Below are 115,343 nucleotides of genomic sequence, written 5' to 3'. Positions count from 1 at the left end.
TTCAGTGACCTCCTTGAATGGACTGCTAAGTTCACGGGCATTCTTATAGCCTTTAGATCCAGCATAAACAATAGAGCTGCCTGCCACAATGAAAAGAGGATAATAGTTGGATGATACCATGCAAGTCAGAAGCTTCAGGAATTTACAGGTTCATTGTATTCATAATGATGATCACCAATCAGGCTCGCTAAGCCAAAGTCCAGACGGTCCGCGTCCAAGCCAGATGCAAACCAACTCGCACCATGTTATTCTGGCTGGTGCTGGCAAAGCCGGCTTGAGCGGTGACAAGCTCGCAGTCCTCCTTATAAGCTTCATGCATGCGGCGCTGCAAAAGGGCCGTCTGCAATCCTCTCCTTCTGTATGCAGGGAGGGTGGCTGCCAGAGCGCACGAAGCGATCCCCCCGCTGCTATGCATGGCGGCTACGGCTGCCGGTTTCCCTTCTACACTTGCGAGAAACAATCTCCATCCGGGCCTATGCATTAAGCCGATGTTATTATGGATGAAATGATGCTTGTGTTCAATAGACATGCCGGACGCTGTACAATGCACCTCGGCGTATTTGTCAAAGAGGCCGTGATCGGTAACCTCAACAATATCTACCGTATCCGGAAGCGCAGGCAGTTCCCGCAGCGGCAGTCCGTAAAGAACGGAATGAAACCCCTGCTGAATCATTCCATGGTCCGTCAGGGCCTGGAACAGTCCAGGACTTGAGCCGGCAGGGGAGATATCGACCAGCGGCTTTCTGTCTCTTTCCCGATAAAAGGCGGCGATGTCCCCCACCTTGTCCGTATCTTTGTCAGATAAACCTTTTACGCTGTTAAATATACCCCAAGGCATCGTTCGGATATAATAGGCGGTCGTGCTGCCGAAGCTGCGAACGTCGACGCCCTCCGGGTTTCCGGGACGTTCCCCGATCGAGCGGATTCTTGAACTGAAGAAGTCGGTTTCAGCCTGCTGAAGACGCAGGGCAAGCGTTTCGGTTAAAACAGGGTATCGCATGGGCGGCTTCCTCCTGAATAGGTTTTCTATTAATATATCATGAATAAGCGACAGGAAATTGAAGCCCTTTAATGGAATTAATAATATAGATGTGCAGGACATGGCAGCTTGTAGGGAACAGTATCTGGGTCGTTACCCTATCCTGAAGGAGTGATAACGATGGAACCTGTTTTTTTTGCTACTCCATCCGAGTTTCGTGCCTGGCTTGAAGAGAATCATGATAAGGCTCAATCCTTGCAGGTCGGCTTCTATAAAAAAGCCTCCGGCAAGCCGAGCATGACGTGGCCGGAGTCGGTAGATGAGGCGCTGTGCTTCGGGTGGATCGACGGCGTCCGCAAAGGTATTGACGACGTCAGCTATACGATCCGGTTCACTCCCCGCAAACGCGGGAGCATTTGGAGCGCTGTGAACGTTCAGAAGGTGGAGGAGCTGACGAAGCTCGGGAAAATGCGCCCGGAGGGGCTTCGCGCCTTTGCCGAACGGAAGGAGGAGCAAACGGCTGTCTACGCTTACGAGCAGGAGAAGGACGCGGAGCTTGGAGAAGCGTACGAGGCCTTGTTTTGTGCCAATAAGAAGGCATGGGACTACTTTCAGGCGCAGTCCCCGTCCTACCGAAAGACAGTCGTTCATTGGGTTGTCAGCGCCAAGAAAGAGGAAACCCGGTTAAAACGGCTTCATGAACTGATCAACGATTCCGAGCAGGGAAGGGTCATCCGTCATCATAGATGGAAGAGCCCATCTAAATAGATCAAGCGGTTAGTGTGGTGCGCACGGATTTCCTGCGGGACAGCCGGATGAATATCTCGATAAACACCAGATTCCCGATCCAGCACAGCCAAGCGGACAGCCGATAGGGAGGCTCCATCGGACCGCTGAACAGCGGGGTCAGCGCTAGCAGCCAGACGCGAAACGTAACGGCGGCCAAGGTAAGAGCGTAGCTGCGCAGCATCCATTCCTTGTGGGCCTGAAATTGTTTGCTTACGGCCTTTTTGACGGATATCCAGGTTGTTAGCACCCATAGAACATCCAGGGTAAAAAAGCCCAGTCCGGCCATCCACCCTCCGGTAGCGAAGATGGATAAATAAATGCTGATCAGTCCGCTCGCCGTGATGGAGAGCACATAGGTATAGCCTAGGATGCGGTGGATCTGAATTCCTTTTCTTTTCGGCCGGATGAACAACTGAAACGGTCCGATGGCGACAGCCAGACAGGCAGTGATGATGTGCAAATACAGTACATAAATCCATGGAGCATAGTGAAAGTCCGGCTTTTTCAGCTTTTGAACGATCAGGCCCGCCTTATGGGGGTCTGATAATCCGTACTGCATAATAACGTAGGCAAGCAGAATCAAGGCTAACAAGGAAACGACGAACCGTACCGAGATGGTTTTGAGCATTGAAGGCTCACTCCTCTACTTTAGTTTTTATGCTATACAAGACGATGGGGAAAGAAACGCCCCTTCATTTTTTTGGAAAATACTTTTTTGGTAAAATATTGGACAGGCTGAGCATCCAAAAGCATACGACGGGAGGGAGCGTCATGGGGAGAATCCTTTGCTTTATATCCGAGGATTTTGCGGATTTTGAAATTACGCTGGCTTTTCACAAAATCAAAAACGTAGGCAAGAAAGAAGTGCTGTGTGTCGGATACGATCATCAGCCGGTGATCAGCGAATCCGGCTTGACGTACAAGCCGAATGCCACTCTTGCCGAGGCGATGGAGCTGCAGGACGTAGAGGGGCTCATCATTCCCGGCGGACCTATACGAAAGCAGCGGCAGGAGCTGACGGAGCTGATCCGGAAGCTGGACAGGGAGGAGAAGCTTCTGGCTGCAATCTGCAACGGCCCGCAATATTTGGGCGGAGCGGGCATTCTGGCTCACAGGAAGTATACAACCTCCTGCTCGGTTGACCGGATCCGGCAATTGGACGTAGAGGACCCGTTTCCGCGGGAGCGCTATGTGGAGCAGAGAGTAGTAAGAGACGGACATGTGATAACGGCGAAGGGGCGCGCATTTGTCGATTTTTCCTTCGAGCTGTTTGACTATTTACAATTGTACGAAGGGCGGAGAGAGGAGCGGGATCAGCTGTTCCGGGACATTATGAACCGCTGAAGAGTTGAACCGCAGCCATCTCCGAATCTCGAAATGGGGGATTAGTATGATAATCAGAGAGTTAAAGCCGGGCGAACCGTATCCGATGGACCTGCTGCTGCTGGCAGATCCCGAGGAGCCGGTCATTCGGACCTATATAGACCGGTGCCGCTGCTATGTAATGGAGCATGAAGGCATGATCGCAGGAGTCGTAGCGCTTCTGCCCACAAGACCGTTAACGGTCGAAATCATGAACATAGCGGTACTGGAGAATATGCAGGGGCAGGGCTTTGGGAGAAAGCTGCTTACGCACGCCATCCAGGCGGCTAGGGAGCAGGGCTGCCATACGATAGAAATAGGAACGGGAAACTCGAGCGTCGGGCAGCTGCATTTGTACCAAAGATGCGGCTTCCGGATTCACGGTGTTGACATGGACTATTTCGTACGGAATTATGAGGAGCCGATTTACGAAAACGGACTGCAGTGCAGAGACATGATCCGGCTGAAGCAGGAGCTGTAACCAAGGGGTGATCCGCCCGTGAAGATATGGAGCAAGGCCGCCGGCGCGTTCCAACGGGTTGTGCTGCTTCGCAATCGGACGCTGACGGTCAAAATGTTGTTTTACTCGGCATTGATCGTCGTATTCCCGCTGCTTCTTGTCGGAACGATATCGTACCAAAGGTCGTCCGAGGTGCTCGAGCAGGAGGCGGGGCAGTACAGCTGGCAAATCATCGAGCAGGTGAAGGCTCATGTCGAGTATTACGTGCAGGATTTCGAGATCGATACGCTTCGCATCATTAACCATCCCGATATGAACCGCTTCCTGAAGATGCGGACGATGGAGGAGATGAAGCAGAGCGGGATTCAGACGGACATCGAGCAGGTATTGAAAAACGCCGCCTATTCCCGGTCGGATATCAGCAACATTACGGTCATCGTTCACGATGAACAGGTCATTGACGCCATAGACTACGATAGCCCTTACTCGGCCAAGCAGCTGCGGCAGGAATACTGGTATGCAACGATACCGGAGGACAGCTCGCCCAAGCTGATAAGCCGCGTCATTCGAGGCCGGGATCATCAGGAGCAGGTGATCTCCATTGTGCGCCGCTTGATCAGTCCGAATACGCTTGAGCCGATCGGGATCATGATCATGGACGTCAATTTTAAGCGGATCCAGGAGATAGCCGAGAAGGTGGCGATCGGTCGAACCGGCTTCCTCTACATCATCGATGCCCAGAATCATTATGTGTACCATCCCGATTTGCAGCAGGTCGGTAAGCCCGCGAACGGCAAGAGCTTCGAGAGGATGCTTGCCCAAGAGAGCGGCTCGATGACGGATCAGGACAAGCCGCGCAATTTTCTGACGTTCAGCCTATCGCATTATTTGGGCTGGCGGCTGGTGACCTCCATTCCTTATGCGGAGCTGACGAACGGGACTGCCTATATCGGACGGACGATCCTCTGGACGCTGCTTGGCTCGCTTGCCGCTGCATATTTGCTGGGAATCGGTTTCGCGGCAAGCCTGGTAAACCCGATCCGCCGGCTGCAGCGGTTTATGAAGAAGGTGGAGGTCGGGGACTTCTCCGGCAAGCTGGAGGTCCGCTCATTGGATGAGATCGGCTTGTTAACGCACGGGTTCAACAAAATGGTCGAGAAACTTGAGGGGCTGCTGGAGGAAATTTATTTCACCCGCCTGCGCGAGACGGAGGCCTCCTTGCGTCAGAAGGAAACGGAGCTGAAGGTGCTGCAGTCGCAGATGAATCCGCATTTTCTGTATAATTCGCTGGAAACGCTGCGCGGTATGGCGCTCGAGCAGGATATGGACGATATCGCCTCCATGTCGGCTTCCCTGGCCAAGCTGCTGCGTTACAATCTGAAGAGCACCTCCCCGACGGTTATGCTGCAGGAAGAACTGAGCTTCTGCGAGGTGTACCTTCGGATCCAGAAATACCGGTTCGAGGATCGTCTCGAATATGAGCTTGACGTCCCGCCGTGGGCATTGGAGCAGCAGATAGCGAAATTCTCGCTGCAGCCTATCGTCGAGAACAGTATGATTCACGGCATCGAGCCGGGTGTCGGGCTGATGCATATCCGAATAACCGCGGAGCGGGATTCCGGGCATTCCTTCTGCGTCGTCATCCTCGATACAGGCATTGGCATGTCGGAGCAGCAGCTCCGGCGCATCCACCGCGACCTGGAGGGAAAGGATGTGCTCGCCGGGGGAGCGCATATCGGCATTGCCAATGTGCACCGGCGGATCGCCTATTTGTACGGTCCGGAGTTCGGAGTATCGCTGCAGAGCGTAAGCGGACACGGAACCGTGGTCCGGATCCGGCTTCCTTATGAGGAGGGGAGGGAGCTTCTTGAGGAAGCATAATGGAGCTATGGGACTATGGGAGCGGCAGGCTACCGCCGCAATCCTTAGAACGGACCGTCCATCCCAAAAGCACGGAAAAGGAGGCTGGAGCATCGGTGTACCGCGTGCTGCTGATTGATGACGAACGGTGGGTGCGCATCTCACTGAAGAAAGTGATTGAAAAAACGGGCCTGCCCTTTCATGTCGTTCATGAAGCGTCGGACGGGCTGGAGGCGCTGGACTGGCTTAAGATTGGCGAGGCGGACCTTATCCTGACGGACGTCAAGATGCCTGTGATGGAAGGTCTTCGTTTCGTTCAGGAGCTGCGGCTTAACGACCGTACCCAGTCCATTATCGTAATAAGCGGCTACGATGACTTCCAATATGTGCAGCAGGCCCTTCGTTCGGGTGTGTTCGATTATTTATTGAAGCCGGTGGAGCTTGAGGAGATGCGGGCGTGCTTAACCAAATGGATGAATCAATACCGTCCGCCTTCGGATGAAGCGGCCCGCAGGCCTGCCTCTCTTTCTAAACCACTGGAGCAATCGCCGATCGGGCAGGTGCAGGACTATATACGCGCCCATTTATCGGGGGACATTACGTTAACCAAGGCCGCAGCTCTTGTGCATCTGAATCCGAGCTATTTGAGCCAACTGTTCAAGCAGCAGCTAAACCGTAATTTCATCGATTATGTGGCGGAAATGCGGATGGAGGAGGCCAAGCGGCTGCTGAGCGCCACCTCGCTCCGGATCAGTGAAATTGCCGACCGGGTCGGCTATTCGGATGTTGCGTATTTCAGCAACACGTTCAAGAAATGGAACGGCTGCACGCCCTCGGAGTACCGCAGGGAGCCGGGAAAGGGCTTAAGCGGCCCGGAGCATGAAGCCTGACCTAATGAGTATTTGTTTTTCATTCGGAAAATTCCCTGATTTTTGTTAAAAATTAGGACTGGAAGTCTTTTTATAGAAAGAAAACCGAACGATTGCTTGAAAAAATAGCGTGAATTCAGTATTATTAACATAGATTCGAATCCGATGACAGTTTTAGAAGGTGAACCTTGTGTCCCTAACCGATTCTAACGAATTCAAAAAGAAGCTGTGTCACATCTATAACGAGGTGTCAAAGGAATTGTTCGGATTCGGCACTACTTTGCTTAAAGCATCGATTGAGGGGAACATCATCACGTTTCAAGCCAGGCACCGCCGCTCACCGCGGTCTACCGCTTTGGAGGGCGAAGCGCCGACGCTGAAGTACGAGGTTGATTTTTACATGTCATCGATCTATAAGAAGCGAATCCGTGAAAGACTTGAGCAGGAGATGGGGCTTTCCATCGAAGCGGTCCTCCGGGACTATGACCCGCCGACACAGTGGGCTTTCACGAATGTCATTTTGGTCGGCAGCGACCGTACAACGTAAATAGACCGGCGTTTCTCCTCGGATCTATCTGAAGAGGAAACCGGACCCGTGTAAGACAAAACAGATCCGCTGGACATTGTTTACAATGGAAGGTGCTCTTGTTAGAAGCTTTTATTCTATCAGGGGCACTTTCTTTTTTTCTATAAGCAAGAGGGGGCATTGGCTGCGTTATTTAGAGAGCGTAGGATACGTGCATAGATTGCCGAATTTGCAAAATACTACTAAATATTTCTTGCAGCCGATTCTTTACGAAATTCAATTAATTAACCTTTGGAGGTCAAACGACGATGCAAAAGAAATGGGTACAAGGCATACTTTCACTTTCTGTTCTGGGACTTGCACTGACCGGATGCGGTGCGCCTAAAGAGCAAGGAGGAGCGGCAGCGGATAATAAAGACGGCAAAGGAGCGCCGACACAGCTGGTGATCTCGACCTGGGGCTTCTCGGAAGACTTTTTCCGCAAAGAAATTTATGAGCCGTTCGAAAAAGCGCATAATGTCAAAATCGTGCTTGAAATCGGCAACAACGCGGACCGCCTGAACAAAGTAAAACAAGGCAGCTCTAACGTGGATGTCATGTACTTATCCGATTACTATGCACAGCAAGCTATTGATGCGGGATTGTTCGAGAAGATCGACCGCAGCCGCCTGACGAACCTGAAGGACATCTATGATGTAGCCAAAGCGCCGCTCGGCGAAGACTACGGTCCTGCTTACACCATTGGCCAGCTGGGTATTGCTTACAACCCGAAAGCGCTTGGCGGCAAAGAAATCAAATCCTGGGCAGACCTGTGGAGTCCGGAGCTCGCCAAAAAGCTGACGATGCCTAACATTACAGCCACCAGCGGCCCGATGATCGTGGATGCGGCTTCTATCGTAGCCGGTAACAGCACGTTTAACGAAGATCAAGCCTTCGCCAAATTGAAGGAGCTGAACAAATCCGTCGTTAAATACTACGGACAAACCTCGGAATACGTTAACATGCTGGCGCAAGGCGAGATTGCAGCAGGACCGATCATGGAGATGTATGTGAAGGATTTGAAAGCCGCTTCCCCTGACGTGAAGTTCGTAACCCCGGCTGAGGGCGGTTACGCGGTTATGAATACCGTTAACGTCGTTAAAGGAAGCAAGAACAAGCAGCTGGCCGAGGATTTCATCAACTGGCACCTGAGCAAGGAAGCACAGGAGAAATCCGCGAAAGCGCATATTGACTCCCCGGTTAACACGACGTTGAACCTGACGCCTGAAGAAGCTCAAGGCATTACTTACGGAGCTGACGTTGTGGCCAAGCTTCGCAAGCTGGACATGAAGTTCGTCAACCAAAACCTGAAAAAATGGATCGACCGTTTCAATAAAGAAGTAACGCAATAATCGCAATAGGGAAGCAATGTATTTGAGGGGTATATGACATGACCATGGCATGTACCCTCATTTTTTCTAAAGGGAGGCTGGATGATGAGGAAAAAAGTCATTCTCGATGTAGATACGGGGGTTGATGACGCTCTTGGCATCCTGATAGCCGTGCGCAGCGGCCAATTCGACGTGCTTGGCATTACGACGGTGAACGGCAACGTATCGCGGGATCAAGCCACAATCAACACGTGTAAGATTCTGCAGCTGCTCGGCTGCGAGGCATCGATTCCGGTCTACAAGGGAGCGGACCGTCCGCTGCTTCGGGAGTCGTTCTTCGAGCATCGGGTTCACGGACAAGACGGGATCGGAGGCGCTCTGAAGGATATGCCCGTGCATAAGCAGCCATCGGAGGGCTTTGCACCCGAAGTCATCATCGAGGCTGCGCGGCGACATCCCGGCGAGCTGACGCTGGTCGCGACCGGGCCGCTTACGAATGTGGCCTTGGCGGTACGTCAATCTCCGGAGCTGGTGCACCTCCTGAAGGAGGTCGTCGTCATGGGCGGGGTTGTCGGAAGCTACGGCAATGTGACCCCGACGGCGGAGTACAACATGTACGTAGACCCGGAGGCGGCCAATATCGTGTTCCACGCCGGCTTCCCTTCGCTTACGCTGGTCGGCCTCGACGTGACCCGCAAGGCGCTTCTGACGGAGGAGCACATGCAGCAGATGGGGGATTCGCCCATCGCCCGCTATATCCGCGAGAGCACGACCGACTATATGCAGCGCTACTATGAGCGCAATGGCATTCGTGCCTGCGTCATGCACGATCCGCTCGCCGTAGGCGTAGCTCTGAATCGCGGCATCGTAACGACACGTCGCTATTATGTGGATGTCGAGACCCGAAGCGACTTGTGCGACGGGCAGACGGTCTGCGATTTTCAAAACCGCTTGTCGAAGCAGGCCAACATGGACGTTTGCGTGGATGTGGATACCGAAGCCTTTCTTCAGCTGTTTACGCAAGCGATGAAAGCCTAGCCTTACAAGAACAGGAGCCATAGCTACATGAAGAAAAAGGTTTACTATGTATTATTGCTGCCGGGATTTTTGTTTCTACTGTTCTTTATGCTGATCCCGATTATCATGACGATAGGGTCCACCTTTTTTCAGGAGGGCCGATTTACGCTTGAAGGCTATCTTCATTTCTTTAAAGACCCGTACTTTCTCAAAATACTGTGGACGACGTTGGAGGTCAGCATTGTAACGACGCTCATATGCATCCTGCTCGGCTTTCCGGTGGCGTACTACATTTCCAAGCAAAGCGTGAGGAAAAAGGGCATATTGCTCGCGCTCGCGATTTTTCCGCTCCTTACAAGCTCTGTCGTCCGTTCCTTCAGCTGGATGATCGTGCTCGGGAAAAAAGGGCTGCTTAACAACACGCTGCTGGCAATCGGGATCATCCGGGAGCCGCTGGATATTTTGTATACGCCGGTGGCGATGATGATCGGTCTGATTCATTTATTCCTGCCTTTGATTATCATTACGCTGGTAGGCGTTATGGAGAACATTGACCCGGATCTGATCAAAGCGGCGGAAAGTCTTGGCGCGCCCCGCTTTACCGCGTTCCGCAAGGTCATCGTGCCGCTCAGTATTCCCGGCTTGATCATCGGGAGCATCCTGGTGTTCGTTGGCAGCTTGACGGCCTACACGACGCCGGCCTTGCTTGGAGGCAAGCAGAAGGTCATCTCGACCTTCCTGTATCAGAATGCGATTACATTAAACGATTGGTACTTGGCCTCCGTCATCGCTACGATCATGATTGCTATTACCTTTATCATCATCGGGATAATGAATAAAATGGCCAATAAATTCAATCCGAAGGAGTAGAAACGTATGCAGGAGAACAATCGAGGGCTTGGCCTGTTTACGCTTCTGGTCTACGCATTTTTGCTGGGTCCTCTCCTCATTATTGCCGCCGCTTCCTTCGATCCGGGAACGGTATTGAAATTTCCGCCGCAGGGCTTTTCGTTCAAATGGTATGAAAATATTTTCAAAGTCAAAATGTTCATGGAGACGTTCAAGACCTCCATTTTCGTATCGCTGCTAGGCAATGTGTTCGCGCTCCTTCTCGGGGTGCCGGCCGCTTACGCCTTAAGCAGGTTTCAGTTCAAGGGCAAGGATGCGCTGAATGCGGTATTCATCTCGCCCGTGCTCATTCCGGGTATCGTGCTCGGCTTTACGATGCTGAAGTATCTGATCATCACGTATCATCTGCCGATCTACTTGTCCCTGCTGTTCGGACATACGGTCATTATGCTGCCTTTCATTATCCGTGTCATCGCGTCCAGCTTGTCGAACTTTGATTTCTCCGTCGAGGAAGCGGCCTTGAGCTTGGGTGCGGGGCATCTGGCGACCTTCTTCAAGGTGGTGCTCCCGAACATCAAGTCGGGGATTATTGCGGCCGTGCTGATCGCCTTCCTGGAATCGTTTAACAACGTGGATATTTCTGTATTCATGACCGGTCCTGGTGTCAGTACGCTGCCGATCCAAATGCTGACGTATGTGGAGAACCATTTTGACGCGACGATTGCCGCCATTTCGGTGCTGCTTATGATTTTTACGGCGGTCCTTATGTTCATTATCGAACGGATTATGGGCTTGTCCTACTTTACAAAACGATAACGGGGGATTGGATCCATGGCATTGCTATCCTTGGAAAACGTATCGGTTGCCTACGAGCAAAATGTGATATTGAAGGATTTTAATTTGAATATTGAAAAAGGCGAGCTTATCTCGCTGCTGGGCCCGAGCGGCTGCGGCAAAACGACGACGCTGCGTCTTATCGCAGGTTTCCTGGAGGCCAAAGACGGCAAGTTTATGCTCGGCGGCAAGGATTACACACGGGTGCCGGTGAATAAACGGAACTTCGGCTTCGTGTTCCAGAGCTATGCGCTGTTCCCGCATTTGTCCGTATACGATAATGTGGCATTCGGGCTGCGGCTTAGAAAAGTGAACGAGTCGGAAATTAAGAAAAGAGTGCACCACATTCTGGAGGTTGTCAGTCTGACGGGCTTCGAGAAACGGTTCCCCAAAGCGCTGTCCGGCGGACAGAAGCAGCGGGTAGCCATTGCGCGGGCGCTCGTTATCGAGCCGGATCTGCTGCTCTTCGATGAGCCGCTCAGTAACCTGGATGCGAACCTGAGAATTAATATGCGCGTCGAAATCCGCCGCATTCAGCAGGAGCTCGGGATCACCACGGTCTATGTATCCCATGACCAGGAGGAGTGCTTCTCGATCTCCGATCAGGTGGCGATAATGAACAAAGGGATTATCGAGCAGCTGGATAGTCCGGCCGCCATCTTCAAATACCCGAAGACGGAATTCGTCGCACGGTTTATCGGATTTAATAATTTCATTCATTTTGACGAACGGCATGATCAAGGCGCGGAAGTCGAGTTGAAGGTCAAGGACCTGGTATTCCACGTTGCGAAGCATCTCGGGAACAATGCCGGCGGCAGCCTCAAGGGAGCTATCCGTCCGGATGACGTCATTATGGGGACAGCCGAAGAGATTCCTGCCGAGGGAACAAACCGTCTCCCGGGCCGCGTGAAGGTCAGCACCTTCCTGGGCCGAAGCTATCAATATGTAGTGGAAACTGCTCTCGGTGACTTTACGGTCAACAAGGAGATGGAGCTTCCTTATGTCAACGGCAGAGAGGTTCGCCTGCTGTTCCCTGCTGAAAAATTGGTTTTAGTGGAGTAACGTGCTACTTGGGAGGTACCGTCATGCGAGTCGATTTATTCATCAAGAACGTAAACATTTATAACAGTTACTTCAAAACCTTCATTCCAGGCAATGCCGCTATTCTGGACGGCAGATTTCTATACATCGGCGAGCGGGGCGAAGACAGCTTCGACGCCGGTCAAGTCGTCGACGGCCAGGGACGCTATATGATCCCTGGTCTCGTAGACATCCATCTGCACATCGAGAGCACGATGGTTACGCCGGAGACCTTCTCCTACGGCTTGATCCGCAACGGCGTGACGACCATCGTGCCGGAGCCTCACGAAATGGCCAACGTCTTCGGGCTCCAGGGCGTTACCGAGATGATTCGGGCGAGCGAGCACTGCGTAGCCGATATGTTCTATGCCATTCCGAGCTCGGTGCCTGCGACGTCCATGGAGACAACGGGCGGTGCGATGGAGATCGAGGACATGGATGCCTTGATGCAGACGGAGACGATCGCCTGCTTGGGCGAGATCATGAACTATGTGGACGTCATTAACGATCCGGATTGCAAGACGAATCGAATCTTAAAGCATATACGTGCGAAGTATCCGAAGCTGGTCATTGAAGGGCATGTGCCGAAGCTGCTGGATTTGGAATTGCAGCAGATCATCTATGCGGGAATCGATTCGGATCATACGCATCAATCGATTGAAGGTATGGAGGCGCGGATCGCCGCGGGCATGTTCATCGAAATTCAGGAGAAATCGATGACCGAGGAAGTCATGCAGTATTTGATCGAACGGGATGTCGCCGAGCATTTTTGCTTCGTCACCGATGATGTGATGCCGGATTCGTTCCAGCGTCGGGGCCACCTGAACCATATCGTTCGCAAGGCGATTCAGATGGGAATGCCGCCGGAGAGAGCGATCTACGCGGCGACCTTCACACCGGCCCGCAGAATGAAGCTAAGCGACCGCGGAGCGGTGGCTCCGGGCAAGATTGCCGATTTCTCCCTGGTGTCCGATCTCGAAGAATTGACCATAGGTCAGGTATATAAAAACGGGCGCAAAGTGTACGACGCGCAGGAGGAATACCTTCCGCAAGGTCATCGACATCCGTTCCCTTCCCATTTTTACCAAAGTGTGAAGCTGTCTCTCTTGGCGGAATCGGACTTTGCCATCCATACGGATGCCAAGGATGGAGACCATAAAGCCAGAGTGATGCTGGTCAAGAACGGCTCTACGTTTACCGAGGAGCATCACGCAGAGGTTGCGGTAAGCGGCGGTGAAGTCCGCTGGGAAGACAGCGGCTATGGTCTGATCGCCACCTTCGACCGCTACGGCAAAACCGGCGGCCGTGCTTACGGCCTGATCGGCGGAGATACGATCAAGCGCGGCGCGATCGCCACGACCTATTCCCACGACAACCATAACCTGCTGGTTGTCGGGCACAGCCGCGCCGACATGATGCTTGCGGCTAATGAAGTGATCCGCAATCAAGGCGGTTTCTGCGTCGTGGAGAACGGGCAGATACTGGCGAGCCTGCATCTGCCGGTCGGGGGCATCCTGACCGAGGAGCCGCTTGAGAAGACAGCTGCCGAGGTTCAGCAGCTTCGCGAAGCCATGGAAGCGCTGGGCTACAATCATTACAACCCGATCATGTCGATAAGCACTCATTCCTTGCCGGTCAGCCCGGCTTTGAAAATAACGGATTACGGCCTTATTGATGTCAACCGGGGTAAGGTCGTGCCTCTGCTAGTAGAAGAATAAAAAAAAGAACCTGACGGTTTTTCGTCAGGTTCGGTTGTCGCGAAGCCGGCTAATCAGAAGATAGCCAATGGATGGAGGTGAGGTGTCCCCTGAAGGAGCGCTAGCGTCCGCCTTTGAAACCCGTGAAAATACCACTAAATATAATGACATTTCACGGGTTTCAACAGTGGCCGGAAGGGGATATCTCACCGGAGTCGCACATGGTATCTGAAGCTTCGCAGGCTTTCTCAACAGACTCGAGCCTGACCGTTAACGTCAGGTTCTTTTTTCTCCCCCCAAACCATTTGGAAATGCTCCTATTCCATTATATACTAGCCTTATGCTATCAAGATGGGAGTGGATATCATGGAATATCATCGTATTACGAATATAGCGGATCCGTATTTCAAGCAGATGCACGAGCTGATGCAGACGGTATTTCCGCCGGAGGAAGTGCTGGAATTCTCCCTGTGGGAGGAGCCGCTGCAGGACGAAGGCATCCGGGTGTTCGTAGCCATTCATGAAGGACAAGTCGTCGGCGCTACCGAGTATCGCTATTATGAGGATATGCAAGTGGCCATGACCGACTTTACGATCATCGGACGCGAAGGGCTGGGCATCGGACCCTTCCTGGTCAAACGCCGGATGGAGGATCTGCAGTCGCTCGTCCGCCAGAGCGGCGGCAAGCTGATCGGCATGTTCGCCGAAATTTACAACCCGTACCTGGCCGAAGATCACGGCTTCGGCGGCGTGAAGCCGATGAATCCGTTCGTCCGCCGGGAAGTGCTTGCTCACCTCGGCTACCGCAGGCTCGATCTCGCCTATGTGCATCCGTCGTGGCATAATGACGGGGCCGCAGTGCAGGAGCTGGATCTTGGATTTATGCCTATTGGCGAGGATGCCGATGCGGTGGAAGCGATCCCCGCGAGCTTAATCAGCGGCTTCCTGGAAAGGTACTATACCGTGCTTCCCAATAAACCGGAAGCTTGGTATGAAATGATTGCACAATTAAAGCAGCGTGAGCAAGTCCGCTTGCTTCCTATGTAAGAAAAAAACGGCTCTTGAGCTTGGAAGCTCAGGGGCTGTTTTTTTTGTTATGGCACAAAAACAATAATTCCTATATAATAACTATGAATTAATTATTCCAAAATGGAGGGATCCTTGTCATGAAGCAGAAGTATTGTCCCCATTGCTCGGAGCCTTGCTCGGTCTATGAATTCACTTGCGTACATTGTGGAGAGGAACTGGCCGAGAACGGCTATTTCATCGACTCATTAACGTATTGGGACGTACAGAAGCCGACTCATCCGGCCCGAATTCTGCTTTCCTTGACTCTGGTAAGCGCCTCTGCCATTGCTGCTTCGCTCCTGCGTCTGCCTGTCGTTTTTTACGCAGGGCTTGCGGCCGCGGCGGTGTATTACACCACGGCGAAATCTGCATCAGCCGAATCCCGATAGTTTGAATAATACGAATCTGCTCCTCTGCCGCCGGCAGAGGATTTTTTTCACAAAGTCCTAAAAAGCAGCTTCAAAGAAGCCATAGATAGCCCAACTTGGCAGGTATGTTTTTTTTGTGTGGTGCAATAAATTTTCCTGGAACGGTTGGAACCCTATTCCAATTCGCTGCGTCTTATTCATGATGAGAACTCCAATGGCGGGGCGGAGGCTGCAGCGGCTGTATGAACAGGAAACATTTTATTCGTATTTGCAAAGGTGTGCTTTTAGGGTGCGCGATCATTTTTCTTACGGGGACTTCCTACTTATTTCCGCTCATAGGATCAGGCGAAGTGACTGCCGTTGGCATCGCCGGAGGGCTGCCGTCTGCAGAGAAGCCGGAGCCTTTTAACATCACCGACCCGAAGGAGAAGGCCGTTATATTGAAAATAACGGAATGGCTGAACCAATCGGAAGCCGTAGACGGTCCGATACATTTTGGCAGGCATGGCTATCCTAACGTATTGGAATTTAAGCTGACGAATAATCGAATGGTTGTGGTGGAACCCGCTTATCGCTGCAAGCAGCAGCGCCAGCCGGACGGGAGTCTGTTAAGGCAATGCAACCCGGTCAAAGGCGAAATTATCGTCACCACGCCCAATTACAAACGGGTGCGGTACAAATCGCCGCTTCTCTATCATTGGCTTCAGGAAGGATGGACCCGGGAAGAACGAAGAAATCCGAACCAACCTGTCGGACCCTTGATAGAGAAGGATTTGGAGGAGAACCGAAGCTTTGCCAGGCAGCTCGGGACGGAGGTGCAGGTCGCGGCTCGCGAGGGCAAGCTGCCCGGATTTGCCGGCAGCTATATCGATAGTGAAGCAGGGCAGCTATTCGTCGGTCTGATCGATGGATATGAGGACACGCGTCAAGCGATCATCCGCATGGCTGCGCATCCGGAGCTCCTGCAGTTCTTTGACGCGCAATTTACGGAGGAGGAGCTCAAGGCCCGAATGACCCGTCTGAATGCAGAGCTTCCTTCACTGCAGAAGAAGGGCTTCAAAGTTCATGATTACGGCATCTCCATTCGGTTGAACCGGTTGGAAGTGAATGTGCCGGAGAGAAACGAGAAGACCTTGAGGCTGCTGACACAGGTTATCGCTCCGGAGTATCTTAAGATTAACGTAACGAAACCATGGAAATATATGACAGGAAATCATCTGTGACCAAGCAATGAAGGACAATAATAAAAGGTCCTCGGGATCTCCCGGGGACCTGTATTTTTTGACGGAGCTACTGAGCCTCCATGAAAGGCTTTTTGTCCTTCAATTCATAAGTCATGCCTGACGTTGGGGTGCTTAGCAGCCACTGGCCTGCAGAATCCTTGTAGACCTGGCATTTGAACTCGTAAACAGCGGACTCCGTAGGCGAGATCGTAATACCGCTGCCATTTTTCACTGCCTTGGAAATAGTGAATGCGGCATCAAAAGTGACGGTAGCGGAGCTTCCGCTGGCATCCATGACGATGCTGGCTATAGTGAGCTCATTCTTCTTAATCCCGTCCGCTCCTGTTATCGACATGGCAGTTTGGGTGAAGCTGCTGCTCTGCGCCATGTTGTCTATCAGCTTGCGAATGGTTTGTTCCGTATCGGTCTTCGGAAATGAGATATTGACCGTTCGGGTGTCGCCGTTCCAGGAGACATCCGCGCCGGCGGCTTCACTCACGAACCGCAGCGGAATGTACGTGCTGCCATCCTTTATTTTTGGAGAAACCTCCAGGTTGTGCAAATTTTGATTAACCGCGGCCGTACCTTTGTTGATGGTCAGCGTAAGGCTAAGGTCACCCTTCTTGGCAGTTGCGGTTTGTGTACTCTGATCCCATGAAACCGTGAAGCCAAGCTTTTCGAACAAAGCGCGCATAGGCACCATCGTGTTGCCGTTCTCGATATACGGCTGCTGGTCCCAATTGACTTTATCCTGCTGCAAATAGACTTGAATCGGTGCAGCGTCTTGAGCATTCGCCATAATCGGATAATCGAACGGCAGCAGCATGGAGACGAACAGGGCAAGGTGTGAAAACCGTTTTTTCGTTAACCAAGACATAAGAACATTCCTCCTGGCTCTAGTTGTATTTGTCGACGTTCTATAGGATTCGTGAAATTCAGTGTTTATCGGGCTGCCTATGTCATGATTTGTATGTTTGTGCCATTCCGCATCTAATAGGACTTCCACGTCCGCTGCGGAAATCCTTTTGGCAAATGAGTCCAAAATCGTAAAATGGTAAAAAAGGCTTGAAGGAGAGAAAGCTGGAAAAGGTTATTGCGGCAGTTTCCCTTTAGCTTTTTTTCTGGTATCTTGACAATAGCAGCTTTTGAGCAAAGAAGCACTAGGGAACGTCAGGTAAATGAGGGAGGCAGACCGGGTATGATGGAACAACCGCTCGTTTCGGTCATTATTCCAACCTATAATCGGCTCGATAGTGTATGTGAGCTGTTGGAATCGCTGTACAGGCAGACTTACCGCGCTTTGCAAATCATTATTGTGAATGATGCGGGAGAATCGGTACGATCCGCTGAAGCCTTATACCCGGAGCTCGATGTAACGATCGTGGATCTGGAGCATAACGCCAAGCATGTGCATGCAAGGAATCAGGGACTCGCTTACGCCCGGGGCGAATATATTTTGCTGTGTGACGATGACGATCTGCTGCTGCCGATGCATGTGGAGCGCATGATGGCGGCTATTGCGGATGCGGATATGGTATACTCCGATGTAGAAATATTCGATTATGTGCTCGAAGGGGTAACGCGGCGCGCAACCAAGCGGTTTGTGTTCGCTTATGAGCATGATGAAGCGGCAATGCGGAAATTCTCGACGTTCGTCTCTTCGGGCTGCTTGTACCGCAAAAGCTTGCACGATCGGATCGGGTTATTCGATGCGGATATGTACCATTATTGGGACTGGGATTTTTTCTTAAGGGCATCCGAGAACGGACGGGTTAAACGGGTGCCTGTAGCAAGCGCCCTCTACGCTTTTTCCCAAAGCGGAGGGAATATGTCCGGTGCACACGAGGACATGCGGCCTTATTTGGATCGGCTGTCCGCCAAGCACGGATTGGGCTACCTGCCTACCAAAAATTTCTTCCTCTTGCTGGAGGAGCCTGAAATGCAGAGCCGCAGAGCAGCAACGGAAATCGTATGGGACGGCGAACCGATCGTTTCTCGTAGAGCCCGGACAGAGTAAGTTTATAAGTTTAAAAGGGGGAGCGCAGTTTGGCGGGCATGATGGAACGGGCTGAAAGAGTGCTCAAATCATATTACGGCTACGGAGCGTTTAGGGACGGTCAGAAAAAAGTCATTCAAAGCATATTGGACAGGCAGGATACGCTTGGTATTATGCCAACCGGTGGAGGAAAATCGATCTGCTACCAGGTGCCTGCCATGTTGATGCAAGGAACGACGATCGTCATTTCTCCGCTGATCTCTCTAATGAAGGATCAGGTTGACGGACTGGACAGCATAGGGGTCCCGGCAACCTATATTAACAGCTCCTTAACCTATGCGCAGGTGGAGGTTCGGATCCGCAAGGCAAGCCGGGGAGAGTACAAGCTATTGTATGTGGCGCCTGAGCGGCTCGAATCCGAGCGCTTCATCGATTTGATGACGGAGCTGGAAGTGCCTATGATAGCGGTGGACGAGGCTCACTGTGTATCGCAGTGGGGACATGATTTCCGGCCGAGCTACCTTGCTATCAGCAGGCTGGTGGAGCATTTGCCGAATCGGCCGATTGTTGCTGCCTTCACGGCGACGGCAACCGACCAGGTACGGGATGACATTGTCAAGCATTTGCAGCTTCGCGAGCCGGATTTGCACGTAACGGGCTTTGCCCGGGAGAATCTGTCCTTCTCGGTTATCAAGGGCGAGAACAAGCGCGATGTCATGCTGGATTATATTCGTGAGCATAAGGATGAAGTAGGCATTGTGTACGCTGCCACACGCAAGGAAGTGGACAATCTGTATGAGCTGCTTCGCAAACAGAGAGTGCCTGTGGGCAAGTATCATGCCGGCTTGAGCGATACGGAGCGCGCGATGGCGCAGGAGAAGTTTCTATACGACGAGATTCGGGTCATAGTGGCCAGCAACGCGTTCGGTATGGGCATAGACAAATCCAACGTCCGTTATGTGATCCACTACAATATGCCCAAAAACATGGAAGCTTATTATCAGGAAGCAGGGCGGGCAGGCCGGGACGGTGAGCCCAGCGAATGCTTGCTGCTGTTCAGTCCTCAGGATATTCATATTCAGAAGTTTCTGATCGAGCAATCTATCAGTGACCCGGGCAGGCAAGCGCAGGAATACCGCCGGCTGCAGCAAATGGCCGATTACTGCCATACGACGCAATGTCTTCAAGGTTATATCGTACGGTATTTTGGCGATGATTGTGAGGATTGCGGGAGATGCAGTAACTGCAGCACGGAAAGGCAGCTGACGGATATTACCGTCGAGGCGCAAAAAATCTTTTCCTGCGTGCGGCGGATGAAGGAACGGTTCGGAGCGACCATGGTGGCCTCCGTGCTTAAGGGCTCCCGCAACAAGAAGGTGCTGGAGCTTGGCTTCAACGAGCTGAGCACGTATGGCTTATTAAAGGACCGCACGGAAAAGGAAATCGTCGATCTGATTCAGCTTCTGGTAGCGGAAGGGTATCTGCTGATTACCGAAGGCAAATATCCGGTGCTAAGGCTTCAGGCCAAAGCCCAGGCTGTATTGTCCGGCGGAGAGCAGGTCATTCAGAAGATGCGCATCCGTACCGAGCCTGCGGCGAAGGATGTGGAGGCGGAGCTGTTCGATCAGCTGCGCAGCCTGCGCACGGAAATTGCCAAGAAGGAGGGCATTCCTCCTTATATTGTGTTTCCCGACAGCACGCTTAGGGAGATGTGCGGCGTGAAGCCGACCAATCCGGCCGCGATGCTCAAGATCAAGGGCGTCGGCGAAGCGAAGTTTTTCAAGTACGGGGCGTATTTCATCGAATTTTTCAAAAACCACAACGGATAGTAGGGGCGATAGCGAGTGGCCAAATCAAAGTATTATGTCGTATGGGAAGGAAAAGTGCCCGGTATTTACACTACATGGGCCGAATGCCAGGCGCAGACGAACGGCTACCCGCAGGCGCGCTTCAAAGCCTACGAGAGCGAGGCGGAAGCCAAAGCCGCCATGGCGCGCGGCTGGAAGGCCTCCTTCGCAGCTGCCAATGGAGCCAAAGGCGGCTCGGCCTCTTCGTCTTCCGCGGGAGCCCGCAAGGCTGCCGGTGGTGGCACTGCCAAGCCTGAGGCGGATCTGGACAGCCTCTCGGTCGACGTCGGCAGCAGAGGGAATCCCGGCATTGTCGAGTACAAAGGCGTATACACCCGGACAGGTGAGGTGGTTTTCCAGCATCCTCCTATATCGAAGGGAACGAACAATTTAGGAGAATTTCTTGCGATTGTGCACGCACTGGCTTATTTGAAGCAAAAGGGCAGCAGCATGACGATCTACAGCGACTCGGTGACAGCCATTAGCTGGGTCCGCAAGAAGGAGGTCGCGACCAATCTGCCGCGGGATGCTTCCACGCAGGAGATATGGACGCTGGTGGACCGAGCATTAGCCTGGCTGAAAAGCAATACGTACAGCAACAAGATCCTCAAGTGGGATACCAAAGCATGGGGAGAAATTAAAGCGGACTACGGACGGAAGTAACGGCCGCGTTACATTGGGGAAGGTGCCTCAGCCAAAAAAGGCTGAGGTTTTTTGTTGCAGGAGATATCACTGGTGCCTGCACCCCATCAGCGGTCACCCGACTCTCTCCGCACTTCATTTTTCCTATGCCTTCCGTAAAATCGCCACATAATGGGTATTATGATAGTAACCAGATTGAATGAAGTTCGGTGCCATCATAATAACGAAAAAGGGTGACTGCCTTTGATACGAATACTCATGTATACGGAAAGCGAAGGAATCGTGGAAAACCATTCCTTGCAGGAGCTCAACCGGGCGGATGTGCGATGGTTTTGGGTCGACTTTGACCGTCCGACCGAGGAGGAAGCGAAGGAGCTGCATGATTTTTTTCATTTTCATCCGCTTGCCATCGAGGATTGCTTTCATCTCCTGCAGCGCCCCAAGCTGGATTATTATGAGAATGTTCAATTTTTCGTGCTTCACGCCATCAATGAGCTGACCTTGGGCGCGGAAGAGGTCGATATGTTCCTGGGCGACCGTTACGTCGTGTCCTTTCATTTCGGACAGCTTAGGGCGGTGGATGAAGCATGGGAGAGAATTAAGGAAACCAAGCAGGTGGAGGAGCTCAATCATCTTTACTGCGCATATCTGGTGATGGACCATTTGGTTGACCAATATTTCCCTTGTGTCTACCAGATCGAAGACCAGCTTAACGAGATCGAAAGCAATACGAGCAATAAATCGATAGAGAGGCTGATGAGCGAAACGTTCGAGGTTCGTTCCAAGCTGTTGAAGCTGCGGCGTACGATCTTTCCTATGCGCGACCTTCTTTATCGCGTTATCAGCTCGGAGAGGATTATGGGGCTGAAGGATCAGGTATTCTTTTTCTCGGACATTTACGATCATCTGCTCAAGCTTTCGGAAATATTGGAATCGAATCGGGATGTAACTGCGGATTTACGGGACAGCTACATTTCGCTGAATTCCAACCGGATGAACAATATTATGAAAACCCTCACGGTCATTACCACGATCTTTATGCCGTTAACTTTTATTGCGGGCATCTACGGAATGAATTTTCACAATATGCCGGAGCTGGGATGGTCTTGGGGTTATTATGCCGTGCTGGCCTTGATGTTCGGAATCGGGATCGGCATGTTCTTATGGTTCCGTCACAAGGGCTGGTTCAAATGATAGCTGCGTAATATCGAGAAAAATGGAGGGAATCCGGCCTTAAATGCAGCTGATGGCGGTATTCCGTCTCTTATGCTTGATCAAGAAGGTGAAAGATTCCTTGCAACCGTTTATAATCTAGGGCAGTGACTATCGGCCCCGGCAATCCTGAGAGTGGAGCGCCAATAAGAGAAGAACGGAATAGGAGAGGATTTTTCTTGTTTTTTGAACGGGTAAAACAAGGCTTTTTTAGTAATGTCCGAAACGATATTTTGTCCGGACTAACGGTTGCTTTTGCCTTAATTCCGGAAGCGATCGCGTTTTCCATTATGGCGGGCGTGGACCCTATGGTCGGGTTGTACGCTTCCTTCACCATTGCCGTGACCATATCGATTGTAGGCGGCCGTCCAGGGATGATCTCTGCGGCAACCGGAGCAATGGCCTCCTTGATGGGGCCGATTATAGCCAAGTACGGGCTGGATTATTTGTTTGCCGCGACCCTGTTAACCGGGGTTTTGCAATGGATACTGGGCGCATGCAAAATGGGGCGGTTCATCACCTTCGTTCCTCAATCGGTAATTGTGGGATTTGTTAATGCGCTGGCCATCATTATCTTTATGGCGCAGCTTCCTAACTTTGTCGGGGCAACGTGGGTCATGTATTTGATGGTTGCGGGTACGCTGGCCATTATTTATTTGCTGCCTCGTATCACGAAAACCGTCCCTTCCGCGCTGGTTGCTATCATTGTCATGACGATCGTTACGATCGCTACGGGAGCCGATCTGCGCACGGTCGGAGATATGGGAGAGATCCGTCAGGCGCTGCCTCTGTTCCACATCCCGCAGGTGCCGTTGACGCTGGGAACTCTGCTGACCCTGCTGCCTTATTCGCTGGCGCTGGCTGTCGTAGGAATGACCGAAACGCTGTTAACAGCGACAATTGTGGATGAGATGACGGAAACGAAGAGCAACAAAAACCGCGAAATCCGCGGGCAAGGAATCGCCAACATTGTAACGGGCTTTTTTGGAGGCATGGCAGGCTGTGCAATGATCGGACAAACCGTCATTAATGTCAGATCGGGAGGAAGGACGAGGTTGTCCACTTTCGTGGCAGGGATGTTCTTGCTGTTCCTGATCATGGTGCTGGGAGACGTCGTGAAGCAGATTCCGATGGCGGCCCTTGTTGGGGTTATGTTTATGGTGTCCATCGGAACGTTCGATTGGAATTCGATTCGAACCATCGGGAAAATTCCCCGCGGTGACGCCATTGTCATGGTATTGACGGTTGCGATTGTCGTGGCGACCTCCGATTTGGCGATCGGGGTGGTTGCAGGTGTCATTCTGAGTGCCGTCCATTTCGGCTGGAAAATGGCCCGCCTGCGCTGCAGCACCTCTACGAATGAGAACGGGCATAAGGTGTATGCCATTACCGGGCAGTTGTTCTTCGGAACGATGATGCATTTTGTTGATTTATTCGACTATTCGGCAGATCCCGAGCACATTGTGGTGGACTTGAGCGCATCTCACGTCTGGGATCATTCGGCGGTAACTGCCTTATCCAAGGTCACCCAAAAATATGCCGCGATAGGCAAGAAGGTCACCCTCGTAGGACTAAACTCCGAGAGCCGCAAAATCATTGATCGGGTCGGGCTTTCCGGCGGCTCCATTCATTAATGCCATCAAATATTCATTCATATAGTATTTGCATTTATGACATCTAAGAGAAAACACAGAATGAGAGGTTCGGATCGGGCATGGCCTTATTGGGGACGATAGTCAACGCGGCGGCAATATTGATCGGCGGTATGCTCGGTCTTGTGCTGAACCGGATGAGTCAGGGAATTCGCAGCACCGTGATGCAGGGGATCGGCATGGCCTTGATAGCCCTAGGCTTGTCCATGACGCTGAAATCCAGCAATTTTTTGCTGATTGCTGTAAGTCTTGTTTTGGGCGGAATTATCGGCGAATTGCTGCAGCTGGAAAAAGGCTTGGAGAAGCTTGGGCATCAGCTTGAAAAGGGAGTCCATGCTTTATCGCGTATCGGTAGAAGCGGCCAAGGACGGTTAGGCGGCAGGAATAGCCTGGAGGATAAGGGCGGGGAAATGAAGCAGGGGCGGATTGCGACCGGCTTCGTCAACACGACGCTGATCTACTGCGTTGGAGCGATGGCGATCCTGGGAGCGCTGGAAAGCGGCCTGCGCGGTGAGCATGATATTTTGTTCACGAAGGCCATGCTGGACGGATTCATGGCGATTATTTTTGCCTCCACCATGGGGGTTGGCGTCTTGTTCTCGGCGATTCCCGTGTTTGTCTACCAGGGGGCCATAGCGCTGGCGGCGGCCGGGATCGCTTCTATGCTTCAGCAGGATATGCTGAATGAGATCATCGCCCAAATAACGGCGGTCGGAGGCATCCTCATCATGGGGATCGGGGTGAATTTGCTGGAGCTTCGCAAAATCAATGTGGCGAATCTGCTTCCTTCCCTGGTGGTGGCTGCTTTGGTGGTGCCGGTTATGGATTGGATCGGGTGAAAAGAGCCCCTTAGGAAGGGTAGGGTTGTTGAGAAACCTGAAAATCTGGAAAATTTGCTGCGGTACCCCGGTGGGATATCTCCCTCCGGTCGCTGTTGTTCTCGGGAAACTTTGATTATATTCGCATTATTTAGCGGGAATTTCCCGAGAACAAAGGCGAACGCTAACGCTCCTACAGGAGATACCCCACTTATCACTTTTGGCATTTTCCGTATGACAACAACCCGGAGCCCCTCAGAAAGGGGCTCTTTTGTATAGGTAGTTATTCAGGGACATCGCTGCTTTCGATGACCAGGAGAAGTCCGGAGGTGATAGTAATCACGCCGACGGGCTCGATCAGCACATTGCTGATACCGAGCGATTGTCCTATCGTCAAGGTCGCATTGTGAAGAGGATATTGGAAGCCTTCCAAGGTTATGCCGGCAACCTCCATACTGAGGGGGAGCAAAGAGACGTTGCTGTGCCGTCCCTTGTGAAGCTTCAAGGGCTCACGGCTGTCCATCAGCCGGATCCGGTTATGGGCGTCGGCAATATAACAGGAGACGCCGGCCAACAATGCTTTACGAAGCAAATGGAGATTCGCCAGCGAATGATCCCAGCGCGTACCGAGTACGCCGCACAGGACGACTTCTTGCGGATGCTGCTCCAGCGCCCAGTTCAGGGCCATCTCGGTATCGGTCAAATCCTTCATCACCGGATCACAGCTGATGAACTGCTTGCTTTCCCGTTGGATCCGCAAAAGGTCCTCTGGAGTGACCGAATCAAAATCACCCAGAGCCAGATCGGGGATGATATCATGCTGCAGCAGGAAGAGGGCTCCTTTATCGGCTCCGATTATGAGGTCTCCCGCTTGGATGAGCCGCAGCGCCCATGGGCCGAGATGTCCACCGGAATATATAAGAATGCGGGAAGTGTTCGTCATCTTTGGTTTGTTCCTTTCTGTATAGACAGCTAATCGTTCTATCCATTTTAACATATACGATCTTGGCGATATAGAAACAGAGGATTCAAAACGCATATATCCTTTTCTAAATGAAGGTGTACAGCTTTCATCGTTCTATGATAATGTTAACGTGTGCATCTAATGAATGCCGCAATGAAAATGTATGCTTTTTCTCAACAGGATACCATTTATCGATTCAGGGCTCACCGCACAGTACGAGTAAGCATCAGGCCAAGACACCGCTTTGCGGGCAGTCAGCAGCCCGTCCTTTCAGTCAGCCATTTCAAGTACAGGAGGAAGCAAGGATGAGAATTGAAGAGATAGCCGCTAAAGGGCTTTTCGCCAATGCGATTCGTTGGATACATACGGAGGAAGGCTTAATGCCGGTCCGATTTACGGAGCGACAGATGGAGCTGTACAGCAGGGAGGAAAGATTCCATATCCGCAGTCATTGTCCGGCGGGCATTTGCCTGGATTTTGTATCGGATACGACCTCCATTGAAATCAATTATTCACTTGGCAGCGCGGTTCGTAAATGGGCTAATTATGATATTTATATAGATGGAGTGATGGCGGCGAGCTTGGGTGCCGATACGCTGGAGCAGGATCTAGGCAGGATTGCCTATGAGCTGCATGCAGGAATGCAGAACGGGCAGCCGAGAAGATGGACAATCTATTTGCCGCAAAATACGATGGTGGCAATTCAGTCGCTGAAGCTCTCGGAAGGGGCAGCCGTTGAAGCCGCTGAGCCTTATAAGCGCAATCTGCTGTGCCTGGGAGATTCGATCACTCAGGGGATGGATGCAAGGAAGCCGTCCTCCACCTATGCCGTGCTGCTGTCCCGGGCGCTTGAAATGAACCTTTTGAATCATGGGGTGGGCGGATATGTATTCGATGCGGATAGCCTGGATGAGAGCTTGCCATACAAGCCGGATCTTGTGACAGTCGCTTATGGAACGAATGACTGGGGCCGATTCGAGACATTGGACGTATTCCGGCGGCAATGCTTCGGATTTATAGACAAGGCTGCCAAGCTCTATGCTGGGGTTCCAATCTATGTGCTGACTCCGTATTGGAGAGCCGATCAGGACAAGGAGGTTCCGATGGGGACGATGCAAGAGCTGAGCGACACGATACGTGAGGTTTGTCAGCCTTATTCGAACATAACGGTAGTGGATGGGCAGAAGCTGATCCCGCATTTGCCGACCTTGTTCGGGGATGCTTATTTGCATCCGAACGATGAAGGTTTTTTGCACATAGCTATGAACCTGTTCAAGCAAATAGCGGCGAACGGACATTGCTGATTCTCCCGATGTTCCACCACGGCAGGACCTTCCTAACTTGCCCGCAGAGCTGCGGCTCTGTGGTTTTGCACGGAGCCGGAGTAAGCGGTATAGTAGAATGAGAATGGTTTTTTCATGCTATCTAGTCAGCTCGTGAAGGTTCGGCGAAAAGATAAAGGGCAGGGCGGAGGAGTCTATGGCGGGAAAACGATACGAGAATATGAATGGGGTCAAAAACCTGAAGGGCTTCAAGGAGATTCGGCAGTGGCAAAGAGAGCGGAAGGCAAAGGTGAAGGATTTGTCTTACACGGTCCCGGCCGCAGAGCATAAACAAATCGATTATTTGCGCAGCAACCGGCAGGATACGACGATCACTTGGATCGGCCATTCCTCTTTTCTTATTCAGCTTGGGGGGATGAATCTTCTGACGGATCCGGTATGGGCCAAACGGATGGGCTTTGCCAAAAGATTGGCGCCCCCGGGCTTGCACATGGAGGAGCTGCCTCCGATCGATGCGGTGCTGCTCTCGCACAGCCATTACGATCATATGGATATGCGTTCGCTGCGCGATTTCAAAACCGCCCAGCTATTCGTGCCGGAGGGACTCGGCAGCAAGCTGCGGGCCCGAGGCTTTGCTCGCGTCACGGAGCTCAGCTGGTGGGGGCATGCGCAGCTCGGGAGCCTCGAGCTGCATTTTGTTCCGGCGCAGCATTGGACGCGCCGTACGCTGTGGGACACCAACCGCTCCCATTGGGGCGGCTGGGTCCTTCAGCCCGCGCAGCGAAGCGGAGAGCGCGAGGCGATTTATTTTGCCGGGGACAGCGGCTACTTCCCCGGATTTCGGCAGATCGGCGAGCGCTTCGCGATCCGCTATGCTTTGATGCCCATCGGCGCCTATGAGCCCGAGTGGTTTATGTCTATGCAGCACGTCACGCCGGAGGAGGCCGTGCAAGCCTTCCTCGACGTGCAGGGGGAGATATTCATCCCGATGCACTACGGTGCCTTCCGGCTGGCGGACGATACCCCGCGCGAGGCGCTGGATCGACTCATGGCGGAATGGCAGCGGCGGGAGCTTCCCGAGCAGGCGCTGCGCATTCTCCTGCATGGCGAGACGCTAAAGCAAGAAACCCCCTAGGATGCCTAGGGGGCTTCTTGCTTTTAACCACATACAATATTAATGCATTGAACCGTTACGCGGTTCATGCCATCTAGCCAATGCTGTGGCTCGAGCATCCGGGTTTCTCCTGCTGCAAGCCTACTCTTTGCCTTCCTTGCGGCTTTCCGTCATTTGCTGCCATACCGAGCCCGCCGCTTCCTCGCCACGCTCGATTCTTTCCAAGGCGATCTTGGCTTGAAGCTGTACTTCAAACTCCGGATCGTTGGAAGCCTTACGCAGCGCCTCTATGGCGGATTCGTCCCCCACCTCGTAGAGGAAGCGGGCCGCACGCCAGCGAACGAGCTTGTTTTTGTCGCTCAAGGCTTCCATCATGGGACCGATAGCTGCCGGGTCGCCCAGATCGGATAAGGTATCCCCGGCTGTACGGCGAACCGCTGCGGTAGAATCCTTGAGTGCCTGGAACAAATAAGGCAGCGCCTCCGATTGGCGCAGGTCGCCCAGATAGACGACGGCCAGACGCCGGATCGACGCGTTATCGTCGGACAACGCCTTGGCCAGCAGCGGCAGAGCTTCCATAGTCGGCTCGAAGCGCTCTAAAGCGGCGTAACGCTGCTTCCAATCCTCGGACTGGAATTGCTCTTCCAACTCGGACAAGGATAAGGGAGCAGGCCGTGCGGGCGGCGGGGGAGCAACCTGAGCACTACTGCCCTGCTCTATGGCCTGCTTCACCAGCTCATCGAGCCGTTCCTCAGTGTAGGAGGCTTCCAATTCGCTGACGATTTCCGCTGCGATCTCCTCCAGCTCCCCATAACGAACCCCGAACTCCTCCAGCTTCCGTTCTCTAATCATCGATGAGCCAGCAGCCCGCTGAACCGCATCACTGAAGATAGCAGGGAGTGCGGATCGTACCTCTCTGTCGCCGGTCTTGACACGTACCTGAATCGGAATTCCCCGATACATTTGGACCAGCACTTGAGCTTCTCCGAAGCTTGTCGAAGGGCCTGCCGCTTGTTCGGCTGACGGACCTTCACCGCTGTCCGTTTGCAGCAGCTGTCTTGCCGAAGCAAGAATGGCGGCCCAATCAGCGCTCGGCTTGCGATCGAGTGCGATGAAATCCGCGGTCCGGAACAGGCTGCGCACTCCTTCGATAGCCAATAAGCTTTTGAGCGGCTCGGGCGCTTCCCCGGCCTGGCTGGATGTATAGGTCAGCCGCACGCCCCGCGGCAGCACTTCATCCACATTAAGCTTCATGGAATTGGGACTTGGCGTCGGTTCTATAGAAATAAGCTTCATAAGGAAACCTCCGAAGATGATAGTTAGTTTCTTCCCTTTCAGTTTAACTTATTTTGGGCTTCGATGCGAACGAAGGAGGGCGGAACCTTCACTATTTTTACATCATTTTTGAAAACCCCTAATGAAACAAAAAAGTCCAAGCATCCTGCGGCAGAATACGGCAGGAGAAGGACGGATCAGCAAAAATTTATGGTTGTAGATAAATGCTTGTTCTGGATATGATTAGGAAGAATGCAAATCCTGCGGGAACCGGCAGGTATCTGCGCAGGACTCATCACAAGGAAGTTGGCTATTGAACTTGGAAAACTATGAAGGCATACATGGCTTTTTGGTCCATGGAACGAAAAATGAAAGGCGGGGGAACGATTGAGAGCGGTTGAGAATGAAGTCCGCAGTTTGGGAGAGCTGGATATCAGCGCAGCAGGACCTCGCTGCAAAATGCTGCTAGGCGATATTGACGGAGACTGCCGTATGGAGATAGTCATGGTACAGCCCGATAACCGGCAGGATGTGCGGTACATTCCCCATCAGGTGCAGTGCGTAACCGCATTTGATCTTCAAGGCAGGCTGCTGTGGCAGACAGGCACTCCCGATCCGGAAGCGGGAGGCCCGGGTTCGGATTATCCGGCGCAAATTTATGATTGGGATGGCGACGGTTGTCTTGAGGTGCTTTGCGTCATGGACGATCGGTTTCATATCCTCGACGGCAGGACAGGCCAGTCGAAGCGAAGCTTTGAGCTCCCCGGCCCGGAAGCTCATGACTGCATTATTATTGCTAATCTGACAGGTGGAGACCACGCTAGGGATGTGATCTTGAAGGACCGGTATCACCGTATGTGGGCGTTCAACTCGGAATTCGAGCTGCTGTGGACCCATGAAGGCAATCCGGGACATTTTCCGTGGCCCTTCGACCTGAACGGCGACGGACGTGACGAAGTGATGGCAGGCTATGATCTGCTTGATCCCGACGGCAAGCTCCTATGGAGCTGTCGCGATCTGGAGGATCATGCCGACTGCATCTGGATCGGGGACGTCAATGGAGACGGACAGCCGGAGCTTGTCATCGGCGGAAGCGTGACGGTCATGTACGATGCGTCCGGACAGGAGCTGTGGCGCTATGATGGATCGGTGGAATCCCAGCATGTGGCTTTGGGCAAATTTCGCAGTGATCTTCCCGGCTTGCAGGTTGCCGGTCTTGACCGCATCATCAGAGGAGACGGCCGGGGATCGCGCAAAGGCAAGGATGCCATCTTTTTGCTGGATGCCAAGGGCCAAGAGGTTTGGAAAGAGGACCGGAAGACGGACGGCTGGCTGACCATCATTGAGACCGTAAGCGGCTGGGATGACAGCTCGCTGGATTACATATTGGCTTACCGGAGAGGCGGCGGTGTTCTTCCAGCCCTGTATGACGGTCATATGAATAGAGTTGTCGAGTTTCCGATGGAAGGCTACGTAACCCACGCCGACTTGCTTGGCTCCGGAAAGGAGCAAATCGTTATTTACGATAACCAGAAGGCGGCGATTTTTTCCCATAGCTATTACGATGTGGCAGCTTCTATCTCTGGACAAGCTTTGCCGCAAAGCAAGCGGTTGTATCTCTCAACACTTTATCCCGGCGGGGAAATCTGATGGAGGCTATGAAATCATGAACTATTTCCATGAACGCGATTCGATAATGAAAGGCTCCGATGCATCTATTGAAGAGGTGCTGGCGACAGTAAGCAACCGGTTCATCGGGTCTCATCCGAAGAAAGGACCGGTCTTCCGCTCGTTTCATAAGGGAGGCTTTCTCAGAAACAAGGATTTCCGTTATGAGATGAAGCTTCATGAAGTATTTCCGGATATGCCGGATGGAAGCTTCGTTTATGTATGGGGCAAGCTGTGGATGGATCAGGAGAATGATCTTCCTTTTCGGGTAAGCTGCTACGGACCTGTGCGAGTATATATTAATGGAGAGAAAAAATTTCAGTCCAACATTAATCAGGACGTGTTTCCGGAGCTTAAAACGGACTTTCGGGCCCGGTTGTCCCAGGGCTGGAACCATTTTGTGCTGGAATTTGTGAAAACGGGCACGGGCTGCGGAGGCAGATTCGGTACCGGTTCGGCCAAAGGCTTCCCGCTGCACTTTTTGGCTCCGTCCGCCGAGAGGGAAGGGCAGGAGGGCTGGATCTATACCGAGCCGCAAGGCGAGAGATGGCCGGCGTCGAGTCTGCCGGGATCCGGTACGGCGGAAGCGGATACCGGATTGCAATGGCTTCCCCGCGACCAGTGGTCCGAGGAAAGCAGCAGCCAGGGGCGCTTGGCCCGCATGTTCGGGAGAGAAAGCGGAACACAGGCTTTTGCATGGTCCAAACTCCATAATCATGCTTATAGACCGAAGCAGGTCACGTTAAAAGGAACGTTCAAGGGTCCATGGGCCATCTACATGAATGGCGGGCTCCTGGAGCGAAGAGACGAGAACAGCGGCGACTTCGAGGTTACCTTATCCGTACCTCCCGGATCTCATGACGTTGTGGTACAGTCGACTTGCCAGTCCGGCGGTTGGGACATCCAATTGGATGCGTTAACCGGGAATGACGTTCAATGGATTCCTCCTCATCCTATTGAGGGCTTGAACGATACCTGGCTTTATCTTGGGCCGTTTTCCTCGGCGTCAGCTCCCTCAGCCAACGAAATTACCCGTCTGGATAAAGTATTCGGGCCGCTTGGACAAGAAACCTACTGGCGTGTGGACAGACCCGATACCTGGGTGAGGCCTTATCTGGAGAATGCTATGTTCGGCAAGTGGAACTATCCGCTCGGCGTAACACTGTACGGCATCCTTCAAACGGGCAAGGAGCTGGGGAGAAGCACCTACATCGATTATGTGGCCGATCATATTGAGCAGTGTACTTCGTTCAATGAGTATGCCTATTGGGATAGCACGCAATATGGCGCTCCGGGCTTGAACAGCCAGTTGACTCTAATCGATAGTCTGGACGACTGCGGCTCTTTCGGCGCCACTATGCTTCAGACGAATAAGGAGCGGGAGCTTCAAGGGGCGCGGGGGGCTGCCGATATCATTGCCCGCTATATTTCAAGCGTTCAGGACAGGTTAGAGGACGGCTGCTTGTACCGTGTACATGGAACCGTCGACTTTATGAAGGATACGATCTGGTGCGACGATTTATATATGAGCACACCGTTCCTTAGCAGGTATTACGAGCTGACGGGTGACATCGCTTATTTGAACGATGCGGCCAAACAGTTCTTACTATATAAAAGCAGACTCTTCATGCCGGACAAGCAAATTATGTATCATGTCTACGATTTGAAGTTCAATAAACCGAACGGCGTGCCTTGGGGAAGAGGGAACGGATGGGTGCTGTTCTCACTGACAGAGCTGTTGTCGGTCATGCCAGAGGATCACGAGCTTCGCGAGGAGCTGATAGGCTTTTTGCAGGAATTGTGCGAAGGCTATTTGCGTCTGCAGGGCGTCCGGGGGCTGTGGCATCAGGTGCTGACCGATCCGGAATCCTATGATGAAGCTTCCTGCACCTCCATGTTCATGTACGCTTTCGCCCGCGCGGTACGATTTGGCTGGCTTCCTAATCCGGGGCCTTATATTCAAGCCGTATTCAAGGGCTGGGACGGTTTGGCCGCCCACTGCATCGATAAGAACGGCAATATTTACGGCGTATGCCGGGGATCCGGCTATTCTTTTTCTTCATTATATTATAAGGATCAATTGTCCTGGCTGCTGAATGATACGCATGGTATAGGGATCGTGCTGCTCGCAGGGATCGAAACGATCCGGCTGCGCAAATTTCTTGCGGAGCAGTAAATAATATATCGTAAATTATTAAGGGAGTTGAGCGTATTCGCTCAGCTCTTTTTTTATCATAATTTATAAGACTCCGAGTTCATCGGATGTGAACATTCCATTTGGCGATAAAACCTGCCTCTACAGGCGGTCCACGTCTTTGTAAGGCCTCGATAGAGGTTTTCTCATAGGGTGTTCCCCTAAAATCCTCTGAGACATAGTCCGCCTCCAGATGCAGCATAGTTCACACGTAACAGTTTTTTTCAACAGTCGCCCCATTGAGGGGTTATTTTTGTTAGCGGGCCAAGCCTTCGAGTAAGATTCATCCCTGCCTAAGGTACGACAACCAATCCTATGAAAAGTTATCAACATATGGTTCATGAGGTTTAGAATATCCTAACGACATTTCACACTAACGCAGCAACACAATTTTAAAAAACGGGCTGATATAATAGTTTGCAAGCGATTACAAAATGTCGCTGTACTCCGGTGTGAAAGCATCGTTGGTTGGAAATTTGAAAATATCACATATCTTCAGGAGGGGTTACAGGAATGAAAATGAGCAAGGTAGTGCCTTTTTTAGCTTTAAGTATGCTGCTATCGGCATGCTCTTCCGGCCAAGGGGGCAATGACGGCAAGACTGCCGACTCGGGCAAAGCAAAAGAACCGCAGAATAGAGAACCGGTTGAGCTTGTTTTTTCTTCGGAACTGGGTAAAACGCCGGAAGATTTTGAGAAAGAGATTGGAGATCCGATCCGAAAAAAATTCCCATGGATTACAGTGAAATATATTGAACGCGGAAAAGGCAGCAACCTGGAGGATCTCGTCACGGCCGGGACAACGCCAGATATATTCTGGTATGTCTATAACCGGTTTCCCAACCTGATTCAGGGTTTGGGTCTAGAATACGATATGTCCGATTTAATCAAGAAGTATAACTATGATACCAACCGTCTGGACCCTGCCTCCTTGAAGGCGCTGGATCAGTACACCGGCGGCAAAGGCGTCTATGGCCTTCCTTTCGTTGCGAGCACCTCCGTTATGTATTACAACAAGGATGTATTCGATAAGTTCGGTATGCCTTACCCGAAGGACGGAATGACCTGGGATGAGGTCTACGAGCTGGCCAAAAAAATGACGCGGGAAATCGACGGAACGAAATACCGCGGGCTGTCCACGTTCCACGGATATTTATTGAGGGAAAATCCTTACGGATTAAGACCGCTGGACCCGGTGACCGGCAAAGCGAGCCTGAATACCGAGGAGTGGAAGAAGCTGTACCAAAACCTGGCCCGCATTTATCAAATTCCGGGTAACAACAGACCTAATTCAAGAGCCACGAATCCGGAGCTTCAGGCGTTTGCCAAGGAGCAGACGATTGCAATGGCCGTTATCAATAATGACTTGAACCACGTGAAATTAATACCGGAGGGCATGAATTGGGACGTCGTGTCTATGCCTACGTTTGCCGATAAGCCCAAAATCGCCGACCAGCCGTCTCCGTGGATGTACAGCATCATGAAGACAAGCCAGCACAAGGAAGCCGCATTTGAAGTGCTTGCTTATTTGACCTCCGATGAATTCTTTATGTCCGAGTCCAAGCGGGGAGTTCGTACACCGACAACGAACGATCAGATCAAGAAGGCATTTGGTTCCGATTCACCTTTAATGGGCGGGAAAAATGTAGGCGCTTACTATTACAATCAATCCGCGCCGACTCCGGCTTCCGGCGGATCGCCTGAGCTTATGTCGCTGATTCCTACAGGTGCCGATGCCGTCGTGAATAATAAGCTGCTTGATGTCATTCTGGAGGGCAAGGATATCAATACGGCGCTTCGGGAAGGCGATGAAGAAATCAATAAGCTGATTGAAGGGCTGAAGAAAAAATAACATCAGAGAATGGGGATACATACAAAAGAGTCCGGCTTATACAGCCGGACTCTTTTGTATCCTACATCTTATTGTAAGAGTTAAGTTTAATTCTAAAGGTTTATTCCGCAACTCAATCTTTATCAATCAGGTTGCGGTGCAAATAGTTGTCATCCAAAGTTTTCGTGAGATCGAATACCGTATGAGCCAAGTCAATATTTTCGAAAACATGCTCGCATTGATCCTTATACGCCATTTCCTCTTCATAATGGGATGTATAACGCTGAATCAATTCCGGTGAATCTCCGCGGTCCTCTTCACGCTTCACGATGGTTTTTAGATCGGCATGAATGAAAATGCGGACAGCCTTGTTGCCGTACAGCTTCTTGAGCGATTCGGCTCCAAAACGATTCAGAACGAGGTAGATCGCTCCATATTGCTGAAGCATCTCGGCAACGTCCTTTTCTTTAACGCCATAATGGTTGCCGTCCATCTCAATGACTTCGACAAACTCGTTATTGCGTTCCGCTTCAAGAAACGCATCCCTTGTTACAAAATGGTAGTCCTGCCCGTCGAATTCCGCGGAACGAGGGGGCCGTGTGGTATACGAAATCACTTTCTTCATTCCGAGCGTCTCGCCCGACATTTGTGCGACCGTTTTACGACCGGCACCGTTGGGTCCGGTGAAAATAAAGATAAAATCCTTATCCCTTAGTTCGTACATAGAAACCCCTCCTTGGTTTTGGAAGTTCCTTGCCGACTTGCCGTATACCTTATTTTACATGTTTTCCATGCCAAGGTAAAGGTATTAACAATCAAGAGATACGGATCACCTACGTGATGGTCAGCGTCCGCGTTGTCCGCGCCCGCCTGCATTGCCGCGTCCCGCCCGTGCTCCGCCGTTCGTTTGTGCGCCGCGCTTGCCCGGGGCTCTGTCGCCGCGTCCGCGCGCCTGCTGCGTTCCGCGCTCCGCGCCAGCACTCCGGTCGCGCTGTCCGCGTCCCGCGGTCTCGGCTCTGTCGCCGCGTCCCGCGGTCTCGGCTCTGTCGCCGCGTCCGCGCGCCTGCTGAGCTCCGCGCTCAGCGCCAGCACTCCAATCGCGCTGTCCGCGTCCCGCGGTCTCGGCTCTGTCGCCGCGTCCGCGCGTCTGCTGAGCTCCGCGCTCCGCGCCAGCACTCCGGCTGCGCTGCCCGCGCCCTGCTGTCCGGGTCCGGTCGCCGCGTCCATTGCCGCTCCGCGGCTCCGCATCTGCCCGCTCGCTCTCTCGGCGCGTCCCGCTGGTTCTGGCCTCGCTCAATTCCCCGTCCGCTCTCATGGTCCGTTTGGCCAGCTCGGAGCGAATGCCCTTCTCGATCATCTCGAGCTTTCCTTGATCCCGCTGCGCTACCATCGTAACCGCTACGCCGCGCTGTCCAGCACGGCCGGTCCGGCCAATCCGGTGAATATAGCTCTCGACGTCATGAGGCATGTCGTAATTGAACACATGGGTGATGCCTTCCACATCCAGCCCGCGGGCTGCGATATCTGTGGCTACGAGAAGCTGAATCTTGGCTTCACGGAATCGTTTCATCACCTGTTCCCGTTTGGCCTGCGTCAAATCTCCGTGGAGCTCATCCGAAGCATAGCCCCGGTCCTGCAGCGCTTCATTCAGCTTGGAGGCGCGAAGCTTCGTCCGGCAGAAAATCATCGCCAAATAAGGACGATATTCGTCGATAAGACGGCAGAGGGCATCCTGTTTGCCGCGGTCTGTCGTTTTTACGGCAATCTGCTCGATTTCCGTTAACGTAACCTGCTTGCTTTTGACCTTGATTTCCTGAGGATCCCTCATGTAGCTTTTGGCCAGATTGCGGATTGGGCCGGGCATGGTTGCGGAAAAAAGCAAGGTTTGTCTTTTGGGGGACGTCTGTACGATAATTTCCTCCACTTCGTTCAGAAAACCCATATGCAGCATTTGGTCTGCTTCATCGAGAACCAGGGTGGACAGGCGCTGCAGCTGTACGGTTTCTCTGCGCAAATGGTCAAGCAAACGGCCCGGCGTTGCAATGATCATATGTACAGTGCCCTCGAGCTTCTTTAACTGCCGTTCGACATCTTGTCCGCCGTATGCAGCCAGAATCCGAATGCCTTTGATCGGCGCCCATTTTTTTACTTCGCCGGCTATCTGGATAGCGAGCTCGCGGGTAGGCGTTACGATCAGCGCTTGAGTATAGTCTTTCTTAGGATCAATCCGTTCCAAGATCGGAAGGACGAAGGCGAGTGTTTTCCCTGTGCCTGTCTGGGCTTGAGCAATGACGTCCTCTCCGGCCAGAACGACGGGAATGGCTTCCTGCTGAATCGGCGTAGGCTCCGTATACCCCTGATTGCTCAAGGCTTCCGTAATTTCTTCACTTATGCCTAATGAGGCAAATAAATTGGTTTTCATTATAGATTGTCTCCTTATCTTCCAGTTCATTCATCCTAAGTCTGTTCCGAAACAGTCTTAAACCTTCAGTTTTATCCAAGTAAGCAGCCTGCCGCAAAAAAATCTCTTCTATTATAGAAAGCGCCGTTCTCCGGCTGAAGCCGTTTGTTCATGGTTAAGATCGGCTGCATGTAACATTGAACAGACTTGTGACGTCTACATGCATTCTACAGGAAGCCGTAGGAAAAAGAAACCGAAGTTCTTCCTTTTTATATATAAATCAGAATGATCAGATAAAACACACAGCAATTGTATAACGAAAAAGGGCTTATCCTCATTATAACTATAGTGTCGCGATCTATGCTTCACAGCCCAAAAACCCCGAGTTTCTTCATATATAATATGAAGCGATACTCGAGGAGGCAGAGTGTGCCGTGCCTTCGAACGGCAGCATCATCTTTCCGTGCTTGTCGGATGGGTCGGCAAAGTGCCGAATATTTCTTCAGACATCGCGTCGAAATGGGGGAGGAACGGCTTGAGATCCTGACCCTTCCATGCTTCCTGCGCAATTCGATTCAGCTCGTTGATATAGTTGCGGTTCGCAGAGATATACACATCGGTTACTGTCGGCTGAAGGGACCGTATCTTCTCGGCGATTTTTTGCTTGAACAAATGACTTAAATGCGTATGGTTTTGGACTGTATCATACGAGTTGCTGCCCGTCGCCAGCTTATTCGGGTCTGCGTAGTCGCTGAAGGGAGTACTCGGATTGTACAAGCCTCTTACCGTTCCGGCATTATTCGTTTCTTGGCCGGAAAGACCGCTGCGGGTACCCGTTGCCGTCTTGTCGATAGTAATGGCAACATAAGCCGTGTTATCGGCGAGCATCACGATAGCGCTGTTGACTCCATCCATTGCAGCCACCTGATCGGATAAAAACTGGTTCATTTCCAAAGTGGAATGCTTATGGGACACGCTGGCATATTGCTGCTGCGTTTGATAAGCGCGAGTAGTGTCCTGTCTCGGGGCATCCCGCTTGCTGCCGAAGTTGTTGGCGCTGTTGTAATCATATTTGGCGAAGCATCCGCTAAGGAGAATAAGGGAGCTTGTACAAACAGCCGCCCATGAAAGTCGAAGACGGAACATCATCATAACCTCCTCATAAGTTTTGCAGTGCAAGCATAATTTGGGGGGCCAATTGAGAAAACTGATTCACATAGCGGGACATCCTCCGGCAACTGCAAATGTGTTTCTTCTACATTAGAATCCGTTAATTCGAGAGAAATATGCGTTATTCGACAAAAGACGTCGAGATGCATAAAACCCCTGGATTATGGAAATAAAACAAGAGAGGCAAAGGAGAAAAACCAATGAAAATGCTATGAAAATAGCCGTTTGAGAACAATTTGTGAACTTCTTCAGATTCATTGACAAAAAAGTGGTACGAATTTATAGTTAATATGGTGATTAGGTTCATTGACAATATATGACCTTTTGTTCGAAAAATATTAGCTTTAGAGGTGGGATTGATAAGATGAATCGATGGCAAAATCTGTGGCGTTTCATCCCTCTTTTCGGGTTGATGATGTTGCTTCTGACGGGGTGTGGAGACGATAGGATTTCCGCCTTGAAGCCAAGAGGTCCGGTAGCCAGAGACCAGCTGTTCTTGATGAAGCTGAGCTTGGGCATTATGATCTTGGTCGTCGTGGTTGTATTCGTAATCTACATTTACGTATTGGTTCGCTTCCGGAAGAAGAAAGGCGATAAAGATATCATTCCGAAGCAAGTCGAAGGAAGCCATACGCTGGAAATCATTTGGACAGTGGTTCCGATTGTTTTGCTGCTCATTTTGGCTGTGCCAACAGTGAGTTATACGGTGAAATTGGCGGAAAATCACATCGGTGAGAAAGACGCAGTTCATGTTAAAGTAACGGCACACCAGTTCTGGTGGCAATTTGAGTATCCGGAACTTGGAATCGCTACAGCGCAAGATCTGGTTATTCCTGCAGGCAAAAAAATTGCCTTCGAGATTACATCTGCTGACGTGCTTCACGCTTTCTGGATACCATCCTTGGGCGGTAAACAAGATACAAACGTAGGGATGACAAACACATTCTATCTGGAAGCGGACGAAGCTGATACCTTTATGGGTAAATGTGCCGAGCTCTGTGGTGCATCCCATGCTTTGATGGATTTTAAGGTCATCTCCAAATCAGAAGCTGATTTCAACAAATGGGTAGAAAAAATGAAAACTCCGGCTACAATTCCAGCTGAAGCGAAGAACGGGGAACAAATTTTTAAAGATAATTGCTTGTCCTGTCATGCGGTTAACGCACAAGGACTTGGCTTTGGACCTAACTTGAACGGATTCGGAAGTCGTGAAATGGTTGCAGGCATTCTGCCTCACGACGATGAAAGCATCAAACAATGGATTAAAGATCCTCAATCGGTGAAACCGGGCAACAAGATGCCTCAAGTTCCATTGCAGGATAACCAAATCAACGACTTGGTTAAATATTTGAATTCATTGAAATAACGAACATCTTGGAACAAAGGAGGTTAATACGTTGGCTCACTCTCACAAAGCAAAACATTACACCGGTTTAATGGATTGGCTTACTACAGTTGACCATAAGAAAATCGGGATACTGTATCTGATTGCAGGAGGCTTGTTCTTCCTGATGGGCGGTGTAGAAGCGGTTCTGATCCGGATTCAGCTTTTGTATCCTGACCAAAAGATTTTTATCGGCGATACATTTAATGCGCTGACTACGATGCACGGTACGACAATGATCTTTTTTGCAGCGATGCCGATTATATTCGCGTTTATGAATGCGGTTGTACCGCTTCAAATCGGTGCGCGCGACGTAGCATTCCCTTTTGTGAATGCGCTTGGATTCTGGTTGTTTTTCTTCGGTGGTGTCATGCTCAATACCAGTTGGTTCTTGGGTGGAGCGCCAGCAGCAGGCTGGACGGCATATTCACCGCTTGCTAGTATCGTTGACACAACATCGGCTTACCATGGTGTAGACTTCTACGTCCTTGGTTTGCAGATTGCCGGTTTGGGAACACTGATCGGGGGGATTAACTTCCTTGTAACGATCATCAACATGCGTGCTCCTGGTATGACCTATATGAGAATGCCGTTGTTTACATGGACTGCATTCATCACATCCGCTTTGATTTTGTTCGCTTTCCCTGCCATTACGGTAGGCTTGGTTGAACTGATGTTTGACCGTTTGTTCGGCGGTGCGTTCTTCGATGTTGCCAAAGGTGGCAACAGCGTTCTGTGGGAACACTTATTCTGGATCTTCGGTCACCCTGAAGTTTACATTTTGATTTTGCCAGCATTTGGTATTATCTCTGAGATTGTAAGTACCTTCTCGAAAAAGCGTTTGTTCGGATACAGCTCCATGGTCTTCGCAACAGCGCTGATCGGGTTCCTGGGCTTCATGGTTTGGGTTCACCATATGTTTACAACAGGTATCGGTCCTGTCGGTAACGCAATCTTTGCGATTGCTACAATGGCTATTGCCGTACCAACAGGGGTTAAAATCTTTAACTGGCTGTTCACGCTTTGGGGCGGTCAAATCACATTTACGACAGCAAGTATTTTTGCAACAGCGTTTATCCCGACATTCGTTATGGGTGGTACGACAGGGGTTATGCTTGCCGTTCCGGCTGCTGACTACCAATACCATGATACATATTTCGTTGTTGCTCACTTTCACTATGTTATCGTTGGTGGTTTGGTGCTTGGCTTGTTCGCCGGTGCATATTACTGGTGGCCAAAAATGTTCGGCCGTATGCTGAACGAAACATTAGGCCGTGTACATTTCTGGACGTTCTTTATTGGCTTCCATATGACATTCTTCCCGCAGCACTTCTTGGGATTGATGGGGATGCCTCGTCGCGTATTTACATACCAGCCGGGCGTTGGTTTGGAAGAAGGTAACTTTATCAGTACGATCGGTGCCTTCCTGATGGGTATCGGTACGATCGTATTTTTGATCAATATTGTGGCAACTGCTATGAAGCCTAAGAATGCTCCTGCGGATCCATGGGATGGCCGTACGTTGGAGTGGGCGATTCCTTCCCCGCCTCCAGAGTACAACTTCAAGCAAACTCCGCTTGTACGCGGTTTGGATCCATTGTGGAAAGAGAAAATGGCTGGCAACAAAGAGATGACGCCTGCAGAACCGATTGGTTCGATTCATATGCCGTCGCCTTCGATCTTGCCGCTTATCTTCTCGATCGGCTTCTTCATCGCCGGTTTCGGCTTCATGTACCACACGTATTGGGTAGCTGGAATTGGCTTGGGAATTATGCTGCTTACCATGTTCTTAAGATCCGTATATGATGATCACGGTTATCATATTGAACCAGAAGAACTCAATGATAAGGGGGTAAAGGCATGAGTGCACATCATGAAGTAGGCGGTGCCCTGCCACCTCACGCGGAAACTGCAACATTAGAAGGTAAAAATAAAGTATTGGGCTTCTGGCTCTTCCTTGGCGGAGAGTGCGTATTGTTCGGTACGTTGTTCGCTACGTTTATCGCTTTGCGTAACCAGGTTCCTGATGGACCTACAGGACAAGAGATTTTCCAATTGGGTACGGTAGCTCTGTCAACATTCATCTTGTTGACGAGCTCCCTGACCAGTGTGTTCGCTACCATGGCATTGCACCGTGGCCAACTAGGCAAGCTTTTGACCTGGATGGGGATTACGGTTCTGCTGGGCCTTTGCTTCTTGGGTCTTGAGATTTATGAATTTATGGAGTATGTACATGAAGGTCATGTATTCTCCAAGAGCGCTTTTGCTACATCGTTCTATACGTTAGTCGGCTTCCATGGAGCCCACGTTGCATTCGGGGTACTATGGATTACCCTGCTGATCCTGTCCGCTTTGAAAAAGGGATTAACGGTAGTAACGGCACCGAAGTTTTATGTAGCTGGTCTGTACTGGCACTTTATCGACGTAGTTTGGGTATTTATCTTCACCGTAGTGTACTTGATGGGGAAGGTGGGACCGTAAATGAGCAGCCAACATACATCGTCAGCCGGTAACCGGCATAAGTTGGAAGGCCCTAAGAACCATTACTTGTCCTATATTGTATCCATTGTACTAACGATGATTGCTTTTGCAGCGGTACTTTACGGCGGTTTGGATCGCGCATTCCTGCTTTGGTTCTTGAGCGGCCTCGGCGTCGTGCAAGTATTGTTCCAGTTAGCTTATTGGATGCACATGAAGGAAAGAGGACATCTCTTCCCGATCGTGGGTCTGCTTTTCGGGGCGATTGTTGCTCTGACAGCGGTAGCTGCAGCAGTTTACTGGACTTGGTGGTAATTAGGAGGGGGGCTTTTAGAAATGAAAGCTCTCCTTTTTTTCTTAAGCTTGCAACATTTTTCACAAATTAGTAACAATCCAAATTATAACATCCATAGTTAGGAAAGGAGAGGTTAACATGAATACGGATCCAATGGGAACGATGGGACATGGAGGTCATGGCGGGGCTGCTGATTTTGCGAATTTATGGAGCCCAGGCTTGCTGCTCATTCTTGTTGTTATCGGGTGGTTATATGGATTGGCTATAAGCCGTTGGCGCCATAAGTTTGCAGAGTCGGAGCCTGTTTCTTTCAAGCAGCTTTTTTACTTTTATTCCGGCTTGCTGTTGTACTATATAGCGGAGGGGAGCCCGCTGAGCTATTATGGGCATCATTACAGCTTCAGCGCCCATATGTTCCAGCAATCCCTGCTATACTTGGTTATGCCTCCGGTACTGATGCTGGGGCTGCCGGGCTGGCTGCTGCGCCCGCTCTTTAAGCATCCGATAGCCCACAAGATTATGTATGCATTGACGTCCCCGTTGGTTTCGCTGTTCGTGTTTAACATGGTATTCTCCTTTTACCATATTCCGATGATCATGGACACGCTGATGGCAAATCCTCTGCTGCATGATGTGTACAACACGGTGTTTATCCTTGCAGCGTTCCAAATGTGGTTCCCTGTGTTCTGCCCGCTGCCTGAGTACAGCCGGATGACGGAGCTTAAGAAAATGGCCTACATTTTCGTTAACGGGATCCTGCTGACACCGGCGTGTGCGCTCATTATTTTTGCCGGCGAGCCTATGTATGCCAATTACAAAGATGTATCTGAGCAATTCTTGTATATGTCCGTGTTAAATGATCAGCAGCTGGGCGGAGTTATTATGAAGATCGTTCAGGAAATTGTTTATGGTTGGGCATTGGCCTACACGTTCTTCCGCTGGTACCGCAGGGAACGGCAGGAGGAAGAGGATGAGGACATGCAGAACGAGCCGTTCGCTCATTCCTCGGTCAATGCAAACCGGGCCTGACTATGGAAGATGAGGTGGAACGAGAATGCACATTTTACCTACGATTAGCACGTCATTTATCGTTATCAGTGCTATTTTTGTAGCCTTCGGTTGGAGACAAATATTGAAGGGAAACCGTAAAGGGCATGAGAAGCTGATGCTGTGGGGAGCCGGCTTTGCCCTTGCCTTTTTCCTAATCTACGTATCTCGGACAATCTTTGTAGGAAACACAACGTTCGGGGGTCCGGAATCGCTTAAGCTGGCGTATCATTTATTCCTTTTTTTCCATATTACTTTGGCAACGTTAGCCGGTGTCTTTGGTATTATCACCTTGCTGCACGCGTTCAATAAACGGTTTGCAAAGCATAAAAAGATTGGACGCTGGACGGCCGTCATGTGGCTGATTACAGCGCCTACCGGCGTGGTGGTTTACGTTCTCCTGTACGTGTTGTACCCGGGCGGAGATACGAAGCCTATGATCGATGCGATATTGGGACTCTAGCCTCTCTAATAAAAAGACTTCGTTCTCGAACAGACTGTCGAGAAACCCGATTTGCGAGAAATTTGCTATAACGGTAGGTGGAGTATCTCCTGTAGGAGCGATAGCGCCGCCTTTGTTATCGGGAAATTTCCGCTACAAGAATATAATCATAATTCCCGAGAACAACAGCGGCCGGAGGGGAATATTCCACCGGAGTGTACTAGCAGCATTTCAAGCTCTTCTGGTTTCACGATACTCAGACTTCGTTCAATGAACGAAGTCTTTTTTTTGCCTTCAGTCATCCGTTCTGGAAACCTGGTTATACTAAGGTCATTACATACCATTCTGGGGGGAATCGGTGATGGCTAATATACTGGTTGTGGATGATGATCGGCATATCGTCAAGCTGATGACCTTATTTCTGGAGAGAGAAGGCTGGGTCGCGCGCGAGGCTTATAACGGGAAGGAAGCGCTGGCTCTGTTGGAGGCGGAGCGAATGGATCTGGTCGTTCTCGATATTATGATGCCTGAGATGGATGGCTGGGAGCTGTGCAGGGAAATCAAGCAGCATTACGACATCCCCGTTCTTATGGTAACGGCAAAAGGGGAAACCGGGCAGAAGGTGAAGGGATTCGAGCTGGGGACGGATGACTATCTCGTGAAGCCCTTTGATCCTATAGAGCTTGTAATTCGCGTTAGAGCGCTGCTGAAGCGCTATAAAATCGCAGCCTCCCATGTCGTGCAGATTGGCAATGTGGTACTGGATCACTCCGCGCATGAAATGAAGATAGGACAGGAATCGTTCATCCTTCCCCTAAAGGAGTTCGAGCTGCTGTTCAAACTGGCCAGCTATCCCGGGCAAATCTTCACCCGAGAACAGTTAATCCAGCAGATTTGGGGCATTGACTATGAAGGCGATGAGAGGACGGTAGACGTCCATATCAAAAGATTGCGGGAACGGTTCCACGATAAGGAGACTTCCTTCAAAATCAGCACTATCCGCGGGCTTGGCTACCGATTGGAGATGGAGGAATGATCAAATCCCTGTACACCCGGGTCGTTGTAGCCTTTATCGTGGCGGTGATGATTGGGCTGGTAGGCTCTCTTCTCGTGACCAACCGGATGTTCGAGAAGCAGATGCACGATTGGATAAGGGACGATACGAGCCGTTCGGCAGAAGGAATTATGGAGATTTTGCGGGAATCCGATCCAGGGCGTTGGGACTTGATTCTGCAGCGGTTCGCGGACATGAAGTCCTCCTATATCGCAATCTATGATGCATCCGGCAATAGGCAGGTGAGTTCGAGCCTGGCTTTTACAGTATCGGACGACCAAGTAGGGCAGGTGTTATCCGGGGGCTCATACCTGGAGTTTATGGATAACCGGAATCATGAGCTTCCTGCGTGGCTTATGGGCTTTCAGGTAAAGCGAGGAACAGACACGTTTGCCTTGTTTATTCAGCCGAACTATCTGACGATAAGTCAGAGCATCAAAAGAACCATACAGCTTAATCTCCTGATCGTGCTGATATTGGGTGGACTTGTCATGGTAGTTGCCGCCCGGTATTTGGTCAAGCCGTTGAATATGCTGACAAAGGCGACAAGGGAGCTGGCCAAAGGAAATTTTAACGTTCAGATGAGCTTGAAGCGCAACGATGAGATCGGTATCTTGACCCAGAGCTTTGATGAAATGACGAATGAGCTCAAGCAGCTGGAGCAAATGAGGCAGGATTTCGTTTCGAATGTCTCGCATGAGATCCAGTCTCCGCTGACCTCCATCATCGGTTTTACCAAAGCATTGAAGAGCAGTGCCATGCCCGCCGCGGAGCGAATGTACTATCTGGATATCATTCAATCCGAAAGCGAGAGGCTATCCCGTCTAAGCGATAATCTGCTGAAGCTGGCGTCGCTGGAATCAAAGCATCATCCGTTCCAGAAAGCGACTTACCGGCTTGATGAGCAAATACGCCACGTAGTGGTCGTTTGCGAACCCCTGTGGAGTGCCAAGAGGCTTAACCTGGAGCTCAATTTACCTAAAACGATCCTAGCGGCGGATGAGGATTTAATGAAGCAGGTATGGATTAATTTGCTCGGCAACAGTATCAAATTTACGCCGGAGGGAGGAACGATTCGGGTCCGGGCGGCCGCCGAGGTGCATCAGGTCAAGGTGATTATCGCTGATACGGGTATCGGTATCCCGGAAGCGGAGCTTTCGATGATTTTTCACCAGTTCTACAAGGCGGACCGGTCACGAACAGGAGCTACAGAAGGCAGCGGCTTGGGACTATCCTTGGTGCGCAAAATTGTATCGATGCACAAAGGGACAATCCAGGTGAGCAGCAAGGAGGGAGAGGGAACTACGGTGACCGTAAGGCTGCCAAGCTCAGTGTAGCAAAGCAAAGAAATACAGGGGAGCATCCCGCTCTATTCCTGCCTTTTGCAGACAAGCCGACTTTAGTAAGGCCCAATCATGGTTTTCTATGGACAGGCCGCATCATCTATCAGAACGGATTCTATAAAATGGATTGTTATCCGTGTATATGAATCTAGTCATAGTTTCATAGAAATCATATACTATACCATCTCCCGCAGAAAAAGGAGGTGGTTATATGAGCAGTCGGTCTTCTTCTAGTAATTCTGCTGCAATTGCCGCTATCGTTGCTAGATTATCTCTCGGGCAAACGATCAGAGTGTTTTACGACAGTACTTCGGTAACAGGAAAATTTCAAGGGGTAACGGGCGGCAATATCCAGGTCGTATCCACTGCCGGCAACAGCTTTTACATCCCGCTTTCCAATATTCTCTCTATCCGATTGTGACGCTGCCGCAAAAAAAGAGCGAACGAGGGCTTGGCCCTCGTTCGTTTTTTCATTTATGCCGGCATCGGCGTATCGGTAGGCTTGGCGTAGCCCTTCTGATATTTTTGATCGATGTAGGTGCGGATTTCTTTGGCCGATTTGCCGTCCTGTTTCATTCTTGCCGACGTTACGGCAATTTCCAGACATACTCCGCAGCGAGTTCCGTGATCGTCCCATACGACGCTGCCGTCCTGCTTTATTTCCTTAATAAAGCAATTTTTGTTGCTGGTATGCCCCGCGCTTTCCCCGCATCCGCAATAGCACGGAATCCACTGCAGGAGATCGGCGACCGAAGCTGCCACTTGGTAGGCTTGTTTGATTTCGGGCCGCTGCTTATCCAGGAAGGTAGGGAGCTGAGTGATGCCGGAGGTCGTTTCCTGAAGGTCGCCGTTAGGGGCGTGCTGCTGGTGAGCAGAATGAGGAGCCATGGCTGTCGTTGTTTTGCCGGAAGACGTGCCGCATGCGGATAGGAGAACTGACAGTGCAACGACTCCGGAAAGCGGAATCCAATAAGGGAATTTCATTCGGACTTACCTCCGTTTAGAGCAAAATGATTTAATTCCTATTATACCATACGAGGGTATAGAATATTCAGTCTGTCATGACAGCTTCTTGAACGTAGAACATCGACAAGAGTGAGGCGCAGCAAGCCGGGCTAATGATTATAAGAGTGGATTGTCGGTAGGATTCAAGTGGAAGGTGGTCCAAATGTTGGGGAAGCGCTTGAGAGTGCAAACGGGCGAAAGCGGCGTCGAATATAATCCATAGAGCCTTGATTTTAACGCCTTTCACCCTTTCCATGGGGCTGAGAGGCTCCTAAAACCGCTTCTCCAAATGAACCCTTATAAGAGAGTTCTATATGGTGTGAAAAAAGTAGTGATTTGACATGCCCACTCATCCGATACACAATAAAAAATAGGCTAGGGTGAGGAGGCAGCGCATTGTGAATACATGGACGTTAGGACCGCTGGTCATGTCAGGACAAGTTCTTGCCGTTATCGCTGCGGTCATTGCAGCTTATGCTGTAATGAAGCTTAGGCTGAGAGGCGCTTTGCCCGCAGGAACAGGTTATGACAGACCTTTTGAAGCGATACTGCTCTGGTTTTTGATTTGGAAGCTGAGCGTCATTCTATTTCAGGCGCAGAGCGTGTGGAGCGACCCGATGAGGCTGATCTATTTTAGCGGCGGTGTGAGAGGCGCTTGGCTGGCGACCGTGCTTACTGTCTGTTATGTGGGGTATAAAGACCGCTCGTCGCCTAATCTTGCCGTTTATATAGATTCATGGCTTATCTCCATCCTATCAGGGTATACAGTATACCGCATATTGGACATCGCATTCTTAGAGGGGAATGTGACGACGAACGCCATTATTGCCTTGCTCGGCATAGGCGCCGTGGTTATCGGCTGGATGAGAGAGCCTCAAGCGGGGCGCAGAAGGATGCAGACTTTATTCTTCTCCTTCGTTCTGGTACATGCCTTGTTCAGCGCCGTAGCCGCGAACACCTGGGATAAATCCGGCTTGCAGAGCCAGGCATCGGATGAGATCGGCATTGGGATCGGTCAGACGGCTCCCGATTTTGAATTGATGACGCTCGAGGGCGAGAAGGTGAAGCTGTCGGACTTTAGAGGAAAAAAGGTGCTCATCAACTTTTGGGCCACCTGGTGTCCTCCTTGCAGAGTAGAGATGCCGGTAATGCAAACATTTTATAGCGAGAACCGTGATAACAATGTCGTCATCCTATCCGTCGATGCGACGCATACCGAGGTCAGCCGGGTAGTGGTGGAATCGTTTCGGAAGCATTGGGGACTTACGTTTCCTTTAGTGCTGGATTCGGACGGGCAAGTGGGAAAAACGTATCAGGTCTCGGCCTATCCGGCAACGTACGTGTTGGATGAACAGGGGATTATCCGCAAAAAGCATCAGGGAGCTATGGACGAGGAGATGCTGAGAAAAGCGGTTCGCTAGGTGCTGGAGCCCCATCATTCCGGGAATTCAAATGAAAGCGGATAAAATTCATATTGCACAAATAAAAGCTTACATGATATGATTTGAAATATTGAAATTCAGTATATAGAAATAAGTTCATAATATAGAACTCAAGGAGGTATTCTTTATGGCAAATACAAGTATTATTTTGCGTGTGGAGCTAACTCATGGCGAAGTCACCTTCGGTGACGTGGCGGCAGCCATAAGCCGTGCAGGGGGAGACGTGACATCTATCGACGTTATCCGTGTCGGGAAGGAGTCCTCGATCCGGGATATCACGGTCGATGTTCAAGACTCGGCGGAAGCGCAAGTTGTTCAGGGGATCAAAGAGCTGCCTGGCATCAAGCTGATCAACGTATCCGACCGGACGTTCCTGGCGCACCTGGGCGGCAAAATTTCGATGACTCCAAACATGCCGATCAAGAACCGCGATGACTTGTCCCGTGTCTACACTCCGGGTGTAGCTCGTGTATGTACGGCAATTCATGAGGATCCGAATAAAGCGTACTCCCTTACGATCAAACGGAATACGGTAGCCGTGATTTCGGACGGTACGGCCGTGCTGGGTCTGGGAGATATCGGACCGGAAGCGGCAGCGCCGGTGATGGAAGGGAAAGCGATGCTGTTCAAGCAGCTTGCGGGGGTTGATGCCTTCCCGATTTGCTTGGATACCAAGGATACGGAGGAAATTATCCGGACCGTGAAAGCGATCAGCCCGATCTTCGGTGGAATTAATCTGGAGGACATCAGCTCTCCTCGCTGCTTCGAGATTGAATCCCGCTTGGCAGAGGAGCTGGATATCCCGGTATTCCACGATGACCAGCATGGTACGGCGGTCGTTGTAATGGCGGGCCTGCTTAACGCCCTAAGAGTGGTGGGCAAACCGATTGAGTCCGTCCGCGTGGTCGTTAACGGCATCGGCGCTGCGGGAGTATCCATCTGCAAGATGCTGCTGGCCGCCGGCGTAAACCGACTGGTACCGGTTGATCGTGACGGAGCGATTGTCCAAGGCGGAACGTACGAGCAGCCTATGTGGCAGTGGCTTGCCCAGCAGCCGCAGGTTGAATCGCAGCCGGGATCCCTGGCGGAGGTAATTCAGGGAGCGGACGTATTTATCGGCGTATCCCGCGCAGGATTGCTGAAGGTCGAATACGTACAATCGATGGCCCAAGATCCTATCGTGTTTGCTATGGCAAACCCGCAGCCTGAGATCGATCCGGAAATAGCGCAGCCGTATGTGCGTGTTATGGGAACGGGAAGAAGCGATTACCCGAACCAAATCAACAACGTGCTTTGCTTCCCGGGCATTTTCCGCGGAGCGCTTGACTGCCGCGCCCGCCGAATCAACGAAGAGATGAAGCTGGCCGCTGCCCGCGCTATCGCTTCGGTAGTAAGTGATGCGGAGCTGAATGAGTTGTATGTCATTCCGAGTATTTTCAATGAGCATGTGGTGACCAACGTGCGTCATGCCGTGATTGAAGCGGCCATTCAAACCGGCGTAGCCCGTCGTATTCCGAAGGATTTCCGCTGATTTGCGGATACTATGAGAAGATGATTATATAGTTATTTCAGGGATCTCCATAAGGGGATCCCTTCTTTAATTGTGGAGACAGTTGAAGGAGGATCGAGGCGTTTCCGGAGTGCAGATGAGAGGACTACAACGGATACCTGTTCTTTTTTTCGAGCTTGTACATATGATGATAAGGGCTTGATAGTCTCATATGGAGTTGGTTCGGATGGAACACATGGCGCTAAGCGGGATTATAGCCTCTTTATGTACGGTGATTGGAGCGATTCCCGCGCTTCTGTTCAAGCACGTATCGCATCGCAGAAGAGATAGTCTTCTGGCTTATACCGCGGGTATTATGGTGGCTGCTTCGACATACAGCCTTATCCCTTCCGCGCTGAAGCTTTCCAATCTCGCAGTGCTTGCCGCCGGCATTCTGGCCGGGACTGCGGTGCTTACTCTTATGGAGAAGGCGATTCCGTCCTCGGAATCGATGCGTTTTTCGAATAAGCAGGCCATGCAGGATAAATCGCTCTTCTTTTTGCTTGCCATGGGGCTGCACAACTTGCCGGAAGGCCTCTCCGTAGGTGTCAGCTATGCCAGCGAGCATACGGATTTGGGCCCTCTCGTTTCATTTGCCATTGGACTGCAAAATGTGCCCGAGGGCTTCTTAATCTCCTTCTTCCTCATCTCCCACCAGGTCAGTAAATGGAAGGCGGTTTGGCTAGCGGCCGGGACGGCCGTCATTGAGCTGGCCGCTTGCTTCGCAGGGTTTCATTTTACTTCGCGGATTAGTGGAGTTGTCCCCTATGGGCTTGCTTTTGCAGCCGGTGCGATGCTTTATGTCGTGTACAAGGAGCTGATCCCCGAAAGCCATGGCGACGGGCATGAGCGGCCGGCAACCTTTGCCTTCATAGCAGGGCTGCTGACCATGATCGGACTGACGCACGGCCTCCGGTAATCATAAGATAAAGAAATAAGCTGACTTCGTGGTGAAGTCAGCTTGTTTCGTTTGCTGCTGCTCGCCAACAGGCATTCAGCAGCTAAATCAGGACTGATTTTTGCGGAAGCTTTCCCGGTACTGTCCCGGTGTCATCCCTTCTTGCTTACGGAAAAAGCGGTTGAAGTTCTGCGGCTGATACTGCAGTCTTTGAGCGATATCTTTAATAGGCATATCGGTTTCGATTAACCACTTCTTGGCCATGGTGATGCGGAAGGCCGTGAGGTATTCGCTAAAGGTTTGACCGGTTTCCTTGCGAAACACGCTGCTCAGATAGTTCGCGTTATAATGCAGGTCCGCCGCACACTGCTCAATGGTAAGATCGGTATCGAACTGCTTGTGAATGCGGTCGAGGACCGTCTCGGATATGCTCTGGTACTGCGAGTCCAGCCGCTCGCGGAAGATTTGAATGAGAGGAAGAATAAGCCTCGACAGGAACCATTCCTCAATCTCCTTGCCGATGTGCAGCTTATTCAGCTCTTCGTAGAACGATTCTCCTCCAGGATTGAGCTGGTTAAGACGAATACCTGCCTCCTGAATCATGATAAGCAGATTATTCAGCAATCTCATAATGGGAACCTGGTATTCCTGCGGCGACATCTCATGCTTGAAAATTACCTGGAACAAATGCTCGAAATGCTCCATGACCTTCTCTTCGTCCGCCAAGCGGATAGCATCGAACATTTCGCTCTCTGTCAGCCATGGATAATCCAAGTTCATCTGGTGCTTGCCCGCGTTCATATTGGCATAATGAATGATAACGCCGACTCCCAGGTGAATGCGGTGCTTTAACGCCTCCAGTCCCTCCCGGTAAGCGATGCTTGTATGCTTCAGATCGTCGAACGGAAGGCTGATGCCGATGCTCATTTTCAGCTTCAGGACATTTTGAATCATCTGCTGTAAAGACTCCGTCAGGGAATAGATCCAGCTGTTATACTGCTCCGAATGACGTTCCTGCTGACCGACCAGGATAACGAGAGTTTGATCGATCGTGGCCGGCGGAAGGCTGAATTCCTTTGGAATCGTTTCCTCCGCAATGTTGCTGACGGCGAACAGGAGCAGGTCCAGATCGTCCTTCTCATAGGAGGTATTATCAAGCGTATCGATCTGGATAGTGATGACGGACATGACCTTCCAGTCGCTCAGCTTTTCAATGAAGCCGAGCTGCTCGATCTTCTCCATAATATCTTTACGGCGCATCGTTCCTTGAAACAGCTTCATCAGAAAAAGGTCCCTGGCTTGCTGATAATGCCGGTGCGTTTCCTGCTCCAATCGGCTTTTGGACAAGGACAGGTCCTGCATCGTCCGGCCGATAATGTCGAATTCGTTCAATCGCGGTCCGTTTATGTTCGAATCCTTCACAGGGATCTGCTTGATCATACGCCGGATGGGGCTATACATTCTCCGGGAGAAGATCCAGGCCACGGTCATAAAGACCAGAACGACAATCACGCTGATCAGAATAGTATAATTCCGTATTTTTACGGATTCCTTGGTGAGACTATCTATGGAAATAGCCGACATATAGATCCAGTTGTTGTAGGAGGACCGCAGATAGGTTGCCGTATATTTCTGCCCGTTAACCTCCGTTTGGAATTGATCGGAGGTCTTGTCGAAGATCGCCGGATTTTTGATGAAGCCCGTATTGATAGCATACCTTCCGATCATGGAAGGATCATTATGGTAAATAACCCGGTCCTGATCGTCCAAGATCATCACCGTTTCCGACTCCCGGGGCTTATAATTCAGGATACCCGGCATATTACACGATGAAATATTGGCAATAGCCAGTCCGTATTTATCCAGGTCCTGGGTAGGCAGCTTCTGGACAAGACTGATCGTATAAGGGCATGTGCTCGCATTGGCCTTCTCTTCACTGTAAAACCAAAGGCTCGGGTTCAGCACCCAGGATGTCGAGTTAGGAAGCATCATCTGATTGGCGATCTGGGAGCGATGGATGTACTGGTCCATCCGGTAAAAGCCGGAGTTTTTGAGCATCCAGTTTTGCTTCAGATTCACGATAACGACATCCTCCAGATTCGTATAGAACGACTGGGTATTGCTGATTTCCTTGCGCAAATCCTTATAGAGCATGAAATCCTGTTCGGTTAAGGGACGCCGCAGCGCCTCGGACATTACGGTAGAGTTGTTCAGCTGGTCCAGGGCATGATTGACGGTTTGCAGTGTCTGCTCTACATTGGAGTTCATTTGGGTCAATATTTGGAGCTGCTCCGAGTTGACCTGCTTTTGAATTTCTTTGGAAGATTTCATATAGGAGAAAAATCCTATAAATATAACGGGAAGCGTACACAAAATACAGCCGAACAGCGTCATTTTCGTTAAAAAGCTGTATTTTCTCATAGGTCGACCTCCCCTCGTAATAGTAAAATAAGCACAGCGCTTGATCCGCCGTTCAGCTTGATCTATCCGTTCCTCTTCCACACCGCCTCACGTTTGCGAGAGCAGGCCGGAAAGCGCTATTCTAATTGTAGCAAGGTTAAAGTTGTTATATCAATGCGTATTCATGACAAATATAACAAAATTTCGTCACGATAGGCCAGCTTTTCGACTTTTTTCGTGTATAATGAAATGTTAGAATGAGGTGGAAGGAGGATGGAATCATAATGAACCGCTGGTATTCCCCGCGTTGGATCCGACTGCTTGCGCTCGCCCTTCTGTCCGCCGTGCTTCTTAGCTCCTGTTCCTCGGGACAAAGCAGCTCCGAGTCGGAGAAGGACAAGCCGGTACCCACTCCTATCAGTATGATGGTGCCGTTGTTCCAGCCCAAGCCTCCTACGGATGAGCTGATGAATGAGCTGAATCAAAAAACGGGCGTGGAACTGAACGTTCAATGGGTCCCGGATGATATTTATACGAGCAAAATGCTGAATGCACTGGAAACGAATACATTAAAGCAGGTAACCTATGTCAGACAGATCGACTATAATTTGGTCAAAAATTCCATACGATCCGATATGTTCTGGGACATCGGCCCTTATTTGGACTACTACCCGAATTTGAAAAACCTAAGCAAGAAGACGCTGGACGAGACGAAGCTCGACGGCAAATATTACGGCTTGTACAATGAACGGTCCTCTTCCCGTCAGGGCATTATGATCCGCAAGGATTGGCTGGACCGGCTGCATCTCAAAGAGCCGTCCACGACCGAGGAGCTGTACCAGGTCATCAAGGCGTTCACGCTGGACGATCCGGACGGCAACGGGAAGCAGGATACGATCGGATTGACCGACCGCAATGATTTGGTGTACGGCGCTTTCAAGACCTTAAGCTCCTATTTCGGGACGCCGAATAACTGGCTGTTATCCGGGGGTACCTTTATTCCGGACTTCGCAACGCCGGAGTATATGGATACGATGAATTTTGTGAAACGACTATACAGCGAGAATATTATGAACAAGGATTTCCCTGTGGCCAGCAAGCAGGTACAGCGGTATATGATGATCAGCGGGAAGGCAGGCGTCTATATCGGCAGCCTATCTGATGCGCCGCGAATGCTTGAAGAGATGAAGCAGGTGAACTCTAACGCCGAGATGGCGCTCGTCAATCGTATCCAAGGACCCAAAGGGTATGGGATCTGGTCGATTCCGGATTACAGCGGATTGTTCCTTTTCTCCAAGAAAGCGATCAAGACGCAGGAGGATTTGAAGGCGATTCTTGCTTTTTTTGACAAGACCATGAATAAGGATATTGCCAATCTGATGCTGTACGGTCAGGAAGGAAGGCATTATGTATTGAAGGACGGACAAGTGGCCGTTCCCCCGGATATGTTCCAGCGCATGAATGCAGAGGTTCGTCCCTTGCTGTCGCTTATGATTGCGAATATCAGCAACCCGAATTTGCTGAAGCAGAGCGAAACGGACCAGGAGCCTATCCTTCAGCAGGTGAATAAGCTTGTCGCCGATAACGATAACATCTTGATTCATGATCCGACCGTAGGCTTGTCTTCTCTATATTACGATGCCCATGGGACGGAATTAGCCTCTATCATGACCAATGCAACCTATAACTACATTCTCGGCAAGATTGATGCCGCCGGCTTCCGGAATGAAATTGAAATCTGGAAGAGCAGGGGCGGATCCCAGATCATTAAAGAGTTCGAAGAATCCTATAGCAAAAGCAAGTCGAATAACCCATATACGTCACGCTAGCGTAACCTGCCAAGTTCTTCTTGGCGGGTTTTTTAAACTTTTATCATCGGGATTCTCCCGCAAAATATGAATTTAGCCGGGATGTTCAGGTCCCGCTTTGTGGAGATTTTTGTCTATTAACTACCAAATGTTGGGGGAATGGATATCCTCTCGATCATACCCTGCTGATCGTCCTGGTTCTACGTACCTGTTCTAGTAGGAGGAATGTAAGGGTGCTGAATGGGCCCAAAAGACTTGAAAGCGGTCCTCAACAAGACTATCTTTAGCCCCGGCAGCGTGTAGATTTCGTCATTACATAGGGGCTATATCAGGTTAATTTCTGCATATAAGATAGGCGCAAACCCGCGCCGTTACTGGGTTTATAAGATGTGAGTCAGGGATAATGTACGAAATCTGAATTAAGGGTTACATTATAACTCGAAAAGAGAACAAGCAGTTACGTACAAACCTTTTGAACAACTTTGAACCATATAGTGATGAAATTGGGAGGAAGAGAAAATGAGTAAATCTTCAAAAGATTTGAAATGGATCAGTGCAGTATGTACCCTTGCTCTTGCCGGTTCCGTCATTGCAGGCTGCAGCAGCAGTAAAGGTACGGATTCTAACGGCGCAGCATCAAACTCGAACGGTAACAATAATGGACCGGTTAAAATTACGGTGATGGCCGATCTGCAATCTCCGGAAGTACCATCCGATAAAATCGAAAAATTGCTGGAACAAAAAACAAACTCCGAGCTTGATATTCAATGGGTTCCGGATGGTTCTTATGATGAGAAATTCCAAGCGGCGTTTGCAACAGGCTCCCTGCCGCAAGTGGTTTACCTTAAAAACCAGGCTTCCTTCATCTTGATGAGAGATGCAATCAAGAACGGCCAATTCTGGGAAGTAGGTCCTTATTTGAAGGATTATCCGAATCTGAAGAATCTGGATCCAAAGGTTTTGAAAAACACGGAAGTCGGGGGCAAAATCTACTCCCTGTACCAGGAAAGACAACCGGCTCGCTCCGGCTTGATCTATCGTAAAGACTGGGCGGATAAATTAGGTATTCCGGCTCCGCAAACCGTCGATGACTTGTATAACATGCTTAAGAAATTTAAAGAAGCCGATTTGGCGGGCGGCGGCAAGACGATTCCTTTGGCTGACCGTAACGATTTGATCTACGGCTCGTTCAAAACCGTCTCCATGTACTTCGGCACTCCGAATGGCTGGGGAGTTCAAGACGGCAAGCTGACACCGGAATTTATGACCCCAGGCTACATGGATACGCTGAAGTTTTACAAAAAGCTGCGTGACGAAGGCTTGATCAACCAAGACTTCCCTGTAACAAGTAAAACCGACCAGCAGAACCTGATGTACACAGGCAGAGCCGGAGCCTACATCGGAACTATGGGCGATGTAAAAACAATGCAAGAGAAAACAGAGAAAAACATCCCTGAAGCGAAATTTGATGTAGTTAACGAAATTAAGGATAAATCCGGTAAAAACATTACTTGGGGACTTCCAGGCTACGGAACCGTTGTTCTGTTCCCTAAATCCTCCGTTAAAACCGAGAATGATCTGAAAAACATCCTGAACGTCATGGATAAGTTCTATTCGCCGGAAGTTGCTAACCTGTTGAAATACGGTGTGGAAAACGAGCATTACACGATGAAGGACGGCAAGGTATTGCCTTCTACGGACAGCAAGCTTGTAGAGAAAGAAGTAAGACCTTACTTGAACATGGCTCTGTATGAAACAACGAACATTACGCCTTCTTTCTACACATTGCCGGTTGCTGAGAAAGCAAACACCCTGTCCAACGCAGCTGCGAAATTCATGGTTACTGATCCTACAGTGTCGTTGGATTCCAAAACGTATAACGAAAAAGGCGCAAGACTGCAGGATCTGATCAAAGACGCAACGTACCAATATGTTATGGGCAAAATTGATGACGCCGGTTACCAAGCAGCTATCAAGAAATGGCAAAACGATGGCGGTCAAAAAATCATCGATGAATTTAACGAACAATATAAAAGCGTTGGTGGCAAATAAGAAGGTCCCATAAGAGGTGGTTTAGGGCGAAAGGCTGCTGGAACAGATCGGCAGCCTTAGCCTATCTCGATTGCATTTTCCGATTGCTAACGATAGAAAGGAATGAACGTAATGAATAATACGGCTGCTGAGTCTAATCCCGTAGTTGTTCCAAAGCCTCAAAGCGGTCTCTGGAAACGTGTCGTTCGCAACCGTTATATTTATCTAATGATATTGCCGGGCTTTCTCTATTTTCTGATTTTTAAATACATTCCTATGTTCGGCCTGGTGATTTCATTTCAGGATTACCAGCCCTATAAGGGAATCATGGGCAGTGAATGGGTCGGACTGAAGCACTTCGAACGATTGTTCACCGATTCGGAGTTTTGGAATATATTCAAAAACACATTAGTTGTCTTTGTCGTCAATATCGTATTTTATTTCCCCGTACCGATCTTGCTGGCACTTATGCTTAATGAAGTCGCCAGTTCGTATTTCAAGCGGGTTGTGCAAACGATTGTGTATATCCCGCATTTCTTGTCATGGGTTATCGTCGTATCCATTTCCTTCGTTATGCTGACGATGGATGGCGGTCTTATTAACGAGCTGATTGCTTATTTCGGCGGACAGCCGATCAATTTCCTCATGAGCGAGGAATGGTTTAATCCGATTTATGTCATTCAGGTGATTTGGCGCGAAGCGGGCTGGGGAACGATTGTTTACTTGGCGGCCATGGCGGCTATCGACCCGGGCTTGTATGAAGCGGCGCGGATGGATGGAGCCGGACGTTTTCGTCAAATCTGGCATATCACACTTCCGAGTATCCGTAGTGTAGTTATCGTTCTATTGATTCTGAAAATTGGTAACGTCCTGGATACCAGCTTCGAGCATATTTATCTGCTGCTCAACTCCATGAATAAGAACGTAGCAGAAATCCTTGATACTTATGTCTATACAACCGGTTTGAAGCAAGGGCAATACAGCTTCAGTACCGCTGTCGGCTTGTTCAAATCCGTTATCGGCCTGCTTCTGGTGATGTTCTCCAACTGGCTGGCTAAGAAATTCGGCGAGGACGGAATCTACTAAGCCGTTACTTCAAAGGAGGCATCAAAATGGTTCAAGATAAAACGTTTGCCAGCCGTTTATTCGACTTTGTCAATATTACGCTCCTTGTCATCGTCTCGCTGCTCATGCTCCTGCCGTTCCTTCACGTGGTTATGGGCTCGTTCACTACAGCGGAAGAGATGGCGCGCAAGCCGTTCGTATTGATTCCAAGTGAATTTACGCTGAGCGCTTATCAATATATTTTATCGACGGGAACACTCTTTAAAGCATTGGCTGTATCTATTGGCGTTACCGTTGGCGGTACCATCATCAGTATGTTCCTGACGTCGCTCATGGCATACGGTCTGACAAGAAGAGACTTGGATGGCCGTACTACCGTTAACCTGATGATCGTATTCACCATGTTGTTCAGCGGCGGCTTGATCCCATCCTTCCTTGTCGTGAAAGCTATGGGTTTGATTGACAGCTACATGGCAATGATTTTGCCTAGTGCAATCAGCGCGTTCAATCTGATCATTCTGCGCAGCTTTTTCCAAGGACTGCCGGATGGGATTGAGGAATCTGCCAAAATCGACGGCTGCGGCGATTTCGGAATTTTGTTCAAAATCGTTCTGCCTTTGTCCCTGCCATCCTTGGCCACTATCTCTTTGTTCTATGCGGTAAACTACTGGAACTCCTATTTCCACGCCATTATGTTCATTAATGATGCGTCGAAATGGCCGATTCAGGTTCTGCTGCGTCAAATCGTTATCGCGGCGAGCGGATTGGCTGCAGATACGGGTAACGATTTCATCAAACCGCCTGAGCAAACGATCAAGATGGCCGTTATCGTGGTATCGACTCTCCCAATATTGATCGTATATCCTTTCTTGCAAAAATATTTCGCCAAAGGTGCTTTGGTCGGTTCTGTCAAAGGGTAATTTCCATCCTGGCGAGACAGAGGACGTGCCTCTACAGCCTGGGTATGAAATGACGAACGCCCCTATTAGACTGCTGCATGCAGAAGTCTTACAGGGGCGTTACTGTTCTATGATGCAATGAAAGGTCCGTGCTTCAAGGCAAAAAGCCTGCTTGGCTGACCAGGATCTGGTTTTCGGGGAAATGAGCCTTCAGCCTATTCCATACGCGCTCATAAGCGCTTCGGTCATACCATTCGGTCATGCCGAGCTCCTCGTAGATACGGCGAATGCCAAGCCGCTCGGTCCGTTTGCCGAGACTTCCGTCACCCATGAAGAAGTCATCGATGCACACCCGATCGACGACCTCGGCAAGCCGTTCGGCGAACCGATCCGAGGAAGGCAGTACCGGAGAGATAGCAGCCTGTACATCCAGACCCTCCGCTGTAAGCTGCTTCAACGCTTTCATTCTTGCCGCCAAAGGCGGCGCTGACGGGGTGAACGCACGTCTCATCGGCTCCAGATCGGTCTCCACCGTGACGCTGACCCGGACGTGCTCCTTCATCTGAAGCAGCAGATCGATATCTCGCGTGACGAGAGGGCTGCGTGTCTGCAGGAGAAGAAAATCGGGCGGTGTCTGCACCATCGCTTCCAGCAGGGAGCGGGTGAGCCGCTCGCGGTACTCTACAGGCTGATAAGGGTCCGTACTGGACGACATGAAGATCGTTACGGGACCTTTGCGCCGCGCCTTGGTAAGCTCCTTTGACAGGATTGCGGCAGCCCCTTCCTTAATATCGACCCAGGTTCCCCAGGGCTCTGAACGGAACTTGGCTACCGGCATTTCCCGCACATAGCAGTAGGAGCAGGAGAATGCGCAGCCTGTATAGGGATTCAGTGTATGGCTGTATCCGGTCAAGTAACCGCCGGCTGGATTAAGTAGCGTCTTGGGAGCTTTATGTGTAAGGGTCGGCTGCATCAATGATCACCTCCAGGGTTGATAGATGAGGAAGCGCGCTGCTGCGAAAGGCGAGTGTAAGTTTCGGCTGCCAGCCGTACCTTACATTATAGCAAAAAAAGCACTCGCAGAGGGATTGTTCCCGGACACCCGGATTGGCCGCAGCAAAAAAGAAAGCCCTCGGCACCCGGCGGGCAGAAGGCTTAAACATCGACTATTCCATATCTTCAACGGTTTCCATGTCGTTATCGGTTTGTTCCACGGCAATGACTTTTCCGGTGTTGGCGTCGACCTTAACCTCCATCACCTGCGAATGCTTATCTTCAATGAAGACGTTGTAGACGACAGTGCCATCTTCGATCCCGAGCATAACTTCCTGTACTTTGCCGTCTACCTTTTTCTTGGCGATGGTGACGCTTTGGTCTTTTGTAATTTTGGCCTGCTTCTGAAGCTCCGCCTGTTCTGCCGCGACTTGTTCATCATAATTCATCATTTGTTCAGACTCTGCTGGAGCCGGGACCGAAGCAGGATCCGCAGAAGCCGGATGAGACAAGATCATGCCTGCACCGATAATAAGAGCCGTGACAGCGGCCCATCCCCATACTTTGTTGTTCATCTGACTGCCTCCTTGAAAAGATGATCAATAGTGGTACTAGCTATATCATATCCACAAAAAATGGGAGCTATCGCTTCAAATGACGCTGTAGGGGATGGTAATAATATGCAAAAGAAGGCCAGAAAAGGGACGGCAAGCACGGAAGCAAACTAGGATGCCTCCATGAAAATGTCAGAAAAAGACGGCCGCACAGGGCAGCCGTCTCTCATGAATTGCTTATGGGAACGAATTAGTCGGAATGATGATTGGTAGGCATCGCTTCCGGAGATGTCAGTTTATCGTAGAAGTCTACGTATTTATCTTTATCATCGCTTGCGCGAAGAGCCATGGCGGCACGAGGATGCTCGTTCAATACGCCGGCAATCATGTAAGGAACGATGTAGCCCCACTCGACTTTCTCGCGCATAGGCACCAAATGTCTCTCAATCAGATCCAGAACCGGACGTACTTCGTATTTCGGATTTTTCAGGTAGCTTACCAGCAGCTCGGTAGGGCAGTTACCTGCCGCACGGCCCATGCCGAATACGGAAGCATCGAGGAATTGCACACCCTTGCTTGCGCCCATAATCGTGTTCGAGAAGGCAAGCTGCATGTTATTGTGCATATGAAGGCCGAGCTGCTTCTCAGGAAGCAAACGTTGGAATTTGGCAACGAGGTAATCAATATCGCTGTAATCCATGCTGCCGTAAGAGTCTACAATGTAGACGACGTCAACCGGGCTTTTGTTGATTTCTTCGAAAGCTTCGGTCAGCTCATTCTCCATCACGTGGGACAGCGCCATAATGTTAATGCTGGTCTCATAGCCGTAGCTGTTGAATTTGCGTACCAGCTCGAGCGCTTTATCTACATCCTTGATGTAAGTAGCTACGCGGATCAAATCAAGCTGACTTTGCTCGCGAGGGAGGATGTCGTTCTCGTCTACACGGCCGATATCGACCAAAGCGGACAGCTTGGTATCGGTTTTGTTAGGGATAACTTCCTTCAAGAAATCTTCGTTCAGGAAGCGCCACGGGCCAGCATCGGCACCTTTAAGCAGCTTGGCGGAGTTTTTATAGCCGATTTCCATATATTCGACGCCGGCTTCGCTCAAGCCCGCATACATATCTTGTACCATTTTTACGCTAAAATCCCAATTGTTGACGAGACCTCCGTCACGAATCGTGCAGTCCAAAATTTTGTGATTCATACCTCTTGTCATAATATGTGCTCCTTTTCTCGTTGTGGCGGAGTCAGCCCGGCAAAGAAACCGTATGGCGGGCGATGCTGGCCACCTTATAATACTTCGCTACTTCGAAGCTTTTTGGCTTTCAAGCGATAAAGTGGTATTTTCTAACCCTATCATTACACATCATTAACTACTTGTCAATGATAACAAAACAATGGTCAATTGACAAACATTATATGTAAATTTGGGGACTTCAAGGCAGCCCGTTTTTAAGGAAAAGACGGGGGAACTCCGCATTCCTTTCGGGGAGAGACGCTCATTGACCCTTGGCCGGGACAGGTGATAAAATGTGGGGAATAGAATTTTGAAACAAGGTTCATTATTGTGAACTTATTTTTTGTATAGTAAGGCTCAACCGCGGCAAAGCACAATCGCAGTGAAGCATATTTATGCCATGAATAATAATAATGGGGGCTATGTAAGCCATGGATAAAAAATATTGGGTGCCCGCTCTGGACCGGGCTCACCGTGTACTTCGCGAAATCGCTGAAGAGAGGGGAAGGCTCAAGCTCACTGATTTGTGCCAGCGGACCCATGTCAGCAAGAGCACAATGTTTTCTCTGCTTCAGACAATGGAGGAATTAGGCTGGATTGAGAAGGATGCAGCGGATTCCTATGGACTCGGCGGTTATTTCGGCTGGCTTGGCAGCGCGTATTTCCAGCAATTTAATTTGATTGACCTATTCAAGCGGGAAGCGCCCGCGATCATGAGGGAGATCGGAGAATCCGTTCAGCTTGCGAGGCTGGAGGGCACGGAGGTCGTCTATTTGGCGAAGGAAGCGGCCCCGACGCCGGTGCAGGTCAATTCCGGACCGGGCTCAAGGTTCCCCGCTCATGCCACGGGTCTCGGCAAAGTCATGCTGGCCGGAGTGGATGAGGAGATGTGGGGACGCCTGTATCCGTCCGAGACTCCGTTAGCTCAGCTGACCCCTTACACTATCGTTTCGATTGAGGCATTGAAGAAGCAGGTACAGCAGGCGAGACTGGAGGGGGTGGCTTGCGATGAACAGGAGGCTGTTATGGGCTTCTGCTGCGTTGCCGCCCCTATTAAGCAGCCTGGGGGAGAGGTTTGCGGAGCAGTCAGCATCTCCATGCCTCTCCATGAGTGGGAGCGGAAGAGGGTCCTGGCCGGGACATTAGCCGTGACATTGGCGGAGAAGCTCGCCTACGGCGGCCGAGATTAACGGAGCCTGAGGATTAGGATTTATTAAACACATACATATTTAATGGTCGAAAGGAAGGTACCTCATGAGGCTTAAGTATAATCTGTGCTTTATCCGTGAAGGTGACCGGCTGCTGATGCTGAACCGGCATAAGTCTCCCTTGCTTGGGCTCTGGAACGGTGTAGGCGGTAAGCTGGAGCCGGAGGAATCCCCCTGTGAGAGCGTCCTTCGGGAGGTGCGTGAGGAGACCGGGATCATATTGGCTGAGGCGCATTTTGGCGGGATTGTTACTTGGGAAGTCGACGGCAAGCCCAGCGGCGGAATGTATGTGTACCTGGCCGATATGCCTCCCGGGAGAGGGAAGGACTTTGACCATCCGGTCGGGATGGCCGAGGGGATATTGGCATTCAAGCCTATCGAATGGGTCATTCATCCGGATAACCAGGGAGTCGCCAATCATCTCCGGCATTTCCTGCAGCCCATGCTGAATCTGGAGGAGCCTCGGGAATACCGGTGTATCTTCCGCCAAGGGCAGCTGGTCGAATGCTTTCCTCTTCCTCTGGAGGCAGCTTACGCCATAGGCGCATAATCATCTTCGCATAAAAAAGGAAGCCGACATCGTTGAACAACGGGGTCGGCTTTTTGGCGTGTTCTTATTCGACCTACGGAACTTTCAGAAGGGAAATGCTTCCTATCACAGGCAGAGGCTTCAGCTGCCCGTTGGCCGATTGCAGAATCCCTATAATGACAAGAACCAATGTGGCCAAATTGGCAATCGGAAGCAGGATCCAGCCGATAAACGGAATAAAGCCGAGCACAATATTGCAGGCGATGCTGAACAACAGCAGAACAAGTCCCTGATTGGCATGGTACATGGCGAATCGGGATTGTCTCGCGGCAAGCAGCGGAATGAAAAATATAATATAAGCGGCCACAGCAAGCCATTTGTTCTGATGGACATCAGCGGGATCGACCCCGGACGGAGCGTCTGCCGCAGGGTAGCCTCTTTCATCGTCGTTCAATGGGCTCAATGCACACACCTCTTTCTAATAAGAAGAATGGTCATGCCTGAATCGTTTTGTAACCAATTTATGCAAGGGATTTCAAGCGTATGTCTGTTTGCGGAAAAAGGAATAGTTTGGCGCGTCCGCGGGGAATCTAAGCCAAACCATCTTTTTCATGAAAGGAACGAACCGAATGACGGGTGTGCCTATCTTTTTTGAGTTTGAAAATGAAAAGTCGGCTTTGCTGGCCAAAGAAACGCTGGAGGAGCTCGGGTACCATACGGGACTGCACCGGGAATGGAAGCTGCCTGCGCTGCATATCGATGTCGAGAACAACGATCTGACCTCGGCATTGGAGATTGCCCAGGCGCACGGGGGCAGGCTGAAGGAAATGGAAGGTGCCGCAACGGAAAGCGATACCTACGCGATGGCTTATAATGAAGCCGATTATATCTCCATCCCGGCCCATTTGATCAATGAAGATCTAATGGAGAACGACAGCACGACAGCGGATACATTCCCGGGCGTTGCTGCAGGAGAGTCGGATTCGGGCAATGGCCATCCGGTATTTGATCCTTCCACTGACGATTACAACTATTTTGATGCCGGAGTCCGATTATAAGGGCAGCTGGTTGAACAAGGGATCAGCAATAAAGCCAGGCAGCGGCCTCACGCCCACAATGCGGAGGCTGCTCTTTCTTTTGTCAGGATTTCTATTGGAGCGCTATCCCGTATCTTCTATAGATATAGACTAGAAATTAGCTTGGGTGAAAAAGATTTGCCTTAGAAAACAAAGTTGCGCTGTCCCTATTTTTCGTTGCTAGGAAAACACTGTTTCTCTAAACCCACACAAGTTTCGTTTGTTATGATGGGGTTCGGTCAAAAAGCAGCGTATTTTTCGATAAAGGAAGCTTGGGGGAGAATCAACGTGGACACATACGATAATCTGAAGCAGGGCGAGAGAGGCGCATGGGTCAGTATCATTGCCTACATTATTTTATCCGCATTCAAAATCACTATGGGATACCTGACAGGCTCAGAAGCGTTATCAGCGGATGGGATTAACAATACAACCGACATTATCGTATCTCTTGCCGTACTTATCGGCCTGCGGATCTCGCGCAAGCCGCCCGACCACGACCATCCGTACGGTCACATGCGTGCGGAAACGATCGCCTCTATGGTGGCGTCCTTCATTATGTTCGCTGCCGGTATCCAGGTGCTGATTCAGTCCGGCCAGAGCTTCTTCGAAGACAAGGGACAGGCTCCGGACATGATAGCCGCATGGATCGCCCTGATATGTGCTGCGTGCATGTGGTTCGTTTACTTATACAACAGCCGTCTGGCCCGCAAAATCAACAATCAGTCGCTGATGGCCGCCGCTTACGATAACCGGTCGGATGCGCTCGTCAGTATTGGGGCCGCCGTCGGCATATTCGGAGCGCGCCTCGGAATGCCTATTCTTGATGCCATTGCCGCATTTGCGGTAGGGATCGTTATTTGCAAAACGGCCTGGGATATTTTCTACGAAGCCACTCATGCCCTGACAGACGGCTTCGATGAAGAGAAGCTGACCATGTTCCGCGAGACGGTCGGCGATACCCCCGGGGTCAAAGGAATCAAGGACATTAAAGCTCGTGTACACGGCAGCAGCGTGCTTCTGGATGTTGTCGTAGAGGTCGCAGCGGAGCTGAGTGTGGAGCAAAGCCACGATATTAGCGATGAAATCGAAAGACGCATGAACAAGAAGCATCAAATCGAGAACGTACACGTTCATATTGAGCCGTATTCAGGCAGCTGTTAATTTGTCCTTATGAGTTTGTTTAAGCCGCAGCATGGTTTCCTGCGGTTTTTTGCTATTCTGTAAAGGAAACACCCGTTAACCGGCAGTACCAGTAAAATATTGGATATGACAATAAACGTGACATGGGTATTGAAATCTGAATAAAACGAATATATAATAAATTTAACGAAAATTTCGCTATATTATCTATTAATGGTTTACGCTCGTTCCTGACGCTTTCATTTTCAATGAAAACGGTCAAAGGAACGGTTATCTCAGGTAAATAAGAAAGCGATTTCAAATGCTTAACCAGCTTCTTCCTATTAGGCCAAGCAAGCGAAGAAGGGCATATTGAAATGGATGGAATCCCTGCGAGATGACCGTGACATGGGGCAAGCAAGCTTTTGAGCCGTTACTAGATAGCTGAGAGGACAACCGGGGATAGTTTGATTCGGTCACCCTGCAACCGCATCATACGACCTACACACTATTGATCAGGGGGAACTAAATATGGAAAAGGCTGCAAATCCAGTGGTTGGCGCAAACGAATCAGGCTTGTTTAAATGGGTGGAACGTGTAGGCAACAAGCTCCCGAGCCCATTCATCTTGTTTATCTATTTGATCCTCATCTTGATGGCGGCTACTGCATTATTATCGTATTTTCACGTCGCTGCGTTCGATCCGATCAAGAAGGAACCTGTCTATGTGAAAAATCTTCTGAGCAAGGAAGGCATTCAATGGATCGTCATGAACGTGACCAAAAATTTTGCGGCCTTCACACCGCTTGCCTCAATCCTATCGTTGGTGATTGGCGTCGGGCTGGCGGAAAAGGTCGGCTTGCTCGAAGCGGTTATGCGTAAAATGACGACCCGGGTCAGCGCCAAGTATGCGAGCTACCTTGTCGTATTCATTGCCTTCTTCAGTCACGTGTCCTCGGATGCGGCGCTGGTGATTATGCCCCCTTTGGGAGCCCTCATCTTCCTGGCTGTGGGACGCCACCCGGTTGCAGGACTTCTTGCGGCCATTGCCGGTGTAGGCTCCGGGTTTACGGCCAATATTCTTATCGTGACGACGGATGTGCTGCTGTCCGGCATCAGCTCGGATATCGCCAAATCGGTCAATCCCGCAATGACGGTTAACGTCACGGACAACTGGTTCTTCATGATGACCTCGGTTATTGTACTGACGATTGTTGCAGCGCTCATTACGGATAAGTTCATTGAACCGCGACTCGGCAAGTACGAAGGAAGCAAGGACAAGCAACTGGAGAAGCTGACTGACGAGCAGAACCGGGCGCTTCGCACGACCGGTATCGTGGCCCTGATTTTCATTGCCATCATGGCGATTCTCGTTGTTCCTCAAGGAGCCCTGCTGCGTGATCCGAAATTGGGTACGGTCATACCTTCGCCGTTCATGTCAGGCATTGTGCCCATCATTATTTTGTTTTTCCTTACGATAGCGGTTACCTACGGGATCAAGATGAAGCTGATCCAAAGCCAGAACGACATTCCGAAGCTGCTTGTCAGCCCGATGAAGGGGATGGCCGGTTTTATCGTGATGGTGTTCCCTCTATCGCAATTCGTCGCCTTCTTTAACTGGAGTAACATGGGGAAATTCATGGCTCTGGGGATTACAGACTTCCTTGAAAATATGAACATGACCGGCATTCCGGTCGTTATCGGCTTGATGTTTTTGTCCGCATTGCTTACGATGTTTATTGCCAGCGGCTCGGCGATCTGGTCGATTCTGGCGCCGGTCTTCATTCCTTTGTTTATGGCGCTCGGCTATCACCCTGCGTTTGCTCAAATCGTGTTCAGGGTTGCGGATTCCTCGGTCATTCCGTTTGCTCCGATGTCGCCGTTCCTTGCGCTGTTCCTCGGCTTTTTGCAGGAATATAAGAAGGATGCGAAGCTCGGTACGTATTTCTCATTAATTTTGCCTTATCCTATCGCATTTTTTATCATTTGGACGCTGCTGCTCGTTATCTGGTTTTTCCTTGGACTGCCGATCGGGCCGGGTGTATATCCGAAGATGTAACAACAATGGAAAATATAGAAAAAGATTTAAAAGGAGCTGGAGACGTTGGACATTATTGCCGTACGACGTGATTTGCATGAACATCCCGAGGTCGGATTTACCGAATTCCGCACCGCTTCCAAGGTTGTGGAGATGCTGACCGCATGGGGGTATGAAGTGATCTATGGACAAGATGCGCTGGATGGTCCGTCCCGCCGGGGACTTCCGTCAGACAGCGTGCTGGAAGAAGCTTATGAGAGAGCGCTGCGTGACGGAGCAAATCCGGATATCGCAGCGCGAATGAGAGGCGGCTATACGGCTGTCATCGGGATTAAGAAGGGGCGTGCGCCGGGACCGACGGTAGCCTTCCGGTTTGATATGGACGCTTTGCCGATTCGGGAAAGCGATGAGGAAAGCCACTTTCCTCAAGCGAACGGCTTCCGCTCCAAGTATGAAGGCAATATGCATGCCTGTGCCCACGACGGCCATACGACCATCGGTCTGGGACTGGCAGAGAAGCTGGCCGACGGCGATTTCTCCGGTACGGTGAAGCTCATATTCCAACCGGCTGAAGAAGGGGTTCGAGGTGCTTATTCCATCGTGCAAAAAGGGCATCTGGATGACGTCAATTATTTATTTTGTCACCATCTGGGCACGGATGTGCCTACAGGGGAGATGCACGGCGGCTCCTACGGCTTCCTGGCAAGCACCAAGCTGGCCGCACATTTCTATGGCACAGCTTCCCATGCGGGAGCTACTCCGGAGCAGGGCCGCAACGCGCTGCTTGGCGCAGCAACAGCAACCCTGAACATCCATGCGCTGCCTCGGTTCAGCACGGGCTCGACACGCATCAACGTCGGGGTGCTGCAGAGCGGAACGGCCGCTAATATCGTTCCCGATTATGCCAAAATGATCATCGAAACCCGTTCCATCTCCGAGGAAACGAACAGTGAGCTGGAGCGCCGGGTTCGCAATATTATCGCGAGCAGTGCGGCCATGCATGAGCTGACCTATAAGATAGAGGTCATCGGCGCGGCGATTCCGATCGTCTGCGATGAAGAGCTCGTTACACTGGCGATGGAGGAAGCGCGGCAAGTGGAGGGCTTTACTTCCATTAAAGCAGGGGAGCCAAGCTCGGCCGGAAGCGAGGATGCCAGCTTCATGATCCGCAGGGTGCAGGAGCTGGGCGGCAAGGGAACGTACATGATCATCGGTTCGAATTTGCCGGCTCCGCATCATCATCCGAAGTTCGATATCGAGGAGGAAGTGCTTCCCTGGGGCATTGAGCTGCTGAACCGGATCGCCAGAAGAGTGTTGAAATAATTCATGTTGTAAAGGATTCAATCAACTTCGCAGAAAGGGGCTCTCCTCGGATAAGGAGGAGCCTCTTTTTTCTTCAGCCCCATCCTGTAATGAAAGTGACTCTGTAAAGCCAGCAACTCCAGTCGCCACCCCTAGCTTCTCCTTTTCCCGAATACGGGGGAACTTGCTATAATAGAATCATCTTCTAGCTGAACTAAAGAAGGAGCAAGAGCAGTGATGTATAAATTCGGCGTTGTAGGACCCGTTCCATCCGTTGAGAAAATATTGGACGTTTCCAAGGAAAGTCCATACGAAATTGAATTTATTCCGCTTCCTTACGTTAACCCGCAGGAAGTGAAGGCTATCATAGAGCAGCATCGGCACGAGGTGCACGGCTGGTTCTTCTCCGGTCCCATACCGTATCTCCGGTCCAAGGAATTGCTCCATACCGATGCGAACGTCGTTTATTGCAAGCCTACCGGGGCGAGTCTGTTCAAGAGCTTGCTGGAGCTGTCCCTCTATCGCCGTGAGGTATCCACACGGATCTCTATTGATATGATCTATACGGAGGATCTCGATTTACAGGAATCGTTATTGGAAGCGGGCTTTCCGATGGAGCAGACCTATATTAAAATGTTCGATCAGCATACGGATCCGGATGAGCTGGTTGAGTACCATCTCAAGCTGTGGAGAGAAGGGAAAATCGACGGTGCCCTAACATGCATGACCTATGTGTATCAGGCATTGCAGGGACAAGACTTCCCGGTATACCGTATCGGGATGACGCAGCAGGACATTCGCCTGGCTGTCAAAATGATCCATGAGCAGGCTAAAAGCTCCTTTTTTAAAGATACCCAGATCGGTGTAGAAATCATTGAAATCGATCAGTTCGACCAGATCTCCGAGAAATCCGGCACTCGTTATCATCTGCAGCACCTGGAGCTGAAGATCAAGCATGCGCTGCTGCTGCTCTGCGAGAGAATCGACGGCTCCCTGCTTGAGAACGGCAACGGGAGATATCAAATATTCAGCTCCCGCGGGGCTATCGAGCGGGAACTGGAGATGCTGAGGGAGACGGTGAAGCATCTGTCTCTGGAGGCTAACGTTCCGGTAGCCGTAGGCATCGGCTTCGGCACTACGGCCTTTTCGGCCGAGAACCATGCGCGGAGGGCGGTGCAGCATGCCAAGGAGAAGGAAGACAGAGGCATTGTCATCGTGCAGGAGAACGGGGTTATAGTCGAAGCCGCAGGAGAAGAGGAGGAGCTCACATACGCTTATCGCACCAATAACAAGGAGCTGCTGGAAAAGCTGGCGCAAGCGAACATCAGCGCCAAGACATACAACAAGATCGAAGCACTTGTGCAGCGTATGGGCTGGGACGGGTTCACGACCGCAAGTCTGGCCTCTCATTTATCCATGACGATACGCAACGCGCAGCGGATTATGGGAAGCCTGGTCGAATACGGGCTTGCCGAGGTCGGCGGCGAGGAGCTTCATTCGGTACGCGGGAGACCAAGCAAAATATACCGCCTAACCTCCGGATTGAAATAAACGGTGAGAAGTCCTATAATATTAATAAGCGTAACTTTCGTTAATTATTCGTTTATTAAATGTGAGGGACTGATGAAGATGAAGCCAACAGAACGGCTTTCAGCCATTATCGAGCAGAAGAGAGAGACCTTCATTCATCTCAGTGACTGTATTTGGGATTACGCGGAAACCCGCTTCGAGGAATTCCGCTCCGCGGAGCTGCTCTGTCAAGCATTGGAGCAAGAAGGCTTCACCGTGGAGAGAGGGGCAGGAGGCATTCCTACCGCTTTTGTCGGAAGTTATGGAAGCGGTTATCCTGTTGTTGGACTGCTGGGCGAATTCGATGCACTGTCCGGCTTAAGCCAGAAGAAAGCGACGCCTGAAGCGGAGCCGGTCGTACCGGGAGGCAACGGGCACGGATGCGGGCATAACCTGCTTGGTACCGGCTCTCTGGCTGCGGCCGTTGCTCTGAAGCAGTATATGGAGGAGAACGGCATTCCGGGCACCGTTCGCTATTATGGCTGTCCGGGTGAAGAGGGCGGCTCCGGCAAAGCCTTCATGGCTAGAGAAGGGCTGTTTGACGACGTCGACTTTGCCATCAGCTGGCATCCTATGGACTATAACAGCATCATGTCGGTCAGCTCCTTGGCGAACTATCAGGTCTATTATAAGTTTAAAGGCAGAAGCGCCCACGCGGCAGCGAGTCCCCATCTGGGACGAAGCGCTCTCGACGCGGTCGAGCTGATGAATATCGGCGTGAACTATTTGCGCGAGCATATCATCCAAGAGGCTAGAGTGCACTACGCTATTACCAACAGCGGAGGTCATTCCCCGAATGTGGTGCAGCCGAATGCGGAAGTGCTGTATTTGATCCGCGCGCCGCAAATTGGGCAGGCCAAAGAGATTTTCGACCGGGTCAGCGATATAGCCCGCGGCGCGGCCCTGATGACCGGCACGGAAGTGAGCATTGTATTCGACAAAGCCTGCTCGAACCTCGTGCCGAATACGGTCATGGAGCAGGTCATGTACGAGCAGTTCTCGGAGCTCGGAGTACCAGCGCATGACGAGGCGGAGCTGGAGCTGGCGCTGCAGGTGAAGGCGACCTTATCGGAGGCGGAGATCAACAGCGCGCCGAACATTCCGGCGGGAATGAGAGAGCGCGCGATGGCGGACCGCTTGAATCCTTATACGGGAACGCTGCCGCTTTACGGCTCAACGGACGTAGGGGATGTGAGCTGGATTACGCCGACGGCTCAATGCACGACCGCATGCTTCGTTGTCGGCTCGCCGCCTCACACATGGCAGTGGGTAACGCTGGGGGCTACCTCCATCGCTCATAAAGGCATGCTGCATGCCGGCAAGGTCATGGCGGCTACAGCCATGAAGATGATTCAAAATCCGGAGCTCATCGAGCAGGCGAAGCAGGAGCTGAAGGATCGACTGCAAGGAAGCACTTATCAATGTCCTATTCCTAAGGATGTCGTCGCATCTGCAAGGAAATAATTCATTCACGACGTCAAGAGTCGCTGGAGCCTGTGTTACAGGCGGCCGGCGGCTCTTTATTTTGCAAAATAAGAGCAATCGAGCAATAAAAGTCAAACGCAATCGGCCCCGCTGCATAAATGTCCTGTTGATGGAAAATGAAAAACGTAGTATGAATGAAGAAGAATAAGCTTGATCGATGCAGGAACAATTCTCTGCAAGACAGGAAACGATTGGAGCAGATGAATGTGAAAAGAATGATATTTCGTGCACAGCTCAGAGAGGGTCAGGAAGAGGCGGGGCTTAAGCAGCTGCTGGAGTCCCAAGCCGCGAGAAGGCTCGTGGATGAAGGCGCTTTGATGACCATTGCCGCATTCCGCTGGATGAGGAACGTGTTTTTGTATTATGAATGCATTCGGGAAGAAATTCACCCCGACACCCTGTTCCAAGGTGCGGCTCCCTTTTTGGAGGATTGGCCGGGACAAGAGAGCAAGAGACAATGGATTCCGATGGTCGACGTGTTTCATTTTAACGAGCCGGTAAGCTACGAGCACTGGATTCGCAAAGCCCCGGTAGAGCGAAGGGCGGGCCGAGTCGCACATCTGAAGCCGGAGATGATGGCCAGCTACATTTATTATCATTACCAGCTGCAGGAGGAGCGGGCTTTCCTGGGTGAAAAGTACGAAATTATCGCCATGCACGAAAACCTGCTCTTCGGCTATCAGGAGTTTCCAAAGGTCGTGGAAGAGCCGTTGGCTCCTAAGAAATTGAACACGAAGGGCACTCCCGAGAACTGGAACGATTCGCGAATGGACCTTCATTTTCAGGCCTGGGAGGATGGTCATCTGTACTTCAAGCATATCGAGCCGATCTTTGCCTATTACTGTGGCGATGAGCATAATGAACGCATATAGAGAGGATGAAGCAGCGTGATAGTGAATATTAAAGATTTTGGCGCCGTTGGCGACGGAGTTACTAAAGATACGGCCAGCATACAAGCGGCGATTGATCATTGCTTTGAACAGGGCGGAGGCACGGTAATCGTGCCCAAGGGAGACTATTTGTCGGGCACGCTGATGATCAAATCGTATGTCAATCTGCATTTGGAGCCGGCCGCGCGAATTGTAAGCAGCATGGAGGAGCAGGATTTCGTTGCTCCGATGACGGCAGGGTCGGAGGAGCTTTTTTACAGCGAAGGCCAAGGGAAAAATGCGCTGATCTGCGCACGGCACGCCGAGAAGGTATCGATTACCGGTCTTGGAACCATTGATGGGCGCGGGGAGCATTTTCTGGAGCCTGAGGATGGGGTGAGCGACTATGTGCTGCTTCCATTGGGAGGGTTCCGCCCCAAGCTGATCGACTTTGAGGGCTGCACCGACGTGCTGTTCCGGGATGTAACGCTGTATCGCGCATCTTCTTGGGGACTGCATATGACCGGCTGCAACCGCGTCAATATTAACGGGATTAAGATTCTGGGACAGCAGCGCGGGCCGAACAACGACGGGATCGATCCGGATTGCTGTAAGGACGTGCATATTTCAGACTGCCACATTGAGACGGGCGATGATTGCATCGTGGTGAAAACGACGAAAAACGGTGCGGAGCGCTACGGCGCTTGCGAGAATATTACCGTTACCAACTGTACGCTGGTCACACACGATTCCGCTGTGAAAATCGGCACGGAAACCCACGCCGATATCCGCAATATCGTCGTTCAAAACTGTGTCATCCGCAATTCCAACCGTGGACTCGGTTTATGGGTTCGCGATGGCGCTACTGTCGAAAATATTTTGTTCTCGAACATCGTCATCGAGACGAGATTGTTCAGTGATGCGGAGGAGACCCAGAGAGAGCTTCGCTGGTGGGGCAAGGGCGAGCCGATTTTTATTACGGCAGAACGCCGTAATGGTGCACAGCATGCACCGGGTAAAATCCGCAATATCCGCTTTGATCACATCACGGTGGAATCCGAAGGCGGCGTCTATCTGGAAGGCTCGGAGGAAAGCGTCATCGAGAACATCTCGATTCGCGGACTCAAACATACGATGAGAGTGAAAAGCGGCTATCCCGGCGGCCTATTCGACACGCAGCCTTCGGCACGAGGAGTATTTCCGCATCATATTCCGGCCGTGTTCTGCCGTTACGCGAAGAATGTATCGCTCGACGATGTGGAGGTCACATGGAATGGCGAGCCGAACGAGCACTGGTCCAATGCGATGTATGGTGAGCATATCGAGCAATTGGCTCTCAAGGGCTTCCGCGGCAAGGCGGCTAAGGAGGATGTCAGCGCCATTGAACTGAAGGATGTTCAAGAGCTGTCTGTCGAAGGCTGCAAGGCTGAGAGCGGTACAGCTGCTTTCTTAACCTTGGAGCGGGTAAACGCGGACGAGCTGTTCGTCGTCGGCAACGACTTCTCGAAAGCGAGGGAAGCGGTTCGCTTCGCGGACGGGACAAGCCCTGAGTATTTCTCAGCGGCGAACCGGATGCCGAAATAGAATGAAACAACTTGAGCACACCTCATATAAAGGTGTGCTTAAGTTGTTGAAAAAACTGTTTTTATAAACTATGTTGCATCTGGAGGTGGGGTATGCCTCGGAGGAGTTTACGTCCGCCTTTGAAACCCGTGAAAATACCTTTAAATCTAATCCAATTCACGGGTTTCAATAGCGGCTGGAGGGGTATACCCTACCGGAGTATGTTGGCAATAGTTCAGGCTCTATAGGTTTTTCAACAGACTCAGCACACCAAATAAGAGTGTGCTTTTCCATTTTATCTGGCTTCATTCAGCGATTCCGCCGCGCTCTTCCCCGCCGTATACCCCGTCGTAAACGCCGCAGTAATGTTATAGCCGCCCGTGTAGCCGTGAATGTCGAGTATTTCCCCGCAAAAGAACAAGCCCGTGACCAGCTTGGACTGCATCGTCTTCGGGTCGACTTCCTTCAAACTCACTCCCCCGCCGGTAACGAAAGCTTCTTCTATAGAAAGGGTCCCATTCACCTCGATAGGGAATGCCTTTAACAGCTTGGCCAGCTCCATCCAGGGCTGCTTCGCAATGTTGTCGAAGGTGACGTCCTCGGCAATGCCCGCTTTATTCAGTACGATAGGGAGAAGCCGCTCGGAGATTGCGTTTTTCAGCACATTCTTGATCTGCTTCTTGGGGTCTGCTTTAGCCAGAGACAGAGTAAAACTGTACACTTCATCAGCGCTCAGCTCGGGAAATAAGTCCAATGTCATCTTCACCGTCGGGACATTGAACTGCTTCAGCGCTTTGACGACAAACTGGCTGCAGCGCAGGACAGCAGGGCCGGAGAGGCCGAAATGGGTAAAGATCATATCGCCTTCGTGCTCGATCAGCTTCTTCCCCTTCGGGTTCCATACCGACAGCGTGATATTGCGCAGGGACAGCCCTTGCAGCTCCTTGCTGCGAATGAAGGGCTCTTTGGACGTCACCGGCACCTCGGTAGGATACAGCTCGGTGATCGTATGACCGCCCGCCTCAGCCCAAGCATAACCGTCACCGGTGGAGCCTGTGTGAGGTACCGATTTGCCACCAGTAGCAATAATGACCGCACTGGATTCGACACATCGTCCGTCCTGCAATTCTACGCCGGCGACCCGATCCCCTCTGTACAGCACTTGTCGAACCGGACTATGAACGCGAATATCCACGCCCAGGCTGCGCACCTTGCCCACCAATGCATCGACAACCGTCTTGGCCTTGTCGGACACCGGGAACATACGGCCGCGATCCTCCTCCTTAAGCCGAATCCCGAGCCCTTCGAAAAAGGCGATGATATCCTTGTTGCTGAACTGAGCGAATGCGCTGTACAGGAAGCGCCCGTTGCCGGGAATATGTCGAATCAGCTCGTCTAGCTCCTTGGCATTCGTTACATTGCACCGTCCGCCTCCGGAAATGCCGAGCTTGCGCCCGAGCTTATCTCCTTTATCGATGAGCAGCACCTTGGCTCCATGGGAAGCGGCGGCAATACAGGACATGAGGCCGGAAGGACCGCCTCCGATTACGATAACATCATAGGACATAATGATTTGAAGCTCCTTGCATTTAGAATATATTTCGACCCTTGACCCTACGGGGTGGGGTGCATGTCACTTGAGCGTGTGGCCAAAAGGATAGCTTTGCTTCCAACAAACTACTTGCTTAACGCCTAAACGTTCAGCATCTCCTGGAATGCCTCCAATCAACGTCATTCCCATTGTACGCTTTTTCCAGCCCAATGCAAAGGACGGCCCTGATTGCATTATTATCCCAATCCACCCAACAATTCCACGGTCTTTGCCGGCAAGAGAAAAGCCATAATAACCTTACCATGTAGGGAATTGGAGGACCTGCCATGAAGCAGCGGAACGGAATCCTATGGTCGATTTTAGCCGGGTGCATCGCCATTTCGTTAATTTGGACCTTGTGGCTGCCTAACCTCTCTCATCAGGGAAAGCTTGGCTCGAACAACGCGGCAAAGGAAGAGCATCCGGCTCATTCCAATGAGCTGGCTGCCGGGCCTGTCAGCCCAGAATCGGCTATGGCACCTATCCCGGACTACGATAGAGAAGAGGAACGCGTGACGACACAGCTGAGCCTCCAAGGAAACGAGACAAGGGCGCATACTGAAGCTGCTGTCCCCTCGTCCCAAGCGAAGGATGCCCAAGGAAAGCCCGGGAAGGTGGCCTATTTGACGTTCGATGATGGCCCGTCCCGCAATACGGAGCGGATTTTACAAATATTAAGCGAACACGATGTCAAAGCGACTTTTTTTATTACCGGCCGCGCAGCCGAGAATTACCTTTCTACCCTGAAACACACCGTCCAAATGGGACATACATTAGGGAACCATACGTTTTCTCACGACTACCAGCGCATTTATACCTCTGTAGAGGCCTTCAAAGCCGATGCAGATCGATTGAATCGCTTTTTAAAAGATCGGGTAGGGGTTGAAACCGATTTGCTCCGTTTTCCTGGCGGGTCGAATAATCGGCTTAGCTGGCGGTTCGGAGGTCGAAAGGTGATGAATGCTATTACCCGGGAAATGTCGAAAAATGGATATCAATATTTCGATTGGAACGTGAGCTCCACGGATGCGGCTGCCGTCGTTCAACCCAAAGAGGAGATTATTAATGCCGTTAAAGGCAATAGTGCGGGCAAGGATCGGATCATTGTCCTGATGCATGACATGGATGTGAAAACGACAACGGTTGAAGCTCTTCCCGAGATCATCCTCTATTTGAAGCAGCAGGGGTACCAATTCGATGTGCTCAGCAAGCATTCATTTACATTCCAATTTTTGAAGCTTTGAGTTAATTTCATGCGGAGAAACATAATAACATGGAAAGGAGCTGGCCATTATGGCGAACAATCGCACAATAAATTCCAAAGAACAGCTAAAGCAATCGAAGCAAAATCATACTCCGGAAGTAGTTAATGAAGAAATAAGGGATAAAAAGCTGGATGGACCGAACCGTCCTTCGGTATAGAGGGGCATTACGATCCAGGATGGATAAGGAGGGATATTGCGTGAGTTCAGATGACAAGGAAAAACAAGAGTTCCCCAAAGCCGCGACCAAGGATCAAAGCGAGCTGGACCCTTTTGAAATTAACTTTTTGCCGCAGTTTCGTGAAGGCAGGGGACCGAGAGATCCGTTTGTCAACTCGCATGGCGTTGTCATTGGAGACCATGACTATGAATCGGACGAGTCTCCTCTAGAGAACTGGTCTAAAGAGACGGATCCTTCGGTGATGTCCGGTGATGAGTGGGTGCATCCGTTCAAGGATATCGGGTTTCAATCCGCGGAAAATAGGGATTACTTTGAAAAAGGGATCATTCCGGAGACCGGAAGATTCTCACATCCTGACAAAAATGTCGCTTACCCCGTCTACAGCGATACTTTGGACCACGAGCAAGAGAATGGACCTCAATCCGCTTCAGATAAAACCGAATAACCTTCATAGGCTGCGCCAAACTTTCATCAGGTACTTTGCTTTCACCCCTTGTCGATGTATAATGAGACATATGATAGTTTGTAAATTCTTATGTAGGTAAAGGAGTGGAAGTCAATGTCCATGTCATTTGAATCATACATGAAAGATATGGTGCAGCCGATGAGAGATGAGCTGACTCGTATCGGAATTACCGAGCTGCGCACACCGGAAGAGGTTGTGGAGAAGCTGGAGAATGCCAAGGGAACGGCTCTTCTGGTTATTAACTCCGTTTGCGGCTGTGCTGCCGGTCAATGCCGTCCTGGCGTAGCCAAAGCGCTGCAAAATGATGTGAAGCCCGATCATTTGTTCACCGTATTTGCCGGTCAGGATAAAGAAGCTACGGCCAAGGCACGTGAATATTTGGCGCCGTATCCTCCTTCTTCACCGTCCATCGCTCTTTTGAAAGACGGCGAGCTGGTGCATTTCATCCAACGCCATCAAATCGAAGACCGTTCGGCCGACATGATCGCCGGAGATTTGATCAGCGCATTCGAGCAATACTGCAAATAAGATTTCATGAAAAAGCTCCCTTCGGCTAAGCCGATGCGGAGTTTTTTTACCACATGGGAAAGTTTATGTACACTATGATTCACTCGATTCTTTTATGTTTGAAAATCCTTTTGGCAGCAGAGCGACGTTTGGCCCTTGCAATCTGAATACAGTGCACTATACTTATAGGAAATAGAGAGTGGAAGAGGTGGATTCACGATGAGCATGCAGCAGGAAATTATCGCAAGGCTTGGCGTAAAGCCGCAAATTAACGTGGACGAAGAAATCCGCAAGCGCGTCGATTTTTTGAAGGAATACATAGTTTCATCGGGAGTTAACGGTCTCTTGATCGCCATTAGCGGCGGGATTGACAGCGCTGTGGCGACAGGTCTCTGCATTCGGGCTACTGATGAGTTAACCCAGGAAAAGGGCAAGGAATATAAGACGCTTGGCGTATTTCAACCCTATGGAGAGCAGGCTGACATTGCGGACAGCTATGCTGTAGCCGAAGCGTTCAAGCTGAAATACCGGGTGGAAACGAATATTGAGGAAGCCGTAAACGAGATTGCCCTCGAAGCGGAGCATGCGTTGAAATCCATTGGCGAGCATCGCCATTTAAGCCGCGGCGGCAAAGGTAACGTGAAGGCGAGAACCCGCATGGTGATGCAATATGCGCTGGCGTTCGAGCTGAACTTGCTTGTCGTTGGGACAGACCATGCGTCCGAGGCGATTACCGGCTTCTATACCAAATACGGCGACGGAGCCGTAGACATCACTCCGCTCAGCTCGCTTAATAAGCGTCAGGTTCGTCAGCTGGCCGCAGCGCTCGGGGTTCCGAAAAGCGTTCTGGACAAAGCGCCGACAGCCGGCTTATGGGAAGGCCAAACCGACGAGAATGAGCTGGGTATTACCTACGAAGCCAACAGCGACTACCTGGAAGGCAAGGAGATTGATACGGCCGTCCAAGAGAAGCTGGAGAAGCAATACTTGAAGACGGAGCACAAGCGTTCCCCGATTCCGGGAATTTAATGATGATATGGCCGGGCAGCTGCCCGGCTTGTTTTTTTATTACCGTATAGGGTGGGACATTCTTTTTCTTGCGTTTGGGATGCAGATTCGATACGATGTGATTAAAACCCAGGCAGCGGCTGACCAATGCTCCAAGGCAGGACGCCATGTCTGGCTGGAAAAGGAACGTTTGACCATGATTATTGGAATTGGCACGGACCTGCTCGACATTGCGAGAGTGAAAGGGATTCTGGAAAGCACGGCAGGGGAACGGTTTATGCAGCGGGCGCTTACCGAAGCGGAGCGGCAGCTGGCGGCTCAGCGCAAGGGGAGATTGGCCGAATTCGTATCCGGCCGCTTTGCCGCCAAAGAAGCGGTCAGCAAGGCGCTGGGCTGCGGAATCGGCAAGCAAGTGTCCCTGCAAGACATTGAGGTGCTTCCGGACCCGTTGGGCAAGCCGGTATGCAGGGTGTCGGAGGAGGCGTTTCGGAGGCTGCAGCTGCCCCCGGATACGAGAATTCATTTGAGCATCACGCATACGGAAACTTCGGCAATGGCTTATGCCATTGTGGAAGCAGCCGGTTCATGAAGAAAGGTTCACACATGGGAGGAAAGCTAAATGGAGCAGCGATTTGTTAAAGAGTCCAGAACGTACAAGACATCGAGAATATTCCCAACGGATGTCAACAACCACAATACGCTATTCGGAGGCAAGTTAATGGCCTACATTGACGATATCGCCTCTATCTCGGCATCCAAGCACTGCCGCCGGTCCGTCGTAACGGCTTCTACGGACTCCGTCGACTTCTTGTCGCCGATCCGGCCGACCGATTCGGTCTGCCTGGAATCGTTCGTCACCTGGACAGGCAAAAGCTCGATGGAGGTCTTCGTGAAGGTTATCACAGAAGATCTCAAGACCGGGGAACGAACAATCGCGGCAACTTCATTCTTAACCTTCGTCGCATTGGATGAGAACAAACGGCCGGTACAGGTTCCTCAAGTGATCCCGGAAACCGAGGAGGAGCGCCGCTTGAACGCGACAGGGACAAGACGGGCAGAAATGCGTAAAACGCGCCGGGAGCAGAGCAAAGAGTTTTCGGATCATTTGATAACACGCTTCCCGTGGGAATAGACGCACAGCAATCCTTATTAAATCTTCACCATCACATTCGAGAGGAAGGACGGTTATTCGACATGAACCAGAGACCCGCTTCGAGCGAGTATGCTCCCTATTATGGCACTTATATCCAGCTTGTCCCTGCAGAAGGTGATTTGATTCAAATCCTGGAGGACCAACTCCAACGTACTAGCGCATTTTTAAGCGGATTAACGGAAGAGCAAGGGAACTACCGCTATGCGGAAGGAAAATGGAGCGTTAAAGAAGTCATCGGTCATATTACGGATAATGAGCGGATCATGAGCTACCGGCTTCTGCGGATTGCAAGAGGGGATACGACGCCGCTCCCGGGCTACGATCAGGATACGATGATGGAGGGATCTCCGTTCCAGCACTGTACGCTAGCTTACCTGCTCGAGGATTTTAAAGCTGTCCGTCAAGCCACACTGACACTCTTAAGATCGTTAACGGAGGAAGCGTGGAGAAGAGAAGGGACCGCGAGTGATTGTGTAATCTCAGCCAGAGCTCTGGCTTGCGTCATAATCGGCCATGAGCTGCACCATCTTCAAGTGCTTCGCGACCGTTATGGAGTCCAATAAGACGCGCGAATAAGACAAAGAATCTCCCACGAACGTCCCTCAGGACGGTGGAAGATTCTTTTTTTGCTTCAACCCGCAGTATTAAAACTCATATTGAACGCTCAGGTTCGTTGTAATGGTTAGTTCTCCAGGAGCAATGGAGGTTGCTGAAGAAGCAGTATCTGCAGCCTTCATAAGCATAGGGCTGTACTCACGGCGAACCGGAATAGCGGAGGTTCCGGTTTGAACTACGTTCACTACGCCTTTCAGCTCTTTGCCGACGGTTTTGGCAATGGCAGTCGCTTTGGCTTCAGCATTTTTCATGGCAGAGTCAATGGCCTGGATTTCGTATTCCTGGCGTTTTTCAGTATCGAATTGAACGCCGTTAATTTGGTTCGCCCCGGCAGCGGATGCCGCGTCGAGGAAGGCGCCTACCTTATCGATATCGCGGTAAGTGACTTGAACCATTTGCGTTGCGGAGTAGCCAATAATTTTGGGCTCCTTGTCCGTATAGCTGTAAACAGGCTGTACGGAAAATCCGGAGGTTTTCACGTCTTTCTTGTCGAGCTTATACGTATCATACAGCAGGGTCGTCAGTCCTGCGAAGCTTTCCGCATTCAGCTTTTGAGCTTCGCTGGCGGTGTCGGCCTTGGTCATGACGCCAAGATTGATGTAGGCCACGTCAGGATTAACCTTGATCTCACCTTCGCCTCCGACGGTGATCGTTTTACTGTAGGCGGTGCTTACCTGCTCTGCGTGTGCGGTAGCAATGCCTGCCGGATGCAGTGAAGTGAAAGACGTCAAGCCAGTTAATAAAGTGACTGCAGCAACTCCGATAATGAGCTTGTTTTTGACGGTCGATTTCATGTTATTCCCCCGATTACCAAAATGTTGTTTCACCTCTTCAAACGGAGCTGTCCGCAAAAAGGTTGCAATTCGGATGCAAAGAGAGAAAAAAATTTGCTGACGGCGATGCCGGTTGTTCCATCGATCCGCTGCACGGGCAAAACAAAAACATCTGCTGCACGATAGTTATCGTATAACGGATGTTTTGGTTTATGGGCTGCTCCCAGCTATGAAGGCTGTGGACAGCAGACTATTTTTTGCTTGCAAGCCATTCGGCCAATGCCTCGGTTTCCTCGGGCTTAAGCTTGGTGCCGAAGCCGGGCATGCCGTTGCCGCCGCTAATAATTTGCTTGCTGATCTGCTCCTTCGTCAGCTTGCCGCCGATTTTTTGCAGATTGGTCGCGGGACCGACCTTCCCCTCGAGGTTGTTGCCGTGGCAGGAAATGCAGCTCTGCTTATACAGAGCTTGTACCTGTTCCGGCGCACTTGTCAGCGTGTCACCCAGGCTGGCGGCTTTATTGCCGCCGCCGAAGGGCTCTCCGCCCTGCTTCGCGGTGCCGCCGCAGCCGGCTAACGCTCCAACGATAAGTAAAGAAACGGCCCAACTGAGCCCTTTGGTGATTTTGCTCATCCGGTTATCCCCCTACCGATTGATATGAAATATTATTACAAGATAAAAACGATATAGTACGGATGGTCAGACCGTCCGACGATTGTCCTTATGGCTCTAATCATGGAAAAAAGGATAGCTTATGCGTAGCGTACACCTTCCAGCCTGGGAAGTCAAACCAGCGAATGAACTTGTTTGCCTTACAAATTCAGTGGTCCATATAGGGGGCAAACCGGTGCTTCTTGGCATATTCCCGCGGCGAGACGCCGGTCACCTTTTTGAAAATGCGGCTGAAATAAAATTCATCCGTGTAGCCGACGCTGTTCGCAATCAGCTTAAGCCGGTAATCCGACAAGACCAGCAGCTCCTTGGCCCGGTCGACCCTTAGATGGGTCAAGTAATCAATAGGGCTGTAGCCGATATATTTTTTGAATAATCGCGAATAGTGGCTTACGCTTAAACCGGCCATTTGCGCCAGCCCCTCCAGGGTAAGCGGCTCCTGGTAGTGCCCGACCATGTGATCCTGGGTGAGCTCGATAGCGGCCGTAGTATCACCGGCTATCTTTTGTGCGCGGAAATCCTGAATCAGCGTCAGGAAAAACTCAAGAAGCAATATTTTTCTCCGCATGGCGGTCATATGTCCCCGGCGCTTCCACAGAATATCGAGCTGCTCGAACAAATAAATGAGCTGGGGCGTATTATTAACCGTGTACATGCCCTCGAGCGGGAAGGAGGCTTCCGTTGAGCTTCGGTAAATCCACTGTTCCTTCTCCTCGAAAGTTTCCGTATAATGAAAACGGAGGAAGTAGTATTCGAGCGGCTGCTCGGGATCCGTTTGGCGTTCAACGACCATGCCCGGACTAAAGCAAAAAAACTTCCCCGGCTCGGCCGGATAATGAGTGCCGTTGATCGTAAACGTGCCTTTTCCTTTAATAATAAGCCAGATCGAATGATGCTGAATCGTTCTGGGCAGCTGGTGCCACTGGGGGCTGCATTTTTGATGTCCTACCAACAGGATGGAAATCACAAGCCTATTAAGCCGTGCCGCCAGTTCACCGGGAGTTAACATTTGCCTCACTCCTCTGATGATTTTCAAATGCCATCATTATACCATATCGTTCGGCAAGAGAAGGAGACCTCATGGATACGAACTTGAAAAAACAATATTTTTCCGAAGAGCTGCTGTCCTGGTACCGCAAGCATCGCCGTGATCTGCCGTGGCGCCGCAGCAGGAACCCTTATCATATATGGATTTCGGAAGTGATGCTGCAGCAGACCCGGGTGGAGACGGTCATCCCGTATTTTCACCGTTTTATCGAACGCTATCCAACGATGGAGGCGCTGGCGGAAGCACCGGAGGAGGATGTGCTGAAGCTGTGGGAGGGGCTGGGGTATTATTCCAGAGCCCGCAATCTGCAAGGGGCCGTACGAGAGGTCCAGGAGCGGTATGGCGGTACAGTACCGGATACGCTGAAGGAAATATCTACGTTAAAGGGAGTAGGCCCTTACACGGCCGGTGCCGTACTAAGCATAGCGTACAATAAGCCGGAGCCGGCTGTTGACGGTAATGTCATGCGAGTCCTATCCCGGTATTTTCTTATTGAAGAAGACATTATGAAGGTCAGCACGAGAGGAATTATGGAGAAGCTCGCGAAGGAGCTGATTCCGGAGGGAGCAGCTGGCGACTTTAACCAAGGCTTGATGGAGCTCGGCGCCATGGTGTGTACCCCGCGTTCGCCTCACTGCCTGACCTGTCCGGTGATGGAGCACTGTGCTGCCAGAGAAGCGGGAATGGAGGAGGAGCTGCCCGTCAAGAAGAAGGCCAAGCCCCCGCGTCCCGAGTACCGGATCGCCGCTCTTATCGAAGGGACGGGCCCTAACCAGGGGAAGGTGCTGATCCGGCAGCGCCCGCAGGAAGGACTGCTTGCGCGGATGTGGGAGCTGCCGCATACGGAGGTTCCATTTATGTATACCCCATCGGAAGAGGCACATCCTTCGATAGACTCGATTCCCTCCTCGGTGTCTATATTGGCGGACCATTTGGCCGAGGAAACCATCGGCATTCATCCGGAACGATGGTATATGCACGCCGAACATACGTTCAGTCATATCCATTGGGATATGCAGGTGATCGCCTGTAGTCTTGAATCCTCGCTTTTGCCTTCCGGCAGCAGTCTGCTGATGCCCTCCCATTATCAATGGGTAGACCGGGATACGATGGGTCAGTATGCGTTCCCCAATGTATTTCTGAAAATATTAAACCGGTATTTTGCCGAGCATAGCAACTGATGCTGCCCAAACCGAAGGATAACATAGTAAAAGAGCGGGTTTTATACAATCCGCTCTTTTAACGCTTCCATTCGTCTTATGTATATCATCTTCTTGTCGATGGTAATGATCTGGTCTTCCTGAAGCTCCTGAAGCACCTTCGTGACGGATTCCCGAACAGTCCCGGCCAAATTCGCGAGCTGCTGATGGGTCAGCTTCATGTTGATTAACACTCCGCCTTGACGAACGATTCCATGCTCCTCGGCCAACCGGGCAATCACCTTGATCGTCCGGGTACGCACATCCAGGAAGGTCAGATTGGCGATTTGATCGTTGGCGTTGCGCAGACGTTCCATGGTAGATTCCAGCAGCTTAAGACATAGCTTGGGCGATTTCTCCAGAAATTCGATAAAATCGGATCTCATCAAGGAATACATCGTCGTATTCGCCAAAGTTTCCGCCGTTGCCGACCGTGTCATGTCCTGCTGAATCAGCGACATTTCTCCGAAATAATCCCCCTCGCTCAATAAGCTGAGGATAACTTCCTTCGTATAATCAATCCGATAAATTTTGACGACGCCGGTCTCGATAATGAAAAATTCGTTTCCTAGATCGCCTTCGTGAAACAGCACCGTATTTTTCTTTATTTTACGTTCTGTAAAAAGAGGCGATATGGACATCAGCTCGCTGACCGAAAAATCTTCAAATAATGGCACTTCCTTTAATAAAGGGACAATACTATGCATGAAAAGCTCATCTCTTTCCAAACTTAATGTACCAGTGCATCTTCACCAATGCGGTATATCCGGATATGGAGATGCCGGGATAAATCGATCTCCACAGGCTGAAGCAATTCTTGACCCTGTTCATTGGTAAGTATGCGGACGACCGGCCGATGTTTAAAGCTGGGGTTATGCTTCGAGACGATGCCGATTTGTCCAGTGCTTAACCGAACGCTTAAGCCGACGGGATAAATGACAGCACGGCTGCGAAACGAATCTACCTTCTCTCTATCATACAATGTTCCTGCTCTTGTGAAAAGATTTTCCAGTGCGTGCTCAGGTGAAAAGGCAGGCCGGTAAGGGCGCGGATTGGTCATGGCATCGTAGGCGTCCAATAAACCGATCCACTGTGCAAAAGGGTGGATGCCAGCCTTGGTTAAGCCTGCAGGGTACCCGCTTCCATTTATCTTCTCATGGTGTTGAAGTGTACAGTGTGCAGATAGCAGGGGGATATCCGGTGCATCCTTGACGATTTTGTAGCCGTACTCCGTATGCTTTTGAATTTCCTCATATTCGAGCGGTGTAAGGGGGGCTGTTTTTAACAACAGCTTGGGGGATACTTGAGTGTTTCCGATGTCGTGCAGCATGCCGCCAAGTCCGAAAGCGTACAGATCATCATGACCATAGCCGTCGACAATGCCGATTCGTGTAGCATAGACGCACACATTCAAGGCGTTTTGGCATAGCTGATCCAGAATAGACAGGCTATTTTTGTAAGTGTGCATCAGCCATATCGAGTCATCCTCGGGTGATTGCCTATTCTGCTCCTGCAAGTCCTCAACGATCAGCTTCATGCTCTGAAGCGCCGCTTGGGATAAGGAGCGCATGTCTCCACTGTTCCAATCTCCCGACTGCTGTAATCTTTGGAAAGCGGGCATCAAGTGATGGCGAACGGCTGCCGAGGTTTCCTCTCTTACCGCATCGGTAATCCGGATATCCTCCGTCCGCGGATCGTCGATATGCAGCTGCTGGAAGCCCATCAGCTTTAATTTGCGAATATCAGGCAGGGAAAGCTCCGAGTGGTAACTCAACATCGTCTGCCCCTCTTCGGACACAATGGGTTTGCCGAGCTTCATCCCGGGATGCACCATTGAGATAGGGAGTAGCCTCATCGACTAAATACCACCTTTATACTCGGTTATTTGATCATGCTGCTGTATAGTAAAGTAAAGATGCCTGATCCATTTCGCAATAAATTCCGTATGTCTCATTATTTCATATCAAGGTAAAAAATGCTATGAAATATTCCATAAATACATGAAAATAAACCCATAAAAGAGGTTGAGATTCCAATTCGACTCGGATACTTTGCAGGGAGCCCTAATAGTAAAAAGAGAGGGACTGATAAGTCCCTCTCTAAAAGGTTACAATCCTTATTTTACTGCAGCTTCGTAGCGTTTGCCAACTTCAGCCCAGTTTACAACATTCCAGAAAGCGGAGATGTAGTCAGGACGTTTGTTTTGATATTTCAAGTAGTAAGCATGCTCCCAAACGTCCAAGCCAAGGAGTGGCGTATTGCCTTCCATGATTGGGCTGTCTTGGTTAGGCGTGCTGCTTACAATCAATTTGCCTTGAGGAGTAACGGAGAGCCAAGCCCAGCCGCTGCCGAAACGAGTTGTAGCTGCTTTAGCGAAGTCTTCTTTGAATTTGTCGAAGCCACCAAGCTCGTTGTTGATAGCGTCAGCCAATTTGCCTGTTGGAGCGCCGCCGCCGTTTGGTCCGATAATTTCCCAGAACAAGGAGTGGTTGGCATGACCGCCGCCATTGTTACGAACAGCCGTACGGATAGCTTCAGGTACACTGTCCAGGTTAGCGATCAGGTCTTCAAGGGATTTAGCTTGAAGATCCGCATGACCTTCCAACGCTGCGTTCAGATTAGTCACATAAGTGTTGTGGTGACGATCGTGGTGGATCATCATAGTCGTTTCATCGATATGCGGTTCCAACGCGTTGTTTGCATAAGGCAGTGGTGGTAATTGATGTGCCATTCGTAAATACCTCCTAAGAATATGTAATTTCGAATTCCAATCTTATTATCCTCTATTTTTGATATAAAATCAACATGTATGTATAAAAAGTGAGCGTATTTTAATCCCGCTTCTGGATTTCTTTGATGATTTGGCTCAGCATCGCGGTTCCCTGGGCATTGAGCCAAGGGGACAGATCGCTCATCACACGTTGATGATAGTGAAGCTCTTCTTCGGTCCAGTCAGATGTATTCACGTCATTCAGCTCATGAATGCGGCGGACGTCCTGGATGGTCATAGCGGTTCTCCTTTCCTCTTGTTGTCAATTTCCCGCATTAGCATTTCTCGGCAGCGGAGATTTTATACCTGGATGCCTGCGGGCTAAGGAGGCCCAAGCTATTATTAACCGAAAAAAGCGAAGACGAAACATAGGAAAAACCCAAAAACATCCCTTGTGTTAGAATGCGGGCGTAGGATAGGCTCTATACATAGAATAAAGATAACCCAGGTTGTGTTGAGAAACTATTTATTGATCGTGGATATCCGTTGATAGATATACGGGAAGAGAGGGAGAGCATCTTTGTTAATGGAAGTGATAGCTACAAGCGTAGCCGATGCCAGATTGGCGCAAAATAACGGTGCAGGAAGAATTGAGCTGATTTCGGGTATAGGGGATGGAGGAGTCACCCCGAGTCTGGGACTCATCGAGCAGGTGCTTGCCGCCGTAACCATCCCCGTCCACGTCATGCTCCGTCCTCATGCCCAGACATTCTGCTATGACGAGGATGATGTGAGAACGATGCTGTCCGATATCCGATCCATTCGCAAGCTGAGGCCGGCAGGGCTTGTTGTAGGCGCCTTAACGGCAGACGGGCTCGTGGATACAACAGTGATGGAGCGCCTGCTGGCTGAGGCGGAGAGCATGTCCGTTACGTTCCATCGGGCCATAGATGAAGTGAAGGACCAGGAGCAGGCGCTCCTTACATTAGGCCGGTATGCCTCCATCCGGCGTGTGCTGACTTCGGGCGGGAAGCCCAATGTGCTTGATTCTGTTGAGAAGATCAAGAGGCTTGACGGGATTTGCAAGGAGCAGTCGATGATACTGCTGGCGGGAAGCGGGCTGAGGATTGAAACGCTGGCAGCCTTCTTATCGGCAACCGGCGTTTCGGAGGTTCACTTGGGAACCGGCGTCCGGGTAGACTCAAGTCCATGGAATCCGTTGGACCCGGCCAAGCTGCGCGCGGCAGCCGAAATCATCGCTAGCTTTTCCAATTCATAACGCGGGAGGAATCCTAATGGATGAGATACTAGTAGAGGAACTACGCGGCGGACTGGTGGAGTGCCGTTACGCCGGGCATATATGCGGTGTAGACGAGTCGGGTATCCGGTACCGGACCGGCAATCCGCATCATATGACCTACTTGCGCTCCGCGGCCAAACCGATTCAGGCCATTCCGGCATTCCGCCACGGCATAGCGCAGAAGTATCCTTTTACAGAGAAGGAGCTTGCGATTATGACCGCTTCTCACCGTGCAGAACCGTTTCATGTCGCCGCAGTAGAGTCGATGTTGGAGAAGACCGGACTGTCCGAGGAGGACCTGGTCTGTCATGCGACCTATCCCCTGAATGCGGCAGCACACCGTGACCTTGTTGCACAAGGAAAGCAGGAAAGCCGTCTCTACCATAACTGCTCGGGCAAGCATGTGGGGATACTCTCCTACTGCAAGAGCAGAGGGTACAGCCTAAGCGGCTATGACGACCCGAATCATCCGGCGCAGCAAGAAATCGTTCAGACGCTGGCTATGCTGTCGGACTATCCGGCGGAGCGGATTCATATCGGGATTGACGGCTGCGGCTTCCCTGTATTTGCGATTCCTTTGCAGCATCTGGCGCTGGCTTATTTGAAGCTAGCTTGTCCGGACCGGATCCACGATTCTGCGACAAGAGCGGCGGTCGAGGAAATAACCCGTTTAATGAACCGGCATCCCGAAATGGTTGCAGGAACGGGCATGATTTGCTCTACCCTGCTGTCCGATGACAATATCGTGGCCAAAGGGGGAGCGAAGGGAGTCTACTGCTTCGGGCTTCGCAAAGAGAGACTCGCGTTCGCGCTCAAGGTGATGGACGGGTCCGAGGAAAAGTGGCCGCTGATTGTCGCCTCCATTCTGGAACAGATCGGCTATGAGCGAACATCCACCATAGACCGGTTATATGAACTGTACCCGAAGATCCTTCGTAACGGCAGCGGTACGGAAGTAGGAGAAAATCGAGCGGTATTCCAACTGCAGCACGCCTGATTGGCATCATGGATGAACCTTTATAAAGAGTCGTCTTCTATACATCCGGCTTCAGAGGCCGGGGAATAGGAGGCGGCTCTTTAAACATTCATGAGCGTATAAGCCTCCGAGGTCATTAGGAAGCGAGTTTTGCTATTGCAAAGTTTTAAGATCAGATTATATAAACAACGTCGATAGATGGTTCTTACCTTACCGAATCGACGGTAAAAAAAATTAATTGTAAGGGCTAAGCCAGGTCTTTTATTTTCAACCAATCAGTGGTAAACTAGTTCTCAGAAACATAGTTCATTGAATAAACAAAGTTGCCGGAGGTGCACTAATGAGTAAATTTATACCTAAAAAAGAAGATCGTTTTACATTCGGCCTATGGACAGTAGGCAATCCGGGCCGTGACCCTTTCGGTCTGCCTGTTCGTGAAGGCTTTAGCCCAGTAGAAGCCGTCCATATGCTTGCTGAGCTCGGTGCTTATGGAGTTAACTTCCACGACAATGACCTTGTGCCAATCGACGCTACACCAGCAGAAAGAGACCGTATCGTTAGCGAATTCCGCCGTGCGCTCGAAGAGACCGGCTTGAAGGTGCCTATGGCTACGGTAAGCCTGTTCACCGATCCGATCTTCAAGGACGGAGGCTTTACCTCGAATGATCCTCGTGTACGCGCTTACGCTATCCAAAAAACGATGCAAGCGATGGATCTGGGCAAAGAATTCGGAGCGGAAACCTTCGTGCTGTGGGGCGGACGTGAAGGCTCTGAGGTCGATGCAGGGAAGGACGCAGTAGAAGCAACGAAACGTTACAGAGAGGCCATCAACTTCTTGTGCGAATACAGCATTTCGCAAAACTACGGCTACAAATTCGCTCTGGAAGCTAAGCCGAACGAACCGCGCGCCGATATCTACATGCCTACTACAGGAGCTATGCTGGGCTTGATCAGTACATTGGATCATCCGGAGCTGGTGGGCGTGAATCCAGAGGTTGCCCATGAACGTATGGCAGGCTTGAACTTCTATCATGCGGTTGCTCAAGCTCTGGACGCAGGCAAGCTGTTCCACATTGATTTGAACGACCAGAAGATGGGCCGCTTCGACCAAGACTTGCGTTTTGGCTCCGACGGCATCAAGGAAGCCTTCTTCCTCGTTAAGCTTCTGGAAGACTATAACTATCAGGGTATGCTTCATTTCGATGCTCATGCGCTTCGTACCGAAGACCGTCAAGGCGTTATCGAGTTTGCCAAAGGCAACATGAAAACGTACCTGATCCTGAAAGAGAAAGTAAAACAATTCAACGAAGACAAGGAGATTCAAGCGCTGCTGCAAGAAATTCAAGGCAAGAAGCTGGATCTGCCTGGCTTTGATTTCAAATTCTCCGCGGATAGCCTGAAAGCATTGAAAGGCTACGAGATTGACCGCGCAGCTGTCGGGGCAGAGGGCATTAACTACGAGAGACTCGATCAGCTTACTATCGAAATTTTACTTGGCGTACGCTAAGACAAGAAAAGACATCGGAGAAACGTCCGATGTCTTTTTTGTCGTTCCAGAACCGCGGCTCCATCTTGAGGAGGGTTACGCGCTTTTTAATCGAGCCGCTTGGCATAGCAATGCCTGGGGCTCCCCCCGTACATAGGCCGGGTAAATTTAAGGGTGAATCCGGCGGACTCCAAATTCCGCCGACTGGCCGTATTGTCCGGATGGACGGTGGAATACAGGTATCGAAAGCCCCGGGACCGCGCGCGCTGCTCCCGCAATTGATGGAAATACCGCTGCAGGCCCCGGCCCCGAACCGATTCATGAACGATCGTCGCATCTAGAACCGCGACTTGCTCCAGCTCGTCTTCCGGTACGCCGAACTCACGCCCCAGATTTTTGGCGTCAGCTCCGGGGAAAGCAAGGACGGAGTAGGCGGCCAGCCGTCCTTTTGCAAATGCGCCGTAGATTTCCCCGTGCTCTTCAATGTGAGAGTACAGGTAATCCATGTCGTCCGTAGCGAATAATGAGCGGGATGGGAGGCGGGATACGACCTCTTCCATCAGTTTGAATATATCTGGCACGTCCTCCTGCGACAATCTGCGAATGTCCAGTTCACCTATAATATGCACGATAGAGTATTGACCTTCGCTCAGCTGTCCCGTGCCTGTTTCGTTGGTACTCATAAGGAACCTCCCGTGAACCATTGGAGTAAAGGGATTATCCCAGCTTCTTTTCCATGCAGATGCTGCTCGGACAATCGACATACTCTCCGAATGGGGCAATGAAATAGTAGCCGCATTTCTCGTATAATGCTATGGATTCGGGCTGCTCGGGCCCGGTTTCCAGCCGCAGCGTGGTATAGCCCGCTTGCCGGGCTTCATGCTCCAGCCATCCGAGGAGACGTGAGGCAATGCCCCGCTTCCTGAAGGAGGGGGCGACGTAAATTCGCTTCAGCTCCGCCGACTCTCCGTCCAAAGGACGGTAAGCGCCGCATCCGGCAGCCGCATCTCCGCTATACGCGATAACGAAGACGACGTCTTGAACGGACGGATCGCTCAGATCGACTACAAAAACCTCATCGGCCGGGTACTTGGCGTACAGCTCTTCATCTAGTTGAGCGATCAGCTGCAGCAGGTCCGGATTCGCCGAATCGATTCGTTTCAGTTGGATTGTATCCAAGAGGTGCTCCTCCTTCGTTTCCTATCAGGTCTTCTTATTTAGATAGTGCATGACGATCCGCTTTTTGTAAAGGTGAAGATCAGGACATGAAAAAAGAGGGCGTCAGCCCTCTAGAGTTTGTTGAGAAACCCATTCATATAGAAAAATGCGAAAGGTGGTAGGTGGGGTATTCCTTGGAGGAGCGATAGCGTCCGCCTTTGTTCTCGGAAAATACCCGCTGTAAAGCGATATAATCAAAATTTTCCGAGAACAACAGCGGCCGGAGGGGGATACCCCACCGGGGGACTGATGCTTTTTTTCAAGCTTTACAGGTTTCTCAATTGCCCGAAGAGGGGCGGCGTTATCCCTCTTGAATCTGTTATTTCTTCAGCACGATCTTCTCCAGATCATCCAGCATCAAATTAGCGGAGATAATGCTGCCGGACGAATTCCAGATATCGTCGCTAACCCTGTGGACGTTGCCTGATTTCACCACATTCAGGTTTTTCCACAACGGATCGCCGATCCATTCCTTCTCGACCGCGCTCGCTTCCTGCTTGTCATTATCCCAAGTGTAGTAGAACAGGATATCGCCTTCCATATCCGGGATGCGCTCTTTATTGATTTCATCCGCGAACGTTTCCTTATTTTGCGCTTGAGGGCGCTGGAAGCCAATTTTCTTAAGCATGAGGCCTGCGAAGGTATCGTTATAGTACAGACGGGTTTTGCCAGGAATGAAGCGAACGAGAGAAACCTTCATATTCAACTTGTCGCCGGCCTTGGATTTGAATTCCGCAATGCGCTGATCCAGCTTGGCTAGCAGCTGATCGCCTTCGGCTTTTTTATTCAGAGCTTCCGCGTACAGCTTAAAGTTTTTTTGCCAATCTGCGTTAATCTTTTCGGAGAATACGGTTGGAGCGATGGCGGACAGCTGGGCATACACCTTTTCCTGCCGTAATTTATTGCCAATAATCAGATCGGGCTTCAGCTTGGCTATTGCCTCCAGGTTAGGCTGATTCTCATCCCCGACCACCTCGACGCCTTCCAGGTCCTTTTTAATATGATCATAAAAAGGAGACCCCGACCATGATTTTACTGCCCCGACAGGCTTGATGCCGAGCGACAGCAATACTTCCGTTCCTTCATTGGTAAGAACCACGACTCTGGACGGCTTGCCGGTAATCTTGGTTTCCCCCATGGCATGCTGGATGGAGTAAGTGGTGCCGGCGGTTTTCTCCGGTGGGTTAGAAGGAGTCACCGCAGTTCCGTTGGAGCTGTCATTACGGGTACTGCTTTGGCCGCATCCCGCCAGAAATAGCATGATGCTGAGCAGTGAAAGAAGCCATACAGAATGCTTATTCATCCCTTTGCTTTTAGCAAAAAACAACGTAGATCTCCCCTTATATTATCAATAATGAAAATCATTCTCAATGAATTTTACTTATTATTTCCTAAGCTGTCAATAGAGATAAAGCAACAAAATCCCCTATAGAAAAGGCGAAATAACGAGAAAATACAATGTAAACGCTTTAAATACAGCGCTTTCAACACTTTTTTAATATTTTATGAAGAAATATTGAGTTTTTTTCGAAAATTTAGAAGGATTATTGCGAGATTTGTCGTATTTTAAAATATAACCATATCAAGCCGCGGGGAGAGTTCAAAGATGCTGGTTCGTTCCTTTCAATTGTCTGATTACGTATCCGTTACCGAACTGTTCAAGAACGTATTGTCGGAAGCCTGTTATGATGAAACCATGGAGGCGTTCGCCAGACAGCTTTCATGGGATAGTGAATTGGTGCTTGTCGCTATTGAAAACGATCAAATGGTGGGTGTCATTGTAGGGACGATCGACAACCACAACGGCTATTATTACCGGATTGCGGTTAGCAAGGAATACCAACGCAGAGGAATCGGCAAAACCTTAATTGAGGCGCTGAGACAACGGTTTGTTCAGAGAAAAGTACGGCGTATTCTTATTACGGTGGATGCGCACAACGAAACCGTCATTCCGGTATATGAATCGGCCGGTTACCAGGCGGAAGACTTTTCGCGGACGACACATCGCTTGAGTATCGTGAACGGCTGAAAGCCGACACAGTGGAGCAATCAAACAGCACGGAAGGTAGATCGGCATAGCCCGTTTGCGTCTAGCAAAGGCTGTGCCTTTTTTTTCGGCATTACTGGCATGGATACCTTTCGAGGTCCCCTGCAAAGTGCCGAATCCGCTTTGAGCCAAGGCCCCGCTGTATGGGGCTATTTTGCTGCTCAGGGACCAGCCGGCAGCGAGCCTGCCGCCAATCATCATGGGGGATTCCTGCCGGAAATATGGCGCAGCTATCGCAGCCCACGCAGCCTGTCCCTATGCTCATGAGGCGTCATAGACAGCCTTCGGGAAACGCTCTTTGCGAAGCGGGGCTGCAGGCGGCTTTTCCTAAAGCAATAGGATCATTTCCCCATTTGAGGATGAGGCTCTTGAAAGCCGTCGAACATAAGTTTATGCTATAAAAAAGATTGCTTCATGACGAACATCCGATGAATTTCGCATTTGAAGGACATCGGTCGCACCGTACGTTAAAAAGAAGGGTTTGGACCTCATGGCGACGTTTTCTTCCTATATAATAAAAAGCTTTAAGCACGACGGACATTTGCATCGAACATGGCTGGAAAATGGGCGCGTCCCTGAAGCGCTGCTTTATGAGCCGCATAAAGCGGAATCAATGATGGTCCTTATCAACAGCCAGACCAAAATAATAGAAGCGGACGGCAAGGAATGGGTCAGCCGCATACCGGGGGTTTCTTTTTTTATCCCGAAGCAGTGGTTTAATGTTGTCGCGCTGCTGGAGGATACCGGCGTCCGTTATTACTGCAATATCGCCTCGCCTCCCTATGTTGCCGGCAACGTCATTACGTATATCGACTATGATTTAGACGTTATACGCATGCCTGGAGGAGCCGTTCATATCGTAGATGAGGAAGAGTATGAGCGGCATAAAATTAGTTATCATTACTCTAACATCGTGGATACTAAGGTCCGGCAGGGACTTCAGGATTTGCTGCAGCGGATTCGGGAAGGCCGGGCACCTTTTCGCGAGGACTGGGTGCTGGAGTACTATCGCCAATGGGAGCAGTGGAAGGACCAAGGAACGGAGGCGTAGCATGGGCTTGTTCTCTCAGAAGAAGCCGGAACGGGAAATTACGGCAGATTCATTATCGGTTGACCATTCAGCCGGATTTTTAGCCGAAGTATGGGAATGGATGAAATCCGTCGTTGTCGCGCTGCTCATCGTACTGCTCATCCATCAGTATGGGTTTCATCTGTCCACGGTCAAAGGAGCGTCCATGCAGCCTACAATCGAAGAGGGCGAGTGGCTGTTCATCAATAAAACGATCCTGTTGACCGGGGGACTGCAGCGCGGCGACGTTGTAGTTGTAAAGGAACCGGATGAAAGCGATACGGAGCACCCCTATTTGGTCAAGAGGGTCGTGGCGGTAGCTGGTGACGAAGTGTCTATTCGCCAGGGCAAATTATATGTGAACGGTGAGGAAGCGAAGGAGTCCTATACGGATACTCTGATCGAGGACGGCCGTTTCGAGCCGTATAAGGTGGAAGAAGGGCGCGTATTTGTCATGGGAGATAACCGGCACCGCTATGCCAGCTACGACAGCCGCAGCTTTGGCGCTGTATCCGTGAAGCAGGTGGAAGGCCGGGCGGAATGGATTGTATGGCCATTGGCCAAATGGAAGAATCTATAGACGGGTTTAGAAATGACAGCTTAGCGAAAGGAGACGAATGCGGATGGACGCGGCAGAGAGCAGCAGCATGGATTGGCATCAGTTGAAGCGTGATATGCAGGAAGCAGCGCCGCAGCTTGGTATCGATAAAATCGGCATTGCAAGCGCGGAGCCTTTCGTGGAGTTGAAGTCGATATTGCAGAAGCACCGGGAACAGGGTTTTGAGTCCGGCTTTGAGGAGCCGGATATTGAGAAGCGTACGGAGCCGGCTCTAAGCCTTGCGGAGCCCCGTTCGATCATCTCCATCGCGGTAGCGTACCCGTCCAAGCTTCCGTACGTCCCGAGATCGGAGCCGGGAGCTTACAGGGGCATGCTGTCCCGTTCTGCATGGGGAGTGGATTATCACCATGTCTTGCGAAACCGGCTCCAGCGACTGGAGGCATGGATTCGGGAACGGGTGCCTGATGCGAGAATAGAGAGCATGGTCGATACCGGAGCTCTGGTCGACCGTGCGGTAGCTGAGCGCGCAGGGATCGGCTGGAGCGGCAAAAATTGCGCTATCATCACCCCTGAGTTCGGCTCCTGGGTATACTTGGGCGAGATGATTACGAATTTGCCGCTTCCGCCGGACCAACCGGTAACGGAAAGCTGCGGAGACTGCACGCTCTGCATTGATGCGTGTCCGACCGGCGCGCTGGTCGGGCCGGGGCAGCTGAATTCGCAGCTGTGTATCTCTTTTATAACTCAGACCAAAGGGCATGTCGAAGACGATACGATCAAAGAAAAGATCGGGAATCGTCTGTATGGCTGCGATACGTGCCAGATCGTATGCCCGAAGAACAAAGGCAAGAACTGGACCCACCATCCGGAGCTTCAGCCGGATCCTGAACAGGCCAAGCCGCTTCTGCTCCCGCTGCTCGAGATGAGCAATCGTGAGTTTAAGGAACGCTTTGGGACAAGCGCAGCCTCATGGCGCGGCAAGAAGCCGATCCAGCGCAATGCGATCTTTGCTCTCGGCCATTTTAAGGAGCGCGAGGCGGTGCCGGCGTTGATTAGGCTGCTGCAGCGGGACGAGCGTCCCGAAATTCGCGGAGCCGCGGCTTATGCGCTCGGACGGATCGGCGGAGAGGACGCCTATCAGGCTATTAGCAGTGCTATGGAGAAGGAACAGGACGAAGTTGTGCTAAAGGAGCTGAATAAAGCCTATGAGCGGCTTAATCATAAACTGCATTGAATTGGAGTCGCCGATCGGACCGTTAGTTTTAGCGGCAGCGGGAGATCGGCTTTGCCATATCGAATTTGGCCATGTGGCCGACGTGGAGCCGCAGCTGACGAAGTGGTCCGCCAAATGGTACAGCACTTCCCAGTGGAATCAAGACGCCACTCCGGTATTGTTAGAGGCCGCAGCGCAGCTGGAGCAATATTTTGCGGGACAGCGAACGGAGTTCGATGTGCCGCTGGATCTGCAGGGAACGCCGTTTCAAATCAGGGTATGGAAAGCGTTAACCGATATACCCTACGGTCAGGTTCGTTCCTACAAGCAAATCGGACAGGCGATCCAATCGGAGAAGGCGGTCCGGGCCGTAGGCGGCGCCAATAATCGCAATCCTGTACCGATCATCGTGCCGTGCCATCGTGTCATTGGTGCGGACGGTTCGTTGGTCGGTTACGGGGGCGGCTTGAATGTGAAAATACATCTACTGCAGCATGAAGGTTATGCGGTATAATAGTTATATTGGGAAATAGGCCCATACGGGGCTTTTGGATTGATAGACTAATAGCTGGGGAGTATCCCTGCCTGAACGTCAGGTCTTGTCATTTTCAATAACAAGAACCTAGTTTTAGCGGCATGCAAAACAAGGGGGATGCCCCTATGCTTACGAAGATAGTTTTCCTACGGAAAACTCAGCCTATGCTTACGAAGATAGTTTTCTTATGGAAACTCAAGCTTATGCTTACGAAGATAGTTTCCTTACGGAAACTTAAGCCTATGCTTACGAAGATAGTTTCCTTACGGAAACTTAAGCCTATGCTTACGAAGATAGTTTCCTTACGGAAACTCTTAGGAGACGACAATGAGATACATACATATCGATAGCATCGAACCGGGGCAGTTCCTGGGAAGAACGATTTTTTCCGGAAACGGGGCCATACTGCTCTCCGAGGGCGTACAGCTCACGGTCTACATGATCACAACCTTGAAAAGAATCGGAGTCACCATGCTCTACATCAAAGACCCGCAGTTTGAGGACATCGAGATGGCCGATATGGTGTCTGAAGAGACGAAACGGGCCGTCATGCAAAGAATGGGAGAGACCTTCGAATCGATCCGTTCGGGCAAGGAAGTGAACACCCGCGCCATTAACGGCAGTATTGAAAATCTGCTGGACGAAATTATGAAAAATAAAGAAGTGCTGCTTCAGCTCTCCGATATCCGCACCAAGGACAATGAACTGTACGTTCATGCGCTTAATGTTTGTATGATGTCCGTATTGATCGGTATCCATATGGGACTTTCCATTCAGCAGCTGCGGGAGCTGGCGGTTGGCGCCATGCTGCACGATATCGGCAAGCTTGAGGCAATAGCGGATGACGCTACGGACGATGTACGTAAGCACCATACCTGGCGCGGGTTCGAGATGCTCAAAAACAAGCGCGAATTGAGCCTGCTGGTTGCGCACGTTGCCTTTCAGCATCACGAGAGGATGGACGGAGAGGGCATACCTCGTCAGCTTCCGGGCGATCAGATTCATCTGTATGCCAAGATAACGGCCGTTGCGGATACTTACGATAATTTGTTATTCGAACTATCTACAGGCCGCCGTATGCTGCCGCATGAAGCTTGCGAGCATATGATGGTTCTTGCGGGAACCCAGCTGGACCGCGACATCGTCATCCACTTTTTACGTACTGTATCCGTATATCCGACCGGTGCATCCGTCAAGCTATCGAGCAAAGAAACCGGGGTCGTCGTTGGTCAGCATCGGGGTCTACCTGGACGTCCGGTCGTTCGCGTGGTCAAATCAGATAGGGCGGATCGGGAGCTGGATGTGAAAGAGATTGACCTGGCCAAGCATACGACGGTATTTATTGAGCAGGTACTGATGTGAATTATAGCTAGGGCAAAAATATCTATTTGTATGAATGACTAGTATTTGCTATTATGAACAATGATGACTTCCTTATGAGGTGAAAAGCAACGATGTGGTGGAACTATGTTATTCCCATTGTAACATTAATAGTAGGGGCAGTAGGGGGATTTTTCGCTGGGGTCTACTATTTGCGCAAGCAGCTAGAAAATATGCAGAATAATCCGCAAATGCTTCAGGAAATGGCTAAAAAAATGGGCTACAACATGAACAAGCAGCAGCTGCAAAAGGCTCAGCAAATGATGAAAAGCCAAAATTTCGGGGGCAAAACCAAAAGAAAGTAAAAGGGCTGATTCACAGCCCTGGCACTTATGCTCATTTTACTATAAACGAATACAGATGAGAGCGAGACAGGTACAAGCACTAAGGAATATCTTACGGAGCAAGCTGCGCGAGGTGCGCAGCTTAGAGGGAGGGTAAAACAAGCATGCCGGCTAAAGATTACAAAAACACTCGAGTTTCAGAAAACCGGGAGTTGATAGAAGGTCATATCCGTGAAATTTTGCGTCTGATCGGTGAAGACGTTGATCGTGAAGGACTGCTCGATACCCCCGCTAGGGTAACCCGGATGTACGAGGAAATTTTCGCAGGTTATGAAGCCGATTACAAGGATATCCTCGGCGTAGCGTTCGATGAAAAGCACGAAGAGCTTGTTATCGTAAAGGATATCGTGTATTACAGCCAATGTGAGCACCACATGGCTCCGTTCTTCGGTAAAATTCATATCGGCTATGTGCCGAGCGGCAGAATCGCGGGGCTTAGCAAGTTCGCCCGGCTGGTTGAAGCCATCACCCGCAGATTGCAGGTGCAGGAGCGCATTACTTCCGAGATTGCGGACATCATTGAAAAGGAGCTTGCACCACACGGTTGTATGGTTGTCGTGGAAGGCGAGCACCTGTGCATGTGCGCACGCGGCGTGAAGAAGCCTGGCAGCAAGACGGTTACTTCGGCTGTTCGCGGATTGTTCCGCAAGGATCCGGCTGCACGTGCCGAATTCCTGTCGCTGCTCAAACAATAATTCCAATGCAAAATCCCCCTTCTGCCAGGTTATCCGGTAGGGAGGGGGATTTTTTTGTCGCTTAGTGGGGCGATTTTTGCTCCACCGGCCGTTAACTCTGCACTTCCTGTCCTTTGTCGTGTGAGGAGGATAAGGTTCTCAGGAAGCCCATGGTAAGACTTAAATATGTTTTAGGATGGGCTCTGTAAATCAGCTCATGACTGTCCTTGGGCAAAAGCCACAGCTGAGAGCCTGAATTCGGCGGCTGATTTTGAAAAATCTCCTGCGCCATTTCGTAAGGCGCCTTCAAGTCCTGCTTGCCGTGAATAAAGAAAATAGGGATGTTATATTTAGTCTCTTTAACTTGATTATATGGAATCTGATTCAGGCTGACCCCGTTGATGAACGGGAAGAACAAATAGACGAGCGGCTGGGTTGGGAACTTCGGCAGATTGGCGACCTGCTTCATGTTGTGGTACACCGTATCGGGCTCCAATATGAAGGTGCTATCGAGAATCATTCCGTCGATGTCGTCGCTCAGCAAAGCGGCCTGCAGTGCCGTTCCGGCCCCCATAGAGAAGCCCCATACATACACTTGCTTTGCTCCGTGATCCCTGGCATATTTTACGGCACCAAGCAGCTCCTGCGATTCGCGAATGCCCCCGGTAACACTTTCCTTTGGCTGTACAAAACCATAATCGAACATCAGAACATTGTAATTTTGCTGATGGAGCTCCTTAGCCAAATCATAGAGAGGAACCCATATTTCTTCACGGTTCCCGCCGTAGCCATGAGAGAATACAACGGTTTTGGTAGAGGCAGCCGATTGGACGGCAGGAATATACCATCCGTTAAGCACCGAGCTGTCATTAAGGCTTGGAAATTGGATATCCTGGTATTCAACGCCGATGGTGGCGGCCGGGTTTGATTTCAGCGGATCAATATGAGGCCGGGCCAGCGTCCAGGCAATATAAGCGTGAAAAGCCATAACGAGGCTGATTAATAAAAGCAGAGCCGACAAAAGGGCGATAAGAATGCTCCGAGCCCTTCGTTTAACAATGGATGGCTGTTTGACAGCGATTTCAACTTGAGCTGCGGCAGTAGATACGGGAACGGGAGACATAGGGTTCGGTTCCATCGAAATCCCTCCTTATGTAGACTAAGATGACTTGGTGGCGAGCGTCATTACCATGTATGGAGAAATAGATGGATTCATGGTCTTTTACTCTTATTTCTATAGTAAAATGGCAGTGTGCCAACCGTCAATCGGCCGCGAAAAATGTAAACTGGCTGTAATATGGATGTAACAATAGAGGAAAGTAGTTTCCAGTTGCAGGAATTTCATAATATCAAAATTGAAGTAAGGGCAGAGATGAAAAAGACTTGTTCTCAATCCGTCTTAAAGCTTGTATACAGGAATAGGATAGTAACAATGACTTGTAAACGGGGGAGAGCATGTGAAGCGGGGAAAAGTCAAAATAGCGGGAATCACGATGTATTGCCTACTAATGCTGAGCATTCCATTGCTGCTCTATTTCGAAATTCAGGATTGGCTTCTGCCAGGTACGATTCTGGTTGTAGTTATGTTTGCGCTGGGTATGGGCATGCTGTGGTTATCAGACTACGAGGATGAACAGGCCGCAAAAGCCAAGCACAAGCATTCGGCCCGAATGCGTTCGATGGATAGGTAGGAGGAAACGGGCAGTCCTTGAGCCGTTCGCGCCAGGGCTGCTTTGTTTTTTTCTTATACAGATCGGAAGGGTGATTTATGAAAAAGGCTCATGAGCTCTGGAAAAGGGAATTAGAGACTTTACGATACGAAGGGATATGAGTTATACTATACGTAACAAAGTTTCATCAAGTGAAACCGAAAGTTGAGGGAATAGCAGATGGAAGATGGCAAATTAACGGTGCGCGCGGTAGAGCGCGCTTTGGATATATTGCTTTGTTTTGCGGATTCATCCGATTTGAGTTTAACGGAGATCGCCTCCCGGGTCTCGCTGCATAAAAGCACGGTACACCGGCTGCTAGCCTCTTTGGAAGGGAAGGGTTTCATTATCCGTGACCCTTCCTCGGACAAGTATCGGCTAGGCTTCCGCATCTGGGAGCTTTCCGCCAATTTAACGCACAGCGACGATCCGGCCCAAATCTTCCTGCCGGAGATGGAGCGGCTACGTGATCAGCTTGATGAAACGATCAGCCTGTACGTCAGCGATCGTTTGGAGCGAGTTCGCGTACAAGCCGTTCAGAGCAATCAGGCGATCCGCAGAGTGGCCCCTATCGGAGCTCGAATGCCGCTGTATGTCGGCGCATCGAGCAAGATTCTGGTCGCGTTCGCCGAGCCTGAGGCGCAGCAGGAGCTGCTGTCCAGTCCAAGCTGGCCGGCAAGCTTGGATAAAGCGGCCTTTCTGCAGCAGCTCGCAGAGGCGAAGACGCTTGGCTATGCGACCAGCGTCGAGGAGCGAGAGCCCGGAGCCGCAGCCGTAGCGGTGCCCATTCTGAATGGAGCGCACCGTTTAGTCGCCGCCCTTGCCGTTAGCGGGCCCTCCAACCGGCTCACCCTGGAGAAGATGATGGAGCATGCTCCTGTGCTTATGGAAGCGGCACGGCGCATGGGCAAGATGGTCATATAACCGACAAAACGCAGCAGTCCGAAGGATGGAATCCACCCAAGGACTGCTGCGTTTTTCTTACCATAATAGAACATGAAAGGCTTCGATAGAGGTTTTCTTATGACTGCTTCAATTTGAATTGGCTGACCGAGTCCGCCAAATCCTGCGCAATTTTGCTCAAAGCATTAGCGGAAGAGGCGATTTCATCCATAGATGCCAGCTGCTCCTCCGTAGAGGCGGCCACATTCTGCGAAGCCGCCGCAGCGTGTTTGGCTCGCCCGCTCATGTCCGTAACCGATGCGGAGACCTCCTCTGAGCTTGCCGCCATTTGCTGCGCCGCTGCGGCAACCTCCTGGATTTTTTGCGATACCAGCTGAGAAGCCTGGACAATCAGCTGAAACTTTTCATTGGCCTCATGCACCGCATCTTTGCCTCCATGGACCTCGGCCAAGCTTTTGGTCATCGTGCCAACAGCCTTTGCCGTATCGTTCTGAATATGCTCTACAATTTCGCTGATTTCTTCAACAGATCTTGCTGCTTGCTCCGCCAGTTTCTTGACCTCACCGGCAACGACTGCAAATCCGCGGCCGTGCTCGCCTGCCCTTGCCGATTCTATAGCTGCGTTAAGCGCCAGAAGGCCGGTCTGAGCCGCGATGTCGCCGATAAGATTAATGATATTCCCGATATGATCGGAGTGCTGTGCAAGCTGTTTAATGTCTTCTCCAGCCTGTTCTACGGAGCCGCTGATGGTTTCCATCCGTTGGATGACGTCCTGGATCGATTGATTGCCCAGATCGGCTTGATTGGATGCCTCAAGGGACAGCTCGGACACCTCCGAGCTGGTCTCCGCAATTCGTTGAATCCCGATAGCCATTTCTTCCATGGCACGGCTGGATTCCTCGCCGCTTTGTACCTGATTTTCCGCATCCTGAGCGACCTCTTGAATGGATGCCGCAATATGCTTGCTCGCTTGTGCACTTTCCTCAGAGCTGGCCAGTAATTGCTCGGAGGACGCCGCGACGGCGGAGGAGGTATCTTGGATGTGATGGATCGTTCCTTTGAGGTTATCGACCATAAGATTTAAAGACGAGACCAGAAGTCCAATTTCATCTTTATTTTTGACGGATACCCGATCCATGGTCAGATCGCCTTGAGATATGCTTTGCAGCCGCTCTGAAACGATTCGTACCGGCTTCGAAATATTTCTCGTAATAACGAAGGCCAAGCAAAGACCGAGCAAAACAGACAGCGCCATGATCGCGATAGAAGTGGTCATCGCTGATTTGTAGAGGGCTTGGCTTTCATTTTTAGCCAGGATAGCTCCGTCATGATTCAGCTTAACCAGCTGGTCTATCTTGTCCTGCATTTTGTCGTACTGCTCCTGGGATTTGTCGATTATGGCGTTGATGTCATCCGCTCTCTTGCCGGATCCGGTAATAAGATTGATTTCAGCCGATAGCTTGATCGTGTCCGAGTAGACCTGACGGTATTGTTTCCATTCGCTCTCGAGAGAGTCAAACAGCTTGCGGTCTTCCTCACTCACAAAGCTCTTGCGATATTGGGAGAACGACTGGTCGATAGTGCCGAATATGAGATCGGTTTTTTGGATGAGCTGTGCTTTTTGATTGGAATCAGGCTCACTCATGATGGCGTATTGCGAGGATAGAACATGCTCTGTTAAATAGTTAATGTTATTAATGATTTCTACCCCTTCAAGCCAGGAGTTGGTTATTTCGTTGGTTTTCCCTTGAACCTGCTCAATCTTGTCCAAACCCGTAAATCCCATAATAATTAGCAGTACAAGCATGAGGGTAAAAGAAAGATAGAGCTTTTTTCCGACGGATGGTGATAACGTTTTTTTCAGCCACATGGGTGTTCAATCTCCTCTGGTGTCCAATATGGTAAATGCATTTACTATTATATCGACCGTACCAGAGGGTTTTTGTAGAATCATTTTGACGGCGGACACAAATTTTCCTCCCTCCGCAAACAGAGCCAATTAGTCTTCCGACGTAAAAAGAACCCCGCCGAAGTATATTGGCAATAGCTCAAGGTCTATAGGTTTTCCTACAGCCCCCGCAAAAGTGGGGCACTATCTTCGAAGCTGATTCAGGTACTTTGCGGAAGCCTCGAAATGGACATAAAAAAAGCCCCGCGAAGGGGCTTTTCCTGTAGCTATAAAAGATTGAACCTTAAGCCATGATTTGGCGCAATACGGTTTGCAGAATACCGCCGTTACGGTAGTAGTCCACATCCACCATGCTGTCCAGACGAACGATTGCTTCAAAGTTGAAGCTGCTTCCGTCTTCACGGGTAGCTGTTACCGTTACGCTTTGTCCTGGCTGTACGTCGTTGTTCAAGCCAGTGATGTCAAATGTTTCTGTACCAGTAATACCGAGCGCTTTCCAGCCTTGGCCTTCTTTGAATTGAAGAGGCAGTACGCCCATACCGACCAGGTTGGAGCGGTGAATACGCTCGAAGCTTTCTGCGATAACGGCTTTAACGCCGAGCAGGAAGGTACCTTTAGCAGCCCAGTCACGGGAGCTTCCGGTTCCGTATTCTTTACCTGCGATAACAACAAGGTTAGTGCCTTGAGCTTGGTACTTCATGGATGCATCATAGATGGATTCCACTTGACCGGTTGGCAGGTAAGTCGTTACGCCGCCTTCGGTTCCAGGAGCCACTTGGTTACGAATACGGATGTTCGCGAAAGTACCGCGCATCATGACATCGTGGTTACCGCGGCGGGAACCGTAGGAGTTGAAGTCTTCTTTCTTCACGCCATGCTCGATCAAGAATTTACCTGCAGGGCTGTCTACTTTGATGTTACCTGCTGGCGAGATGTGGTCCGTCGTTACGGAGTCGCCCAGCAATGCCAATGTTCTTGCGCCTTTGATGTCGGCGATATCGGAGATGCCTGCACCCAGGTTTTCGAAGAACGGCGGGTTAGCGATATAAGTGGATTTTTCATCCCACTCGTACAATTCGCCTTCCGGTACATCGATAGCATTCCAACGCTCGTTAGCACGGAATACGTTGGAGTATTTCGCACGATAAATATCAGGGCTCATTGCAGTAGAGATTGCTTCTTGAATCTCGTCTTTGGATGGCCAAATATCTTTCAAATAAACCGGCTGGTTCGCTTGGTCGTAGCCGATAGGATCGTTAGCCAGGTCGATGTTCACCGTTCCTGCCAAAGCGTAAGCAACAACAAGCGGCGGAGAAGCCAGGTAGTTAGCTTTAACTTGAGCGTGAACGCGGCCTTCAAAGTTACGGTTACCGGACAATACAGCCGCTACCGTCATATCGTTGTCGGCAATTGCTTGGCTTACTTCGTCAGGCAATGGGCCGGAGTTACCGATACAGGTTGCACAGCCGTAGCCTGCTACGTGGAAGCCCAATGCTTCAAGAGACTCCAGCAAGCCTGCATTTTTCAGGTACTCGGTAACAACAAGGGAACCAGGAGTCAAGCTGCTTTTTACGTAAGCTGGTTTTTTCAAACCGCGAGCTACCGCTTTTTTAGCAACAAGACCTGCTCCTAACATAACGCTTGGGTTGGAAGTGTTCGTACAGCTGGTAATAGCTGCGATAACAACAGCGCCAGTACCCATTTTCGTTACTTCGCCGCTTGGGTGCTTCACTTCAACGACTTCAGCGATTTTCTCATCGCTCAGGCCGTATCCGCCTTTGTCGATTGGTGTGCGAACGATCGAGTTGAAGGATTCCTTCATAGCTGTCAGCTCTACGCGGTCTTGAGGACGCTTAGGACCTGCCAAGCTAGGTACAACGGAGGAAAGGTCAAGCTCGATTTTGTCGGTGAATACAGGGTCTGGAGTTTCATCCGTACGGAACATGCCTTGCGCTTTGTAGTAAGCTTCAACCAGCGCGATTTGCTCTTCTTCACGGCCAGTGCTTCTCAAGTAGTTCAAGGATTCGGAGTCAACAGGGAAGAAGCCGATCGTTGCACCGTACTCAGGAGCCATGTTAGCTACGGTAGCACGGTCAGCCAAGCTGATGTTGCTCAGTCCTGGGCCGTAGAACTCCACGAATTTACCTACAACGCCTTTTTTACGAAGCATTTGAGTAACGGTCAGAGCCAGGTCAGTCGCTGTTGCGCCTTCTGGCAATGTGCCTGTCAATTTGAAGCCGATAACTTCAGGTGTTACGAAGTACAGAGGTTGGCCAAGCATACCTGCTTCTGCCTCGATACCGCCAACGCCCCAGCCTACGATACCAAGACCGTTGATCATGGTGGTGTGGGAGTCAGTACCTACAAGGGAGTCAGGGTATACTTCAGTTTCGCCGTCTACGACTTTCGTAGCTGCCACGGAAGCCAGGTACTCCAAGTTAACTTGGTGAACGATACCTGTTGAAGGAGGAACAGCACGGAAATTATCGAATGCCGTTTGTGCCCAGCGCAAGAAACGGTAGCGCTCTTCGTTACGTTCAAATTCAATGTTGATGTTTGTATCCAAAGCGCTTGGAGTACCGAACGCATCCACCATAACGGAGTGGTCGATAACCAAGTCAACTGGAACCAACGGGTTAATCCGCTTAGGATCTCCGCCGGATTTCTTCATGGTGTCTCTCATTGCCGCCAAGTCAACGACAACCGGTACGCCGGTGAAATCTTGAAGGACGATACGTGCAGGGATGAAAGGAATTTCTTTCTCTTCACGCTCTTTCGCCCAGTTAGCGATTTGTTTAACATGCTCTGGAGTGATCGCTCTGCCGTCAAATTGGCGGACAGCTGCTTCCAAAAGCACTTTAATGGAGAAAGGAAGTTGGGAAATGTTGCCGAGGCCTTGCTCTTCAAGTCCTGGCAAGCTGTAATAATGGAATGTTTTACCCTTTACATCAAGCGCTTTGCGGACCGAGTAATGGTCTTTTTTAGCCATGAGTGGTTATTCCTCCTTAAGTAGTTAAAGTAAGCTGAAACCAAGATCGTTTCACTTGATGAAACATGATTTCATAATTGCTATACACTAAGTATACATGCTGAAAGGCCCGGCGTAAAGGTCAATTTCAATCATTTTTGGCACCCGTTGCTCATATATTGGGAGTGATAAACAGGTGCGGGAGCAGCATGTCCCGCCGCCTTCTTGGGATATCTTCTATAGATTGTTAGGTGCCAGGTTGTTCAATCCGGGGGCTGCCTCCAATGGACGAAAGCCTAAATTTCGACAAAAAGTGCAGGAACTATGCATTGGACTCCCCTAGAACGGTAAGCTTTAGACCTCAATCAACCGATGTCGATGGAATTTAGCCTTGACGGAACGTTGAAGTCTGGGGGTATTCGGTTTAGCCATTTCATCATTAATGGAGGTAGCCCGCATGTCGTGGAAAACAACGCTCTATGATTATGTTCACCACAAAAACCAAATGGATATGGATTATTCTGTCGAGCCTTTACTGCCAATAGTAACGGATCGTGCGTACTTGCAGGCACAAATTCAACGGCTGGCCCGAACGGCGCAAACGGATCAGGATCGGAACTTTTTCCCGTCCAAAAGCGAAACCCGCCTATCGATTATTCACGCCGAAGAACAAGCGGGTAGAGTGATTGCGAACGTCAGGCTCCGCCGCACCTCGGTCGGTTCCATCGGGATCCGGGATCATGAGGAGCAGAGAGTGGAGTCCGAGCGCATTCAATTGGAAGAGCTGGACGGCAAATGGTATATCATAAACATCGAAGCGTTAAGCGCGGAGTGTTCCCATCCCCGAACAGCCGGCTTGGACAATGGATATCAGCCCGCCGATTATTATTCGGAGGAATATGGAACGGGCAGGGTGCCCTCTACTCCTTATTTGAACTACAATATCCTTCCCTATCTGGAGACGGGCAATCGCAAATCCGTCTACGACCGGGTTAAAGCCGTACAGTATGCCGATATGTGGTGGGATAAAGGGAACCCGGCTTACATTGAATTTGAAGTCGATTGCAGCAATTATATATCCCAATGCCTCTTTGCAGGCGGGGCGCCAATGCACTATACTGGGAAAAGGGATTCCGGATGGTGGTACAAGGGACGTTACAACGGACAGGAGCTCTGGAGCTACAGCTGGGCTGTTGCACACAGTCTGCAGCGGTATTTAATAAGCAACCGCAATGGACTGACCGCCGAGGAAGTGCCTCAAGCCGATATGCTGGAGCTGGGCGACGTCATCAGCTATGATTGGGACGGCAACGGACGGTTCCAGCACAGCACGATAGTAACGGCCAAGGATGAGAACGGCATGCCCCTGGTTAATGCTCATACCACAAACAGCTTCCACCGTTATTGGAGCTACAAGGATTCCGTAGCCTGGACGGAGAAGACTCAATACCGGTTTCTACATATTGCGGATCTCTTGTGAGTCGATGCTTCCATAGGCTTCCGAAGTAGAGCATTCTTTTCTCGAATGCTCTTAGCTTACGAGATTAGCGATTTTACTATGCATGAAATGACATATCCATTCGGAGGTTATTATGAAAGACAAAATTCGCGTCGGCTTAGTTTACGGAGGAAAGTCGGGGGAGCATGAAGTGTCCCTTCAGACGGCAATGGCCGTAATCCAAGCGTTCGATATGAACAAATATGAAATTCAGCCGTTTTACATAACCAAACAGGGAGAGTGGCGCTCCGGCCCCATGCTGAACGGTCCGGTACCTAATGTTGCGGCTCTTACCTTCCAGGATGAGGCGGAATCGGAACAAACTTTTGCACTCCAGCCTTTCTTTTCATCTCTACAGACTGCGGACAAGGCGGAGATCAGCTCGGTAAAGGATTCTCCAGCAGTAAGCGGCTCTTCCAAGCCCATCGATGTGGTTCTGCCGCTGCTTCATGGCACCTTCGGCGAGGACGGCACGATTCAAGGCTTGTTGGAAATGGCCAACATTGCGTATGCTGGAGCCGGTGTATTGGCTTCTGCCGTCGGCATGGACAAAATCATGATGAAAAAGGTGTTTGCGCAGGAGGGCCTGCCGCAATGCGTTTACCGTCACTTTACAAAAACCCAGTGGGAAAAGGATCAAGCCTTCTTCTTAATGGAGATTGAAGTATCCATCGGCTATCCGTGCTTTGTCAAACCAGCTAACCTCGGTTCAAGCGTAGGTATCAGCAAAGCAGGAAACCGCGACGAGCTGATCGCCGCCATCCAAACGGCGTTCCAGTTCGACCGCAAAGTCATCATAGAAGAGAACATTAACGCACGGGAGGTGGAGGTTGCCGTTTTGGGCAATGATGATCCTCAAGCTTCCGTCGTCGGTGAAATCGTCTCGTCCAATGAATTTTATGATTATAAAGCCAAATATATTGATGGAAAATCATCCATGATCATTCCGGCCGAAATCCCTCAGGAGCTGTCGGACCAAATTCGGGAGATGGCGGTTCGCGCCTTTCAGGCGATCGATGGGTCTGGCTTGTCCCGTGTAGACTTTTTCTTGAGGAAAGAAGATAATAAGATCTATATTAATGAAATCAATACCATGCCTGGCTTTACTCCGTTCAGCATGTATCCGCTGCTGTGGAAGGAGACCGGCAAATCTTATCAGCAGCTGCTCGACGATCTGGTTACGCTGGCGCTGCAGCGGCATGCGGAGAAGCAACGGCTTCAGTATTCTTTTGACGTAGAATAAGTATCCTAAGCATTACAAGATGAATCCTTGACAAGGAGGGCTACGCATGGGATTTCAAACGGAGTTCAATTCGGTCTGCAAGTTCAAATCCGAGCAGGAGCTGTATGAGCTATTGGAATACGGCAAAGGCAAAATGGTGAAAAAAGGCTTTCGCGTATTTCCTACAGGACAGATGGTCATAGCCTACTCCCCAGATAATAAAGCAATTGCTATCGTAAAAATTTTAGCATCCATCGCGGAGATCAACTTTCAAGGCGAGGAAGTCACTCAGGTCGAAATGGAGCTGGTGCGCAGATTGACCGAGGAAGAAGCAAGAGTACAAACCGCCTTGGCTCATGAAATGTTTTTTGGACTGAATCATCCCTGATGTTAAAAACATCTTTCCTTAAGAAAAGGAAGGATGTTTTTTTCTTGCCCGGGCTTATCGCCGCATACATAGAAGCGGGCTGCACGTTCCAGCCATACAAAGGCGAAGCATTTGCCGATTGCAGGAGATCTCCTGAAACTATCAGGACGGTGTCATTTACCTACATAGACGAAACTTGTTTAAGGGGAACCTAGCTCAAAAGGCAGTTTAAGGAGTGTATCCCTAATGATCGTTCGTCTTGGCTATGTCGCGATGTCGATGTTCGTATCCAACGCTTCCCCTTCGAAGACTATGACGGCAACCAACTTCATGAAGCTGGAGGATAGGGAAGCGGCCCTGCGTAAGCTGGAACGGATAGCGATGGAAAATATCCATAATACGTTGCGGCTGCTGAAGCACAACCGGGCTTATGATATTGAGATGTACCGCTGTTCCTCCAAGCTGATCCCCCTGATCGGGCATGAAGCCCTAGAAGGCTGGGACCCTATGACGGTCTTAAGCGATTCCTTCCAAGAGCTTGGGAGTTACGCTCTGGAGCATTCGATGAGGCTCAGCTTTCATCCGGATCATTTTACCGTCTTAAGCACACCGAGAGAAGAAGTGCTCCGCAATTCTCTATTAGATTTGGACCGGCATGTGACGATGCTTGAAGCAATGGGGTTGGACGAATCGGCCAAATGCAACATCCATGTAGGGGGGACCTACGGTAATAAGGAAACGGCCTCCAAACGATTTATGGCTAGGTTTGTCGAGCTCCCGGACCGCATTCGCCGAAGAATGACCCTGGAGAATGATGATAAGACGTTTACCGCGCTGGAGACGCTAGAAATTTGTGAGAAGCTTGAGACTCCGATGGTACTTGATATTCATCATCACCAAGTGAACCATGAAGAGGGGCACGAAAACCCCGCAAAGCTATGGCCACGCATTCTTCATACTTGGCGCAATGAAAAAGCCCAGGGTACGAATCAGCCGCTTCCGCCCAAAATTCACGTCTCGAGTCCCAAAAGCGACAAAGATCCGCGAAGTCATGCCGATTATATTGATGCGGCGGTGCTTATGGAATTCCTTCATGCAATCGCTCCTGTCACACCCAGATTGGATATTATGATCGAGGCCAAGAAAAAGGACGAGGCTTTGCTGAAGCTGATGGAGGATTTGAGCCGTCACACAGATATTAAAGCTTTGTCTCAGGCCTCCTTCGAAATAGGATAAGTTCCATGGCTGATACTGGTCTCAGCAGCGCCTTCAGCTTATCCGGCGGAGATATACGAAGAGCAAGGTTTATTGATGGTTTTCTCTCTTGAAAAATTGGTAAAAATGGGGTACTTTGAGAATGAAGCAGGTTTGACAAGCCTCATTTTATTTCGGAGAGGGGACTTAAGGTTTCATGACTCAACTGTTGAACGGAAAAAATATATTGGTCATGGGAGTTGCCAACGACCGCAGTATCGCATGGGCCATCGCACAGTCATTGGCTGCGCAAGGCGCGCGTTTAGCTTTCACTTATGAAAGCGAGAGAGTGGAGGAGCGGGTTCGGAAGCTGGCCGATACAATTCCCAACTCCGTTGTGCTGCCCTGCAATGTAACCGTAGATGCCGAGATCGACACGCTCGCTTCAGCAATTAGAGAGCATTTCGGCGTACTGCACGGACTTGTACATAGCATCGCTTTTGCCAAAACGGAAGAGCTCGAAGGCTTGTTCGTAGGCACCTCGCGCGAAGGCTTCGCTCTGGCTCATGATATCAGCGCTTATTCTCTGGTAGCTGTATCACAGCGGATGTATCCTCTGATGACCGAGGGCGGCAGCATCATGACTATGACGTACCTGGGCGCTGAACGCGCTATGAAAAACTACAATGTCATGGGCGTGGCTAAAGCTGCCTTGGAGGCAAGCGTGCGTTACCTGGCGAATGACCTTGGACAATATAACGTTCGCGTGAACGCGATTTCGGCCGGACCTATCCGTACGCTGGCGGCCAAAGGCATTAAGGATTTCAATTCTATTTTGAGAACGGTTGAAGAGAAAGCTCCTCTGAGACGTACTACAGAAGTAGCAGAGGTAGGAGATACGGCTATGTTCCTTATGAGCCACCTTTCCCGCGGAATTACCGGCGAAGTCATTTATGTAGACAACGGCTATCATATCGTAGGTGTATAATAAATCAATCCTAATGAATTTTGACGGAACCCTTTGCCGATTTGGCAGAGGGTTTCTAGCGTTTTTTGGAAGAAATAGCACTCTAGCTGAGCGATCTTCCATTTTGAGGGGAAATGACCGGGGGAGTTTGTTGATTTGTCATAAACGACAGCATTATTTGGGTGAAACGCTGTAGCTTTTAAAACGTATATTCACTATACTGAGTGTAATTGCAACCCTTAATCTATAAGGGAGAAAAGGAATGATTCGAAATGGCTAACGAAAGCAATACGTCCTTTATTGTGGGAAGTAAGAATTTTACCGCAGTGGCCATTAATACCGCATCCAAAGCTGGAGAATGGATCCAGAGCAAGTTGGGGGATTTCAACAGCTTACATACGAAATATTCCCCTCATGATCTTGTAACGGAAGTGGACAAGGGCGCTGAGAAGATGATCCGCAATTTAATACAAACGCATTTTCCCCATCACTCTATCCTTGGAGAAGAGGGGGTTGAACCGGGACCGGCTGCTTCAAGCAAGGCATTGGAAGAGGTAAGCGATGCCGAGTACCTATGGATTGTGGACCCTTTGGACGGAACGACCAATTTTGTTCACGGGTTTCCTTTCTTTAGTGTATCCATTGCGTTGGCGCATAAAGGCGAAGTCATCGTCGGTGTTGTATATAACCCGATTCATGACGAACTGTTCGTAGCGGAAAAAGGCAAAGGAGCCTACGTCAAAGGAAGAAGAATGCGTGTATCCAAAGAGACCAAGCTCTCCGAGAGCTTGATAGCGACCGGTTTTCCGGCGGACCGATCCTATGCGCTGCCTATTAACCTCCAGGGTGTACAAGCGCTGACTCCCAAAGTGCGCAATATCCGCGTTGCCGGATCGGCGGCTCTGCATATGGCCTATGTTGCAGCGGGGCGTCTTAGCGGCTTCTGGGAAATCGGCTTGAATTCCTGGGATATGGCTGCAGGAGCTTTATTAATCACCGAATCCGGGGGTACGGTAACAGATACCTCCGGTAACCCCTATACCCTAGGAGTTCGAAATGTTCTTGCTTCAAATGGCCATATCCATGGGGAGTTCCAGCAGGAGCTTACGGCGGCCAACGCAACGGGCAGCAGCACATAGGAAGGTCCGGATAACAAGATGCAGCCTCAAACCAATCGATTTCTCGAATGGTTTGGGGCTGTTATGTTTTGCGGGAGTTTGGGTATAATAAAAAAATGTTCCAAAGTACTTGCAATCTTTTTTTAATCGTGCTATATTGGTTTCCGGCCAAGAGACAGGCCGATACGCAAGCAAGACTTGAAAAAACAATTTCAAAAAAAGCTTGCAATGAGTAAGGCGATATGATATATTGAAATTCCGCGCTGCTGAGACAGCGACGGACAAGCAAGATGGATTAGCAATACATTGTCCTTTGAAAACTGAACAACGAGTGAATGTTTGAACAGAGAATGAAAATTCTCGCTAGCATTGAATTTTGAGCTTAAGACAAGCTCTATTA

At 50.6% G+C, this 115,343-nt stretch carries 109 protein-coding genes; 80 read left to right on the top strand and 29 right to left on the bottom strand.

The window, feature by feature from the left end; translation table 11 throughout:
• Window positions 1-187: 187 nt before the first annotated feature.
• The gene (locus GGC63_RS16975; protein WP_192703295.1) at window positions 188-1,000 is read right to left on the bottom strand and encodes a GNAT family N-acetyltransferase; all 813 of its coding nucleotides are present in this window, start codon (window positions 998-1,000) and stop codon (window positions 188-190) included.
• A gap of 159 nt (window positions 1,001-1,159) precedes the next feature.
• Here GGC63_RS16975 and GGC63_RS16970 point away from each other — a divergent pair, with 159 nt between their 5' ends.
• Window positions 1,160-1,747 (top strand): YdeI/OmpD-associated family protein, encoded by a 588-nt coding sequence (locus tag GGC63_RS16970; RefSeq protein WP_192703294.1) that lies wholly within the window; start codon window positions 1,160-1,162, stop codon window positions 1,745-1,747.
• Window position 1,748: 1 nt separating this feature from the next.
• Here GGC63_RS16970 and GGC63_RS16965 read toward each other — a convergent pair whose 3' ends face one another.
• Complete coding sequence (locus GGC63_RS16965) at window positions 1,749-2,396, bottom strand: DUF2306 domain-containing protein (RefSeq protein WP_192703293.1); 648 nt, start codon at window positions 2,394-2,396, stop codon at window positions 1,749-1,751.
• Window positions 2,397-2,539: 143 nt separating this feature from the next.
• Here GGC63_RS16965 and GGC63_RS16960 point away from each other — a divergent pair, with 143 nt between their 5' ends.
• The 14 genes from GGC63_RS16960 to GGC63_RS16895 all read left to right on the top strand — a co-directional run bounded on the left by GGC63_RS16960 (window position 2,540) and on the right by GGC63_RS16895 (window position 16,351).
• On the top strand, window positions 2,540-3,112 hold the full coding sequence (locus GGC63_RS16960) for a DJ-1/PfpI family protein (protein WP_192703292.1): 573 nt from the start codon (window positions 2,540-2,542) through the stop codon (window positions 3,110-3,112).
• Window positions 3,113-3,158: 46 nt separating this feature from the next.
• Entirely contained in the window at window positions 3,159-3,611 is a 453-nt protein-coding gene (locus GGC63_RS16955) for a GNAT family N-acetyltransferase (protein ID WP_192703291.1), read from the top strand.
• Between the two features lie 18 nt (window positions 3,612-3,629).
• Window positions 3,630-5,471, top strand: coding sequence for a sensor histidine kinase (locus tag GGC63_RS16950; RefSeq protein ID WP_318781066.1), 1,842 nt, complete (start codon window positions 3,630-3,632; stop codon window positions 5,469-5,471).
• The gene (locus GGC63_RS16945; RefSeq protein ID WP_225948277.1) at window positions 5,471-6,340 is read left to right on the top strand and encodes a response regulator; all 870 of its coding nucleotides are present in this window, start codon (window positions 5,471-5,473) and stop codon (window positions 6,338-6,340) included. Before GGC63_RS16950 ends, GGC63_RS16945 begins: the two co-directional genes overlap by 1 nt.
• 169 nt (window positions 6,341-6,509) lie before the next feature.
• On the top strand, window positions 6,510-6,866 hold the full coding sequence (locus GGC63_RS16940) for a DUF2294 domain-containing protein (RefSeq protein ID WP_192703290.1): 357 nt from the start codon (window positions 6,510-6,512) through the stop codon (window positions 6,864-6,866).
• 287 nt (window positions 6,867-7,153) lie between these two features.
• Complete coding sequence (locus GGC63_RS16935) at window positions 7,154-8,236, top strand: ABC transporter substrate-binding protein (protein ID WP_192703289.1); 1,083 nt, start codon at window positions 7,154-7,156, stop codon at window positions 8,234-8,236.
• Window positions 8,237-8,320: 84 nt separating this feature from the next.
• The gene (locus tag GGC63_RS16930; RefSeq protein ID WP_192703481.1) at window positions 8,321-9,253 is read left to right on the top strand and encodes a nucleoside hydrolase; all 933 of its coding nucleotides are present in this window, start codon (window positions 8,321-8,323) and stop codon (window positions 9,251-9,253) included.
• A gap of 27 nt (window positions 9,254-9,280) precedes the next feature.
• On the top strand, window positions 9,281-10,102 hold the full coding sequence (locus GGC63_RS16925) for an ABC transporter permease (RefSeq protein WP_192703288.1): 822 nt from the start codon (window positions 9,281-9,283) through the stop codon (window positions 10,100-10,102).
• Between the two features lie 6 nt (window positions 10,103-10,108).
• A complete protein-coding gene (locus GGC63_RS16920; RefSeq protein ID WP_079913671.1) occupies window positions 10,109-10,897 on the top strand; it encodes an ABC transporter permease in 789 nt (262 codons plus the stop codon).
• A 15-nt stretch (window positions 10,898-10,912) separates the two neighbouring features.
• Window positions 10,913-11,977: an ABC transporter ATP-binding protein gene (locus GGC63_RS16915; RefSeq protein ID WP_192703287.1), complete on the top strand. Its 1,065-nt coding sequence runs from the start codon at window positions 10,913-10,915 to the stop codon at window positions 11,975-11,977.
• Between the two features lie 23 nt (window positions 11,978-12,000).
• On the top strand, window positions 12,001-13,713 hold the full coding sequence (locus GGC63_RS16910; RefSeq protein ID WP_192703286.1) for an adenine deaminase: 1,713 nt from the start codon (window positions 12,001-12,003) through the stop codon (window positions 13,711-13,713).
• Window positions 13,714-14,058: 345 nt separating this feature from the next.
• Window positions 14,059-14,739, top strand: a complete 681-nt coding sequence (locus GGC63_RS16905; RefSeq protein ID WP_192703285.1) for a GNAT family N-acetyltransferase — start codon at window positions 14,059-14,061, stop codon at window positions 14,737-14,739.
• Between the two features lie 119 nt (window positions 14,740-14,858).
• Complete coding sequence (locus GGC63_RS16900; RefSeq protein WP_192703284.1) at window positions 14,859-15,149, top strand: hypothetical protein; 291 nt, start codon at window positions 14,859-14,861, stop codon at window positions 15,147-15,149.
• Between the two features lie 221 nt (window positions 15,150-15,370).
• Window positions 15,371-16,351 carry a hypothetical protein gene (locus tag GGC63_RS16895; protein ID WP_192703283.1) on the top strand — a complete coding sequence of 327 codons (981 nt, stop codon included), beginning with the start codon at window positions 15,371-15,373 and terminating at the stop codon, window positions 16,349-16,351.
• Between the two features lie 67 nt (window positions 16,352-16,418).
• Here GGC63_RS16895 and GGC63_RS16890 read toward each other — a convergent pair whose 3' ends face one another.
• On the bottom strand, window positions 16,419-17,228 hold the full coding sequence (locus GGC63_RS16890; protein WP_192703282.1) for a copper amine oxidase N-terminal domain-containing protein: 810 nt from the start codon (window positions 17,226-17,228) through the stop codon (window positions 16,419-16,421).
• 321 nt (window positions 17,229-17,549) lie between these two features.
• Between GGC63_RS16890 and GGC63_RS16885 the strand changes: the two genes are divergently transcribed.
• From GGC63_RS16885 to GGC63_RS16860, 6 genes are all read left to right on the top strand, one after another.
• Entirely contained in the window at window positions 17,550-18,368 is an 819-nt protein-coding gene (locus GGC63_RS16885; RefSeq protein WP_192703281.1) for a glycosyltransferase family 2 protein, read from the top strand.
• Window positions 18,369-18,406: 38 nt separating this feature from the next.
• Window positions 18,407-20,176: a DNA helicase RecQ gene (recQ, locus tag GGC63_RS16880; protein WP_079913777.1), complete on the top strand. Its 1,770-nt coding sequence runs from the start codon at window positions 18,407-18,409 to the stop codon at window positions 20,174-20,176.
• Window positions 20,177-20,191: 15 nt separating this feature from the next.
• On the top strand, window positions 20,192-20,857 hold the full coding sequence (rnhA, locus tag GGC63_RS16875; RefSeq protein WP_192703280.1) for a ribonuclease H: 666 nt from the start codon (window positions 20,192-20,194) through the stop codon (window positions 20,855-20,857).
• 222 nt (window positions 20,858-21,079) lie between these two features.
• Window positions 21,080-22,030 carry a magnesium/cobalt transporter CorA gene (gene corA / locus GGC63_RS16870; protein ID WP_412973874.1) on the top strand — a complete coding sequence of 317 codons (951 nt, stop codon included), beginning with the start codon at window positions 21,080-21,082 and terminating at the stop codon, window positions 22,028-22,030.
• Between the two features lie 197 nt (window positions 22,031-22,227).
• Window positions 22,228-23,682: a SulP family inorganic anion transporter gene (locus tag GGC63_RS16865; RefSeq protein ID WP_192703279.1), complete on the top strand. Its 1,455-nt coding sequence runs from the start codon at window positions 22,228-22,230 to the stop codon at window positions 23,680-23,682.
• Between the two features lie 80 nt (window positions 23,683-23,762).
• Complete coding sequence (locus GGC63_RS16860) at window positions 23,763-24,539, top strand: DUF554 domain-containing protein (protein WP_192703278.1); 777 nt, start codon at window positions 23,763-23,765, stop codon at window positions 24,537-24,539.
• A 262-nt stretch (window positions 24,540-24,801) separates the two neighbouring features.
• Here the strand turns inward: GGC63_RS16860 and GGC63_RS16855 are convergent, their stop codons facing one another.
• Complete coding sequence (locus GGC63_RS16855; RefSeq protein ID WP_192703277.1) at window positions 24,802-25,461, bottom strand: thiamine diphosphokinase; 660 nt, start codon at window positions 25,459-25,461, stop codon at window positions 24,802-24,804.
• Window positions 25,462-25,787: 326 nt separating this feature from the next.
• Here GGC63_RS16855 and GGC63_RS16850 point away from each other — a divergent pair, with 326 nt between their 5' ends.
• The gene (locus tag GGC63_RS16850; protein ID WP_192703276.1) at window positions 25,788-26,786 is read left to right on the top strand and encodes an SGNH/GDSL hydrolase family protein; all 999 of its coding nucleotides are present in this window, start codon (window positions 25,788-25,790) and stop codon (window positions 26,784-26,786) included.
• A 175-nt stretch (window positions 26,787-26,961) separates the two neighbouring features.
• On the top strand, window positions 26,962-27,900 hold the full coding sequence (locus GGC63_RS16845) for an MBL fold metallo-hydrolase (RefSeq protein WP_192703275.1): 939 nt from the start codon (window positions 26,962-26,964) through the stop codon (window positions 27,898-27,900).
• 120 nt (window positions 27,901-28,020) lie between these two features.
• Here GGC63_RS16845 and GGC63_RS16840 read toward each other — a convergent pair whose 3' ends face one another.
• Entirely contained in the window at window positions 28,021-29,175 is a 1,155-nt protein-coding gene (locus GGC63_RS16840; RefSeq protein WP_192703274.1) for a virulence factor, read from the bottom strand.
• Window positions 29,176-29,613: 438 nt separating this feature from the next.
• Here GGC63_RS16840 and GGC63_RS16835 point away from each other — a divergent pair, with 438 nt between their 5' ends.
• From GGC63_RS16835 to GGC63_RS16825, 3 genes are all read left to right on the top strand, one after another.
• On the top strand, window positions 29,614-30,804 hold the full coding sequence (locus tag GGC63_RS16835; protein WP_225948297.1) for a hypothetical protein: 1,191 nt from the start codon (window positions 29,614-29,616) through the stop codon (window positions 30,802-30,804).
• Window positions 30,805-30,820: 16 nt separating this feature from the next.
• The gene (locus GGC63_RS16830) at window positions 30,821-32,998 is read left to right on the top strand and encodes a glycoside hydrolase family 105 protein (RefSeq protein WP_192703272.1); all 2,178 of its coding nucleotides are present in this window, start codon (window positions 30,821-30,823) and stop codon (window positions 32,996-32,998) included.
• A 531-nt stretch (window positions 32,999-33,529) separates the two neighbouring features.
• Window positions 33,530-34,867, top strand: coding sequence for an ABC transporter substrate-binding protein (locus GGC63_RS16825; protein WP_079913653.1), 1,338 nt, complete (start codon window positions 33,530-33,532; stop codon window positions 34,865-34,867).
• 112 nt (window positions 34,868-34,979) lie between these two features.
• On the opposite strand, the gene GGC63_RS16820 is transcribed toward GGC63_RS16825, so the two are convergent.
• The 3 genes from GGC63_RS16820 to GGC63_RS16810 all read right to left on the bottom strand — a co-directional run bounded on the left by GGC63_RS16820 (window position 34,980) and on the right by GGC63_RS16810 (window position 38,393).
• Window positions 34,980-35,570 (bottom strand): guanylate kinase, encoded by a 591-nt coding sequence (locus GGC63_RS16820; protein ID WP_079913652.1) that lies wholly within the window; start codon window positions 35,568-35,570, stop codon window positions 34,980-34,982.
• Window positions 35,571-35,690: 120 nt separating this feature from the next.
• Window positions 35,691-37,268, bottom strand: a complete 1,578-nt coding sequence (locus tag GGC63_RS16815) for a DEAD/DEAH box helicase (RefSeq protein WP_192703271.1) — start codon at window positions 37,266-37,268, stop codon at window positions 35,691-35,693.
• A gap of 432 nt (window positions 37,269-37,700) precedes the next feature.
• Complete coding sequence (locus GGC63_RS16810; protein WP_225948276.1) at window positions 37,701-38,393, bottom strand: YhcN/YlaJ family sporulation lipoprotein; 693 nt, start codon at window positions 38,391-38,393, stop codon at window positions 37,701-37,703.
• A gap of 388 nt (window positions 38,394-38,781) precedes the next feature.
• Here GGC63_RS16810 and coxB point away from each other — a divergent pair, with 388 nt between their 5' ends.
• The 9 genes from coxB to GGC63_RS16765 all read left to right on the top strand — a co-directional run bounded on the left by coxB (window position 38,782) and on the right by GGC63_RS16765 (window position 46,881).
• Entirely contained in the window at window positions 38,782-39,783 is a 1,002-nt protein-coding gene (gene coxB / locus GGC63_RS16805; RefSeq protein WP_079913649.1) for a cytochrome c oxidase subunit II, read from the top strand.
• Window positions 39,784-39,853: 70 nt separating this feature from the next.
• Window positions 39,854-41,665, top strand: coding sequence for a cytochrome c oxidase subunit I (gene ctaD, locus GGC63_RS16800; RefSeq protein WP_192703479.1), 1,812 nt, complete (start codon window positions 39,854-39,856; stop codon window positions 41,663-41,665).
• Window positions 41,662-42,282 (top strand): cytochrome (ubi)quinol oxidase subunit III, encoded by a 621-nt coding sequence (locus GGC63_RS16795; RefSeq protein ID WP_192703270.1) that lies wholly within the window; start codon window positions 41,662-41,664, stop codon window positions 42,280-42,282. Before ctaD ends, GGC63_RS16795 begins: the two co-directional genes overlap by 4 nt.
• Entirely contained in the window at window positions 42,283-42,594 is a 312-nt protein-coding gene (locus GGC63_RS16790; RefSeq protein ID WP_079913646.1) for a cytochrome C oxidase subunit IV family protein, read from the top strand. It begins immediately after the preceding gene.
• Window positions 42,595-42,712: 118 nt separating this feature from the next.
• A complete protein-coding gene (locus tag GGC63_RS16785) occupies window positions 42,713-43,603 on the top strand; it encodes a cytochrome c oxidase assembly protein (protein WP_225948275.1) in 891 nt (296 codons plus the stop codon).
• A gap of 25 nt (window positions 43,604-43,628) precedes the next feature.
• On the top strand, window positions 43,629-44,084 hold the full coding sequence (locus tag GGC63_RS16780; protein WP_079913645.1) for a DUF420 domain-containing protein: 456 nt from the start codon (window positions 43,629-43,631) through the stop codon (window positions 44,082-44,084).
• A gap of 340 nt (window positions 44,085-44,424) precedes the next feature.
• Window positions 44,425-45,099 carry a response regulator transcription factor gene (locus GGC63_RS16775; protein WP_192703269.1) on the top strand — a complete coding sequence of 225 codons (675 nt, stop codon included), beginning with the start codon at window positions 44,425-44,427 and terminating at the stop codon, window positions 45,097-45,099.
• A complete protein-coding gene (locus GGC63_RS16770) occupies window positions 45,096-46,454 on the top strand; it encodes a sensor histidine kinase (RefSeq protein WP_192703268.1) in 1,359 nt (452 codons plus the stop codon). The genes GGC63_RS16775 and GGC63_RS16770 overlap by 4 nt, the downstream gene beginning before the upstream one ends.
• A 217-nt stretch (window positions 46,455-46,671) precedes the next feature.
• Window positions 46,672-46,881: a hypothetical protein gene (locus tag GGC63_RS16765; RefSeq protein WP_192703267.1), complete on the top strand. Its 210-nt coding sequence runs from the start codon at window positions 46,672-46,674 to the stop codon at window positions 46,879-46,881.
• Between the two features lie 53 nt (window positions 46,882-46,934).
• On the opposite strand, the gene GGC63_RS16760 is transcribed toward GGC63_RS16765, so the two are convergent.
• Complete coding sequence (locus tag GGC63_RS16760; protein WP_079913641.1) at window positions 46,935-47,444, bottom strand: PCYCGC motif-containing (lipo)protein; 510 nt, start codon at window positions 47,442-47,444, stop codon at window positions 46,935-46,937.
• Between the two features lie 419 nt (window positions 47,445-47,863).
• On the opposite strand from GGC63_RS16760, the gene GGC63_RS35140 reads away from it, so the two are divergent.
• The 3 genes from GGC63_RS35140 (at window position 47,864) to GGC63_RS16745 (ending at window position 51,375) form a co-directional block, all read left to right on the top strand.
• Complete coding sequence (locus tag GGC63_RS35140) at window positions 47,864-48,886, top strand: redoxin domain-containing protein (protein ID WP_192703266.1); 1,023 nt, start codon at window positions 47,864-47,866, stop codon at window positions 48,884-48,886.
• 148 nt (window positions 48,887-49,034) lie between these two features.
• Window positions 49,035-50,438 (top strand): NAD-dependent malic enzyme, encoded by a 1,404-nt coding sequence (locus GGC63_RS16750; protein ID WP_192703265.1) that lies wholly within the window; start codon window positions 49,035-49,037, stop codon window positions 50,436-50,438.
• Window positions 50,439-50,643: 205 nt separating this feature from the next.
• Window positions 50,644-51,375 (top strand): ZIP family metal transporter, encoded by a 732-nt coding sequence (locus GGC63_RS16745; protein ID WP_192703264.1) that lies wholly within the window; start codon window positions 50,644-50,646, stop codon window positions 51,373-51,375.
• 87 nt (window positions 51,376-51,462) lie between these two features.
• On the opposite strand, the gene GGC63_RS16740 is transcribed toward GGC63_RS16745, so the two are convergent.
• Window positions 51,463-53,775 (bottom strand): helix-turn-helix domain-containing protein, encoded by a 2,313-nt coding sequence (locus GGC63_RS16740; RefSeq protein ID WP_192703263.1) that lies wholly within the window; start codon window positions 53,773-53,775, stop codon window positions 51,463-51,465.
• A gap of 263 nt (window positions 53,776-54,038) precedes the next feature.
• Here GGC63_RS16740 and GGC63_RS16735 point away from each other — a divergent pair, with 263 nt between their 5' ends.
• From GGC63_RS16735 to GGC63_RS16720, 4 genes are all read left to right on the top strand, one after another.
• Window positions 54,039-55,583 (top strand): extracellular solute-binding protein, encoded by a 1,545-nt coding sequence (locus GGC63_RS16735; protein WP_192703262.1) that lies wholly within the window; start codon window positions 54,039-54,041, stop codon window positions 55,581-55,583.
• Window positions 55,584-56,081: 498 nt separating this feature from the next.
• The gene (locus tag GGC63_RS16730; RefSeq protein ID WP_192703261.1) at window positions 56,082-57,614 is read left to right on the top strand and encodes an extracellular solute-binding protein; all 1,533 of its coding nucleotides are present in this window, start codon (window positions 56,082-56,084) and stop codon (window positions 57,612-57,614) included.
• 111 nt (window positions 57,615-57,725) lie between these two features.
• Window positions 57,726-58,679, top strand: a complete 954-nt coding sequence (locus tag GGC63_RS16725; RefSeq protein WP_079913634.1) for an ABC transporter permease — start codon at window positions 57,726-57,728, stop codon at window positions 58,677-58,679.
• Between the two features lie 26 nt (window positions 58,680-58,705).
• The gene (locus GGC63_RS16720; protein ID WP_079913633.1) at window positions 58,706-59,578 is read left to right on the top strand and encodes a carbohydrate ABC transporter permease; all 873 of its coding nucleotides are present in this window, start codon (window positions 58,706-58,708) and stop codon (window positions 59,576-59,578) included.
• Between the two features lie 133 nt (window positions 59,579-59,711).
• On the opposite strand, the gene GGC63_RS16715 is transcribed toward GGC63_RS16720, so the two are convergent.
• The 3 genes from GGC63_RS16715 to GGC63_RS16705 form a co-directional block, all read right to left on the bottom strand.
• Complete coding sequence (locus GGC63_RS16715; RefSeq protein ID WP_192703260.1) at window positions 59,712-60,530, bottom strand: SPL family radical SAM protein; 819 nt, start codon at window positions 60,528-60,530, stop codon at window positions 59,712-59,714.
• 193 nt (window positions 60,531-60,723) lie between these two features.
• Window positions 60,724-61,125, bottom strand: a complete 402-nt coding sequence (locus tag GGC63_RS16710; protein ID WP_079913631.1) for a PepSY domain-containing protein — start codon at window positions 61,123-61,125, stop codon at window positions 60,724-60,726.
• A 229-nt stretch (window positions 61,126-61,354) separates the two neighbouring features.
• Window positions 61,355-62,323, bottom strand: coding sequence for an aldolase catalytic domain-containing protein (locus GGC63_RS16705; protein ID WP_079913630.1), 969 nt, complete (start codon window positions 62,321-62,323; stop codon window positions 61,355-61,357).
• A gap of 452 nt (window positions 62,324-62,775) precedes the next feature.
• Between GGC63_RS16705 and GGC63_RS16700 the strand changes: the two genes are divergently transcribed.
• Both GGC63_RS16700 and GGC63_RS16695 read left to right on the top strand, forming a co-directional pair.
• On the top strand, window positions 62,776-63,534 hold the full coding sequence (locus GGC63_RS16700; RefSeq protein WP_192703259.1) for an IclR family transcriptional regulator: 759 nt from the start codon (window positions 62,776-62,778) through the stop codon (window positions 63,532-63,534).
• Between the two features lie 64 nt (window positions 63,535-63,598).
• A complete protein-coding gene (locus tag GGC63_RS16695) occupies window positions 63,599-64,102 on the top strand; it encodes an NUDIX hydrolase (RefSeq protein WP_192703258.1) in 504 nt (167 codons plus the stop codon).
• Window positions 64,103-64,175: 73 nt separating this feature from the next.
• Here the strand turns inward: GGC63_RS16695 and GGC63_RS16690 are convergent, their stop codons facing one another.
• A complete protein-coding gene (locus tag GGC63_RS16690; RefSeq protein ID WP_192703477.1) occupies window positions 64,176-64,535 on the bottom strand; it encodes a DUF4870 domain-containing protein in 360 nt (119 codons plus the stop codon).
• 175 nt (window positions 64,536-64,710) lie between these two features.
• On the opposite strand from GGC63_RS16690, the gene GGC63_RS16685 reads away from it, so the two are divergent.
• From GGC63_RS16685 to GGC63_RS16650, 8 genes are all read left to right on the top strand, one after another.
• Window positions 64,711-65,139 (top strand): hypothetical protein, encoded by a 429-nt coding sequence (locus tag GGC63_RS16685; protein WP_079913627.1) that lies wholly within the window; start codon window positions 64,711-64,713, stop codon window positions 65,137-65,139.
• A gap of 306 nt (window positions 65,140-65,445) precedes the next feature.
• Window positions 65,446-66,321, top strand: coding sequence for a cation diffusion facilitator family transporter (locus tag GGC63_RS16680; protein ID WP_079913626.1), 876 nt, complete (start codon window positions 65,446-65,448; stop codon window positions 66,319-66,321).
• A 489-nt stretch (window positions 66,322-66,810) separates the two neighbouring features.
• Complete coding sequence (locus GGC63_RS16675) at window positions 66,811-68,337, top strand: AbgT family transporter (protein ID WP_079913625.1); 1,527 nt, start codon at window positions 66,811-66,813, stop codon at window positions 68,335-68,337.
• A gap of 45 nt (window positions 68,338-68,382) precedes the next feature.
• Window positions 68,383-69,639, top strand: coding sequence for an amidohydrolase (locus GGC63_RS16670; protein ID WP_192703257.1), 1,257 nt, complete (start codon window positions 68,383-68,385; stop codon window positions 69,637-69,639).
• Window positions 69,640-69,855: 216 nt separating this feature from the next.
• Window positions 69,856-71,169, top strand: coding sequence for a hypothetical protein (locus GGC63_RS16665; protein WP_079913623.1), 1,314 nt, complete (start codon window positions 69,856-69,858; stop codon window positions 71,167-71,169).
• A gap of 78 nt (window positions 71,170-71,247) precedes the next feature.
• The gene (locus GGC63_RS16660; protein WP_225948274.1) at window positions 71,248-72,651 is read left to right on the top strand and encodes a M20 family metallopeptidase; all 1,404 of its coding nucleotides are present in this window, start codon (window positions 71,248-71,250) and stop codon (window positions 72,649-72,651) included.
• 221 nt (window positions 72,652-72,872) lie between these two features.
• Complete coding sequence (locus tag GGC63_RS16655; protein WP_079913621.1) at window positions 72,873-73,544, top strand: hypothetical protein; 672 nt, start codon at window positions 72,873-72,875, stop codon at window positions 73,542-73,544.
• 15 nt (window positions 73,545-73,559) lie between these two features.
• Window positions 73,560-75,125, top strand: coding sequence for a glycoside hydrolase family 28 protein (locus tag GGC63_RS16650; protein WP_192703255.1), 1,566 nt, complete (start codon window positions 73,560-73,562; stop codon window positions 75,123-75,125).
• Window positions 75,126-75,399: 274 nt separating this feature from the next.
• Here the strand turns inward: GGC63_RS16650 and GGC63_RS16645 are convergent, their stop codons facing one another.
• Entirely contained in the window at window positions 75,400-76,671 is a 1,272-nt protein-coding gene (locus GGC63_RS16645; RefSeq protein ID WP_192703254.1) for an NAD(P)/FAD-dependent oxidoreductase, read from the bottom strand.
• A gap of 311 nt (window positions 76,672-76,982) precedes the next feature.
• On the opposite strand from GGC63_RS16645, the gene GGC63_RS16640 reads away from it, so the two are divergent.
• From GGC63_RS16640 to GGC63_RS16610, 8 genes are all read left to right on the top strand, one after another.
• Entirely contained in the window at window positions 76,983-77,939 is a 957-nt protein-coding gene (locus GGC63_RS16640) for a polysaccharide deacetylase family protein (protein WP_192703253.1), read from the top strand.
• Between the two features lie 49 nt (window positions 77,940-77,988).
• Window positions 77,989-78,117, top strand: coding sequence for a hypothetical protein (locus GGC63_RS34900; protein ID WP_264082051.1), 129 nt, complete (start codon window positions 77,989-77,991; stop codon window positions 78,115-78,117).
• A 40-nt stretch (window positions 78,118-78,157) separates the two neighbouring features.
• Window positions 78,158-78,583 (top strand): DUF3905 domain-containing protein, encoded by a 426-nt coding sequence (locus GGC63_RS16635; RefSeq protein ID WP_412973873.1) that lies wholly within the window; start codon window positions 78,158-78,160, stop codon window positions 78,581-78,583.
• Between the two features lie 114 nt (window positions 78,584-78,697).
• Window positions 78,698-79,132 carry a BrxA/BrxB family bacilliredoxin gene (locus GGC63_RS16630; protein WP_079913616.1) on the top strand — a complete coding sequence of 145 codons (435 nt, stop codon included), beginning with the start codon at window positions 78,698-78,700 and terminating at the stop codon, window positions 79,130-79,132.
• Between the two features lie 198 nt (window positions 79,133-79,330).
• Entirely contained in the window at window positions 79,331-80,140 is an 810-nt protein-coding gene (gene nadE, locus GGC63_RS16625; protein ID WP_192703251.1) for an ammonia-dependent NAD(+) synthetase, read from the top strand.
• 7 nt (window positions 80,141-80,147) lie between these two features.
• Complete coding sequence (acpS, locus tag GGC63_RS16620) at window positions 80,148-80,708, top strand: holo-ACP synthase (RefSeq protein ID WP_318781065.1); 561 nt, start codon at window positions 80,148-80,150, stop codon at window positions 80,706-80,708.
• Between the two features lie 30 nt (window positions 80,709-80,738).
• Window positions 80,739-81,251: an acyl-CoA thioesterase gene (locus GGC63_RS16615; protein WP_192703250.1), complete on the top strand. Its 513-nt coding sequence runs from the start codon at window positions 80,739-80,741 to the stop codon at window positions 81,249-81,251.
• A 62-nt stretch (window positions 81,252-81,313) separates the two neighbouring features.
• The gene (locus GGC63_RS16610) at window positions 81,314-81,835 is read left to right on the top strand and encodes a DinB family protein (protein WP_192703249.1); all 522 of its coding nucleotides are present in this window, start codon (window positions 81,314-81,316) and stop codon (window positions 81,833-81,835) included.
• Between the two features lie 81 nt (window positions 81,836-81,916).
• Here GGC63_RS16610 and GGC63_RS16605 read toward each other — a convergent pair whose 3' ends face one another.
• From GGC63_RS16605 to GGC63_RS16595, 3 genes are all read right to left on the bottom strand, one after another.
• The gene (locus GGC63_RS16605; protein WP_192703248.1) at window positions 81,917-82,681 is read right to left on the bottom strand and encodes an SIMPL domain-containing protein; all 765 of its coding nucleotides are present in this window, start codon (window positions 82,679-82,681) and stop codon (window positions 81,917-81,919) included.
• A gap of 229 nt (window positions 82,682-82,910) precedes the next feature.
• The gene (locus GGC63_RS35135; protein WP_192703247.1) at window positions 82,911-83,291 is read right to left on the bottom strand and encodes a c-type cytochrome; all 381 of its coding nucleotides are present in this window, start codon (window positions 83,289-83,291) and stop codon (window positions 82,911-82,913) included.
• A gap of 187 nt (window positions 83,292-83,478) precedes the next feature.
• Window positions 83,479-84,339 (bottom strand): helix-turn-helix domain-containing protein, encoded by an 861-nt coding sequence (locus GGC63_RS16595; protein WP_079913610.1) that lies wholly within the window; start codon window positions 84,337-84,339, stop codon window positions 83,479-83,481.
• A 71-nt stretch (window positions 84,340-84,410) separates the two neighbouring features.
• On the opposite strand from GGC63_RS16595, the gene mutY reads away from it, so the two are divergent.
• Window positions 84,411-85,559, top strand: coding sequence for an A/G-specific adenine glycosylase (gene mutY / locus GGC63_RS16590; protein WP_192703246.1), 1,149 nt, complete (start codon window positions 84,411-84,413; stop codon window positions 85,557-85,559).
• 41 nt (window positions 85,560-85,600) lie between these two features.
• Here mutY and GGC63_RS16585 read toward each other — a convergent pair whose 3' ends face one another.
• The 4 genes from GGC63_RS16585 to GGC63_RS16570 form a co-directional block, all read right to left on the bottom strand.
• Entirely contained in the window at window positions 85,601-86,284 is a 684-nt protein-coding gene (locus tag GGC63_RS16585; RefSeq protein ID WP_079913608.1) for a Crp/Fnr family transcriptional regulator, read from the bottom strand.
• A 23-nt stretch (window positions 86,285-86,307) separates the two neighbouring features.
• Window positions 86,308-87,432 (bottom strand): HD-GYP domain-containing protein, encoded by a 1,125-nt coding sequence (locus GGC63_RS16580; RefSeq protein WP_192703245.1) that lies wholly within the window; start codon window positions 87,430-87,432, stop codon window positions 86,308-86,310.
• 261 nt (window positions 87,433-87,693) lie between these two features.
• Window positions 87,694-88,308 (bottom strand): superoxide dismutase, encoded by a 615-nt coding sequence (locus GGC63_RS16575; protein WP_192703244.1) that lies wholly within the window; start codon window positions 88,306-88,308, stop codon window positions 87,694-87,696.
• 100 nt (window positions 88,309-88,408) lie between these two features.
• Window positions 88,409-88,585, bottom strand: coding sequence for a hypothetical protein (locus GGC63_RS16570; RefSeq protein WP_179136232.1), 177 nt, complete (start codon window positions 88,583-88,585; stop codon window positions 88,409-88,411).
• Between the two features lie 288 nt (window positions 88,586-88,873).
• Between GGC63_RS16570 and GGC63_RS16565 the strand changes: the two genes are divergently transcribed.
• The 3 genes from GGC63_RS16565 (at window position 88,874) to xylA (ending at window position 92,070) form a co-directional block, all read left to right on the top strand.
• Window positions 88,874-89,566, top strand: coding sequence for a copper homeostasis protein CutC (locus GGC63_RS16565; RefSeq protein WP_225948273.1), 693 nt, complete (start codon window positions 88,874-88,876; stop codon window positions 89,564-89,566).
• A gap of 16 nt (window positions 89,567-89,582) precedes the next feature.
• Window positions 89,583-90,584, top strand: coding sequence for an asparaginase (locus tag GGC63_RS16560; protein WP_192703242.1), 1,002 nt, complete (start codon window positions 89,583-89,585; stop codon window positions 90,582-90,584).
• Window positions 90,585-90,903: 319 nt separating this feature from the next.
• The gene (xylA, locus tag GGC63_RS16555) at window positions 90,904-92,070 is read left to right on the top strand and encodes a xylose isomerase (protein WP_079913603.1); all 1,167 of its coding nucleotides are present in this window, start codon (window positions 90,904-90,906) and stop codon (window positions 92,068-92,070) included.
• An 86-nt stretch (window positions 92,071-92,156) separates the two neighbouring features.
• On the opposite strand, the gene GGC63_RS16550 is transcribed toward xylA, so the two are convergent.
• The 3 genes from GGC63_RS16550 to GGC63_RS16540 form a co-directional block, all read right to left on the bottom strand.
• Window positions 92,157-92,732, bottom strand: coding sequence for a GNAT family N-acetyltransferase (locus GGC63_RS16550; protein ID WP_192703241.1), 576 nt, complete (start codon window positions 92,730-92,732; stop codon window positions 92,157-92,159).
• A 34-nt stretch (window positions 92,733-92,766) separates the two neighbouring features.
• Window positions 92,767-93,228 (bottom strand): GNAT family N-acetyltransferase, encoded by a 462-nt coding sequence (locus GGC63_RS16545; RefSeq protein ID WP_192703240.1) that lies wholly within the window; start codon window positions 93,226-93,228, stop codon window positions 92,767-92,769.
• Window positions 93,229-93,586: 358 nt separating this feature from the next.
• Window positions 93,587-94,570 (bottom strand): ABC transporter substrate-binding protein, encoded by a 984-nt coding sequence (locus GGC63_RS16540; RefSeq protein ID WP_192703475.1) that lies wholly within the window; start codon window positions 94,568-94,570, stop codon window positions 93,587-93,589.
• Window positions 94,571-94,873: 303 nt separating this feature from the next.
• Between GGC63_RS16540 and GGC63_RS16535 the strand changes: the two genes are divergently transcribed.
• The 8 genes from GGC63_RS16535 to folE all read left to right on the top strand — a co-directional run bounded on the left by GGC63_RS16535 (window position 94,874) and on the right by folE (window position 101,109).
• The gene (locus tag GGC63_RS16535; protein WP_192703239.1) at window positions 94,874-95,296 is read left to right on the top strand and encodes a GNAT family N-acetyltransferase; all 423 of its coding nucleotides are present in this window, start codon (window positions 94,874-94,876) and stop codon (window positions 95,294-95,296) included.
• 508 nt (window positions 95,297-95,804) lie between these two features.
• On the top strand, window positions 95,805-96,365 hold the full coding sequence (locus GGC63_RS16530; RefSeq protein ID WP_192703238.1) for a DUF402 domain-containing protein: 561 nt from the start codon (window positions 95,805-95,807) through the stop codon (window positions 96,363-96,365).
• A gap of 1 nt (window position 96,366) precedes the next feature.
• Complete coding sequence (gene lepB, locus GGC63_RS16525) at window positions 96,367-96,963, top strand: signal peptidase I (RefSeq protein ID WP_079913598.1); 597 nt, start codon at window positions 96,367-96,369, stop codon at window positions 96,961-96,963.
• Between the two features lie 43 nt (window positions 96,964-97,006).
• Entirely contained in the window at window positions 97,007-98,176 is a 1,170-nt protein-coding gene (queG, locus tag GGC63_RS16520) for a tRNA epoxyqueuosine(34) reductase QueG (protein WP_225948272.1), read from the top strand.
• A complete protein-coding gene (locus GGC63_RS16515) occupies window positions 98,148-98,669 on the top strand; it encodes a methylated-DNA--[protein]-cysteine S-methyltransferase (RefSeq protein WP_225948271.1) in 522 nt (173 codons plus the stop codon). Before queG ends, GGC63_RS16515 begins: the two co-directional genes overlap by 29 nt.
• A 348-nt stretch (window positions 98,670-99,017) precedes the next feature.
• Complete coding sequence (locus GGC63_RS16510) at window positions 99,018-100,052, top strand: HD-GYP domain-containing protein (RefSeq protein ID WP_192703236.1); 1,035 nt, start codon at window positions 99,018-99,020, stop codon at window positions 100,050-100,052.
• Between the two features lie 92 nt (window positions 100,053-100,144).
• Complete coding sequence (locus tag GGC63_RS16505) at window positions 100,145-100,375, top strand: YneF family protein (protein WP_079913594.1); 231 nt, start codon at window positions 100,145-100,147, stop codon at window positions 100,373-100,375.
• Between the two features lie 143 nt (window positions 100,376-100,518).
• Window positions 100,519-101,109 carry a GTP cyclohydrolase I FolE gene (folE, locus tag GGC63_RS16500; RefSeq protein ID WP_192703235.1) on the top strand — a complete coding sequence of 197 codons (591 nt, stop codon included), beginning with the start codon at window positions 100,519-100,521 and terminating at the stop codon, window positions 101,107-101,109.
• 91 nt (window positions 101,110-101,200) lie between these two features.
• Here folE and GGC63_RS16495 read toward each other — a convergent pair whose 3' ends face one another.
• A complete protein-coding gene (locus tag GGC63_RS16495; protein ID WP_192703234.1) occupies window positions 101,201-102,226 on the bottom strand; it encodes an alpha/beta hydrolase in 1,026 nt (341 codons plus the stop codon).
• A 319-nt stretch (window positions 102,227-102,545) separates the two neighbouring features.
• On the opposite strand from GGC63_RS16495, the gene GGC63_RS16490 reads away from it, so the two are divergent.
• Window positions 102,546-102,779, top strand: a complete 234-nt coding sequence (locus GGC63_RS16490; RefSeq protein ID WP_079913591.1) for a hypothetical protein — start codon at window positions 102,546-102,548, stop codon at window positions 102,777-102,779.
• A gap of 198 nt (window positions 102,780-102,977) precedes the next feature.
• Window positions 102,978-103,721 carry an IclR family transcriptional regulator gene (locus GGC63_RS16485; RefSeq protein WP_079913590.1) on the top strand — a complete coding sequence of 248 codons (744 nt, stop codon included), beginning with the start codon at window positions 102,978-102,980 and terminating at the stop codon, window positions 103,719-103,721.
• 97 nt (window positions 103,722-103,818) lie between these two features.
• On the opposite strand, the gene GGC63_RS16480 is transcribed toward GGC63_RS16485, so the two are convergent.
• The gene (locus tag GGC63_RS16480) at window positions 103,819-105,570 is read right to left on the bottom strand and encodes a methyl-accepting chemotaxis protein (protein ID WP_192703233.1); all 1,752 of its coding nucleotides are present in this window, start codon (window positions 105,568-105,570) and stop codon (window positions 103,819-103,821) included.
• A gap of 322 nt (window positions 105,571-105,892) precedes the next feature.
• A complete protein-coding gene (gene acnA / locus GGC63_RS16475; RefSeq protein ID WP_192703232.1) occupies window positions 105,893-108,598 on the bottom strand; it encodes an aconitate hydratase AcnA in 2,706 nt (901 codons plus the stop codon).
• Window positions 108,599-109,034: 436 nt separating this feature from the next.
• Here acnA and GGC63_RS16470 point away from each other — a divergent pair, with 436 nt between their 5' ends.
• The 6 genes from GGC63_RS16470 (at window position 109,035) to GGC63_RS16445 (ending at window position 114,964) form a co-directional block, all read left to right on the top strand.
• A complete protein-coding gene (locus GGC63_RS16470; RefSeq protein ID WP_192703231.1) occupies window positions 109,035-110,057 on the top strand; it encodes an amidase domain-containing protein in 1,023 nt (340 codons plus the stop codon).
• A 112-nt stretch (window positions 110,058-110,169) separates the two neighbouring features.
• Window positions 110,170-111,318 (top strand): D-alanine--D-alanine ligase, encoded by a 1,149-nt coding sequence (locus GGC63_RS16465; RefSeq protein ID WP_192703230.1) that lies wholly within the window; start codon window positions 110,170-110,172, stop codon window positions 111,316-111,318.
• Window positions 111,319-111,364: 46 nt separating this feature from the next.
• On the top strand, window positions 111,365-111,685 hold the full coding sequence (locus GGC63_RS16460; RefSeq protein ID WP_079913585.1) for a hypothetical protein: 321 nt from the start codon (window positions 111,365-111,367) through the stop codon (window positions 111,683-111,685).
• A gap of 225 nt (window positions 111,686-111,910) precedes the next feature.
• The gene (uvsE, locus tag GGC63_RS16455) at window positions 111,911-112,900 is read left to right on the top strand and encodes a UV DNA damage repair endonuclease UvsE (RefSeq protein ID WP_192703229.1); all 990 of its coding nucleotides are present in this window, start codon (window positions 111,911-111,913) and stop codon (window positions 112,898-112,900) included.
• A 175-nt stretch (window positions 112,901-113,075) separates the two neighbouring features.
• Window positions 113,076-113,846, top strand: coding sequence for an enoyl-ACP reductase FabI (fabI, locus tag GGC63_RS16450; protein ID WP_079913583.1), 771 nt, complete (start codon window positions 113,076-113,078; stop codon window positions 113,844-113,846).
• A 251-nt stretch (window positions 113,847-114,097) separates the two neighbouring features.
• The gene (locus GGC63_RS16445; protein WP_192703228.1) at window positions 114,098-114,964 is read left to right on the top strand and encodes an inositol monophosphatase family protein; all 867 of its coding nucleotides are present in this window, start codon (window positions 114,098-114,100) and stop codon (window positions 114,962-114,964) included.
• Between the two features lie 191 nt (window positions 114,965-115,155).
• Here GGC63_RS16445 and GGC63_RS34490 read toward each other — a convergent pair.
• Window positions 115,156-115,343: hypothetical protein (locus tag GGC63_RS34490; RefSeq protein ID WP_225948270.1), on the bottom strand; the 188-nt coding region annotated here is incomplete at its 5' end.

The organism is Paenibacillus sp. OAS669 (genome assembly GCF_014873645.1).
GTDB classification, from domain to species: domain Bacteria; phylum Bacillota; class Bacilli; order Paenibacillales; family NBRC-103111; genus Paenibacillus_S; species Paenibacillus_S vulneris.
The sequence above is the reverse complement of the archived record's forward strand: the minus strand, read 5'-3'. Positions and strand labels throughout refer to the sequence as shown.

Bases quoted from the DNA above. Each gene is read 5' to 3' on its own strand.
- GGC63_RS16785 (WP_225948275.1), top strand. From the start codon at position 42,713: ATGAATACGGATCCAATGGGAACGATGGGACATGGAGGTCATGGCGGG.
- GGC63_RS16775 (WP_192703269.1), top strand. From the start codon at position 44,425: ATGGCTAATATACTGGTTGTGGATGATGATCGGCATATCGTCAAGCTG.
- GGC63_RS16970 (WP_192703294.1), top strand. From the start codon at position 1,160: ATGGAACCTGTTTTTTTTGCTACTCCATCCGAGTTTCGTGCCTGGCTT.
- GGC63_RS16630 (WP_079913616.1), top strand. From the start codon at position 78,698: ATGTCCATGTCATTTGAATCATACATGAAAGATATGGTGCAGCCGATG.
- GGC63_RS16480 (WP_192703233.1), bottom strand. From the start codon at position 105,570: ATGTGGCTGAAAAAAACGTTATCACCATCCGTCGGAAAAAAGCTCTAT.
- queG (WP_225948272.1), top strand. From the start codon at position 97,007: ATGGACGCGGCAGAGAGCAGCAGCATGGATTGGCATCAGTTGAAGCGT.
- GGC63_RS16835 (WP_225948297.1), top strand. From the start codon at position 29,614: ATGCTGCTAGGCGATATTGACGGAGACTGCCGTATGGAGATAGTCATG.
- GGC63_RS16765 (WP_192703267.1), top strand. From the start codon at position 46,672: ATGAGCAGTCGGTCTTCTTCTAGTAATTCTGCTGCAATTGCCGCTATC.
- GGC63_RS16675 (WP_079913625.1), top strand. From the start codon at position 66,811: ATGGAAAAGGCTGCAAATCCAGTGGTTGGCGCAAACGAATCAGGCTTG.
- GGC63_RS16820 (WP_079913652.1), bottom strand. From the start codon at position 35,570: ATGTACGAACTAAGGGATAAGGATTTTATCTTTATTTTCACCGGACCC.
- GGC63_RS16575 (WP_192703244.1), bottom strand. From the start codon at position 88,308: ATGGCACATCAATTACCACCACTGCCTTATGCAAACAACGCGTTGGAA.
- fabI (WP_079913583.1), top strand. From the start codon at position 113,076: ATGACTCAACTGTTGAACGGAAAAAATATATTGGTCATGGGAGTTGCC.
- GGC63_RS16920 (WP_079913671.1), top strand. From the start codon at position 10,109: ATGCAGGAGAACAATCGAGGGCTTGGCCTGTTTACGCTTCTGGTCTAC.
- GGC63_RS35135 (WP_192703247.1), bottom strand. From the start codon at position 83,291: ATGAGCAAAATCACCAAAGGGCTCAGTTGGGCCGTTTCTTTACTTATC.
- GGC63_RS16730 (WP_192703261.1), top strand. From the start codon at position 56,082: ATGAGTAAATCTTCAAAAGATTTGAAATGGATCAGTGCAGTATGTACC.
- GGC63_RS34900 (WP_264082051.1), top strand. From the start codon at position 77,989: ATGGCGAACAATCGCACAATAAATTCCAAAGAACAGCTAAAGCAATCG.
- GGC63_RS16610 (WP_192703249.1), top strand. From the start codon at position 81,314: ATGAACCAGAGACCCGCTTCGAGCGAGTATGCTCCCTATTATGGCACT.
- GGC63_RS16585 (WP_079913608.1), bottom strand. From the start codon at position 86,284: ATGCATAGTATTGTCCCTTTATTAAAGGAAGTGCCATTATTTGAAGAT.
- GGC63_RS16885 (WP_192703281.1), top strand. From the start codon at position 17,550: ATGATGGAACAACCGCTCGTTTCGGTCATTATTCCAACCTATAATCGG.
- GGC63_RS16580 (WP_192703245.1), bottom strand. From the start codon at position 87,432: ATGAGGCTACTCCCTATCTCAATGGTGCATCCCGGGATGAAGCTCGGC.
- GGC63_RS16830 (WP_192703272.1), top strand. From the start codon at position 30,821: ATGAACTATTTCCATGAACGCGATTCGATAATGAAAGGCTCCGATGCA.
- GGC63_RS16445 (WP_192703228.1), top strand. From the start codon at position 114,098: ATGGCTAACGAAAGCAATACGTCCTTTATTGTGGGAAGTAAGAATTTT.
- GGC63_RS16535 (WP_192703239.1), top strand. From the start codon at position 94,874: ATGCTGGTTCGTTCCTTTCAATTGTCTGATTACGTATCCGTTACCGAA.
- acpS (WP_318781065.1), top strand. From the start codon at position 80,148: ATGGCCGGGCAGCTGCCCGGCTTGTTTTTTTATTACCGTATAGGGTGG.
- GGC63_RS16740 (WP_192703263.1), bottom strand. From the start codon at position 53,775: ATGAGAAAATACAGCTTTTTAACGAAAATGACGCTGTTCGGCTGTATT.
- GGC63_RS16845 (WP_192703275.1), top strand. From the start codon at position 26,962: ATGGCGGGAAAACGATACGAGAATATGAATGGGGTCAAAAACCTGAAG.
- GGC63_RS16960 (WP_192703292.1), top strand. From the start codon at position 2,540: ATGGGGAGAATCCTTTGCTTTATATCCGAGGATTTTGCGGATTTTGAA.
- GGC63_RS16605 (WP_192703248.1), bottom strand. From the start codon at position 82,681: ATGAAATCGACCGTCAAAAACAAGCTCATTATCGGAGTTGCTGCAGTC.
- GGC63_RS16550 (WP_192703241.1), bottom strand. From the start codon at position 92,732: ATGAGTACCAACGAAACAGGCACGGGACAGCTGAGCGAAGGTCAATAC.
- GGC63_RS16460 (WP_079913585.1), top strand. From the start codon at position 111,365: ATGGGATTTCAAACGGAGTTCAATTCGGTCTGCAAGTTCAAATCCGAG.
- GGC63_RS16710 (WP_079913631.1), bottom strand. From the start codon at position 61,125: ATGAACAACAAAGTATGGGGATGGGCCGCTGTCACGGCTCTTATTATC.
- GGC63_RS16495 (WP_192703234.1), bottom strand. From the start codon at position 102,226: ATGGAACCGAACCCTATGTCTCCCGTTCCCGTATCTACTGCCGCAGCT.
- GGC63_RS16900 (WP_192703284.1), top strand. From the start codon at position 14,859: ATGAAGCAGAAGTATTGTCCCCATTGCTCGGAGCCTTGCTCGGTCTAT.
- GGC63_RS16720 (WP_079913633.1), top strand. From the start codon at position 58,706: ATGGTTCAAGATAAAACGTTTGCCAGCCGTTTATTCGACTTTGTCAAT.
- GGC63_RS16540 (WP_192703475.1), bottom strand. From the start codon at position 94,570: ATGAATAAGCATTCTGTATGGCTTCTTTCACTGCTCAGCATCATGCTA.
- GGC63_RS16660 (WP_225948274.1), top strand. From the start codon at position 71,248: ATGAAGCCAACAGAACGGCTTTCAGCCATTATCGAGCAGAAGAGAGAG.
- GGC63_RS16645 (WP_192703254.1), bottom strand. From the start codon at position 76,671: ATGTCCTATGATGTTATCGTAATCGGAGGCGGTCCTTCCGGCCTCATG.
- GGC63_RS16485 (WP_079913590.1), top strand. From the start codon at position 102,978: ATGGAAGATGGCAAATTAACGGTGCGCGCGGTAGAGCGCGCTTTGGAT.
- GGC63_RS16465 (WP_192703230.1), top strand. From the start codon at position 110,170: ATGAAAGACAAAATTCGCGTCGGCTTAGTTTACGGAGGAAAGTCGGGG.
- acnA (WP_192703232.1), bottom strand. From the start codon at position 108,598: ATGGCTAAAAAAGACCATTACTCGGTCCGCAAAGCGCTTGATGTAAAG.
- GGC63_RS16895 (WP_192703283.1), top strand. From the start codon at position 15,371: ATGAACAGGAAACATTTTATTCGTATTTGCAAAGGTGTGCTTTTAGGG.
- GGC63_RS16515 (WP_225948271.1), top strand. From the start codon at position 98,148: ATGAGCGGCTTAATCATAAACTGCATTGAATTGGAGTCGCCGATCGGA.
- ctaD (WP_192703479.1), top strand. From the start codon at position 39,854: ATGGATTGGCTTACTACAGTTGACCATAAGAAAATCGGGATACTGTAT.
- GGC63_RS16930 (WP_192703481.1), top strand. From the start codon at position 8,321: ATGAGGAAAAAAGTCATTCTCGATGTAGATACGGGGGTTGATGACGCT.
- GGC63_RS16470 (WP_192703231.1), top strand. From the start codon at position 109,035: ATGTCGTGGAAAACAACGCTCTATGATTATGTTCACCACAAAAACCAA.
- GGC63_RS16790 (WP_079913646.1), top strand. From the start codon at position 42,283: ATGAGCAGCCAACATACATCGTCAGCCGGTAACCGGCATAAGTTGGAA.
- GGC63_RS16770 (WP_192703268.1), top strand. From the start codon at position 45,096: ATGATCAAATCCCTGTACACCCGGGTCGTTGTAGCCTTTATCGTGGCG.
- xylA (WP_079913603.1), top strand. From the start codon at position 90,904: ATGAGTAAATTTATACCTAAAAAAGAAGATCGTTTTACATTCGGCCTA.
- nadE (WP_192703251.1), top strand. From the start codon at position 79,331: ATGAGCATGCAGCAGGAAATTATCGCAAGGCTTGGCGTAAAGCCGCAA.
- GGC63_RS16915 (WP_192703287.1), top strand. From the start codon at position 10,913: ATGGCATTGCTATCCTTGGAAAACGTATCGGTTGCCTACGAGCAAAAT.
- GGC63_RS16815 (WP_192703271.1), bottom strand. From the start codon at position 37,268: ATGAAAACCAATTTATTTGCCTCATTAGGCATAAGTGAAGAAATTACG.
- GGC63_RS16825 (WP_079913653.1), top strand. From the start codon at position 33,530: ATGAAAATGAGCAAGGTAGTGCCTTTTTTAGCTTTAAGTATGCTGCTA.
- GGC63_RS16735 (WP_192703262.1), top strand. From the start codon at position 54,039: ATGAACCGCTGGTATTCCCCGCGTTGGATCCGACTGCTTGCGCTCGCC.
- GGC63_RS16750 (WP_192703265.1), top strand. From the start codon at position 49,035: ATGGCAAATACAAGTATTATTTTGCGTGTGGAGCTAACTCATGGCGAA.
- GGC63_RS16700 (WP_192703259.1), top strand. From the start codon at position 62,776: ATGGATAAAAAATATTGGGTGCCCGCTCTGGACCGGGCTCACCGTGTA.
- GGC63_RS16910 (WP_192703286.1), top strand. From the start codon at position 12,001: ATGCGAGTCGATTTATTCATCAAGAACGTAAACATTTATAACAGTTAC.
- GGC63_RS16935 (WP_192703289.1), top strand. From the start codon at position 7,154: ATGCAAAAGAAATGGGTACAAGGCATACTTTCACTTTCTGTTCTGGGA.
- coxB (WP_079913649.1), top strand. From the start codon at position 38,782: ATGAATCGATGGCAAAATCTGTGGCGTTTCATCCCTCTTTTCGGGTTG.
- GGC63_RS16565 (WP_225948273.1), top strand. From the start codon at position 88,874: ATGGAAGTGATAGCTACAAGCGTAGCCGATGCCAGATTGGCGCAAAAT.
- folE (WP_192703235.1), top strand. From the start codon at position 100,519: ATGCCGGCTAAAGATTACAAAAACACTCGAGTTTCAGAAAACCGGGAG.
- GGC63_RS16925 (WP_192703288.1), top strand. From the start codon at position 9,281: ATGAAGAAAAAGGTTTACTATGTATTATTGCTGCCGGGATTTTTGTTT.
- GGC63_RS16860 (WP_192703278.1), top strand. From the start codon at position 23,763: ATGGCCTTATTGGGGACGATAGTCAACGCGGCGGCAATATTGATCGGC.
- GGC63_RS16560 (WP_192703242.1), top strand. From the start codon at position 89,583: ATGGATGAGATACTAGTAGAGGAACTACGCGGCGGACTGGTGGAGTGC.
- GGC63_RS16855 (WP_192703277.1), bottom strand. From the start codon at position 25,461: ATGACGAACACTTCCCGCATTCTTATATATTCCGGTGGACATCTCGGC.
- GGC63_RS16795 (WP_192703270.1), top strand. From the start codon at position 41,662: ATGAGTGCACATCATGAAGTAGGCGGTGCCCTGCCACCTCACGCGGAA.
- GGC63_RS16955 (WP_192703291.1), top strand. From the start codon at position 3,159: ATGATAATCAGAGAGTTAAAGCCGGGCGAACCGTATCCGATGGACCTG.
- GGC63_RS16615 (WP_192703250.1), top strand. From the start codon at position 80,739: ATGGAGCAGCGATTTGTTAAAGAGTCCAGAACGTACAAGACATCGAGA.
- GGC63_RS16890 (WP_192703282.1), bottom strand. From the start codon at position 17,228: ATGTCTTGGTTAACGAAAAAACGGTTTTCACACCTTGCCCTGTTCGTC.
- GGC63_RS16595 (WP_079913610.1), bottom strand. From the start codon at position 84,339: ATGTTAACTCCCGGTGAACTGGCGGCACGGCTTAATAGGCTTGTGATT.
- GGC63_RS16975 (WP_192703295.1), bottom strand. From the start codon at position 1,000: ATGCGATACCCTGTTTTAACCGAAACGCTTGCCCTGCGTCTTCAGCAG.
- GGC63_RS16725 (WP_079913634.1), top strand. From the start codon at position 57,726: ATGAATAATACGGCTGCTGAGTCTAATCCCGTAGTTGTTCCAAAGCCT.
- GGC63_RS16745 (WP_192703264.1), top strand. From the start codon at position 50,644: ATGGAACACATGGCGCTAAGCGGGATTATAGCCTCTTTATGTACGGTG.
- GGC63_RS16570 (WP_179136232.1), bottom strand. From the start codon at position 88,585: ATGACCATCCAGGACGTCCGCCGCATTCATGAGCTGAATGACGTGAAT.
- GGC63_RS16905 (WP_192703285.1), top strand. From the start codon at position 14,059: ATGGAATATCATCGTATTACGAATATAGCGGATCCGTATTTCAAGCAG.
- mutY (WP_192703246.1), top strand. From the start codon at position 84,411: ATGGATACGAACTTGAAAAAACAATATTTTTCCGAAGAGCTGCTGTCC.
- GGC63_RS16945 (WP_225948277.1), top strand. From the start codon at position 5,471: ATGGAGCTATGGGACTATGGGAGCGGCAGGCTACCGCCGCAATCCTTA.
- GGC63_RS16505 (WP_079913594.1), top strand. From the start codon at position 100,145: ATGTGGTGGAACTATGTTATTCCCATTGTAACATTAATAGTAGGGGCA.
- GGC63_RS16685 (WP_079913627.1), top strand. From the start codon at position 64,711: ATGACGGGTGTGCCTATCTTTTTTGAGTTTGAAAATGAAAAGTCGGCT.
- lepB (WP_079913598.1), top strand. From the start codon at position 96,367: ATGGGCTTGTTCTCTCAGAAGAAGCCGGAACGGGAAATTACGGCAGAT.
- GGC63_RS16530 (WP_192703238.1), top strand. From the start codon at position 95,805: ATGGCGACGTTTTCTTCCTATATAATAAAAAGCTTTAAGCACGACGGA.
- GGC63_RS16665 (WP_079913623.1), top strand. From the start codon at position 69,856: ATGTATAAATTCGGCGTTGTAGGACCCGTTCCATCCGTTGAGAAAATA.
- GGC63_RS16965 (WP_192703293.1), bottom strand. From the start codon at position 2,396: ATGCTCAAAACCATCTCGGTACGGTTCGTCGTTTCCTTGTTAGCCTTG.
- GGC63_RS16640 (WP_192703253.1), top strand. From the start codon at position 76,983: ATGAAGCAGCGGAACGGAATCCTATGGTCGATTTTAGCCGGGTGCATC.
- GGC63_RS16840 (WP_192703274.1), bottom strand. From the start codon at position 29,175: ATGAAGCTTATTTCTATAGAACCGACGCCAAGTCCCAATTCCATGAAG.
- GGC63_RS16780 (WP_079913645.1), top strand. From the start codon at position 43,629: ATGCACATTTTACCTACGATTAGCACGTCATTTATCGTTATCAGTGCT.
- GGC63_RS16715 (WP_192703260.1), bottom strand. From the start codon at position 60,530: ATGCAGCCGACCCTTACACATAAAGCTCCCAAGACGCTACTTAATCCA.
- recQ (WP_079913777.1), top strand. From the start codon at position 18,407: ATGATGGAACGGGCTGAAAGAGTGCTCAAATCATATTACGGCTACGGA.
- GGC63_RS16760 (WP_079913641.1), bottom strand. From the start codon at position 47,444: ATGAAATTCCCTTATTGGATTCCGCTTTCCGGAGTCGTTGCACTGTCA.
- GGC63_RS16695 (WP_192703258.1), top strand. From the start codon at position 63,599: ATGAGGCTTAAGTATAATCTGTGCTTTATCCGTGAAGGTGACCGGCTG.
- GGC63_RS16655 (WP_079913621.1), top strand. From the start codon at position 72,873: ATGAATGTGAAAAGAATGATATTTCGTGCACAGCTCAGAGAGGGTCAG.
- uvsE (WP_192703229.1), top strand. From the start codon at position 111,911: ATGATCGTTCGTCTTGGCTATGTCGCGATGTCGATGTTCGTATCCAAC.
- GGC63_RS16850 (WP_192703276.1), top strand. From the start codon at position 25,788: ATGAGAATTGAAGAGATAGCCGCTAAAGGGCTTTTCGCCAATGCGATT.
- GGC63_RS16510 (WP_192703236.1), top strand. From the start codon at position 99,018: ATGAGATACATACATATCGATAGCATCGAACCGGGGCAGTTCCTGGGA.
- GGC63_RS16705 (WP_079913630.1), bottom strand. From the start codon at position 62,323: ATGACAAGAGGTATGAATCACAAAATTTTGGACTGCACGATTCGTGAC.
- GGC63_RS16810 (WP_225948276.1), bottom strand. From the start codon at position 38,393: ATGTTCCGTCTTCGACTTTCATGGGCGGCTGTTTGTACAAGCTCCCTT.